The organism is Mesorhizobium sp. NPDC059025 (assembly GCF_042739655.1).
Taxonomy (GTDB): Bacteria; Pseudomonadota; Alphaproteobacteria; order Rhizobiales; family Rhizobiaceae; genus Mesorhizobium.
The window spans coordinates 278,959-378,881 of record NZ_JBHYIM010000007.1 but is presented as its reverse complement, the minus strand read 5'-3'; the positions used below and the strand labels follow the sequence as shown (position 1 = coordinate 378,881).

The 99,923-nt window shown below is 58.7% G+C and carries 80 protein-coding genes and 4 pseudogenes; 50 read left to right on the top strand and 34 right to left on the bottom strand.

What is annotated here, in order from left to right; translation table 11 throughout:
- Positions 1-215: 215 nt before the first annotated feature.
- Positions 216-560, bottom strand: a complete 345-nt coding sequence (locus tag ACFWYE_RS19350) for a hypothetical protein (protein WP_379113589.1) — start codon at positions 558-560, stop codon at positions 216-218.
- Positions 561-1,046: 486 nt separating this feature from the next.
- Here ACFWYE_RS19350 and ACFWYE_RS19345 point away from each other — a divergent pair, with 486 nt between their 5' ends.
- On the top strand, positions 1,047-5,153 hold the full coding sequence (locus tag ACFWYE_RS19345) for a Pls/PosA family non-ribosomal peptide synthetase (protein WP_379113587.1): 4,107 nt from the start codon (positions 1,047-1,049) through the stop codon (positions 5,151-5,153).
- 122 nt (positions 5,154-5,275) lie between these two features.
- Here the strand turns inward: ACFWYE_RS19345 and ACFWYE_RS19340 are convergent, their stop codons facing one another.
- Positions 5,276-5,602, bottom strand: a complete 327-nt coding sequence (locus tag ACFWYE_RS19340; RefSeq protein ID WP_379113585.1) for a hypothetical protein — start codon at positions 5,600-5,602, stop codon at positions 5,276-5,278.
- 263 nt (positions 5,603-5,865) lie between these two features.
- Here ACFWYE_RS19340 and ACFWYE_RS19335 point away from each other — a divergent pair, with 263 nt between their 5' ends.
- Positions 5,866-7,416 carry a hypothetical protein gene (locus ACFWYE_RS19335; protein WP_379113583.1) on the top strand — a complete coding sequence of 517 codons (1,551 nt, stop codon included), beginning with the start codon at positions 5,866-5,868 and terminating at the stop codon, positions 7,414-7,416.
- A gap of 35 nt (positions 7,417-7,451) precedes the next feature.
- On the opposite strand, the gene ACFWYE_RS19330 is transcribed toward ACFWYE_RS19335, so the two are convergent.
- Complete coding sequence (locus ACFWYE_RS19330; protein ID WP_379113581.1) at positions 7,452-8,141, bottom strand: GntR family transcriptional regulator; 690 nt, start codon at positions 8,139-8,141, stop codon at positions 7,452-7,454.
- A gap of 220 nt (positions 8,142-8,361) precedes the next feature.
- Between ACFWYE_RS19330 and ACFWYE_RS19325 the strand changes: the two genes are divergently transcribed.
- The 8 genes and pseudogenes from ACFWYE_RS19325 (at position 8,362) to ACFWYE_RS19290 (ending at position 16,027) form a co-directional block, all read left to right on the top strand.
- Entirely contained in the window at positions 8,362-9,603 is a 1,242-nt protein-coding gene (locus ACFWYE_RS19325; RefSeq protein WP_379113579.1) for an ABC transporter substrate-binding protein, read from the top strand.
- 93 nt (positions 9,604-9,696) lie between these two features.
- Positions 9,697-10,566: a carbohydrate ABC transporter permease gene (locus ACFWYE_RS19320; protein ID WP_379113578.1), complete on the top strand. Its 870-nt coding sequence runs from the start codon at positions 9,697-9,699 to the stop codon at positions 10,564-10,566.
- A complete protein-coding gene (locus ACFWYE_RS19315) occupies positions 10,563-11,417 on the top strand; it encodes a carbohydrate ABC transporter permease (RefSeq protein ID WP_379113577.1) in 855 nt (284 codons plus the stop codon). The genes ACFWYE_RS19320 and ACFWYE_RS19315 overlap by 4 nt, the downstream gene beginning before the upstream one ends.
- 25 nt (positions 11,418-11,442) lie before the next feature.
- Entirely contained in the window at positions 11,443-12,201 is a 759-nt protein-coding gene (locus ACFWYE_RS19310; protein ID WP_379113575.1) for an SDR family NAD(P)-dependent oxidoreductase, read from the top strand.
- A gap of 52 nt (positions 12,202-12,253) precedes the next feature.
- Positions 12,254-13,405, top strand: coding sequence for a mandelate racemase/muconate lactonizing enzyme family protein (locus ACFWYE_RS19305; RefSeq protein ID WP_379113573.1), 1,152 nt, complete (start codon positions 12,254-12,256; stop codon positions 13,403-13,405).
- A complete protein-coding gene (locus ACFWYE_RS19300; protein WP_379113571.1) occupies positions 13,399-14,322 on the top strand; it encodes an SMP-30/gluconolactonase/LRE family protein in 924 nt (307 codons plus the stop codon). The genes ACFWYE_RS19305 and ACFWYE_RS19300 overlap by 7 nt, the downstream gene beginning before the upstream one ends.
- Positions 14,323-14,537: 215 nt before the next feature.
- A pseudogene (locus tag ACFWYE_RS19295) lies at positions 14,538-14,768 on the top strand (DNA-directed RNA polymerase subunit omega); the annotation flags it as partial.
- Between the two features lie 569 nt (positions 14,769-15,337).
- The gene (locus tag ACFWYE_RS19290; protein WP_379113570.1) at positions 15,338-16,027 is read left to right on the top strand and encodes a response regulator; all 690 of its coding nucleotides are present in this window, start codon (positions 15,338-15,340) and stop codon (positions 16,025-16,027) included.
- Positions 16,028-16,108: 81 nt separating this feature from the next.
- On the opposite strand, the gene ACFWYE_RS19285 is transcribed toward ACFWYE_RS19290, so the two are convergent.
- Positions 16,109-17,194: an ATP-binding protein gene (locus tag ACFWYE_RS19285; protein ID WP_379113568.1), complete on the bottom strand. Its 1,086-nt coding sequence runs from the start codon at positions 17,192-17,194 to the stop codon at positions 16,109-16,111.
- A gap of 342 nt (positions 17,195-17,536) precedes the next feature.
- Between ACFWYE_RS19285 and ACFWYE_RS19280 the strand changes: the two genes are divergently transcribed.
- The gene (locus ACFWYE_RS19280) at positions 17,537-18,238 is read left to right on the top strand and encodes a polysaccharide deacetylase family protein (protein ID WP_379113615.1); all 702 of its coding nucleotides are present in this window, start codon (positions 17,537-17,539) and stop codon (positions 18,236-18,238) included.
- Positions 18,239-18,267: 29 nt separating this feature from the next.
- Positions 18,268-19,239 (top strand): glycosyltransferase, encoded by a 972-nt coding sequence (locus ACFWYE_RS19275; protein ID WP_379113566.1) that lies wholly within the window; start codon positions 18,268-18,270, stop codon positions 19,237-19,239.
- 26 nt (positions 19,240-19,265) lie between these two features.
- Here ACFWYE_RS19275 and ACFWYE_RS19270 read toward each other — a convergent pair whose 3' ends face one another.
- The 4 genes and pseudogenes from ACFWYE_RS19270 to ACFWYE_RS19255 all read right to left on the bottom strand — a co-directional run bounded on the left by ACFWYE_RS19270 (position 19,266) and on the right by ACFWYE_RS19255 (position 24,882).
- The gene (locus tag ACFWYE_RS19270; RefSeq protein ID WP_379113564.1) at positions 19,266-19,937 is read right to left on the bottom strand and encodes a hypothetical protein; all 672 of its coding nucleotides are present in this window, start codon (positions 19,935-19,937) and stop codon (positions 19,266-19,268) included.
- Between the two features lie 527 nt (positions 19,938-20,464).
- Positions 20,465-22,240 (bottom strand): DUF3857 domain-containing transglutaminase family protein, encoded by a 1,776-nt coding sequence (locus ACFWYE_RS19265; protein ID WP_379113562.1) that lies wholly within the window; start codon positions 22,238-22,240, stop codon positions 20,465-20,467.
- A gap of 353 nt (positions 22,241-22,593) precedes the next feature.
- A pseudogene (locus ACFWYE_RS19260) lies at positions 22,594-23,689 on the bottom strand (transposase); the annotation flags it as partial.
- A gap of 104 nt (positions 23,690-23,793) precedes the next feature.
- Positions 23,794-24,882, bottom strand: coding sequence for an alpha/beta hydrolase family protein (locus ACFWYE_RS19255; protein WP_379113560.1), 1,089 nt, complete (start codon positions 24,880-24,882; stop codon positions 23,794-23,796).
- A 38-nt stretch (positions 24,883-24,920) separates the two neighbouring features.
- Here ACFWYE_RS19255 and ACFWYE_RS19250 point away from each other — a divergent pair, with 38 nt between their 5' ends.
- Both ACFWYE_RS19250 and ACFWYE_RS19245 read left to right on the top strand, forming a co-directional pair.
- A complete protein-coding gene (locus ACFWYE_RS19250; RefSeq protein ID WP_379113559.1) occupies positions 24,921-25,760 on the top strand; it encodes a LytTR family DNA-binding domain-containing protein in 840 nt (279 codons plus the stop codon).
- Positions 25,761-26,725: 965 nt separating this feature from the next.
- Entirely contained in the window at positions 26,726-26,863 is a 138-nt protein-coding gene (locus ACFWYE_RS19245; protein WP_379113558.1) for a hypothetical protein, read from the top strand.
- 3 nt (positions 26,864-26,866) lie between these two features.
- Here ACFWYE_RS19245 and ACFWYE_RS19240 read toward each other — a convergent pair whose 3' ends face one another.
- Complete coding sequence (locus tag ACFWYE_RS19240) at positions 26,867-27,760, bottom strand: helix-turn-helix domain-containing protein (RefSeq protein WP_379113613.1); 894 nt, start codon at positions 27,758-27,760, stop codon at positions 26,867-26,869.
- A 125-nt stretch (positions 27,761-27,885) separates the two neighbouring features.
- Between ACFWYE_RS19240 and ACFWYE_RS19235 the strand changes: the two genes are divergently transcribed.
- From ACFWYE_RS19235 to ACFWYE_RS19185, 11 genes are all read left to right on the top strand, one after another.
- Positions 27,886-29,202: an alpha-glucosidase/alpha-galactosidase gene (locus ACFWYE_RS19235; protein WP_379113557.1), complete on the top strand. Its 1,317-nt coding sequence runs from the start codon at positions 27,886-27,888 to the stop codon at positions 29,200-29,202.
- Between the two features lie 484 nt (positions 29,203-29,686).
- Complete coding sequence (locus tag ACFWYE_RS19230; protein WP_379113556.1) at positions 29,687-34,831, top strand: autotransporter domain-containing protein; 5,145 nt, start codon at positions 29,687-29,689, stop codon at positions 34,829-34,831.
- A 423-nt stretch (positions 34,832-35,254) separates the two neighbouring features.
- The gene (locus ACFWYE_RS19225) at positions 35,255-36,055 is read left to right on the top strand and encodes a DeoR/GlpR family DNA-binding transcription regulator (RefSeq protein ID WP_379113555.1); all 801 of its coding nucleotides are present in this window, start codon (positions 35,255-35,257) and stop codon (positions 36,053-36,055) included.
- The gene (locus ACFWYE_RS19220; protein WP_379113611.1) at positions 36,048-37,013 is read left to right on the top strand and encodes an N-acetylglucosamine kinase; all 966 of its coding nucleotides are present in this window, start codon (positions 36,048-36,050) and stop codon (positions 37,011-37,013) included. Before ACFWYE_RS19225 ends, ACFWYE_RS19220 begins: the two co-directional genes overlap by 8 nt.
- A gap of 30 nt (positions 37,014-37,043) precedes the next feature.
- Positions 37,044-38,303 carry an ABC transporter substrate-binding protein gene (locus ACFWYE_RS19215; protein ID WP_379113554.1) on the top strand — a complete coding sequence of 420 codons (1,260 nt, stop codon included), beginning with the start codon at positions 37,044-37,046 and terminating at the stop codon, positions 38,301-38,303.
- Positions 38,300-39,220 carry a carbohydrate ABC transporter permease gene (locus tag ACFWYE_RS19210; protein WP_379113553.1) on the top strand — a complete coding sequence of 307 codons (921 nt, stop codon included), beginning with the start codon at positions 38,300-38,302 and terminating at the stop codon, positions 39,218-39,220. The genes ACFWYE_RS19215 and ACFWYE_RS19210 overlap by 4 nt, the downstream gene beginning before the upstream one ends.
- Positions 39,220-40,077, top strand: a complete 858-nt coding sequence (locus ACFWYE_RS19205; protein WP_379113551.1) for a carbohydrate ABC transporter permease — start codon at positions 39,220-39,222, stop codon at positions 40,075-40,077. The genes ACFWYE_RS19210 and ACFWYE_RS19205 overlap by 1 nt, the downstream gene beginning before the upstream one ends.
- A 14-nt stretch (positions 40,078-40,091) precedes the next feature.
- Positions 40,092-41,045 (top strand): SIS domain-containing protein, encoded by a 954-nt coding sequence (locus tag ACFWYE_RS19200; RefSeq protein WP_379113549.1) that lies wholly within the window; start codon positions 40,092-40,094, stop codon positions 41,043-41,045.
- Complete coding sequence (locus ACFWYE_RS19195; protein ID WP_379113547.1) at positions 41,042-42,349, top strand: D-tagatose-bisphosphate aldolase, class II, non-catalytic subunit; 1,308 nt, start codon at positions 41,042-41,044, stop codon at positions 42,347-42,349. The genes ACFWYE_RS19200 and ACFWYE_RS19195 overlap by 4 nt, the downstream gene beginning before the upstream one ends.
- 67 nt (positions 42,350-42,416) lie before the next feature.
- Positions 42,417-43,484, top strand: coding sequence for an ABC transporter ATP-binding protein (locus tag ACFWYE_RS19190; protein WP_379113545.1), 1,068 nt, complete (start codon positions 42,417-42,419; stop codon positions 43,482-43,484).
- 62 nt (positions 43,485-43,546) lie between these two features.
- Positions 43,547-44,014 (top strand): GNAT family N-acetyltransferase, encoded by a 468-nt coding sequence (locus ACFWYE_RS19185; protein WP_379113543.1) that lies wholly within the window; start codon positions 43,547-43,549, stop codon positions 44,012-44,014.
- 171 nt (positions 44,015-44,185) lie between these two features.
- Here the strand turns inward: ACFWYE_RS19185 and ACFWYE_RS19180 are convergent, their stop codons facing one another.
- The 4 genes from ACFWYE_RS19180 to ACFWYE_RS19165 all read right to left on the bottom strand — a co-directional run bounded on the left by ACFWYE_RS19180 (position 44,186) and on the right by ACFWYE_RS19165 (position 47,514).
- Positions 44,186-44,344, bottom strand: a complete 159-nt coding sequence (locus tag ACFWYE_RS19180) for a hypothetical protein (RefSeq protein ID WP_379113541.1) — start codon at positions 44,342-44,344, stop codon at positions 44,186-44,188.
- 564 nt (positions 44,345-44,908) lie between these two features.
- Positions 44,909-46,456 carry a patatin-like phospholipase family protein gene (locus ACFWYE_RS19175; RefSeq protein ID WP_379113539.1) on the bottom strand — a complete coding sequence of 516 codons (1,548 nt, stop codon included), beginning with the start codon at positions 46,454-46,456 and terminating at the stop codon, positions 44,909-44,911.
- Positions 46,457-46,576: 120 nt separating this feature from the next.
- Positions 46,577-47,212: a DUF4337 domain-containing protein gene (locus ACFWYE_RS19170; RefSeq protein WP_379113537.1), complete on the bottom strand. Its 636-nt coding sequence runs from the start codon at positions 47,210-47,212 to the stop codon at positions 46,577-46,579.
- 98 nt (positions 47,213-47,310) lie between these two features.
- Positions 47,311-47,514, bottom strand: coding sequence for a hypothetical protein (locus ACFWYE_RS19165; protein ID WP_379113536.1), 204 nt, complete (start codon positions 47,512-47,514; stop codon positions 47,311-47,313).
- A gap of 2,279 nt (positions 47,515-49,793) precedes the next feature.
- On the opposite strand from ACFWYE_RS19165, the gene ACFWYE_RS19160 reads away from it, so the two are divergent.
- The 3 genes from ACFWYE_RS19160 (at position 49,794) to ACFWYE_RS19150 (ending at position 52,190) form a co-directional block, all read left to right on the top strand.
- Positions 49,794-50,081 carry a hypothetical protein gene (locus ACFWYE_RS19160; RefSeq protein ID WP_379113534.1) on the top strand — a complete coding sequence of 96 codons (288 nt, stop codon included), beginning with the start codon at positions 49,794-49,796 and terminating at the stop codon, positions 50,079-50,081.
- 370 nt (positions 50,082-50,451) lie between these two features.
- Entirely contained in the window at positions 50,452-50,919 is a 468-nt protein-coding gene (locus ACFWYE_RS19155; protein WP_379113532.1) for a GNAT family N-acetyltransferase, read from the top strand.
- 902 nt (positions 50,920-51,821) lie between these two features.
- Positions 51,822-52,190, top strand: coding sequence for a Rid family hydrolase (locus tag ACFWYE_RS19150; protein WP_379113530.1), 369 nt, complete (start codon positions 51,822-51,824; stop codon positions 52,188-52,190).
- Here ACFWYE_RS19150 and ACFWYE_RS19145 read toward each other — a convergent pair.
- From ACFWYE_RS19145 to ACFWYE_RS19135, 3 genes are all read right to left on the bottom strand, one after another.
- The gene (locus ACFWYE_RS19145) at positions 52,187-53,059 is read right to left on the bottom strand and encodes an isocitrate lyase/phosphoenolpyruvate mutase family protein (RefSeq protein ID WP_379113528.1); all 873 of its coding nucleotides are present in this window, start codon (positions 53,057-53,059) and stop codon (positions 52,187-52,189) included. The genes ACFWYE_RS19150 and ACFWYE_RS19145 overlap by 4 nt on opposite strands.
- 10 nt (positions 53,060-53,069) lie before the next feature.
- The gene (locus ACFWYE_RS19140) at positions 53,070-54,269 is read right to left on the bottom strand and encodes a pyridoxal phosphate-dependent aminotransferase (RefSeq protein WP_379113526.1); all 1,200 of its coding nucleotides are present in this window, start codon (positions 54,267-54,269) and stop codon (positions 53,070-53,072) included.
- 94 nt (positions 54,270-54,363) lie between these two features.
- Complete coding sequence (locus tag ACFWYE_RS19135) at positions 54,364-55,287, bottom strand: LysR family transcriptional regulator (RefSeq protein ID WP_379113524.1); 924 nt, start codon at positions 55,285-55,287, stop codon at positions 54,364-54,366.
- 127 nt (positions 55,288-55,414) lie between these two features.
- Between ACFWYE_RS19135 and ACFWYE_RS19130 the strand changes: the two genes are divergently transcribed.
- From ACFWYE_RS19130 to ACFWYE_RS19100, 7 genes are all read left to right on the top strand, one after another.
- Positions 55,415-56,938 (top strand): alkaline phosphatase family protein, encoded by a 1,524-nt coding sequence (locus ACFWYE_RS19130; protein WP_379113522.1) that lies wholly within the window; start codon positions 55,415-55,417, stop codon positions 56,936-56,938.
- Positions 56,938-58,098 (top strand): ABC transporter ATP-binding protein, encoded by a 1,161-nt coding sequence (locus tag ACFWYE_RS19125; protein ID WP_379113520.1) that lies wholly within the window; start codon positions 56,938-56,940, stop codon positions 58,096-58,098. The genes ACFWYE_RS19130 and ACFWYE_RS19125 overlap by 1 nt, the downstream gene beginning before the upstream one ends.
- Complete coding sequence (locus ACFWYE_RS19120; protein WP_379113518.1) at positions 58,098-59,027, top strand: carbohydrate ABC transporter permease; 930 nt, start codon at positions 58,098-58,100, stop codon at positions 59,025-59,027. The genes ACFWYE_RS19125 and ACFWYE_RS19120 overlap by 1 nt, the downstream gene beginning before the upstream one ends.
- Positions 59,024-59,851 carry a carbohydrate ABC transporter permease gene (locus ACFWYE_RS19115; protein ID WP_379113517.1) on the top strand — a complete coding sequence of 276 codons (828 nt, stop codon included), beginning with the start codon at positions 59,024-59,026 and terminating at the stop codon, positions 59,849-59,851. The genes ACFWYE_RS19120 and ACFWYE_RS19115 overlap by 4 nt, the downstream gene beginning before the upstream one ends.
- Positions 59,852-59,882: 31 nt before the next feature.
- Positions 59,883-60,815 (top strand): TauD/TfdA dioxygenase family protein, encoded by a 933-nt coding sequence (locus tag ACFWYE_RS19110; protein ID WP_379113515.1) that lies wholly within the window; start codon positions 59,883-59,885, stop codon positions 60,813-60,815.
- A 134-nt stretch (positions 60,816-60,949) separates the two neighbouring features.
- Positions 60,950-62,167, top strand: coding sequence for an ABC transporter substrate-binding protein (locus ACFWYE_RS19105; RefSeq protein ID WP_379113513.1), 1,218 nt, complete (start codon positions 60,950-60,952; stop codon positions 62,165-62,167).
- A 53-nt stretch (positions 62,168-62,220) separates the two neighbouring features.
- Positions 62,221-63,339 (top strand): PLP-dependent aminotransferase family protein, encoded by a 1,119-nt coding sequence (locus ACFWYE_RS19100; protein WP_379113511.1) that lies wholly within the window; start codon positions 62,221-62,223, stop codon positions 63,337-63,339.
- Positions 63,340-63,353: 14 nt separating this feature from the next.
- Here ACFWYE_RS19100 and ACFWYE_RS19095 read toward each other — a convergent pair whose 3' ends face one another.
- The 10 genes from ACFWYE_RS19095 to aepX form a co-directional block, all read right to left on the bottom strand.
- Positions 63,354-64,190, bottom strand: coding sequence for a class I SAM-dependent methyltransferase (locus ACFWYE_RS19095; protein ID WP_379113509.1), 837 nt, complete (start codon positions 64,188-64,190; stop codon positions 63,354-63,356).
- A 45-nt stretch (positions 64,191-64,235) separates the two neighbouring features.
- Positions 64,236-65,021: a hypothetical protein gene (locus ACFWYE_RS19090; protein ID WP_379113508.1), complete on the bottom strand. Its 786-nt coding sequence runs from the start codon at positions 65,019-65,021 to the stop codon at positions 64,236-64,238.
- 61 nt (positions 65,022-65,082) lie between these two features.
- Positions 65,083-66,207, bottom strand: coding sequence for a PLP-dependent aminotransferase family protein (locus ACFWYE_RS19085; protein ID WP_379113506.1), 1,125 nt, complete (start codon positions 66,205-66,207; stop codon positions 65,083-65,085).
- A 19-nt stretch (positions 66,208-66,226) separates the two neighbouring features.
- Positions 66,227-67,357, bottom strand: coding sequence for an NAD(P)/FAD-dependent oxidoreductase (locus tag ACFWYE_RS19080; RefSeq protein ID WP_379113504.1), 1,131 nt, complete (start codon positions 67,355-67,357; stop codon positions 66,227-66,229).
- Positions 67,358-67,388: 31 nt separating this feature from the next.
- Positions 67,389-68,189 carry an SDR family NAD(P)-dependent oxidoreductase gene (locus ACFWYE_RS19075; RefSeq protein ID WP_379113503.1) on the bottom strand — a complete coding sequence of 267 codons (801 nt, stop codon included), beginning with the start codon at positions 68,187-68,189 and terminating at the stop codon, positions 67,389-67,391.
- The gene (locus ACFWYE_RS19070) at positions 68,186-69,742 is read right to left on the bottom strand and encodes a hypothetical protein (RefSeq protein WP_379113501.1); all 1,557 of its coding nucleotides are present in this window, start codon (positions 69,740-69,742) and stop codon (positions 68,186-68,188) included. The genes ACFWYE_RS19075 and ACFWYE_RS19070 overlap by 4 nt, the downstream gene beginning before the upstream one ends.
- Positions 69,739-70,344 carry a CDP-alcohol phosphatidyltransferase family protein gene (locus ACFWYE_RS19065; RefSeq protein ID WP_379113499.1) on the bottom strand — a complete coding sequence of 202 codons (606 nt, stop codon included), beginning with the start codon at positions 70,342-70,344 and terminating at the stop codon, positions 69,739-69,741. Before ACFWYE_RS19065 ends, ACFWYE_RS19070 begins: the two co-directional genes overlap by 4 nt.
- A gap of 29 nt (positions 70,345-70,373) precedes the next feature.
- The gene (locus ACFWYE_RS19060; RefSeq protein WP_379113497.1) at positions 70,374-71,171 is read right to left on the bottom strand and encodes a phosphocholine cytidylyltransferase family protein; all 798 of its coding nucleotides are present in this window, start codon (positions 71,169-71,171) and stop codon (positions 70,374-70,376) included.
- A gap of 11 nt (positions 71,172-71,182) precedes the next feature.
- Positions 71,183-72,394, bottom strand: a complete 1,212-nt coding sequence (locus ACFWYE_RS19055) for an aminotransferase class I/II-fold pyridoxal phosphate-dependent enzyme (protein ID WP_379113495.1) — start codon at positions 72,392-72,394, stop codon at positions 71,183-71,185.
- Between the two features lie 52 nt (positions 72,395-72,446).
- Complete coding sequence (gene aepX / locus ACFWYE_RS19050) at positions 72,447-73,379, bottom strand: phosphoenolpyruvate mutase (protein ID WP_379113493.1); 933 nt, start codon at positions 73,377-73,379, stop codon at positions 72,447-72,449.
- Between the two features lie 288 nt (positions 73,380-73,667).
- Between aepX and ACFWYE_RS19045 the strand changes: the two genes are divergently transcribed.
- The 5 genes and pseudogenes from ACFWYE_RS19045 to ACFWYE_RS19025 form a co-directional block, all read left to right on the top strand.
- Positions 73,668-74,489 (top strand): IclR family transcriptional regulator, encoded by an 822-nt coding sequence (locus tag ACFWYE_RS19045; protein WP_379113491.1) that lies wholly within the window; start codon positions 73,668-73,670, stop codon positions 74,487-74,489.
- Between the two features lie 135 nt (positions 74,490-74,624).
- Positions 74,625-75,515, top strand: a complete 891-nt coding sequence (locus ACFWYE_RS19040) for a substrate-binding periplasmic protein (protein ID WP_379113489.1) — start codon at positions 74,625-74,627, stop codon at positions 75,513-75,515.
- Between the two features lie 16 nt (positions 75,516-75,531).
- Positions 75,532-76,173: an amino acid ABC transporter permease gene (locus ACFWYE_RS19035; protein WP_379113487.1), complete on the top strand. Its 642-nt coding sequence runs from the start codon at positions 75,532-75,534 to the stop codon at positions 76,171-76,173.
- Complete coding sequence (locus tag ACFWYE_RS19030; RefSeq protein ID WP_379113485.1) at positions 76,170-76,892, top strand: amino acid ABC transporter permease; 723 nt, start codon at positions 76,170-76,172, stop codon at positions 76,890-76,892. The genes ACFWYE_RS19035 and ACFWYE_RS19030 overlap by 4 nt, the downstream gene beginning before the upstream one ends.
- A gap of 6 nt (positions 76,893-76,898) precedes the next feature.
- Positions 76,899-77,885, top strand: a pseudogene (locus ACFWYE_RS19025) (C45 family autoproteolytic acyltransferase/hydolase); the annotation flags it as partial.
- A 55-nt stretch (positions 77,886-77,940) separates the two neighbouring features.
- Here the strand turns inward: ACFWYE_RS19025 and ACFWYE_RS19020 are convergent.
- Positions 77,941-79,113 carry a hypothetical protein gene (locus tag ACFWYE_RS19020; RefSeq protein ID WP_379113483.1) on the bottom strand — a complete coding sequence of 391 codons (1,173 nt, stop codon included), beginning with the start codon at positions 79,111-79,113 and terminating at the stop codon, positions 77,941-77,943.
- 226 nt (positions 79,114-79,339) lie between these two features.
- Between ACFWYE_RS19020 and alr the strand changes: the two genes are divergently transcribed.
- The 6 genes and pseudogenes from alr (at position 79,340) to ACFWYE_RS18990 (ending at position 84,593) form a co-directional block, all read left to right on the top strand.
- Positions 79,340-80,548, top strand: a complete 1,209-nt coding sequence (gene alr / locus ACFWYE_RS19015) for an alanine racemase (RefSeq protein ID WP_379113481.1) — start codon at positions 79,340-79,342, stop codon at positions 80,546-80,548.
- A gap of 2 nt (positions 80,549-80,550) precedes the next feature.
- Positions 80,551-81,435, top strand: coding sequence for a DMT family transporter (locus ACFWYE_RS19010; protein ID WP_379113479.1), 885 nt, complete (start codon positions 80,551-80,553; stop codon positions 81,433-81,435).
- A 419-nt stretch (positions 81,436-81,854) separates the two neighbouring features.
- Positions 81,855-82,817 carry an ArdC family protein gene (locus ACFWYE_RS19005; RefSeq protein WP_379113477.1) on the top strand — a complete coding sequence of 321 codons (963 nt, stop codon included), beginning with the start codon at positions 81,855-81,857 and terminating at the stop codon, positions 82,815-82,817.
- A gap of 40 nt (positions 82,818-82,857) precedes the next feature.
- A pseudogene (locus ACFWYE_RS19000) lies at positions 82,858-83,196 on the top strand (DUF2958 domain-containing protein); the annotation flags it as partial.
- 19 nt (positions 83,197-83,215) lie between these two features.
- Positions 83,216-84,253 carry a SidA/IucD/PvdA family monooxygenase gene (locus ACFWYE_RS18995; protein WP_379113609.1) on the top strand — a complete coding sequence of 346 codons (1,038 nt, stop codon included), beginning with the start codon at positions 83,216-83,218 and terminating at the stop codon, positions 84,251-84,253.
- Positions 84,254-84,305: 52 nt separating this feature from the next.
- Positions 84,306-84,593 (top strand): CopG family transcriptional regulator, encoded by a 288-nt coding sequence (locus ACFWYE_RS18990; protein ID WP_379113475.1) that lies wholly within the window; start codon positions 84,306-84,308, stop codon positions 84,591-84,593.
- Positions 84,594-84,836: 243 nt separating this feature from the next.
- On the opposite strand, the gene ACFWYE_RS18985 is transcribed toward ACFWYE_RS18990, so the two are convergent.
- The 3 genes from ACFWYE_RS18985 to ACFWYE_RS18975 all read right to left on the bottom strand — a co-directional run bounded on the left by ACFWYE_RS18985 (position 84,837) and on the right by ACFWYE_RS18975 (position 91,477).
- On the bottom strand, positions 84,837-85,910 hold the full coding sequence (locus ACFWYE_RS18985; protein ID WP_379113473.1) for a DUF6531 domain-containing protein: 1,074 nt from the start codon (positions 85,908-85,910) through the stop codon (positions 84,837-84,839).
- On the bottom strand, positions 85,907-90,889 hold the full coding sequence (locus tag ACFWYE_RS18980) for a TIR domain-containing protein (protein ID WP_379113472.1): 4,983 nt from the start codon (positions 90,887-90,889) through the stop codon (positions 85,907-85,909). The genes ACFWYE_RS18985 and ACFWYE_RS18980 overlap by 4 nt, the downstream gene beginning before the upstream one ends.
- A gap of 162 nt (positions 90,890-91,051) precedes the next feature.
- Entirely contained in the window at positions 91,052-91,477 is a 426-nt protein-coding gene (locus ACFWYE_RS18975) for a hypothetical protein (protein ID WP_379113470.1), read from the bottom strand.
- Positions 91,478-91,891: 414 nt separating this feature from the next.
- Here ACFWYE_RS18975 and ACFWYE_RS18970 point away from each other — a divergent pair, with 414 nt between their 5' ends.
- On the top strand, positions 91,892-93,040 hold the full coding sequence (locus ACFWYE_RS18970; RefSeq protein ID WP_379113468.1) for a patatin-like phospholipase family protein: 1,149 nt from the start codon (positions 91,892-91,894) through the stop codon (positions 93,038-93,040).
- Between the two features lie 497 nt (positions 93,041-93,537).
- On the opposite strand, the gene ACFWYE_RS18965 is transcribed toward ACFWYE_RS18970, so the two are convergent.
- From ACFWYE_RS18965 to groES, 3 genes are all read right to left on the bottom strand, one after another.
- Entirely contained in the window at positions 93,538-93,777 is a 240-nt protein-coding gene (locus ACFWYE_RS18965) for a hypothetical protein (RefSeq protein ID WP_379113466.1), read from the bottom strand.
- 64 nt (positions 93,778-93,841) lie between these two features.
- Positions 93,842-95,470, bottom strand: coding sequence for a chaperonin GroEL (gene groL, locus ACFWYE_RS18960; protein ID WP_379113464.1), 1,629 nt, complete (start codon positions 95,468-95,470; stop codon positions 93,842-93,844).
- A gap of 48 nt (positions 95,471-95,518) precedes the next feature.
- Complete coding sequence (groES, locus tag ACFWYE_RS18955; RefSeq protein ID WP_379113463.1) at positions 95,519-95,833, bottom strand: co-chaperone GroES; 315 nt, start codon at positions 95,831-95,833, stop codon at positions 95,519-95,521.
- A 328-nt stretch (positions 95,834-96,161) separates the two neighbouring features.
- Between groES and ACFWYE_RS18950 the strand changes: the two genes are divergently transcribed.
- The gene (locus tag ACFWYE_RS18950) at positions 96,162-96,440 is read left to right on the top strand and encodes an usg protein (RefSeq protein WP_379113462.1); all 279 of its coding nucleotides are present in this window, start codon (positions 96,162-96,164) and stop codon (positions 96,438-96,440) included.
- Positions 96,441-96,804: 364 nt separating this feature from the next.
- On the opposite strand, the gene htpG is transcribed toward ACFWYE_RS18950, so the two are convergent.
- Complete coding sequence (gene htpG, locus ACFWYE_RS18945; protein ID WP_379113460.1) at positions 96,805-98,697, bottom strand: molecular chaperone HtpG; 1,893 nt, start codon at positions 98,695-98,697, stop codon at positions 96,805-96,807.
- Positions 98,698-99,206: 509 nt separating this feature from the next.
- Here htpG and ACFWYE_RS18940 point away from each other — a divergent pair.
- Together ACFWYE_RS18940 and ACFWYE_RS18935 are read left to right on the top strand one after the other, a co-directional pair.
- Positions 99,207-99,488: a DUF982 domain-containing protein gene (locus ACFWYE_RS18940; protein WP_379113458.1), complete on the top strand. Its 282-nt coding sequence runs from the start codon at positions 99,207-99,209 to the stop codon at positions 99,486-99,488.
- Between the two features lie 201 nt (positions 99,489-99,689).
- The gene (locus tag ACFWYE_RS18935; RefSeq protein ID WP_379113456.1) at positions 99,690-99,881 is read left to right on the top strand and encodes a CsbD family protein; all 192 of its coding nucleotides are present in this window, start codon (positions 99,690-99,692) and stop codon (positions 99,879-99,881) included.
- Positions 99,882-99,923: the final 42 nt, after the last annotated feature.

The following is a 99,923-nucleotide window of genomic DNA, read 5'->3' as shown; positions in this document are numbered from 1 at the left end:
GCGTGCGCGCCTGCCGATAGGAGCAACAGCAGCACCCCGCATGTCACGAGACACCTCAAGCCAGCCAGTCGTCTCACAGCAATCTCCGGATCTGCCCGTCACTCTATAGGAACGTAGCTGAAAATTCGCTGACGCTCGCATCAGCGGCCTGTCAGCTTGGCCGGTCTAGAAACCCGCCTATGAAACGGGACAACGCGCGAGCGCGTCCGAGCGCGTCACGGCAACAGGGGTAGAGAATGCTGCTTCGCCTCTTTCCTGGTGTTGTCATCGTCACCATCCTGTGCGCGACCACGCTCACGGTCCAGTCGCTCGAGCGCAGACCTGCACGGAATTTCTATTGGGCGGTGAAATGCCGTCATTGGACGCACAATGACGGCCTGCTTGCTTGTGAACCGAGGCCTATCGAAGCTGATGGACGCGCCAAGAGGGCGATCAATGCCCCAGTTTTCGATAGACCGAGCCAAGTCGCGATAACTTCCCCCGAGGATAATGTCGTTGATGTCGACAAAAAAACGACCCTGCGCGTCCGGCGCAGCATTGGTGGCCGCTGCACTGAACATCGCGACTCCGTTGATTGCGCCGCTTTCGGCTCGCCTATGCCAATGGGAGCCCGGACGCACGCCTCTTCGCCGTTGGTGGCGAATGCTATCAACGCTCCAGAATATATACACGCATTACCGACAGCGATGACATCCAGCCTCAAAAGACGTTTCCGCCGATGCCATGCATCGGAATGGAGGAAGCATTGTTGCGATCGTAACCGAAGCTACAAGGGCGATGCGAAAACTCGAAGCGCTTTGGCGTCCAAAAATCCAGGATCGTCAATCTCCAAGGCACCAAAACTGGGTCGACGCCCGTCGGTCATCTCCAGGCCCCAATATGCGATGTCCGCAGCAAGGAACATCGCCACACAACGGTTCAATGTGGCCCGATCCTCGTCGGTGACATCGGTTCCTGCCAAGGCAGGATTGCAGACCCTCAAGCGCAGAATTCCGATCTTTCCGATAGGGACCAGATGGTCCGGTAACCCCTTTTGATCACAGAGTATGAAAATGGTTCACGGTGTAGACCGCGCGGAGCTTGACGGAGCTGCCGCAGCTATTCTCGACAGACCGGCAAAAAAGCCGACTAACACTGTCAATGCAACATTCCCGCGACGCCAGGTGTTGATCGGCGCCGACTTTGCGCAGGAAGGCCGCCCCGGCGAGCGGCTCGACCGGTTCTTCGAGCAACTGGCGCAGAGATTCGCCACGTCGCCCGCTGTAATCTCGCAAGGCCGCGTCTGGACCTATCGCGAACTCGACAGGCGGGCCAATCAATTCGCGCGCCTGCTGGCCAACCGCGGCGTGCGGCCGGGCGACCGGGTAGGACTTTTGCTCGACCGCTCCGCCGAGACCTATATCGCGATCCTTGCCGTCATGAAGGTCGGCGCCGCCTTCGTGCCGCTCGCCACGGCCTTTCCACAAGAGCGCATGGCCCTCATCATCGAGGATGCTGGCATTGGCCTGATCATCACCGTCGACGGCTACGCTGAACGGGTCGAATGGTTGCCGGTCCGGCACGTGCTGATCGAAAGCTCGGCCCTGGAAATCTCCGCGCAGCCCGACACCCCCCTTCACGTCGACGGGGCGGACGACATTTGCTACATCCTCTACACGTCGGGCACGACCGGCCGGCCAAAGGGCGTTGTGGTCAAGCACTGCAGCTTCTGCAATTTCATACGTGTTGCCGCGGCTTCCTATGGCTACCGCCCCGGTGACCGCGTCTATCAGGGCATGACGATCGCCTTCGATTTCTCTTCGGAGGAGATCTGGGTGCCGTTCGTCGCCGGCGCGACCGTGGTGCCGGCACCGGGCCAGCGCACGCTGGTGGGGGAGGAACTAGCCGACTTCCTGCGCTACAACGACATTTCTTGCATGGCTTGTAGCCCGACACTTCTGTCTTCCATTGAGAGCGACGTGCCGAGCCTTTTGACGATTTTGGTCGGTGGCGAAGCCTGCCCGCCCAATCTGGTCGTGCGCTGGGCAAAGCCCGGCCGGCGGATCCTCAACACCTATGGTCCGACGGAAGCGACAGTGACGGCAACGATGAGCGTGCTGACGCCCGACAAGTCGGTGACCATCGGCGCGCCGCTACCGACCTACTCGACCGTGATTATCGACGCGGAAAAGCCTGAACTGACGCCGCTCGGTGAACTCGGCGAGCTCGGCCTTGCCGGCATCGGTCTGGCCGAGGGTTACCTCAACCGGCCGGACCTCACCGTAGAGAAATTCATTCCTGACTTCCTTGGGCTGCCGAACAATCCGTCGAAGCGAATCTACCGCACCGGCGACCTCGCCAGGATCAACGACGACGGCGAAATCGAATATCATGGGCGCATCGACACCCAGGTCAAGATCCGCGGCTACCGCATCGAACTCGGCGAGATCGAGGCGGTGCTGCTTGACCAGCTCGCGATCGCGCAGGCGGCCGTCACCACCTGGGAGGTCGAACCCGGTCGCGCGGAACTGGTCGGCTACTACGCGCCCAAGACCGGCATGCCGGTCGCTCGTGCCGATCTTGCCCGTGAACTGAAGCGCCGGCTGCCGGACTATATGGTGCCTTCCTACCTGGAGGAACTGCCCGCAATTCCCATGACGGTTTCGAACAAGGCCGACATACGCAAGCTGCCCAAGCCGAGCAGCCTCCGCCTGACCGCCGATCGTGCCATGGTTCAGCCCGGCAACGATGACGAGCGTTTCCTTGCCGCGACGCTCCAGGAAATCATGAACCTCGGTGAAACGTCTGCAGGAGGCGATTTCCTCGTTTCGGCCGACGACAATTTCTTCGACGATCTTGGCGCCAATTCCCTCTTGATGGCGCGTTTCTGCGCTCGGTTGCGCGCGCGCAAGGAGTGGGCGACTGCCTCCATGCGCGACATCTATCTCCATCCGACGGTAGCTCGGCTGGCGCGGCATTTGCGGATGCCAGACGAGATCACGACCGCCACCGACGCGCCGCTTCTTACCCACCGGGCATCGAATCTCACCTACTGGAGCTGCGGCGTGGCGCAGCTTTTGTTCTATGGCGTTTACAGTTACATCGGCCTTTGGACCTTCACCAAAGGACTGGACTGGGTCTATGAAGCGCTCGATGAGCCGTTTGAGCTCTATCTGCGCTGCGTGCTGGTTGAAGCCGCCGTTTTTTTCGGCATGTCGGGCTTCGCCGTCGTCGCCAAATGGGCGCTTGTCGGCCGCTGGAAGGCTGAGGCATTTCCGATTTGGGGCTTGCGCTACTTCCGTTTCTGGGTGGTCAAGACGCTGATCCGCACGGCACCCGTGGTGCTGTTCAAGGGCAATCCGCTCTACAGCATGTATCTTCAGCTCCTCGGGGCCAGGCTCGGCAAAAACACGGTCATCGAATGCCGCGCCGTGCCGGTGTGCACGGACCTCATCTCGATCGGTGACAACTCGATCCTGCGCAAGGAATCGATGGTCCTCGGCTACCACGCGCAGGCGGGCTATATTCATACCGGACCGGTGACGATCGGCGAGAGGGCCTTCGTTGGCGTCGGCAGCACGCTCGATATCCATACGAGCATGGGCGAGCGTACTCAGCTAGGGCACGCCTCGGCGCTGCAACGCGGGCAGGTTATTCCGGATGGCGAATCCTGGCATGGATCACCCGCCGTGCCGACTACGGCGGACTATTGCAAGGTACCAACCGAAAACGCCCCGAGGCTGCGCCGCATTGTGTTCGAGGCTGCGCAATTGCTGGTACTCCTGTTGTTCGTGACACCGTTGCCGTTGCTCTTCCACAGCTATTGGCAAAATGTCAGTGACGACCATCAACAGGCGATAGGTGTTGTCGCTGTTGGAACCACAGTTACGCTGTTCGGCTATCTCGTTATGGCGTTCCTCGCAGCGACCTTTGTGCCGCGCCTGTTCCGACTCTTCCTGAAGCCAGGCCGTACATACACCCTCTACGGCCTGCGCTACTGGATGCAGACTATGGCCGATCTCAGCAGCAATGTGAAATTGCTCAATCTCGTGTTCGGCGACAGCTCGGCCATCGTCCACTATATCCGTGCCATCGGCTGGAAACTCAACAAAGTGGTGCAGACCGGTTCCAATCTCGGTTCCAACCAGCTGCACGAAAACCCGCTGCTTTGCGAAATTGGCACTGAGACGATGGTGTCGGACGGGCTGTTCATGATCAACATCCACAAATCCGCTTCCTGTTTCCGGCTCGAACGCACCAGGATCGGCGAGCGCAATTATCTGGGCAACAACATCTTTTTCCCGCCCGACAGCAAGACAGGCGACAATTGTCTGCTTGGCACCAAGGTCATGGTTCCCATTGATGGGCCGGTGCGGGAAAATGTCGGTCTGCTCGGATCGCCTTCCTTCGAAATTCCGCGCATGGTCGATCGTGACAAGCGATTGATCGCGAGCGTTGGCGAACAGGAACGAAAGCATCGGCTGATATTCAAGAACCGCTACAATCTGGGCACCGCGCTGCTCTTCCTGGCGGCGCAATGGGTGATGCTTTTCGTGACGATCGTCATCTGGAACCACGCATTGAACTATGACACGGCTCGGATGGAAGTCGCACTGTTTGCCGCTGTGCTGCTCACCTCCGCCGTCGCAATCCCGTTCTACATCCTGATTGAGCGGGCAAGCCTCGGCTTTGGCAAGCTCACGCCGCAGATGACGACGATCTATGATCCGAAATTCTGGCATCACGAACGCCATTGGAAACTGTCGGATTCGCCGATCGCGCGGTTGTTCGGCGGCACGCCGTTCCGGCCGATGATCCTACGTTTGCTGGGCGTCAAGGTCGGCCGCCGCGTCTATGATGCCGGCGCTAACCTGACCGAGCGTTCGCTGGTGCAGATCGGCGATGACGTCACGCTGAACGAAGGCAGTGTCATTCAGGCACATTCGCTGGAGGAGGGCGCTTTCAAGTCCGACTACATCCGTATCGGCAACGGCTGCACGATCGGACCCGCCGCCTTCGTACACTACGGAGTGACGATGGGGGACGGTTCGGTGGCCGATGTTGATTCCTTCGTAATGAAGGGAGAGGCGTTGGAGCCCAATTCCATATGGCGCGGCAATCCGGCCAAGCTGCGAGGATTCGTAAGGCAATCAGATGCAGTTGTTGAGCGCTGAACAAAATGCCTCTGCTTGGTAGGGGATTATCCACGGCAGACGCCGCTTGAATACGGTTGGGCTCTGCTTCAACTCGCATCTACGAGCCGTCGATCAGAGGAGGCTGCATGTCGGAAGGGCTGTCATACTCTTGGAGCTTGCGAACTCGCCGCTCGACCTTGAGCGCCTGCCGTGGCACCTTCGCCGCTGCCTTGCGGGACAACCACTCGTTCACGCTGAGCAATTGCTTTCGTCGAATCCAATGGCGGGCAAGGTTGGACGCACGGCTCACTCTTGGATGAGCTGCGGATCATCAACACCACTGCTAGGAAATATGCTGTTTGAATGATCCAGGTCGCCAATACAGCGAAGCCCAAGGCCTGCCGAAGCGATCCTCCGCTCACATAAAACCAGCCAAATGTGGCGATGAACGTTACGGTCATTCCTGCGAGGAACTGGAGGAAATACATCAACGCGATCCCATAGGCAGGCACACTCCACGCTTAGTCACGCATATTGGAAGTATTGTCGAAAAACGATGGAGGATTGGTGGAGAATGCTTCGTTGCTCGCGACAATAGTCACGTTCCGATGCCGTATTAACAAAATTCATTTTGTCAGCCTCTGATGAAATCAGAAATCCGCCTGAATTGTGCCAAAGTTTTTCCCCGTTCTCGGTAAAAACTATAGGTTATGGTAGCGTTTCGTTGAACCCGACAGCTGAGAGAGACCTCATGGTTAAGGTACGCAAGCTTGCGATGCTTGGTGTATTCAGAATTCTTCTATTGGGTACGACGGTCGCCGTTTCCTTTCCGATGGCGCAGATTGCCTTGGCTGCTCCAGCGACGTCCCTTAATGCCGATGGCTTGTTGCGCAACATGCATCGTTCCTTGGCGACCGTGCTGGTTGGCTATAAATCAAATCAGGGCAAGCCTGCACGCGGTGATGCGCTTGTTTTGGAGGCTGCCAACCATGCCGCAAGTGATCTTGCCGGTCTTGAGAAGGCATTTAAGGATCGCAATGCCCGAGCTGTTTCGAATGCTACCGAGCGTCTGGCCGTCTCGGTTGGCCGTCTGGAGGCGGTTGCCCGTTCAGTCTCGCTGCGCAATCCAACGGTAGCAGAGGGTGTGCGTGCTGTTTCCGCAAATTGGGCAACCTACACGGCACGATATGCTCTTGCCCGCAACAAACATCAGTCGAAGGCGACTCCAAAACAGGTTGATGCTCTCAATGGGCAGGTCGCTCGGCTCGATCGAGAAGTGAGAAATCTACGCCAGCGTGTGGCCGCCAATGAAAGGCTGGCACATGATGTCGATGGTCTGGTTGCGCAGGTCGACCTTATCCAACGCCGCGGCGTGACGGTCGAAACTTACCAAGAAACCCTCCTTGTGTTGATTTCGTTCAGGGGCTGGGTGGGAGGCTACACTATTGTCACTCCCGTTTATTATCCGGAATACCGACAGCACTTCGTGGTATTCGAGCCGGAGATTGTCTTCGTCGACAGCTACTGGGACGGCTATTACGACGCCTACTACGAGAGCGTCCCCTGGGCATATTACGATGATCGTTTCGATCCACCGGAAGCGGTTAACATCAACGTCGATGTGACGATACAGCAAGATATTGATGTCTATGTGGACCAGGACATTACAGTGGTGGTCGATGGAACTGCTTCTGTCGAGGCCGATCTCACTCGGATCGAGGCTCAATCCTCTGACGTGACTGTCAGCCCAGATCAGCGAGAGTTGCGCAGTGCTGCCACCGAAGCCGTCGCATGGCACGATGCTGTCGCGCCTGCAACCATTGGCACCGAGCCGGGGGAGGTTGCACCAAGCGGGCCGGAGAAAACGCAGACGGACGAAACGTCCGGATCCGGGGATGCGGGCGAAGCTGTGAAGCCCGAAGCGGGAACAGTGCCGGATGACGGACCGGCAAAAGGAGAAAAGGGCGTAGATGACAAAGGCGATGTTACTCAAGCCGAGCCGATGCAGCCAAATGAAAGTGTCGGGCCTCATCCAGAAGCGGAATCGGCCGCCGAGGTGGAATTCAGCCGAGAGCTTAAGGCGGCGCCAAAGGATAAGCCGAACGATGAGGTCGATTATGAGGACGAGGCCGAGCCAGCGAAGGCAACGCCCGATGCTGTAGACTCGGCGCCGCAGCCGTCAGATGAGGCCGGGGCTGTTGAGTCTCAGCCCCGTGCTGCAGAAACTCAACCAGAGGAGGCAGGTGAACAAGAGCGAGCCAGGGAGGCCGAACAATCCTGCGAAAGCGAAGTTTGCGAATAGGAGGGATTGCGTTCAAACAAGGGGGGCGCCACCGGCTACCGCGGCAAATCTGCCCGCAGCAATTCGATAAAATGCACGGCAGATCCCTTGACATGCTGCTCTACAACACGCGCAGCCTGCTCGACATCTTGCTGGCGCACTGCTTCAAGCAGCATTCGATGTTCCTGCAAGATCACCTTGCGTCGCGCCTGGCCAATCGCGTAGCGCCGGCCCAGCAATCCCACCAGAATACGCTTTTGCTTCCATAGATCGATGGCTTGCTTGTTGTAATGACGCTGATAGGTCAGGCCATGTATCTCCGTATCCAGGCGGCGATAAAGCTGAGTGTCGCCGAAATTATGCTCTTCGAATCTGGCGATCAACTCAGCGAGTTTCTCTATCTCCTCGGGAAGGGCGAATTCGACGAAGCGGCGAACGAGATAGGGTTCAATGAGCGCCAGTAATTCGTAGATATTGCGCACGAACTGCTCATCGATTGTCCTTACGAAAGCTCCCTGATTGTGATTGATCAGGACTAGCCCTTCGCCTTGAAGGCGCTGGAGGGCTTCGCGGATCGGATTCGAACTCGTCTCGAAACGACGGGCGAGATCCTGAACCTTGAGCCGCGAGCCTGGAGCAAGAATGCCCTCGATCATTGCCTCGCGAATGCGCTCGTGGACGGTCCTCGCCCCCTGTACGTCATCGAAATGTTCTCGTTCTTCCTCTTGCGGGTGGTTAGCCGCCATCCACATCTCCAGCGCTACGAAATCCAACACCGGCCGTGTTTACCGGAAGCTGCGATTTCACACAAAGCGAAAATATCGCACTCCATTATCAAAAAATCATACATTATCTTTTGACGATCGTGTGTTGTGATGCTAGTCATAAGATGCTGCCGGACGCGAAAAGGAATGATTGTGGTGTTTGGAAGCATGCTTTCGCGATCGGCCATAGGGGGAACCAACCATGCGCATGTGGTCCATCAGCTTGACTGCGGCAGGAATGCTCGCCGTTGCCTATGCCGGTGCATCCAGTGCAGCCCCCATCGAACTGGAAGTGAGTTCCTGGAAGGGCGGTGGCGTGGAAATCGCAAACTTCCCCGAGCTGATTGCAAAATTCGAGAAACAGAATCCTGATATCAAGATCAAACTGACCTATCTGTCCCGTGCGGATACCGACACGGTGATGCCGGCACGCATACAGGGCGGCAACGCTCCTGATGTCCTCATGGTCGATCCGGTGTTGGCTCGTCAGTGGGGAAGGGCGGGTCAACTGCTGGAATTGAGCGACCAGCCTTGGACTTCCACTCTTTCGGATGACTATCTGGCCAATACGAAAGTGGATGGGAAATTGTACTCCCTGCCGACGGAACTGAGCTTGCTCGGCATTTTCGGGAATCTGGACTTGATGAAAAAGGCCGGCGTGGAGTCTTTCCCTCGAAACGTTGCCCTAATGGCGGAAGCCTGCGGCAAGCTCAAGAAGGCTGGGATCTCACCAATGCTGATGCCTGCCAAGGATGGCTGGGCGCCGCAGACATTTGCCACGGCCCTGGCATTGAAGAACGGAGGCAAACAAAACCCTGGCTATGCCCAAAGCTTTGTCGACGGGAAGCGCAAATTCGTTGATGATACCAACTTCAACCGCGGTTTCGGAGCGATCAAGGTTCTGGTGGACGCGGGTTGCTTCAACCCAAAGATCAATCTGGGTGTTGACGCTTGGAGCTTGGCGCTGAGCGAATTTCAGGCGGGCCGTGTTGCGTTCCTGCTGCAGGGCGGATGGAATATCATTCCATTCCAGACGAATGCGAAAAAGCTGAATTTCAGTTTCGGACCGTTTCCCGCGCTCGACGGTAATTCGGGGGTTGCTCCCTATGTCATCACCACGTCCTGGGCGATCAGTAGGCATTCTCAGAAGATCGATGCCGCCAGGAAATGGGTGGCGTTCTGGGCCAGGGATGAAAACCTCAGCGTTTATTTGAAGGCCGAGGCCGGCCTTAGCCCGCTAAAGAACGGCTCCGTGGCGTTGCCCGATCTGGCCGGCCCCTTTCTGGAAGCCTATCGGAACGAGCGTACTTTCTTCCCCGAGGGTTTGTGGGGGAAAGCGCTGCTCGATGTCGGCCGCGATACGATGATGGCCTTCCTGGCCGACGTCAAGCAGGACCCGAATCGGCTTCTCGCACGCTGGGACTCTGCTGCCGTCCCGAAATGACACGCGGCCGCCGACCCGCTTCCGCACGCATCAGGGGAACGCGTCCCGCATAGCGGTCACGCTGCTGGCAAGACGTTGTCAAAGGAGAGTGCCATGCAGGCAAAGTCCCAGCTTATTCTGTTCACGCTGCCGGCGCTCGCGGTCTATCTGGTCTTCAGCATCTATCCCCTGCTCAGCGCGCTCCGCTACAGTCTGACGGACTATTCCGGGATGGGGGCCGTCAACTATATCGGACTTGAGAACTACCGGCAGATTGCCATGGACCCCAGCAATCTGGCGATCCTGTGGAAAACACTGTTTTACAGCTTTGTCGTTGTCGTTTTGCAGAACCTTCTAGGCCTCGCGGTGGCCACGTTGCTTTTTTCGGTGCCGGCTGTACGTGACCTCGTTCGTGTTGTCATGCTCGTCCCTTCAATGATCTCGCTGGTGGTTGCCGGCTTCGTTTGGCAATACATTTATTCGCCCCTTGGCGGTGGCTTGAACGAAATCCTTGGCATGCTGGCCTTGGAAGGGTGGCAACAGGTTTGGCTTGGCGATGCCAAATTTGCTCTTTATTCGGTTGCAACCGTCAATATCTGGATGTTCGCCGGCTATTCGGCAACGATCTTCCTCGCAGGCTACGGCAACATTCCCAAGGAAATCCAGGAAGCCGCCGCTCTCGACGGCGCCGGGCCATGGTCGCGTTTTTTTTACATTGAATTGCCGCTTTTGGCCCCTGCCTTCACGGTCAACATAACGCTGAGCACCATCGGAAGCCTCAAGACTTTTGAACTTCCGCTCATTCTCACCAATGGTGGGCCCGATGGCGCGTCCACGACGCTCGGACTGGCGGTATTCAAGGCTCTCTTCAATGAATATCGGTTCGGTTTCGCCAGTGCATTTTCGGTTGTGATGTTGGTGCTGATCGCGGCGATCGCGTTCATCCAGAACCGCTTCTTTCGAGCCTGGGAAAACCGGATATGACCGCGCGGTCCTTGATCTCGACAGGACGGCGAGCAAGATGGCGGTCCGTCTATCTGGGTGCGCTGGCGCTCGCCGTTGCGGCGTTTTTCTTTTGGCCGATCTTCTACATGATCGCGATGTCGCTACGAACGGCCGAAGATATCATGGATACCCCGCTTGGCTTGCCGCTTGCACCAACGCTCGACAACTACCGTGGAGTTCTCTCCTCTATGCCCTATTGGCGCAGTATCGCCAATACGATCGTGATCACGGTGAGCACGACGCTCCTGGTGTCCCTGCTTTCTTCACTCGCGGCTTACCCGCTGGCGCGGCTGCGGGGGCTGCTTTCCACGCTGATCTACCTCTTCCTGACGCTGGGTTTGACCATTCCGCTCTTCATCGGCATTACGCCGCTCTATATCCTCCTGCGGGACCTCCATCTGCTGAATACCTATGTCGGTGTTATCATTGCCTACACGGCACTCAATCTGCCTCTGGGCGTGTTCTTCTACACGAGCTTTCTCAAATCCATTCCGCAAGAGTTGGAAGATGCTGCCGTCATCGACGGCTGCAACGCCATACAGGTATATTGGCACGTCATTCTGCCACTTCTGCGTCCCATTACCGGCACGATCGCGCTGTTCGTTACTTTGAGTGTGTGGAACGATCTGGTGTACCCGCTTCTGCTGCTCACCGATGAAAGCAAGTTCACCATCACCGTTGCCGTCTTCAGGTTTTTGGGCACACATAACATTGATCCAACCAAGCTGTTTCCAGCATCGGTTCTGGGATCGCTGCCTATGCTGATTCTGTTTTTTGTCCTCCAGCGTCAGATCGTGAACAGCATCTCGGCCGGTGCCGTGAAAGGGTAACCCGTGGCTAAAAAGGAAGTCGTCCATGCCGCTTTCTGAGCGCGTAGTGATCGTCACGGGAGGTGGCGCAGGCATTGGTCTTGGCATCGTCGAGGCGGTTGGCGTGTTTGGTGCTCGCATCGTCGTTGCTGAGAAAAATACTGCATCGGCCGAAAAGGTAGCTGCACTCGGCTACGAGACGGATTTTGTCGAAACCGATGTTTCGGACCCGGAGAGCATTGCCCGGCTCTTTGCGTCAGTCGATGACCGGTACGGCAGGCTCGACGGACTGGTGAACAATGCCGGCCTAACGATCACCGGTGATTTCCTCGATTTTCCGCTTGAGAAAATTGAGTTGCTCTGGAGCGTCAATCTGCGCGGATCGCTGCTATGCGCTCAGCACGCGGGCCGCTTGATGCAGAAGGGCAGGAGTGGCGTCATCCTCAACATCGCCTCAAACCACGCATTTGCCAGCGTGCCCGGTTTTGAAATGTATGCGGCCACCAAAGGGGGGATGGCTGCCATGACGCGCGCCATGGCCTGGAGTCTGGGACGCTACAACATTCGCGTCAATGCCGTCTGTCCCGGCCTTACGCATACCGAAGCGATTGCCCTGGAGGTCAAGGCCAACCCCGAGCTGGCTGACATCTATGCCGGCTGGCATGCCACGAGGCGCTACAACGATCCGGTCGACGTCGGCAAATGTGTCGCCTTCCTGCTTTCGGACGCGGCGGTTGGTATCACCGGTGCCACTCTCGTTGCCGATAACGGGATGTCTTCCCTGCTCTATCCCATTCCCGAATAGTCACACACAGCGCTGCTCTGCGGCAACCAGTTCCAAGAAAGGAACAAAACGCATGAAGATTACCGCCATTCGTCCCTATCCGGTCTGGGTCGAACCTCGCAATCAGCTTATTGTCAAAGTGGAGACAGACGAGGGTCTCTTCGGATGGGGAGAGAGCGGGCTCTCCGGCCGCGAAAAAGCTGTGATCGGTGCGATCGAGCACTATCGGGAATTCCTCATCGGCAGAGATCCGCTGCGGATCGGCGCCCTTTGGCAGGAGATGTATCGGAGCCAGTACTTTGAGGGTGGCCGCGTGCTGCAGGCGGCGATCTCGGCGATCGACATTGCTTTGCATGACATCAAGGGCAAGGCCCTTGGTGTACCGGTCTATCAACTTTTGGGCGGCAAGCAGCGCGACAGGATTCCAACTTTTGCAACGACATCGGCCAAGCCGGGCGATGCGATGATCGAGCAGGCAAGGGTCCTGATGGACGCCGGCTGGACCGCGCTGCGGCTTTCGCCGTCGGAGCACGAAGGCGGCACGCCTTATGAACCGCGCGAGCACATCGCAACGACTGCGAGATGGTGCGTCAAGGCCCGCGAAGCGCTGGGGGATGACGTTGTGCTGGGCATCGACCTTCATCACCGTCTTTCAGTCGCTGAGGCGGCAAGCTTTTGCCAGAAAATGTCATCCGGTACGCTCGATTTTCTGGAAGAACCCATCCGCGATGAATCGCCATCGGCCTACGAAGCCCTTCGCAGACTCACCGACGTGCCGTTCGCGATCGGTGAGGAGTTTTCCAGCAAATGGCAGTTCCTGCCCTACATCGAACGCGATATCCATCAATTCAACCGTATCGACATCTGCAATGTTGGCGGACTGACCGAGGCGTTGAAGGTGGCCGGTTGGAGCGAAGCGCACTATGTCGACATGATGCCTCACAATCCGCTTGGTCCGATCTGTACCGCTGCGACGGTGCACTTTGCCGCCGCTGTGCCGAATTTTGCGTGGCTGGAAACCCGAAGTTCAGCGGTTGAACAACTCGGTTCCGACAGCGATGATATCTTTCCGGTGCAGCCGCGGATCGAGAACGCTCACTACCCAGTCACGGATGTGCCCGGCCTTGGTATCGAGGTGAATGAGGATTTGATCGAGAGGGAGAGTTTCAAATTCTGGGAGCCGCCCCATTTGCGGCGCAGAGACGGATCGGTGACGAATTGGTAAAAACAGTCCGCGAGCCGTTAACCGGGCCCGCATTCGATATCATCGATCGGCGCTTTGCCTCCTGCGTTACCCCTGATGCGCGCATTGAACGGATCTGGACGGGAAGCGAATGGACCGAGGGGCCAGCCTGGCTCGCCCGATCCGGCCTTCTGGTTTGGTCGGATATCCCGGGCAATCGGATGCTTGCCTGGGACCTGGCGAAAGGGCGTGTGTCAGTATTTCGTCAGCCTGCGAATAGTCCCAACGGCAACACTGTTGATCGGGAAGGCCGGTTGATCACCTGTGAACAGGCTCTACACCGGCTCGTGCGAACTGAGCCGAACGGTACGATCACGCCGCTCATCGATCGGATAGACGGCAGGTGCTTTAATTCTCCGAATGACGTTGTCGTGGCATCGGATGGCGCAATCTGGTTTACGGATCCAACCTACGGCCGGGCGCAAAACCGCAGCGTGGGCGTGGATGTCGACGGCTGTCATGTTTACCGGTACGATCCGGCGACCGGTATTGTCCAGCAGATGACAACTGATTTCGTGATGCCAAACGGGCTCGCTTTCTCGCCGGACGAGACCGCCCTTTATGTTATCGATACTGGCAGCACGGAACGGCCGGACGGTCCCGATCATGTGCGTCGTTTTGGCATCGGTACCGACTGGATTCTTTCGGGGGGCGAGGTCCTTGCCGATTCCAGTGGACGATTCGATGGGCTTCGCGTCGATAGCGAAGGCCGGCTATGGATGGCTGCAGAAGAGGGGGTCCGCTGCTATCTTCCCGACGGAACCTTGATTGGTCGTGTCAATCTGCCCGAGCGGGCCGCGAATTTGGCGTTTGGCGGCGCTGAGCGGAATATCCTGATGATGACCGCGACCAGTTCGGTCTACATTTACCCAATAAACGCTCGCGGTGCAGGGCTCTGAGCCATTGGTGCATCGACGTCGCCGCCAGTCGCTCCACAGAACTCCAACAATCTATCAACGGAACCGCGACATCCCGGTGCTTATATGTAACTGGGGTATACTATTTTGACGTTTGGGTAAATTGGTATACCCATGTATATTCATCGGCCTTTTGTCTTAACTATGGTTAAGTTTATGAGGGATATAGATACTTATATATCTGGAGGAGCGTATGGCGAGAGATCGCAGAAAGAAAACTCTCCCCCGGTGATCTGCTGGAGGGGTTGATACATTCGTTGCAAAGTCAGGTAGAAGTAGATGAGCCCGAGGCGGCGGCTTCATCGTCTGATTCTGTCGACTTCGACATGGGCAATTCCGCGAATTTAAGCTTTGATCAGTTGGCGGAAGAAGACTTGCTTTCTGGCATCGAAAATCTTGTGTCCCCCGAAAAAGCTGCCGCCGAATGATCGCTCGTGCTTTTGGCGTCGGGAAATCGCGAAATGTGGTCTCAGTCACATTGCCAACGATTGAAAGCCGCGCCTCATTGAGAGACCGCAATGGCTTGCGGTCGTTATTCAACTGACGCGTTGGTCGATGAGAGCCACTTGTAGCTGCGGACGCTGCCCGCAATCTCGGTCATGATGTTTTCAATCCGGCATCTTTCTCCGGGTCCTTTTCGCCGCGGCGATCTGCTCGATCGGATGGTTCCCATCTTCTCAGCAAATATCCTCCCTGCGGGAAACCCGTCGGACAGGTAACGTTCAAGACCGGACCGTGTCGCAGCCGAATGCTGTGCGGTAAATTTTTTTGACCAGAACCGTGAACAACATGCCGAAGGTCGCGATCATAATGCCGATGAGCGTGAAGCGCGCCACACAGGCATTTTGACCCTTTCAGGGTTAATCTCATTGCTTGAGTTGAGCCTCCGTGGAGGATGCGCGGAGGTCTCGTCGAGGTTGCTAATCCATGGTTGACCTCGACGGCGACAGCTCCTCCTTATCGGCTCAAGGACGTGTCTCGAGCTCCGAAGAATGTCATGGACAATGCGCTGATCTTAATTGTGGACGATGAGCCGGAAATCATCGAAATACTCGAAGCTTATTTCATCAGAGAAGGGTTTCGCACCGTCAGTGCGAATGACGGAACAATAGCTCTGGCTCATCATCAACGTCTGAAGCCCGATCTCATTGTTCTCGATGTTACCCTTCCCGGTCGGGACGGGTACGATGTACTGGCTGCCGTTCGTCGCCGCGGCGACACACCTGTGATCATGGTAACTGCGATGGCACAAGATCTTGACAAGCTGTTGGCTTTGAGGATCGGCGCGGATGACTATGTCATCAAACCTTTCAATCCTCTGGAGGTCGTCGCCCGAGCCAGAGCGGTTCTGCGTCGATCAAGCGGTCGTTATGCAAAGCAAACGCTGCGTGTGGGTCCGCTGACGGTGGATCTTGGCGCGCATGTTGCCTCCATCGAAAAACCTGCGGGCGCAACGGTCCTGGCACTGACCCGCTCCGAATTTCGATTGCTGGCCTATATGGCGGGTTCACCCAACCGCGTGTTCGAGCGTTCAGAACTCATCGATGCTTGTTTGCCGGAAGGCAGGGCGCTCGAGCGGACCGTCGACAGCCATATCAGCAATCTGCGACGTAAACTTGCAGCTGTTGAGGCCCACGGACTCCTGTGTGGTGTCCGTGGGGTCGGCTACAGGCTTGCCGATCATTAGGGTTGGAGTTATCGACCAGCTTCGGGGCCGGGGAAAGGCATCGGCGGATCCAAGTGGCGAAAGGCTTGATGGTTCGTCGTGCTAGACGCCAGTCGCTTCTGTATACGGTAAGCAAATTTCGAAGATTGCACCTCGAGGCGTCGCAGCACGGGCGAGGGTGGCGCCGCCATGCGCGCGTGCAATGGCCTGCACAACGGCCAAACCAAGGCCACTGCCGCCATTTGAGTGCAGCCGCCACTCATCGGCGCGCCAAAAGGGCTCAAACACCAAATGTTCACGACCGCAGGGGAGACCGGGCCCATCGTCGCAGAAACGTAAGATTCCCCGCTCATGCGTTGCATGCGCTTCGATGCGGAGAGTGCCTGGGGCTGCATATTTTCGCGCATTGTCAAGGATAGCAAGAATTGCCTGCCTTATCCGCGCACTGTCGGCCACGACTTGCGCGCCGCTACCCAAATCAAAAAGGACATCTATGCCGGCTTTCTTGAGTTCCGGAGCAACCACCGATACCACCGTGATAACCTCCTCGGCCAGATCGATGGTTTCAAGTTGGAGTTCAAGCCTGCCGCTTTGCGCGAGTGTGAAGATATTGAGGTCCTCAACAATGCGGGTAAGACTATCAACCTGGGCAACCAGTCCACGAAATGACACCGTTTCCGCTGTGAAGACGCCGTCGACAATGCCCTGAAGCCGGCCGCGCAAGATCGCCAGCGGCGTTCTCAGTTCATGTGCGATTGCGAGATTCCAGTCTCGCATTGCCATCTCTGCTCGCCTCAACTGGTCGGCCATCGCGTTAAAATCGTCAACAAGCTGACGCGTTTCGTCGAACATCGCGCCTTGAGGAGCCGCGCGGGCGGTCAGATCTCCGCTTGCAATACGCTGTGCAGCCGAGCCAACGGCTTCGAGAGGACGAATAAGCCGACGTGTGAAGTAGGCTGCGGCGACAATTGCACCGCCAATACCCAACATCCACAGTGAAACAAAGGCCATCCATTCGAGTGGCTGTGGCCAATATGAGTTCCAATCGTTCCACCAGAACGCTGGATCGATATGCTCAATCAGAGCGTAGAACAGGAACATCCCGACAATCATTGCCGCGAGCGCGATACCCGTGATCGCTGCCATCCAAATCATCAGATGGCGATTGAGTCCTGAGGCGGATTTCATGGAAACTCCGTCAATCTATGTCCGCCAATGTGAGCGTGTGGGAAAGCCCTTACAGGCTGTTGCTCAATTTCCGCCATAACAGCGTGCGGTGCGGTTGAGGCCATGACCCCGTCCCAGTGACGATGACCCTGGTGCCCTTTCAAGGCTTTGCGCAAGGGTGCGCGAATCCCAGGCGATTGAACGGATCAATCTTTGTATGGGAACCGGCGGATGATCGCAACGGTGCAATGCCTGTGGTCCGGATTCCCCACTTTGCGATCTCTGCATCTTGTCTGTGCGGAGACTCCATCAATCCCGTGCATCAGTGTGGCGTTTGGTGATATCGAACTCAAGCCACATACCATGCCGATACCAATATTAGCGTACCATCAAGTTGACGTGGTCGTCGATTGCGGCAGCCCGATCCGTTCCTTGACGGTGAAACCTGCCGATTTCCTGCGCCAGATGACGTGGCTGAAACGCGCGGGGTGGGGCGGTTTATCGATCCGTGACCTGTTGCCATATCTGAAGGGTGACATGTCCGGCAGGGTATTTGGGATCACCTTCGATGACGGCTTCCGAAACGTCCATACCCATGCGCTTCCGATACTTGAAACGCTCGGTTTTACAGCGACGACTTACCTCGTCAGTCGGCAAATTGGTGGATTCAACAAATGGGATGCTGCGATAGGCGTCCCCTATTCGGCCTGTATGTCCAAACAGGAAATCCTGGAATGGAATAGCCTCGGACATGAGGTCGGCTCCCACACGCTGGACCATCCGCGCCTTGGCGCAATTGGCAGGGCCGAAGCATGGCGTCAAATTGCAGAGTCACGCTCCGATTTGGAGGACATGCTCGGCAGCGCCGTAAGCAGCTTTTCTTATCCTTATGGCGATGTTTCCACGGCAATCAGGGATATGGTTGCGGAAGCTGGCTATTCGAGCGCTACAACCGCCTTTCGCGGCAGGGCGCGGTCTCGGGACGACATACTGCTCCTGCCGCGCAGGGCAGTGCATGGCGCGGATGGGTGGGTGAATGTTCTCCGCAAGTCGCTCACCGGCTGACCATGTCCGATCGAGTTGCCACAGGATCGATGGTGAAGCGCAGCATTTGTATTGGGACGGTTACCCGCGGCCGCCCGCTGATGCTGGAAAACCTCCTAAGTTCGTACGCAACCATGCGCATACCTGGAGGTGTTCACCTGCGTTTCGTCATTGTCGAAAACAATGACACGCCCACTTTGCGGGAAACCATGGAAAGTTTTCGCGAACGACTGCCGCAATCGTCCATACAATATGAACTGGAGCCACGGCTCGGCATTGCTTTTGCGCGTAATCGTGTCTTGGATTGTGCGCTGGAAGCCGGTGACCACCTGCTGACATTTGCGGACGATGATGAGGTCGTTGATCCGGCCTGGCTGATCCAACTTCTTGCGGAAAGAGATGCCTCAAACCTCGACATCGTCGGCTCCCCTGTCCGTATCGCGCCTCACGCTCCGGACGCATCCCTTTGGCAAAAACTGATCTGGTCGGGCATCCACGGCTTGAACAAAAAAGGAGAAGCCAAGGCTACGCGCCTGCGGAACAGAAAGAGAGCTGATCAAATACAAATTGGGACTGGAAGCTGGATGGGCAATCTGTCGTTTTTTCGACGGACAATGCTGCGCTTTGACAACGCACTCGGTCTGTCGGGTGGCGAGGATGGCGTACTCTGGTTGGAGGCCAAAAGTCTGGGCGCGATGACGGGTTGGACGCCGCATGCCGTCGCCTACGAAACGATACCATCGGAGCGGCTGGGTCTGGTGTACCAATACAGGCGCAGTCGAGATGAGGCTATTGTCAAATTCGGGACAAAGATAAAAAAACGCGAAAAGGGGGTTGTGCCCAGGCTCGCAGGTTCGCTTGCGGGTAGAGTTTCGTACTTGCTTGTCTGTGTTGTAACCCTTCCCTTCAAACCAGGGATGATGCTCGTGCGTGGCGCGCGCTGCGTGGGTGGCATCACCGGCATCATACAGGCGTGTATGGGTCATCCTTCGCACCACTACCGGCGCATTGCAGGATCGTGATGGGACGAGACTGGAGGCGCTAATTCTTAACGCGATATCTCTCTGCGCCAGATAAGAACAATCAGCACGATGTAGAAGCAAATGAATAAGATCTGGAATGTTGGGAAGTGCCGGATGGGAAATGCGCCGCCAGCGGTGTCGGCCGAAAGAGTGTTTAAAGATCCGTGAATGCTTGCGGTGCAAAGAACAAGAAACAGTGCCCACCCCTTGGTGGAGTGTTTGTAGAAATCCACATAACCCGCACTCAAAACTACGTGGAGAAACACACTGCTAACAAGCACTAAATTGGTATACGCCTGCGTTCTGATGCAATCGGATGTGATTTCGGCCAGGGCACATGGATAATTGACATCGTAAAGCGTCCATAGCTTGAAGCAGTACTCAAGCAGGCCAAAGCAGAGTCCAAATGCGATAAGCCGTCTGAAGAAACTCTCCCGATTTTCGGGGAATGTCTTGAAGAGAAGATAAACCCCCAGGAAGCGACTGATTTCTTCTGAAAGAGCCAAAGAGAAAAGATGGGTGGGGCCATATAATTCAAAGTAGCTCCCCACCCATGCGGTGACAACCATTCCGAAAAGCACTCCCAAAGCCACGCATAAGACCGCGTTAAATACTATTGGGAAAACATCACGTGCTCCGGCGATAGGGAAAACCAAGAGAGACGCAATTAATACACCGAAAATGTCGAATATCATCACGTCTCTTTCGCCAAAGGAACAATTATCGGCAGAACCTATTTTGTCCGACTGTTCCTGACCCCGCGATGCCCGCAGCAACAGCTTTAGCCCTTGGATCCTTCGCGAGCTGCGTTCCTGCGGCGCCCGCGACGATCGCAGTCCAGGTTGCAAAGACTGCCTCTGATATCGTGGGCATGTCCATTCGAAGGTGGATTGGCAGTGAACCCGCTCCGATGTCGGCGCGCCGCTGAGTTATGTGCCTCAGCCGATGGTGAACTTAAACAACAATCTCCGATCTCAACGCAGACGGCACAATCGACAAACACGAGGCTCGTTGACTGCTTTTTTAGTACCCATTCGGACTATGCGGATGTAAAGACGGCAGCGATCGACAATGCCCCGTGGGTCGGTCAAAATATCCACGGGGTAATGGTCACTTGAAACTCCCCACCTCTGATGATCACGGGAAGCACCACTGAACAACGGTAGCCGGCAAGGCAGGACTTTTTTACTTCTTTCCCTCTGGCAGGACCGTCCAATTTAGATCGTCAATTTGAAATTGGCGTGAGCACGATTTTGGATTGGACATCTCGGCGCACTACGGTGGCGGTTTTCTTGAGATCAGCCATTTCCTGAGGTGTGCAATAGCCGCGATCGAGCGTCATGGTGTACTGGCGATGAACCCGAATTGTTTGGCCCTCTACGGCATAGTTCGACTCATAGCGGATGGGACCTTCCAAGATGGACCTTGGTTTCGGGAGTGCTTGAACACCAACCCCTTTGGGAAGCGTAATGGAGTAGTCATCGCCAAGATCCAAGGCCTCGCAGGCGTCCGAGAACAAAGGCTCCGGCCGATTGTTGACGAAACTAGTCAGGTCAGAAATGGCATAGGCAAGCTGGAACGGCAACTCGATGGAAATCGCTTCCGGACGCGTCAGATCAAGTCCTGTCTGATCAGCTTCGAAGTCGATCTTGGTGCGGTAGTCAGCATTGTTGTTAGCTGGGTCATCTGCCTCGTAACTGCCCTTGCCGTTCAGGCCGGCCTGTTGAAACAGGATTTTGATTGCGTCCTTGCGTTGCAAGGGATCAACCCCGGCAACAACGTTGCGACGGTAAAGCGCGATTGCGCCGGAGGATATTTCCTCGATCTGGCCATGCATTGAGCCGTCCAGGGCGAACTCCAACTGCATGGAAGTCTTGCGCTTATTGGATTCTGCCGTCAGCGAAGGTGTCCGCTCGACTTTCCCATTTACGCCGACATGCAGGACCGGCTTGCCTGAGACCCAATAACCAAGTTGGCCGAACGGCAAATATTGCTGCGTCGCATCAAGATAAAGATCGAATTCCGGCACATAAGTAATCACGTGGTTGAAAACGCTTGGGCTCGCCACCGGGCCGAGATCAAAGTCGGCAGCGGATGAAATCAGGGCTCCATTGCTCTCGATGCCTTTTGCGCGCAGGAGTGCTTCCAGAAGGACCACATGGTCCTTGCAGTCACCGTAACGGTTCTTCAGGATATCAGCCGCAGCATGCGGAACATATCCGCCATTGGCTAGGTAAAGAGCCACATAGCGTATATTGCCGCGAACCCAGTCGTAGAGCCTCCTAGTCTGCTCATGCCGGTCGCTGACACCCTTAGTCAATTCGTCTGCCAATGCTTGGATTTCCGGCGTAACGACAACCTTGTCCTTGGCGCGCTCATCGTAGGCGGCGGCAATCGCTTTCCAGTTTTGGAAGCTGGTGATGGCCACGTGTGGCTCGGCCAAGAACATATCGACCTTTCCATCGTCGATGGGTCGCGTTTCTGGCTGAGTGAATGTCCAGTTCCAAATCTGTTCACCGCTCGGACCGATGCCACGGACTTCCTCAAATCCTTTGACATCGGTACGTAGATTGAGCGAGGCTGGCGCTTTCACAACCAGTTTGAACGACAGAACGCGCTCCACCGGACTAAAGTTGTCCTCATAACTGAACTGACCTGGGAAGTCCGGCACCCTGATGGTCTTGCGCACCCGATAGCGGATGTTGTCGCCGACCTCGATGTCGGGAAAGATGATGGTTTTCAGTTTGCTGGTGCTGAACACCGGCGAACCAACCGCCGCGGGGTCTTCCTGCAACCGTATCTGATCGGGCTGAATTTTGATGCGCCGGCCGTCAGCCTTGATGGTCTCCGCCTCCAGGATATCGACGGAAGCCAGCTTGTCGTTGAAGCTGAAGGTCTTTTTCGCAAAGTCGTCCCGGCCGCTGGCATCCAAAAGCCGCCGTGTCATCTCCCATTCCATCACGGACCGTCCATCCGCTTCGACCGTGACGGCATCGGCCATCGACACATATTCCACGGTCACGTCAGGTGCGCCTTCAGCTCGAACGGGGCTCCCGCTGATGGAAAGTAAAAAGGCTAGGAAACCGCAGCAGGCGAGGGATCTAATCATTTCCGTTCCTTCGAGATCAATTATCGGCGCGCCTAAAGAATGACAGTCCATGGAAACAAATAATGGCAATTAAACCGGAGATAAGTAATAACTCGCCGAGCCACGCCAACCCATCCTAAAATTATACCAATCGGCGGAAAATACTTACATATGCACAGTGTGTGTAGGTTATATGGAGAACTCGTGGATAATTTGCTGGAGTGCACCCTGTTTGACCGGACAGGCGGCGGGTTGCATTGAGCACCAGCGGCTTTGGCTCTGAACTCGCGTGGCGAGAGGAAGCGTAAGCCGGAGTGCGGGTGGATTTCATTGCGGTCGTTGATCCATCTCGGCAGCAAAGCCATGACGGTTTCGGCATCGGGCAGGATGACGTCTCGAGCGTAGTCACGCTTCAGGGGCTTGACGAAGGCTCCGGAGATGCCGCCGCTCTGCGGCGCGCGGACAGGAGGAAGGCTAGGCGCGGTCCCTGGGCCACCACCGTTGTCGGACAGCCATTCGACGGCATGCGGTGTCGTGGCGCCACGAAGCGCCGTTCGACGGCCTTGACCATCAGATCGCGCACCATCTCGCCCGAGACACTGGCACGGGTGACGGCCGACCAGGCGATAATCTCGCAGTCGCAGGCATCGATGACGAACAGCACGTGGACGATGTCACCGTTGCGGCATTTGAGCTCGAGGTGGTCCGAGCACCAGCGGATGTTGGAGCGCAGGGCAATGACGGCACCGTCACGGGTTCCGGCCGGACGATAGGCGGTATGGCGCGTCAGCACGAGAGCGTTGACCTGCCCGCTTGGCGTCGATGGGCGGCAGGCCCTGGGCGCGCCGCTCGCGGTTGAGCAGAGCCGCGATGCGGCAATGGCCATAGGTCGGCCGCTAATCGACCAGCCTGCGGATCACGGGCAGTACGACCACATCTTCAGCCTTGGTGTACGGCTTGCGGGTCACCGGGCTCTCGAGAGAGGGCTTCGCCCGCCCGACGAGGTTGGAGCGGGCACAGCGAACCGTCCTGATCGAACGAGGCGAGCCGCAACGCTGGCTTTTTGGAGGCGGTAAGATCGAGCGCGTCCTTAAGGATCTCAACCTCCATGGTCTTCTTGCCCAGCACGTGCTCCAGATCGCGTACGCGTTTCTCGAGTTCGAGCGCACGGCTCGCGCCAACCACATCATCATCGGCCTGAACGGCGGTCGCACCGCCTTCGAGCATACGGCGCTTCCAGGCAAAGAGCTGGCTGGGCGCAATGCCGGCCCGGCGCGCCATATAGGAAACCGACATGCCGGGATGCATAGCCTCTTCGACGAGGCGCACCTTCTCGGCTGTCGTCCAGCACCGTCGAACCTGTTTTCTTTGCTGTTGTGCGGGTGTTTCACCCTGATCGGTGTCCCCCCTCAGCTCCACCAACGGTGACAGATTTCCATTTTTGATTTTCCTGGCCCTTTGAAGTCCTAGTTTCGTATCCCCTTCCCCACCTCACTGGTGTTTGCATTCGGTGCCAGCGTGAGCGCTCGATCGAAGAATGCCGGGATCTCTTCGCCGAGCTGCTTCAGAACCTCCATACGATCAAAGCCGGGCGGGTCAGCGCTGATGTCGCCATCCAATGTCGGGATCGGCGCGCTGGCAGGGTTCATGAAGGCGAAGTGCCAGGCATTGGCAATCACACGATATTGAGCTCCGGGAACATTCTGCCCGATCCATGCGGCGTGAAAGCGCGGCGGTAGCCAGCGGTCTTTTTCCGCCGCGTAGATCAGGGCCGGCACGGTGATGGCCCTCAGGGATTGCTCCGTGAACATGACGCCGACGGGCGCCATGGCGACGATCGCGCGGACACGCGGATCGGCGGTCGACTCAAGCGCGAGCGGCGCCTGCATTTGGTGAATGTCCCGGATCATGCCGCAAGAGATCGGGTCTTCCGCGGCGTCCTTTGCGCAGTGCACGGCGAACCGCGACAGGTCGACCCGCCCTCCTGCCAGGGCAATTGCGGTGTAGCCGCCTGCCGAGTGCCCTGCGGCACCGATCCGCGGACCCTTTGCATCCTTCGCGATGCGGTCTTTCCATTCAGGATCCGCAAGCAGCGCGTCGATGAGGCGCGAGACCTGGCGTGGCCGTTCCGTGAAGTAGGTGCCCAGCGGCTTTTGCCACAGCGAGCTGTCTTGGTAGTTGTCGCCCGGGTGACGCAGCGCCGCAACCAGATAGCCGTCCCGCGCGAGGGCCTCGACCAGGTTGCTTTGGCCGAATTCCGAACCGCCGGTCCCATGGCTGATCACAATGAGGCCTTTTGTCTTTGCCTCCGGAACGGCCATGAAGGTCGCGTGGACCGTGAACGATCCCACCACGACTGGCCGCATGGGCTCCTGCGTCGGGTAGTATAGAGCGACAGCGATCTTCTCGGGGTTTGTGATGGAAGGCGGGACTTCGTAGGGCTGCCACCCAGCCTCGGCTGCTCTCGCCGCAGCGGAGCTCAGACCGATCACCGTCGGTGTGCCAAAGAACAGCAAGGCGGCCAAGCGAAGCCGCTTGTAAATCGTGAATGTCATTGATGCACCTCCCGTGAGCCGCTATCCTGCTAGGAAGGGTGGACAAGCAGGTCGAGCCCGATTTCGCGAACGGTAGGGCTTATTCGCCAGTGACCATTTCCGGCGTCCTCTCGGCGACTGCGCCCATCCAGTGGCGTCAACCAGCCGCCATCTTGCTCCCTCTCGTCGTCGCAGCGACGCTCGCCGTAACGGGGGCGTTCGGCACTTATGTCAGCATGACGCTTCCGCTCCGCCTGTTGCATTTCGTCGGAGTAGCCATTGCCGTCTACGCTGTCGTCTTTGCGCTCTCGGAAATCGTTCAGCGATTTTGGTTCGGCGGCGCGTTGCCTTTTTGGGCGATGCTCACGATTGGCGCCATCACGGCTCCGGCTGGCGGCTGGATCGTTCTCGAAACCTTGCGCCTATCGGCGCCTCAGGCGCTTTCACACGTCACCTATCCCGAACTGACCACCCAGGTGCTGCTGTCCAACCTCGTGATTGGAAGCCTCGGCTGGAACTTGCTCCGGCAATCCCGCACGCAGGGCGCCACATGCAAGGCGCAGCAGCGTTCGAGTTCCGACCAGACGTTGCGCACGAAGCTTCCAGTCAGGATCCGTAACGCTGCCATCCTCGCCCTGAGCGCCGAGGACCACTACGTGCGGGTACGGACCGATCGTGGCGAGACCTTGATCCTGATGAATCTCGCAGCCGCGATTGCAGCACTCGGCGAAGAGGCTGGCGTGCGTGTCCATCGCTCGCATTGGGTGTCGCGCCAGCTCGTCGAAAAAGCGTCGGTGCGAGGCTGCCGGTGTGGCGTTCGCGTCGATGACGATACGATACTGCCGGTCAGCCGGTCGGGCCGAAAGCTGCTAAGCGAGGTCTGGACGGGGAACTATTGACCACGTGCTGTTCGAGAAGTTCTTGAGAGGGACGTTCCAGCTTCAGAGCCATATGTGGCAGTCGGTTTCATAAGCCCGTTCGGAGCAGGGGGCTTTCGTGGCAATTTGAGTAATCTTTAACCAAACATGATGGGCCCCGCCAAATGGCTCTGCTTGTCGCTACGGCTTGCCGTATACCAGGCGTGGTGAATTTGGCTCCACTGTCTGTTGCTGCTGTTTTCCTTGCAAGGCCCGAATCTTGCGGACGATCTTTCGTTGAAGTTCCCGGCAACCGCTTTTCTGCGCTCGCGAAAAGCAGGGATTGTCTCATGAGAGGGGTCGTCTCGGATTCGCCCGGTGAAAGGAGCCGCCGTTCAGTTGTTCACCTTGAGCAGCATGGCTTTCGCCTGTTCGCCCACGCGCCACAGGACGCGGCGCCGGCTCTCATACCGCCTCCGCCAAGTCCGATCCGTACACAATGGCAAAAATGATTGGTCGTGCTGAACATATTACCGGGGGCTACGACGATGTCCTCGGCGAGGCATGCGTGGAACAGTGCCAGTGAATCGATGCCAGCTGGCAGCTCGACCCCATAGTATGAAGCCGCTCTGTGGATCGGTAACCCGTGTTCCGTCCGGGAAATGCTCGGCGATCAAACCGCGCGCCTCATCGACCCGTACCGCCATCGTGGCACGCAACTGACGATAACCGGACTCGATACCCGGCAAGGTCAGAAGATCTGCAAGCGTACGCTCGACGATCGTCGTCTGACTGCCGCTGGTCGACTCTTTCATACCGATCAGTCAGCCACCCCACCGTCCCACGTCCACCCAGCCAGGGCGAAGACCGGGTGCGATCGCCTTGGAGAAGGAGCCGTATATCATCACATGGCCGCTCGTGTCGAAAGAGCGCACGGCTCTCAGCCTCCGCAGGGTGCGCCACAGGGGGCGAGAGGAGGCTTTCTTGCAGGCGCTGCGAAGACGGCAATGGGGGTGGCTGGCGGGTTAATGCTCGGCAACTTGCAGACCGGCATGTTCGCAGGCGACGAAACAATGGCGGCGAAACTTCGCCCCGAAGACACACAGATGGATGATAGTGAAGGCGGTGACGATGATGACGATTGAAAGCTAGTTCCGTGTCGCGTCGGTGGAGGATCCCGGCGGATACGTGCTGGCTCTGGCGCGAAACGCCTTGGGCGTCATTCCGGTGCGTTCCTTGAAAAGGTCGTAGAAGCGACTGCTTGAGCCAAAGCCGCATCCGTACGCAATTTGCAGGATCGGATCGTTGGTGTCAGCAAGGTGCTGCATGGCCTGGGCCAGTCGATAGCGCACCAGATACTCGTTGACCGACATGCCCAGAACCTGACGAAACGTCCTGTTGGCTGTGCTGGGATGAATGCCAGAGAGGCGGGAAAGCTCGGCCAATTGCAGAGATTTGGAATGGTGAGTGCTGATGAGTTCGGTCAGAGCTTCCGCACGCCGTACAGCTCCGCGATTGACGGCTGTAATCATCGCGTGATGTTCGATTTCCGGTGTCTCCAAAGTATCGAGAATGAGGCGTCTGACGCGTAACCGCACCTCATCGGCTATGAGCCGGCGGCGTGTAACATTGGCCCTTTGCCAATCCTGCGCCCAATGTGACGCCAGTGCGGCATCAATGGAGCGTGGTCTCGGGTCGGTGAGCAACCTGCCTTGCATGACATCCTGCCTGACGCCGCGATCAATGGGCAAGCTCAGAAAATCCACGAGCGGCAGGTAGACGCAGACCAGCGGTGTATTTTGCGTGACATCGATTGTCCGGTGCGGGATCGCCGCCCAAAATAGCGCCAGTTTTCCAGCTTCGACTTGCTCCTGCCGACCATTGAACAGGTAAGTCATCCTGCCTTCCAGCAGGAGGTTCAGCTCAATGTGATCGTGCCAGTGCGCAGTGCTCATCGTGTTGGCGATGTGGCGCTCGATCAGAAACGTGTCGCCGGACACGCTAAAGGCTTTCTCGTGCCGTGAACTGCGATTGGGTAGCATCGCATATCCAGTCCCATTTTTGCGCGGATTCAGGAGTTCTGTGGTCAATAGCAGGAGGAAACTCCAGTTTGAAAGGATAATCTCAACTCCCAAGCCGACAACGAATTTTGCAGCTGAAGTGTGGAATGACGAAAATTTGCCTCATCGGTGCGGGCAGTACAGTCTTCGCCCAGAACATCCTGGGAGATATCCTGTCTGAACCGGACGTGACCGATTGCGTTGTCAGCCTGTTCGACATTGATCCCGAGCGGCTCAGGACATCGGAGATCGTCACGCGACGCATATGCCAGTTTCTGGGACTGGATACGGTCCGGGTGCTGGCCACGCTGGACAGGCGCGAGGCGCTCACAGGGGCTGATTTCGTCATCTTGATGATGCAGGTCGGCGGCTACAGACCCGCCACCGTCACCGATTTCGAAATCCCGAAGCGTTATGGATTGCGTCAGACCATTGCCGACACTCTGGGTATAGGCGGTATCTTTCGCGGGCTGCGCACGATCCCCGTGCTGGCGGAAATCTGTCGCGACATTGAGGATCTGTGCCCGGGCGCCCTGCTAATGCAATACGTCAACCCGATGGCGATCAACTGCTGGGCGATCAAGTCAATTTCGCCGGATATCAAAACCGTAGGTCTGTGCCACAGCGTTCAACACACGGCGGCCCATCTAGCCGCTTGCCTTGGAGAAAACGTCGCCGACATCAACTACGTGTCGGCCGGTATCAATCACGTTGCCTTCTTCCTTAAATACGAAAAGCGGCACGTCGATGGACGTCTGGAAGATCTCTATCCGCGGCTAAAGGCGCTGGCACAGGAAGGGCTGGTGCCGCATGATGACAGGGTGCGTTTCGATGTTCTCAAGCGGCTGGGCCATTTTGTTACCGAGTCGAGCGAGCATTTCTCGGAATATACATCCTGGTACATCAAGGGTGGCAGAAACGATCTTGTCGAGAGCCTCAATATTCCGCTGGACGAATACATTCGGCGATGTGAGGCACAGATCGCGCAATGGCAGGAACTGAAGGAAAATCTTGAGGGTGGTAAGCCCATCGACGTGTGTCGTAGCAATGAATATGCCGCCGGTATTATCCACGCTATGGTGACCGGGCGTCCTGCGCTGATCTATGGCAACGTTCCAAACGGTGGGCTGATAGAAAACTTGCCTGCTGCCTGTGTCGTGGAGGTTCCCTGCCATGTCGATCACAATGGCATTCAGCCTGTCCGCGTAGGTCGAATACCTACTCAACTCGCGGCCACAATGCGCATGAGCATCTCGGTTCAGGAACTGACGGTGGAAGCAGCACTGACGGGGAAGCGTGAGCGCATCTACCAGGCCGCGTTACTCGATCCTCACACGTCAGCGGAACTATCGCCCGATCAGATCTGGCGACTTGTTGATGATTTGATCGAAGCGCATGGCAGTCTCCTGCCCAGCTATCAGTAGCGCGGCCCACGCGGGCTTCTATCACTGGGTCCACCAGTTCCATCGGCCGATTTGGTTGAAGCCCGTCAGAGCACTGTAATCGGGGCACGGCTGTCCGCGTCATGAGCTCCATCTCGAAAAGCCAGGCTTTGCGACGCTTTTCTTACGTCCATGGGGCCATAAAGGAGCCGTCTGGTTCAGACGCGGGAAAACGAGATGTCGCTCCGCGTGATCGGAAACGGAGCTTCGCGCGCAAGATCATTGTTCGTTGGAGCGTGCGCTCGGACTGATGACACGCCCGGATGTGTGCGTTGATCCATTGGACTTGATCCAGGTCGCAGAGATCGACAGAGCACCAGGATCACAAGCTCCGCTGCACTGGCGGCCACCTATATCGACGCCGCGTGTCCCTCCACCCGGCTTCGACAAAACTGTCACCGACCGATCATCTTGATGAGGTCTATACCCCTCCGACCGACTGGGGCGTCGCAAGAGGAGAAATTACTTGACCACCTATTCCATCAAGCTGCCATTTCGTGCGGTTTCTTGTGCAGCCTTGATCGTTGCCGCGACCGCATCGGCGGTGTGGGGACAATCCGCGACCAACATCGGCGCGGCAAAGCTTCTGTCACCCATTACCACTTTGAACTCCACGCCCGCCGGTCGCGAGGTTCTTGCCAAGAATCTCGCTGGGGCCATCGAAATCAACAACAAAGCCTCGGAGACGCAGAAGGCTCAGGCGTTCAAAGACGATCTGAAAACGAAAGAAAGCGGAATTGGACTTGCTGATGGCTTCGGAACGAAATTGTATCAGATATATCAACAGGCAAGTCCGATCTTACCCAACGCAGACGATCCGACTCATCCTTTGGAGACGGCGATTTCCGGAAGTTTTTACGATCTTTTCAAATATGCCAAGAAAACCTTGAAGTCCGATAAGGATTTCGTGAAGTCCTTCTTTGCAAACGGCGAAACCGATGAAGGCAGCGAGCCAGACGGCATCGCCTTGCCCGAAGGCGGAATTATAAACATCTACGACACCGTCTACCAACCGCCCGCTGATACAAAAGGTGCTAACGGCAACTCACGGCCATTTCAGAGCCGGCCAAACCTCATCAAGAAGTTTTCAGGGTTGGATTTCTTCGGCAAGCCGACATCAAGCGCCGCACTCTTTGCTGAAGATAAGAGCCCGTCCTTTCCAAGTGGCCACTCAACCTACGGCTACTATCAAGCCATGTTGCTTGCAATCATGGTGCCGGAACGCTTTCAAGAGATGATGACACGCGGGTCGGAGTACGCCAATAGCCGCATCGTGCTTGGATTTCATCACCCGCTTGACGCGATCGCCAGTCGAATCCTGGTTACCTACGACCTAGTCCAATTGCTCAATGGCAATCCAGATTTCGCCAACAGCAAATTTGGCGACTTCCCGGTCTTGCTGAGCCGCAGCACGGCGGATTTGCGCAGGCTGTTCGAAGAGAAATGTGGGACCAGCATTGCAAGCTGCATCCTCTCCGGTGCCACCGACCGGTTCAGCAACTATCAACAGAACAGGGCCGACTATACGCATCAGCTGACCTACGGCTTACCGTCCGTTGGGCCGACGGACTTGCCGATGATCGTGCCCCAGGGCGCCGAGGTGCTGCTTGCCAGCCGTTTCCCGTATCTTGATGCTGATCAACGTCGCGAGGTGCTCGCGACCACCGGACTGCCGTCCGGTTCCCCCCTTGACAACAGCGCGCCACAATTCCGGGGCTATGCGCGGCTCAACCTGTTTGCAGCCGCCGACGGATATGGTGCGTTTCGCAGCAATGTCCCCGTGACCATGGATGCTGGTCAGGGCGGTTTCAATGCACTCGATGTCTGGCGCAATGACATCGGCGGATCGGGCGGCTTGACCAAGGCAGGAAGTGGCACCCTGGTTCTCCAGGGTTCCAACACCTACAGTGGAGGTACCATCGTCAAAGGCGGTACCTTGCGATCAGGCGCCGCGAACGCCTTGGTCAGCAATACTGCCTACACCATTGATGGTGGCATACTCGATCTCAACGGGTATCGGCTGACCGCATCGTCGTTGTCTGGAGCCGGTGGTGAGGTGGCGCTTGGCGGCGGGACGCTCACTGTCGGCCAGACTGCAAACACGGCCACGGCATATGCTGGCACAATCACCGGTTCTGGCAGCCTGATCAAGGATGGCGGCGGCACGCTGATCCTGCAGGGTCCCAACACTTACAGCGGAGGCACCGTTGTCAAAGGCGGAATCTTGCGCTCGGGCGCGGCGAACGCATTTGCCGGCAACCGAGCTTACACCATCGACGGCGGCGCACTCGATCTCAACGGATATCGACTGACCGCGTCATCGCTGTCTGGAGACGGGGGCCGTGTCATGCTTGGCGGTGCCGGGCTCACTGTGGATCAAGCTGCAAACCTGATCACGACATATGCCGGTGCAATCACGGGTTCTGGTGGCTTGATCAAGGCAGGCGGCGGTACGCTGGTCCTGACCGGTACAAGCAGCTATTCGGGCGACACGACTGTATCCGGCGGCAAGTTGCAGTTCGGCAACGGCAGCTTGGGGGGCGGTAACGATCTTGCCGGCAGCATCGATGTCACTGCCGGTGAGCTATCCATCCAGACTCCGGCAACAATGAAGGTGGGCAAGAGTGCGACCTTTGCCGCGAACACCACACTGTCAATCGTCGCCAAGTCAAGCGGCCCCTCGCTCCGGGCCGAACAGGTGAAACTCGGTGATCGTGTCGCTTTCAATCTGGGTGGCGTTGATGCCACGAGCGGCGCTGCGAAGGTGCTGATCGATACCGCTTCAGGTATCAGCGGCGACGTCAACACCGTGACGGTGGGCGGCTTCAATGGTGCGGTGGACTATCTGACCTTTTCAACCGGCAAGTCGGCAAACAACAAGCAATATCTGTCGACCTACGAGCTGACCTGGATTGCAGGCGGCAGGCAAAGCTCCAAAGGCACATTCACGCTGAGCAATGTTGGCGATAATTTCAATGTCGGGGCAGCGTTGGCCGATCAGGCAGCGAACCTCGCCACCGGATGGAACGGTACGTCGCTGACAAAGCAAGGCCCCGGCACACTGATCCTCTCTGGCGCCAACACCTATTCTGGCGGCACGACGATCGCAGCCGGCACGTTACAACTTGGTGACGGCGGCACAAGCGGCTCAATTGCCGGCAACGTGGTCAACAATGCAACGCTGGCCTTCAATCGTTCCGATAATGCGACTTTCGGTGGTGGTATTTCCGGTTCCGGCAGGGTCAATCAGATCGGCAGCGGCACACTGATCCTGTCAGGAGCCAACAGCTATACCGGCGGAACCACAATTTCAGGCGGCACGCTCTCGATCTCGACCGACGCCAGTCTGGGGGCGGTTTCGGGAGGCGTAACCTTCGCTGGCGGAATGTTGACGACGACCGGCACCTTCGATACGCGTCGCAACATCGAGCTTCAGCAGGCCGGACAGTTCGATGTCGCGGCCGGCACCCAACTTGGCCTGAACGGAGGGGTATCGGGCGCGGGCGACCTGACAAAGCGGGGAATGGGCACGCTGGTGCTGACCGGAACCAACGCCTATGCCAACACGCTGGTGCAAGCCGGCAGATTGGTGGGCAACGCCCGCTCGATTTCGGGCAACATTGGCAATGCGGGAACGGTCGTGTTCGATCAGGCCGGGGTCGCCACCTATGCCGGAAACATTTCCGCCTTGGGTGGCCTGCAAAACGGCGCCATGATCAAGCGTGGTACCGGGAGCCTGACGCTGACAGGCACATCCTCGCTGGATTGGGCGGTGGAAGCGGGCACCCTGATCGCGTCGGCCGAACGCTTCAACGGCAATCTCGCGATCAAGCCTGATGGCGCCTTGAGGTTCGATCAGGCATCGAACGCCACCTATGCGGGGCTGATCTCCGGTGCGGGCAGCCTGACCAAGCAGGGAGCCGGTACGCTGAAGCTCACTGGCTACAGCGCAGATTTTGCAGGAAAGACAACCGTCGCATCGGGAACGCTATCCCTCGACGGTTCGCTTGGAGGGACTGTGGACGTGCTCTCTGGTGCTCGCCTCCAGGGAAACGGCAAGCTTGGCAGCCTTGTGGTTGCCAATGGCGGCAGGATCGCTCCCGGCAATTCAATCGGCACCCTGAATGTGGCTGGCGATATGGTGCTGGCTGCCGGATCGATCTACGAGGTCGAGATCGCAGCCAACGGCACGAGTGATCGTATCATGGCTGGCGGCAAGGCGATGCTCGGCGCGGCCAAGGTCGAAGTCATCGCCCTCGATCCCAAGACCAGCTATCGGGATGGGCAAACCTACACCATCCTGAATGCTGCCGGCGGCATCACCGGTAGCTTCGATCCAGTGGTTCTGTCACGTTCGACGTTCCTTGATACGAGCCTCGCTCAAGGCACGACTGCGGTCAACATGACGATCGCGACCAAAAGGCAAGACGGTGAACCACTTTTTGCCACCGTGGCTGATACCTTCAACCGCAAGCAGGCCGCCGGCGCGCTTGATACCCTCCGACAGAGCGGCCAGTCCCTGGTGCTCTACAACAAACTGCTGCCGCTTTCTGCGGATGAAGCGCGCTCCGCAATCGACCAACTCTCCGGGGAGGTGCATGGTTCGACCGTTGCCGGCCTCATCGAAGGCAGCCAATTGCTGCAGAATACGATCAATGATCGGCTGCGGGCGGCTTTCGAGACACCCGGCACTGCGACCCTCCCAGCCGCGGCCTATAGTTTGGAGGCGCGGGCGGTTTCCGGGCTGACGGCGGCCCCGGTCGGGAGAACAGGGCCGGGTTCCGGGGAACACAACGGCGTCTGGGGCTCGGCCTTCGGTTCTTGGGGCTCAATAGGCAGCGATGGCAATGCCGCCAGACTGTCGAGGTCGAACAGTGGTTTCCTTGCAGGCATCGATGGCTTCGTAACCAATGATTGGCAATTGGGCCTCCTGGCCGGCTATAGCCATTCTGCCTTCAAGCTCGACGGGCACGCCGCATCGGCTTCGAGCGACAACTATCACTTTGGCGTCTACGGCGGCACGCAATGGGGCGCGATGTCCCTGCGCTCAGGCCTTGCCTACACCTGGAGTGATATCGATACCAGCCGCCAGGTATCCTTTCCTGGATTCGTGGACGCGCCGTCAGCGAATTATCGCGCTGGAACCACCCGGCTGTTTGGCGAACTCGGCTATGGCATCAAGGCGGGCTCCGTCGCCTTCGAACCGTTTGCCGGCCTCGCCTACGTCGATGTCCGCAGCAACGGTTTTGTCGAGAAAGGCGGCGCGGCAGCGCTTACTGGCCACAGCGGTTCCAATGACGTTGCCTTCACGACTCTCGGCCTTCGCGGCTCCGTCGATTTCGAACTCGGCATGACCAATGCAATCGCGCGTGGCATGATCGGTTGGCGGCATGGCTTTGGGGATGTCACGCCGCTTGTCACTCAGGACTTCATCGGTGGCAGTGCTTTTACCGTCGCTGGCGCCCCCCTGGCCAAAAACAGTGCTGTTGTGGAGGCTGGTCTCGACGTTGCCATCATGCCGTCAGCGACAGTCGGGATCTCCTATCAGGGACAGATCGGTTCGAACGCAAGCAACCACGGTGTCAGAGCGGATTTGAATATCAAATTCTAGGTCGCGGATGCCGTCAGTGCAAAGCTGTCTCTTATAGGATCAGCGCTTGCGGCCTCTGTGATCACGGGATGCAAATCCGTGGCTTCGGCTGGCATTCACGCCAGCCGACTCTTCCCGTGGCGTGATACCGGCCGATCGGATCGAACGACCGAGATTCGGTCGTTGGGCTTTGGATGTTTCTGCCGCCGCAAGGACCTGGCGATCGCGTTTGGCAACAGGCGCCGCGCGCAGCCGATCCGCGGAACAGTTGCCTGCTCGTCCTCTACGCTTGTTGTGGCGATCGGATCAGGCCTCTCGGGGCCAGTTTCGTGTGTGTCCTGCCTTCAAATGGATCAAAATCAATCAGAAATGTGATTGACATTGAGCGAACGCGATGAAAATATGATTGAAACAAGGCGTAAACGCGCAGTGGGAGGAAGGTGAATGAGCCAGACCGGCGGAGGGAAGTCGGAGCGCCTCGACGCGATACGCAGCCACCTCTATGCAAATGGCTTTTCCACCATCCAGATGCTGGCTGACTCGATCGGTGCATCGCTGGCGACCGTGCGGAGAGACTTGCAGGTTCTCGAACAGGAAGGCGCGATAGATAGGGTTCATGGCGGTGCCCGGATCGCCGAAGGGTCTTCGATCGAGCTGGCGTTTCAGGAACGTGCGAAGCGAAATCTCATCGCCAAGCGGGCCATCGCGACGGCTGCCTACGAACTGCTTTCGCCGCGTACCGCTATCTTTCTCGATGCCGGTACGACGGTGTTTCAGCTGGCACGGCTCATCCGCGTCAATCCGATGCCGTTGCGTATTTTCACCAATGGGCTGACGGTTGCGCAGGAATTCCTCAACGTCCCTAATCTGGATGTTGTGCTGCTTGGCGGGCAACTTCGCAGCGAAAATGCCTCGATTGTCGGTCCCCAGGCCGAGGCAATGCTGGAGACCATCTGGTTCGATCAGCTTTTTCTTGGCGCAAGTGCCATCAGCCCCGATGCCGCGATCTATAGCGTCGACAGCGCGGAGGCGAGCCTCAACAGGTGCATGCTGGGCCGTTCCATGCATCGCCTTCTCCTTACCGATTCCTCCAAATTTGGAACGATGGCGACGTATAAGGTCGCCCCCTTGACCTCGACCCAGGTGATTACGGATGCCGGTCTGTCCGCACAGTGGCGGGTTCAGCTTGCGGAACTTGGCGTTAGCGCGACGGTGGTTGCAGACGCCGAAGCAAACCATGAGTGAGCTTGTCCTCGGAATCGACGGTGGCGGCAGCAAGGTTCTGGCCGCACTGGCCGACAGGTCTGGCCGCCTCCTGCGCCTGGTGCGAGGCGGCGGCGTCAACCCGATGGACAATCCAAATTGGAGCCAGGAGCTCGAGACTCTGCTGGTTTCGTTTGTGAATGAGCCGCGCCTGGGTGCCATTGCTGCTGCATTGCCTGCCTATGGCGAGGTGGAAAGCCTCTCTCAAATGCAGCGCGAAATGATCGAACAATTGTTTGGCGGCGTTTCGAAGCGCATGCTCAACGATGTCGAAGCCGCTCACCTGGGTGCATTCGTTGGAGGCCCCGGGATCCTTGTTCTTTCTGGAACCGGTTCCATGGCATGGGCTCGCGATGCAGGGGGTTCCTCTCACCGCGTTGGCGGCTGGGGCGATACTATCGGCGACGAGGGCAGCAGCTATTGGATCGGCCGGGCAGCACTCAGCCTCATTAGCCAAAGCATCGACGGACGGGCGGGAGCCACAGCACTGACGGACCTTGTGTTCGAGCATTTGCGCATCGACAAGGCCGATCCGATCAACGCGCTCGCCGGCTGGGTGACGCACCTCATCAATCCGCGCGCCGGGATTGCTGCCCTGTCGGTGCTGGTTGATCGCGCGGCAGAGGCCGGTGACGCAGGCGCAGCCTGCCTCATAGAGCGGGCTGCGGAGGAGTTGGCGAAGCATGTCTCTGCTATTGCCAACGTTGTCGACCGCGGTGACGTGCAGCCTGCCTGGACTTATGCCGGCGGCACATTCGGCAGCCGCAGGTTGCTCAATGCGCTGCAGCGCAGAATTGGCCGGCCGTTGACCGAGCCGATACTTCCGCCCATTGGCGGCGCCCTGTTGGCTGCCGCCCAGCTTCTCGACTGGCCCATCGACGATGGCTGGATCGGGCACATCGCCGGCGAAGCAAGCAGTGCGACGATGCAAAACAGGTAACGTAAGCCTCAAAAAAAGGAAGAAGGGAACATGCGCAATTTTATCCTGCTATTGACCGCTTCGACGGCTCTCGCCGTCACCGGACCGGCGCAAAGTCAAGACAAGAAGCCGTTTGCCGGTCAGACCATCACGGTTCTCATGCCGTCTCCACAGGCTTCCAACATCGCCGCTGATTTCGAGGCGGAGACCGGCATTCACGTCAACATGCAGACGCTGGCTTGGGATGATATCCGCCCAAAGCTGGTGACGGCACTGATCGCCGGTACGACGCCCGCCGATGTCACTGAGATCGATTGGTCATGGACTGGACAGTTCAGCGCGGCCGACTGGTATCTGCCGCTGAACGGCTCGATCGATGCGGAGACTGTGAAGGACGTAGGCGTTTCCAGCATCTTTACAGTCAACGGAAAGCTGCTCGGCATTCCCTACAGCAATGATTTCCGTGTGATGCTGGTCAACAAGAAGCATTTCAACGATGCCGGCATCACCGAAATGCCGTCGACGCTCGAGGGACTTGTCGCTGCGGCAAGGAAGATCAAGCAAAAAGGCGTCGTCAATTATCCGATCGGCCTGCCGCTGTCGCCAACCGAAGGTGCCTCGACGAGCTGGTACCTGCTGACCAAGGCGTTTGGTGGGGACCTGTTCGACGCGAACTTCGAGCCGTTGTTCACGAAGCCGGATTCGGCCGGCTACAAGGCTCTGGAATTCGAGCTGATGCTTTTGAAGGAGGGACTTGTCGATCCAGCCTCCACCAATCTGAAGGACAGTCAGATCAACGATGGGCAGTTCGCCCAGGGCCTGACCAGCATCATGATTTCGGGGGAGCCGGGCCGGCTCGGTCAGATAAACGATCCTGCTCATTCCAAGGTGGCTGGCCAGATCGAAGCGATCACGGTGGCGACCTCCAGTGGAAAAACGCGCAGTTTTGGCTTGCCGGAAGCGCTCGGCATCCCAAAAGTATCTCAAAACAAGGAAGCCGCGGTCGAATTCATCAAATGGTTCACCGGCAAGAAGTTCCAGACGCAGAACTACGTCACCAACGGCATCTTGCCAACGCGTACATCGGTTCTTTCAGAACTGAATGACAGCGGAAAGTTGCGCAGTGGCAGTGCGCTGGTGGCACAGTCCAAGACCGTCGATCCGCTGTTCCCGCAAGGAACACCGACCTGGTATCCGCAATTCTCAGGCGCAGTGAACACGGCCATCAACAGTGCTGCGAAGGGTCAGGTGACCGTTGCGCAGGCTATCCAAAGCATTGCAGAGGCCACCAAGCAGGCCAAGGATCAATGACCTTGGCTGTCCCGCTCAACAAAGCGCGGCCAAAACACGGCGTTGGCGGAAGCGGCGACGCCATGTTGGGGCTTCTGCTCGTCGCGCCGATCCTGATCACCATGGCGACACTGGTCTTCCTGCCCATGGGCAGAACCGTGTGGGACAGCTTGCATCGGGTCAACCCGATGCAAGCTGGCACGCCGTTCGTTGGATTGGAGAACTATGCCCGTATGTTTTCCGACGGCCAGCTCGCAACGGCCTGGATCAATACGCTTCTCTACGTTTTTCTCGCGGTGATGGCGGAAACGATTTTCGGCGTTCTCGCCGCCGCACTCATCAACCAGGTTCGGACCGGACGGCAATGGCTGCTGGCTGCTGTCATATTGCCGTGGGCTCTGCCGGGCGTGGTCAACGCCGTTATCTGGCTCTGGATATTTCAACCCGGTGCTGGCCTCCTCAACGGAATCCTGTCGGCATTCGGTTTTCCATTCGAAAACCACGTCTGGTTCAACGACCGTACAAGCGCGATCCTGGCGGTCACCGTTGTCCATGTCTGGCGCATGATGCCGCTGACGGTCGTGATCGTGCTCGCGGCCATGCAAGGCATTCCGGCGCATCTTTACGAGGCCGCGCGAATTGACGGCGCCACGCGCGCGCAGATGTTCCTGCGCATTACTCTGCCCTTGGTGCGAAGTGCGATCGCCGTTTCCATGACCAATGCGACGGTCAATGCCTTTAACCTGTTCGACGAGGCGTGGGTGCTGGCGGGCTCCAGTCTGGAGACACGGCCGGTCCTGGTCCAGATCTATCTCGAAACCTTCCAGAATCTTCGGTTCTCATACGGCATGGCACTTTCGCTCGTCATCACACTGGTCTCGCTGCTGGTTTCGCTCGTCTACGTGCTGCGCGTGCACCGTAACACTCGGTTCGACTGATGAAACAGACACTCGGCTTTCGGATCATGGTTTCGGCGGGCGTCCTGGCCCTGTTGGTCTGGTCCCTGGGACCAGTCTACTGGACGCTGGCCAGCGCATTCACCCCTTCCGAGGACTTTTCGGCGCGGCCGATCCATTTCGTTCCTCAGCACTTCACCCTGGACCATTTCTCCCGTCTGCTTGGCATTAACGTTGCCCGTATTGGCGGGGTTGAAGTGTGGGCGCAGTTTCGTGCCGCACTGATCAACAGCGTCGTGACCGCTGTCGCTGCAACAGTTCTATGCGTGGCGATCGCAGCGCTCGGCGCCTACGCCTTTACCCGGCTCGAATTTCCTGGCCGACGGGCTTTGTTCGTCGCTGTCGTCGCTACGCTCGCCATCCCCGCCTATGCTGTTCTGATCCCGCTTTACCAGATCATGATCCGCCTGCATCTGGTGGACACCTATGTGGGGGTGGCGCTGATCTACGTGTCGGCTTTCCTGCCGCTGTCGCTGTGGCTTCTGCGCAGTGTGTTCGAGGCGCTGCCGATCGCGCTGGAGGAGGCGGCACAACTCGATGGAGCGGGGCGGCTCTATATCTTCTTCAAGATTGTGTTGCCGCTGGCTGGTCCTGGCCTGACAGCCGCAGCCATCCTGACCTTCCTCGGTGCATGGGGACAGTATCTCGTACCGCTGATCTTTTCGCCGGAGGCGACCAAACCGCTGACTGTGCTGATTCCTGAATTCATCACCAAGAATTTCATCGATTACGGGCTGATCACCGCAAGCGGTTCCATTGCCATCGTCATCCCCGCCCTCGTCGTCATTTTCCTCAATCGCTATCTCGTGAGCGGCCTGCTGGCTGGCTCAGTCAAATGAAACCGGAGATTTTCATGAACATCACGGAACAGGTCATATTCGAGCAGTTTCCCTATTGGGAAAAGGCGATCGGTCCGATATCCGCGCCGCAGGAGGCCGAACTGACGGTCTTCCTCGGTTGCGGCACCTCCTATTACCTGGCGCTCTCGCTGGCTGCTCAAGCCAATATCTTCGGCCGTCCGGCAATCGCGGTTCCTGGCGGGGAATGGCTCAACAAACCCAACGCCTTCTGGCCACGCTGGGAGCGCACACATGTGATTGCCCTTTCACGCAGCGGTGAGACCACCGAGACGGTTGCGGCCAGCAAGGCGAGCCGTGCCGCTGGCGCATTCGTGACTGCGGTGACGGTGGAACCTGACAGTGCTCTCGCCAGGAACTGTGATCGGTTGGTGAAGGCCGCGACCCATCCCGGGGAGGGGATCGTCATGACCGTGTCGGCCAGCCTGATGCTGCTTCTTTGTCTGGAAATAATGGGGCAGGACGTTCCCAGCGAGTTGGTCGGCTCAGCACGTCGCCTGGCCGAGGCGGTCGATACGGTGGTTCCGCGTCTCATCGCAGGCCGTTCGCATTTCGTATTTCTTGGCGGTGGGGCTCTCTACGGCATGGCGCTGGAAGGCGCGCTGAAACTCATGGAAATGAGCCAGAGCTTCACACAGGCCTTTCATCCGCTGGAGTATCGGCATGGGCCGATCAGTCTCGTCGACAGCAGCACGGTCGCTGTCATGCTCTACAGCGCCGATCAGAAGTCAGCCGAAGCGAAGCTGGTTGCGGAATTGCAGGAAAAGGGCGCGGTGGTCATCGGTTTCGGCGGTCCGGGCGATGCCGAATTCGACATCGATTGCGTTCCGGCTCTTGTGGGCCTTAGCCTCTTGCCTGCCCTGCAGATACTCGGTGAGCGCACGGCGCAGGCCAGGCAGATCGATACAGTCGCCCCGCGCCATCTGACCAAGGTCGTGAAGCTGGCATGAGTTCGTTCATCGCGCAAAATCGAAAGAACGTGCTGGGCCGGCTGATGGGTGCCCGCATTTCGCCCTTGCCTCGCGGGATCACCTCGGTCTGTTCGGCACATCCCCTGGTCATCGAAGCCGCGCTGAGAAACGGCCTTGCCGGAAACATGCCGGTTCTCATCGAGGCGACCTGCAACCAGGTCAATCACGAGGGCGGCTATACGGGAATGACACCCGCCCGCTTTCGCGAATTCGTCGAAACGATCGCCGGCAGCGTCGGTTTCGCAACGGGCAAGATCATCTTCGGTGGCGACCATCTGGGTCCCAATCCCTGGAAAGCGCTGCCAGCCGAGAAGGCCATGGAGAAGGCGGAAGAGATGGTTGCCGCCTATGTGGCTGCGGGGTTCGAGAAAATCCACCTCGACACGTCGATGGGTTGCGCGGGCGAACCGACAGCACTGGCCGACGATCTAACCGCCGCCCGTGCAGCGCGCTTGGCTGTGGTTGCGGAAAAGACAGCGGCTCAGGTTGGGGTCAAGCGACCATTTTACATCGTGGGAACGGAAGTGCCGCCTCCCGGCGGTGCGACCCATGCGCTGTCTTCCATTGAGGTGACCCGGCCGCAGGCCGCGTTGCAGACGCTGTCCGTTCACAAGGCTGCCTTCGTCAAGGCCGGCATCGATGGTGCTCTTGAGCGTGTGATTGGGATCGTCGTTCAGCCTGGGGTCGAGTTCGACAATGCGGGCGTCGCCGTGTATCGCCGCGAGCACGCGCGCCAGCTCAGCGCGGCGCTGCAACTCATGCCGGATGTGGTGTTCGAAGCCCATTCGACCGACTACCAACCAACGGAGGCGCTTTCGGCGCTGGTCGAAGACGGGTTCGCAATCCTCAAAGTCGGACCGGGACTTACCTTTGCCCTGCGCGAGGCTCTCTATGGCCTCGACACAATCGCAGGCATGCTTGGGGATACCAAATACTCTCTCTCTACGACGATGGAGGACATCATGCTGGAAAATCCCGGCCACTGGGTGTCTCACTATCCGGGCGATGACAGGGAACGGCACCTGCAACGGCATTTCAGCTACAGCGATCGTATCCGCTATTACTGGCCAGACGGGCGTGCCGAAGCCGCCGTCGATCGGCTGTTCTCTAAGCTTGAGCGCGACATACCTGTACCGCTTATCAGCCAATATCTGGGTCGCCTTCATTCTCGCGTGGTTGCGCAAAAGACTCTGCCAAGACCTCGTGAACTGTGCCTTGCCGCCATCGAGGACGCCTTAGCGCCCTACAATGCGGCGATACTGAGCGACCGGGGTGGCGGGTGATGTCTCCATGTCGCACAGGCCCGAAAACACAGAGTCCAACTAGAAACAGTTCCGATTGGAGTTTGGCATGGCATCGGTGAGCATTGCGGATGTCCGCAAGAATTATGGGCAGGTTGAGGTTTTGCATGGGGTGGACATTGACATCAAGGATGGCGAATTCGTCATCCTCGTCGGCCCTTCCGGTTGCGGAAAATCGACACTGTTGCGTATGATCGCCGGCCTTGAAGGGGTAAGCAGCGGCGACATTGCAATCGGCGGGCGCGTGGTGAACGACGTCGCTCCAAAAAATCGCGATATCGCCATGGTATTCCAGTCATACGCGCTTTACCCCCACATGACTGTGGAAGCGAATATGGGCTTCTCGCTCAAACTCGCCAAAGCGCCAAAGGAACAGATCCAGCGCCGGGTCCGCGATGCGGCGCAGATCCTGGGACTTGAAAAGCTGCTGGACAGATATCCGCGTCACCTGTCTGGTGGCCAGCGCCAACGCGTGGCCATGGGGCGTGCCATCGTGCGGCAGCCTCAGGTCTTCCTGTTCGATGAGCCGCTATCCAACCTCGATGCAAAGCTGCGTGTGCAGATGCGATCAGAGATCAAGCAGCTTCATCAGCGGCTGAAGACGACCACGGTCTACGTTACTCACGACCAGATTGAAGCGATGACCATGGCCGACCGCATCGTGGTCATGCATGACGGCGTTGTGGAGCAGATTGGCTCGCCGCTGGAACTCTACGATCGGCCGGCCAATCTCTTTGTCGCCGGTTTCATCGGTTCGCCGGGCATGAATTTCCTTCGAGGCAGGCTAGGCACCTCGGAGAAGCCGGAATTCATCGGGAACGGAGGTGTTCGCCTGCAGCTACCCGCCGGCATGAAAGTGACCTGCGATGCTGAGGTGATACTGGGTATCCGCCCGGAGCATCTGATGCTTGTAGAGACTGGGATCCAAGCCCAAGTCGTGATCGTTGAGCCGACTGGATCGGAAACGCAGGTCTTTGCCCGTCTTGGCAAAGACGAAGTTGTATGCACGACGCGTGATCGGATCGACGTACGACCTGGCGACAGGCTTGCGCTCCAGCCTGACTTCAGCAAGCTGCATCTGTTCGATGCTGGGACTGGCGCGAGATTGCACTGCTGACTGCGCCGAGCCCAGGTTAGAACCTGAGAACAGCAAATCTCGAAGCCGCTGGAGACATTTGCATGGACTACCTGGTCAATCTTTCTCAGGTGTGCCCAGATCCGGCGCTGACCGAGCGCGTGAGGAACGCCGGTGTGACGATCCGGCGCGTGTTGGCGCCGGAGTTGGAATTGGTGACCGATTGGGTGCGGAGGAAATTCCAGTCGCGCTGGTCGAGTGAAACCACGATCGCGATGTCCCGCTGCCCACCAACCTGTTTCCTTGCTTCCATGGAAGAAAGGATGATCGGTTTCGCCTGTTACGACACTACGGCGCGCGGTTTTTTCGGTCCTACCGGGGTAGACGAAGCCGAGCGTGGAAAGGGCATCGGACACGCATTGCTGCTGACAACACTGCTCGACATGAAGAATATGGGATACGGTTATGCTATCATCGGTGATGTCGGACCTGCGGCCTTCTATCAGCATGCGGTCGGTGCAACACCAATTTCGGAGTCCGGACCGGGTATCTATCGCGGGATGCTTGAGTGAGTTGATAGAGGACTGGGACAACAAGAGACGGATCAAATGATCCGATGACGACAGTTACGTTTCCAACTGCTGCTCTTTCCCGGGATGGGTGGCAAGCAGCGGCGAAGTCACGCTTGTGGCGCGCAAGGGACGCCATGATCAGTCGCTGTCGCTGCCGTTCTCACCATTTCTCTAGCGCCGTGGCCGATCGCTCTTTGCCCAGCTCACGAACACGGCGATCGCGGTCAGCATCGCCATGGTTGCAAGGTAGCGCCAGGGATGCTCTTCGCTGTAGCTCGACCAGCAGACAGCGACAAAAGCGACGGCGGCAAAATATCCAACGATGACCATCCAGCTCCATAGGGCAAGTCGGCCCCGTAGCCGTATTTCTTAACCCGAAACCACGGCTTGCTCATCGGTTCTCGGCGGTTTGCATCGAACTGCCGGGACCCTCTTGATGCTCACCCATGCTTCTGTTCATTCCAAGCGAGCGAAACTGGTGTGTTGAATGAGCTGTTGCCCCCTGATGCTTCTAACTAAGTCTCTATTTTGTTCCTTGTTGCATTTCCGGGCACTCGTGGAGCGCCGGGAAATTTATGTTTTGATCGTCAGAGACAAACCTTAGGTTGCGTTAGTGCCAAAATGCTTCCTGCAGAGACAAAATCAGGTCGCATTTTCACCTACCAAGGGTTCAAACCATCTGCACCCGCTCGTAGCGCCGCAAGTCGCGCACCTCTTGCAGGTGCCGTTGCATATGGTGAAGTTCCGGCACTGCGAACAACTGTTAGCGGCCCTCCGACTTGGTGCGGCGGTCGGCGGCAAGCGGCTTCGCCTCAGCGGCTTCCAGCGCGGCTGCGTCCGTGAACAGTGCCAAAAGTCGCGGTTTCCTCCGAGGCTTCTTCGAAAGCAATGTCTTCAGTCAGTTCCTTGCGCGCTCCTCATATAGTTGGGGCGCTGCCATGTGCTGAGCCGTGCCAGGAAACGCTGATAGCCAGGTTGGCGAGCCAGGAGGGCGCCGCCGAGATTGCGCAAAAAAATCGCGTCCGCCAGCTTGAGAGTGAGCGTGTTGTGCAGGCCGAGGATCCGATGCGCAGTGACGGGGTCCTCGACATCCGACAGGGCAACCCGGATGATTGACACATCGAGGTCGCGGCAGGAGGCGAGGGCAGCCGCCTCGCGGCAGCGCCAGGCCACTACCTTCTGGGCCCATGATGGCAGGCGGCGGCGCAATTCGTCGAAGCTCTGGAAGCCGGGAATGTTGATGACGGCATCCGTCGCAGCCACAAGTGTATCCATCGCGTAGGGGCTATCGGTTGTCTCCGACAAGTTCCCGCCGATGCGGGTTGAAGCGTCGACGACGACGAAGAGCAGATGCCGGATCCTCCTGGCGTTCTCAGCCGGCAAAGGTTCTGGGGCCTCCCGGTTCATCAAATGCAGCAGCGTCTGGCTACCGATGTTGTCGACGAGGCCGCCATCATAGAGCTTGAGGAAATTAAGATTGCCGATATGGCCATAGCGATCAAGCGATTGCTGATATTGCTCCTCGACCAGGGAAACGGGTTTCACGGTCGGTTTTGTAGCCATCGCGATGCCGGCCTCGGCATCCGGCGGGCAGTTCGAACGGTAGTTGCGCAGGGAGATCGGTGCAAAGGCGACTGGCACCGCAGTGGAAGCGGCGACGGCATAAGCAAGTGGATAATCGTTGAAATTGCTGCAGATGGCGGCGAAGGATGCCCTGTCGAATATGAAGGGCGTGCGGTTATAGAGATCGGTGGCATGAATCACCAGTCGGGGACGCCCAGGCCGGTCTAACATGCCAAGCGTGGCGCCGTGATAGAGGTTGGCGTCGAGCCAGGGGGGCAGGTTGTTGCGGTCATTGACACCGCCGCGATAGCCGCGCAACAGATTGGCCGGGCCGAAGCTGGTATGCAGCGACGCTTCGGCATTGCTCGCGAGGAAATCGCGCTGGAAGTCGGGCAGCCCGGTCGGGCCGTGCAGCGCGAAATAGGCCGCGAGCATGGCCCCGCCCGAAACGCCACCCACCACGACGACGTCATCGGCCAGACTGCGCCCGCGTGATGCCGAGGGCGTGCGCGCAAGGCTTGACAGAACGCCGTAGCCGAACGCCGCAGAACGGGCTCCGCCACCGGAAAAAGTAAGTACGATCGCCGTATCGTCCCCTTGCAACGACACGCCCGCCGCCTGGCTGCTGTTTCCGAGCGCGAGCGGTGCATTGGTTGGCCGCGTATCTGGCGCGGCGCAGCCGGCAAGGAAACAAGCCAGTGCCAGTAATGCCACCAAGGGCAGTTGCGCCCCCGTTCGCCCCGGCACTCTGTGCAAAAACAATAGAAGAGAGGTGGCGGATCGAAAAGGAAACGCAATCATCATTGCAATTATGAACACCGGAACCGACCCGCCGACGTTGGATCGGCAGAGAACACGCCGACTTTCCATGCCTTCCATTGCGGGAGCCTTGCATAATCGTCTCGGCTTCGATTTTGTAAGTGGGTATCGCGGCTGCAGTTCTGCGGCACGAAGCCCCGGGCTCATGAACGGGACATTCCACTCCAATTAGCGCCTGGGCTAGAGTAGATGCACAGCATGCGGTGCAAACAGCGCTATCGCGATAAGTCCGACTCCCACAATACCAAGGCTACCGGCGAGGAGGCTCAAAGCTACGATACTGGTAATGACGGTTGCCGACGCCAGCACGATGCCGATTTGGAAAGCCGCCGAGGCCACCTCGTAGTGATGATACTTTGCAAGAGCGAGGTCGCGCTTTTCCTGCTCCTCGGTAGCGCGATGCGACAGTTCGAGCGTGCCTTCCCCCTTGCCTCCGGCGGCATCAGGTTCAGATTGATACCGTGCCGCGGACCTGGTCCACGCACTGATCTGGTTCGACAATGCCGCCCTTTGGGCCACGTCGGTGGTGCCGAGGACACCGAGCCTCGCCGTCTCGCTGGCAATGATCGTCATCGTTCGGCGAATGTTCTTGGCCTGGAAGAAGTTCCAAAGATTGGATGCTTCGATCTGGTGGTTTAACGCAGCGGTCTGGGCGCTCTTGCCGAGCGTCTCGGAGAAAGCAAGGAAAAGGGCGAGCACTGCAATCAGCAAGGCGACACGCCTATTCAGTCTGTCAGCACGCGAGTTGAGATCGCCATGTTCGAAATTTCCCTTATGCTCGGCCTCGTGCTGAATCGCATGCATGCCATGGCTCATAGAAGATTCCTTTGGACATTACCGTGTTCGGCTCTCTATTGTGAAAACGCTGCGTCTTTCGGCGCAGCGTTCGGCAATAATTCCGCAAAGGTGGAGGGTTATTTCTTGCCCTTTCCTTTTGTTTTCTTTTCCTGCTTCTTTTCGTGCTTCTTCTGAGCGATCTTCAAAATTTCGCTTTTGGTTTCGACGCTCGTAATGAATTGCGGATTGTCGATCCTGCCTGAGCCAGCAAGAGCACCCGTTGTGGAAACGGAAACGAGTGCAAATGTCGCCGCGCAGGTAAACAGGGCAAGCTTCTTCATTTTGGACTCCTTCGTGGTTGACATGCTGACTGGAGGGCATTGAGACAAGCACCAGCCATTTGGATTGCGCTCTGTAAGAGCACACCAATTCAAATTGGCCGCAGTTTGTGCAGATATAGTCGAACAACGGTGGTGAGACAGAGCAGGAACCCGGCACCTGTTCCTGATCAGAAACGTACCCCGGGCGAACCGTGGACGATGCTGCTGGTGGCGACTGCCACGGCGATGCCCTGGAAGGCCGATGTCCGAGCAATCGCAAGCTCTACGGGAGTCCTGGGGTGTTGCCACCATTGCACCAGGCAACGCGTTCTTCGCCGGTCTGATAGGCTCTGGCTTGTCGCCGCTCCCATCGTCAACCTGTCACGGATGTCCCTATCGAGCGGATCCGGCGTCGCACGGTTGGCCGCTTGAACGGCTTTCCGGCGTTCGGATCAGTTTTCGCATGTCCATCGTGCCTCACCATCCGACCAACCGAGCGCCACGAACCTCAACATCTCTCCATTGTGTTGTCGGGTCTTGTTTTTTCCCAGGAGGCGATCGGTGGAAGGATTTTCAGCTTGTTGCTCTCAGGTGCGGATACGCTGGAAAGTGGGCTGGTCGGCGCGTGTTGCCGATTTTATTCCAATTGACCGGGTTCGCGCCGCGCACGACGCGATCGCTCTGGAGACACAGGTCTTGGGGCAAACGGTTCAATCCGAGCTGCTTGCGTGTCTACTGCCACTGCGTGCATAAGCGAGCGCTAACCAATCCTTCATATCCATCGACGAGTTTGCTGACGCGGCCATGTGTTGAGTTCCGCCTCAGGCAATCGGGACCCGCTCCGTTGGCGCGCGGGTCCCAGCTTTTGCTGACAACCTTTCGTATCCTGCCATCGACAGCATCTTGGCGGCAATTTGATAAAGTCTGTCTGGTGCGATTGATCGCTGCTGCGCAGATACGCCTATGTCGATCATGTTGCACCCCAGCGTCCCCAGGGTTTCGAAGCTGCTGCATCGCTGGCGCGTTTCGATCTCCGTCACTGTTTGGCTGCGCTGTACTGGGCGGGTAGAACCGAACAGCCGTCCGACCCTGCCCTGGTTCCCCATGGATTGGACAGACGCGCTCAGCGGTTGATCGCCAGCACGCCGGTGATGTCGTGATCCTGGTTTAACTCGCCGCTTCGCCACAATGATCCATATCGGTCAGCGAAATTTCAGGGTGGAGAGGTGGGTTGGTCGGATGAGAAAAAGCTGATTGTGATTTGACAGCGGCCTCATCTGCACTGGAATATCAGTGCCATTAGGAATTTCTAACTTTTATGGCCGTCACAGGAAACGAGGCTGGTGACGGCCATTCTTTCCGTGATCACCGCTGGAGATTTCAGGCGAGCCTGCGACTGCCGGCGGGTTTCGTTGCAATCAGCGCGCGAGCGAAGGCGGATTGTCGAGCCGAGAAAACGGCTCGATCGTGTCGCTTTGGAATTCTCGGCCTCGAGCCTGAGAATTTCAACCTGCTCCTAGTCGTCGTTCAGGCGCAGTTTTGGATTCGCCACGTCGTACATGTGGCGTCTCAAGCGAGCCGCGAGAGCCATATCCAGACCCCAAGGAGAGCCGATTCTGAAAGACGGTTGGACGTTCTAATAACGTCCAGGAAGCAACTGGCCGTTCTTCGCTCTTTCGCCAGCGCCGTCGCTTGTCCGAATGATATAGCGACGCTCATGCGCATCTATGACATGCTCAACAGCAAGTGTGGATTTTACCGGGGGCAGTCCGACCGTCGATGGCCTCAATTCTCAAACAGCATTTGCCGTATGAGATTCGCAGACGGTGCCCAGTGCAGATTGCTGGATGGCCTGCAGTCGGGAGATCACTGTACAATCATTGCGCGGATGGGCCAGCTTGCAGACTATTGCCATGGGCTGCCGACAGCGTGATGCGTGGTGCTGCCCTGCCCCGCCCTTGTCGTCCCGGAAATTGGTATCGCGACGGCTCGTGATGCTCTGTCAAGTATCCATCAAATTTACACGATGCCTCAACATTGGAATCCGAATGGATGGCTTGTGTGCTGTCCCTTGTTTTCTTTGGAGACATCCTGGCCAGTGATTTGTCGCGACCCAACCATGCGGGACAGGATTCGAAAGAGTTGTTTTTATCGGCCACTATGCGCATTCAAGCTGCGATCGGATGGGCCGCTGAATTGTCTCTGAAGCCGTTTCCGCGCACCTGTCCATGGTCGTGCGACGTTCCTTCTGAAATTTAACGCCAATATCCTGATCGCTGCGCCATTCAGTAGGGAATTCTATGCCTGAAGTTCGTATTGTCGATCCGGGTAATGTTGCTGAAACGCTCATCTGTGGACCATTCAACTGTTCGGTCAACGGAAGCTTTGCTACGCTAATCTTCACGCATGAACGGCTGATCGCCGACAAGTTGATGGGCTCCACGCCAGAGATTAAAGTTGAAGCCGTTGTCCGAGCCCGCCTTGTCATGCCCGTCGAGGGTTTGAAACAATTGCGAGATTCAATTGATCGGATCTTGCGAAATCGACAGGCAGAAGGCCAGGTGCCAGGCAGTCTAGGCAATCATTGATCAGGCCACTCGCGCCGTAACTGCGATCTGCGGGGCTTGAGATGCTTCTGAGGTCTCTCAATGCAAGGTCTTTTTCGTCAGCGGGGGCGCCCGTCTGAGGCGAAGTTACAAACGCGAACTATCGCTCGTGCCGCTGTGCAGCAGGGAAGGTACAACTCCATTTTCGCCAAACAGCATCATTACCAAGCGAATTCTGCGGTCGTCAGCGCCAGCTGGCATTGGCTACGATTGTCGCTGCGGTGGCCGTGCCGAACACTGTGATCTGTTCTGACCCGGCACTCTGCCGTCGCTATGTGCCGGTTGCCACCACGGGTGGATTGCCCTGCTTGCAGGCCCAGCATCTAACATGTCATTGAGCACAGAATTTCAGATGAGCAAATTGATCTTTGAGCAGATGAACTTGAACAGCGATTTCGATAAATATCACCGCCTTGCTCGCGTGGAGATGAGTGACAATGATTTGGTTGATGGTCGGGAGCTGCGACAGCTGATCGCGGAGCAAGCAGTGCGCGCATGGTGGGTGTGCAAACCAGAGCAGATTGAGCCCGTTGGCTGGTGCGCGGTCATGGATCCACCTCCATTTGGCTGGGAAAGCAAGACCGCGCATATCCTAGGGGTCATGGTTTTGGGCCCTGAGAAGGGAAAAGGTGTTGGGCGGGAGATTATTCGATGGTTGGTTAATCAACTCAGCGGGCGTTCTTTGACTGCGGCCATCTCGCCAGCCAACTTCGCTTCCGAACGAGCATTCCAGTCGATGGGCTTCGTGCTCGTTGCTGCCGGGGAAGACGAGCTTTGTCACACTTGGCGCAGGCTCCCAACCGATCCGTTGCCTTCGTGAATCTTTCGCGCCACCTTTGTGTGGCCTTTCCGCGCTCGACTTTGTTTTTTGCGCAGAGAGCTCCCGCCGCACCTGTCCTTCCACAGCGCGTCAAGTTCTGCTTCTCATCCTCCAGGCGGGCCATTGAAGCTCGGTCTCTGCTGCCTGTGGGCTCCCGCCTTGCGGACTCCTTTGCCGCTGTTTGAGTTTCTGTTGCTTTGCGGCAATTGCTGCGTTGGATCGGACTAGGCGCGCCACATCGCGCACCAGTTGGTCCCAGGCTTCACGATTACCGGCGAAGTGGACTACTTCAACAAGTCTGCCAACAAGTACCACGCCAAAAGTGACGGCGTCGGCGGCGTCCTTCGCTTCCAGCGCAACTTCTAACATTTGACCCTTGGGTCGAGGCAGGATCCGGTTGGCTAACGGGGTCCTGTTTCGGTCTCTTTTGGGAAACAGCGCTGAGATGATGGTCAACGAGAGAGGATATGCATTTTGAATTGAATTCCACGGTAATTACAGGTTGCGAAATCAGAACTTGGCAAGACTGAGCCGAAGGACACAGGGTAGTGATTTATCCTTGTACCCTGGATTGAGGCGCTGTCCGGTTGCCAAGCGCGAGGATTCGCGAAAAAGGTGCTTGCGAGGCTTCCCGTTTCTGGCCTTGTTGTTCCAAGGCAACCAGACCTGCTGCAGTCAGCCTCTGTCGGCGGTTCCTGAGATCACTGCTCTCGTCCCGGGCGGCGGTTGCGTACGCATCGACGTTGCCAGGCTACTCATGCCGATATCGATCTCGGCGGGTCTTGCACAAAAATGCAAAAGGAGTCTCAGGCAAGTTGACTCGGCCGGTTGGACACCAGCTTGCGGCCCGCATACCATGTCACGAAATAAAGCACGGCCAATGCCAGACAGGACGCAATCGAATGACCAAAGAGCTGACCATCGATCGATCGAAGGGTGTTGCTGCAGGCAGGAGTTCGGGCTCGGGATTTGGCAATCTCGCTTGGGCGGTTGCGACTTCCGACGACAAGCGTCTCGACCTCAAAGGCCAGGTCGCGGCCGCTTTCGCAAAAATAGACCGCGTGCTGGGCGAGTTGGGGACCGACCGCCGGAATCTACTCTCGGTCACGGTCTTTTTGGCAAGCCTTGATGACAAGAAGGCTTTCGATGTCGAGTGGCTGAGCTGGGTTGGGGACAATTCCGGACATTGGCCGCAGCGTATGTGTATCGGAGCCACGCTGTCGGCAGGAACGTTGGTTGAGATTTCGGTTGTCGCGGCGCGGCCAGGCTAACGCAGGTAGCGCCGCTCATCGGAGCGGACGTTTTCCATTCCCTGCAGGTGGAAAACATCTTCCACTGGCAGCAAGTCTCGATGGACTTGCTGGACGCCGCCATCCGCTATGACGCGTAAAAACGTTTCCTTCATTGCGGTGGCGGCGGCACGGATCGCGTAATTGCCATAGATGATCATGCGGATGTTTTCCAGCGCGCGTATGTGAGCTGCGCTGAGTTCCGGGTAGGCGTTGGGCACGATGACTAGGGGAACCGCGCCTTTCCAGGCTCTTGAGAAGCTCTCGATCTCGCTGGGATCCTTCTTCTTCGAGTGGATGAGGATCATGTCGGCGCCAGCCTGCTCATAGGCGCGCGCACGCGACAGAGCTTCATCCTCACCAAGTCCGGCTATCAGCGCCTCCGTGCGTGCAATAACCAGGAAGTCAGGATCCGATCGCGTCGCCAGTGCAGCTTCGATCTTGCCCTGGAATTCTTCCACACGAACCAGATCGTGATGGCCGTCAACCGCGAGGCTCGTGACCTTCGGGAACGACTTGTCTTCAATGACGATCGCGCTCGCACCGGCTCGCTCGTACTCCCGAACCGTGTGAATGACGTTGATCGCGTTGCCGTATCCAGTGTCGACGTCGGCGACAATCGGCAGGGAGGTTCTGCCGGCAACGGCCCGAACCATATCGAGATGCTGGGTCATCGAGATCAGGCTCATGTCGGGAAGGCCATAGAGCGCCGAGAGCTCGAAGCCTGATGCCCACAGCCCGTCGAACCCGGCCTGCTCGGCAAGAATCGCCGACAATGGACTATGGGTCGCCATGATGTGAACCAGGCCCTTCTCAGCCATAGTACGGCGCAAATATGTCGCCTTGGTCATCGTGAGTTCCTCACGTCAGTGCTTCGCAAGCATAGATTATGCGTTTGCAGGCCAGATCGAGTTCGGTCTGTGACGACGCGTATGAGATCCTCAGGAACGATGGTGCCAGGAAGGCCGATCCTGGTACGGCCGCGACGCCGAACCGGTCGAGAAGGTAGTCGGTGAAATCGATGTCGTTGGCAATGACCTTGCCTTGCGGTGTCCGCTTGCCAATCAGCCCGGCACATGACGGAAAGGCATAGAAAGCGCCGTCGGGCAGAGAACAGCTCAAGCCTGGTGCGCGTGCAAGAAGGCCGATGACGAAGTCGCGCCGCTTTCGGAACTCGGCGACGAAATCCGCGACATGATGCTGATCTCCGCCGATGGCTTCAACTGCGGCGTATTGGGAGATTGAGCTCGTGTGCGACGAGATCTGTCCCTGGATCGTGTTCATGGCCTTGATGAGTTGCGATGGCCCGGCGGCGTAACCCACGCGCCACCCTGTCATCGCACTCGCCTTGGAGACGCCATTCACGATCAGAACCCGCTCGAAAAGGTCCGGGGCGACTGTAAGGATTGAGGCGAAAGGAACGTCGTAAACAAGCTTCTCGTATATATCGTCCGAAAGGACGTGAACATGCGGGTGGTCCCGCAAGACTTGCGCCAACGCGGCAAGCTCGTCTGCCGAATAGACTGCTCCCGTCGGATTGCATGGCGAATTCAACATCAGCCATTTCGTGCGCTTCGTGATGGCTGCTGCCAGAATTTCCGGCCTGAGCTTGAAGCCGCTTCCCGGCTCGCACTGTACCAACACCGCCGTGCCGCCCGCCAGAGCGACCATGTCCGGATACGAAACCCAACAAGGGGTCGGGATGATGGCTTCGTCGCCGGCATCGAGGCTGGCATAGAGCGCATTGAAGATGACCTGCTTGGCGCCGCAGCCGACGGTTACCTGGTCGCCGCCATAGTTCAATCCATAATCGCGCTTCAATTTTGCGCAGATTGCCTCGCGCAGCTGTGCGATGCCGGCGACAGCCGTATAGCGCGTCAGTCCTTCGCCAATGGCCCGCACACCAGCGTTGCAGATTGCTGCCGGTGTCGGAAAATCGGGCTCGCCCTGGCTGAGGACAATGACATTGACGCCGCTGTCTTTCAAAGCCGCTGCGCGTGCGGTCATCGCCTTCGTTTCAGATGGACGGACGACCTGGAGCCGATGTGAAAGTAATGTCAATGCGAATGCCCTCGACCTCATGTAAGGTTGGTCTGTGGCATTTTGTTTTTGCCGATCAACTCGGGCCATCTAGCAACTGAATGCCACTCATCGACTATTTCGATGTGATTCCAGGCGATTTGGGTTTTGCCGCGTCCTCTCGGCACAGGCGTACCAGCCACCTGCAGAACATCCGCGCCAGGTCTAGGTTCTGGCTGCGGTCGACTGCATGGGCGTGGTACTGCATGCCGCTTGGCGTGCGTGTGCCTTTGACGATTTCCAGCAGTCCTTGTTTGATCAGATCGCGAACAAGTACCTCCGGGGTCACCAGCAGGCTTCTCCCATGCGCTATCGCAGGCAGTGCGAGATAATGGTGGTCGTATCGAGCCCCCAATTTTATGTCGTCCTGGCGGATATCCATTCCCCTGAGCCAGGTGGGAAGGACATCGGGACGAGAGGTGATGGAAACGATCGGAACGCGCGTCAGGATATCGATCTCCTTGCCGGCCACCTGTCGCGGAGATCCGACACAAACCAGGTCCTCGTTGAGCAGAACCCATCTGTCGGAAGGCTCTGCCAGTGCCAGATCGCGCGTAATCAGCACGTCGAAATTGTCGGCGGATGTCGGCTGGGAAAGTGTGGTGACAACGTCAACCACCGCGCCACCCGCTTCCGTTGAAAAGGCCTGGATGTTCGGGATGAGAAGCGTCGAGGCGAAGGTTGGCAGCGACGTTCTGATCAGAATGCGGTTCAGGTCGGTTTGCCTGCGCTTCATGCGCTGCGCTGTGAAATAAATCGTGTCGAGCGGCTCGCTGACGGCGGTGGCGAAGAGCTTCCCGAACGCGGTGAGTTCAGAATTACGCCCCCGCCGTTCAACGAGTTTCGAGCCAAGGTAGTCTTCCAGGACCGCAAGATGCCTGCTGACCGCGCTTTGCGCGACACCCAGCACGACGGCAGCCCTGGTCACGCTTTTCTCGCGCGCAATCACGGTAAAGGCCCGGACGGAATTGAGCGGCAACGTTTCTTGTCCCTCGGGCAAAACAGGTCTCTTTCAGAAAACGGGGGCCGATCACATTGGATCGCATTTGGTTCGAATTATTCGATGATTGTCACAGGAGCGTAACGGCGGGTCGATAGCCCAAGGGTTATCAACAAGGCCCGGATCGATGGCAGAGACCAAATTCGTAATCGTCAGCTTTGATGGGCTTCGGCCGGATCTGATCGACGAACAACAGACGCCGAATCTCTTTCGGTTCAAGAAAGTCGGCACAACCCTGGCAGCTCAGCGAACCATCTATCCTAGCGAAACCAGGACCGCCTTCCCAAGTCTGGTGACAGGAAGCACAGCGGCCGTTCACGGGATGGTCGGCAATAAATATGTCGACCGCAGCGTCAATCCGCAGCGCTACATAGATACCGCCGACGCGATCCTGCTGGATCGGCTGGATCGGGAAAGCGGAGGCCGGCTGATGAGCGCGCCAACTCTGGGCGAGCTTCTTGGTCGCGCCGGTAAAAGCTTGGCGGTCCTGGCGACCAACACGCCGGGCACGACGCGGCTCTTCCACCACAAGGCCGAGGCCTTCGGCCACATCCGCCTGTCGGGCCACTTCCCCGAAGCCTGCACGCCCAAGAACGTCCTCGACGATGTGGTTGCTCGGTTCGGGCCTTTGCCGCCGGTCCCCTCAGTCGGAGAGCCGGACATTGATACGCAAACCCTGATCACAACGATCTTTCTCAACTATCTGTGGCCTGAGCGGACTCCGGACGTCACAGTTCTTTCTTATGGCGAACCCGATACCTGTTCGCATCACAACGGTACGGGTGCCGCCGCAACCCGCCGGGTGATCAAACATTGCGACGCCGAATTCGGTCGGATTCTGGACTGGTGGGAAGCCGAGGGACGCGCCGCAGGCGTACAGATCATCGCGCTGTCGGACCATGGCCACGTTACGGCGCATACACGCGTCTCCGTCGCGGACTGTCTTTCTGAAGCCGGCTTCAATCCAGGAACCGCGCCAGCGCCGGACGTCGACGTCGTTGTCGTCCCCGGGCAGGTCGGCGCACTCTACCTTGCCGATCGGGGCAGCAAACAGCTGACAAGGCTCGTTGGCGCGTTGACCGAGTTCTCGTGGGTAGGACCAGTGTTCACCGCACCGGGGAACGAAGTCGAAGGGATCGTCCCGGGAACATTCGCCAGCAGCCTTGTCATGGCGAACCACGAGCGGGCCCCCGATATCTATTTTGCGTTTCGCGCAGACGACAGCAGGGACCGTTTCGGCCTCGTCGGCGGGACATTCTATGACAACGCGCGGGCGCCGGGCCTCGGGGTCCATGGCGGACTACACCCGAAGGAACTCGCATCCGTCGGCATTGCCGCGGGAACAAGGTTCTTGGCCGGCGGACACGTTTCCAAAGTGCCATCCGGCATCTGCGACATCGTTCCCACCATCCTGGAGGCTCTCGATATGAAACCGCCTGCGACCATGACAGGGCGTGTGCTTTCAGAGGTGTTTGCCACGCGAGGGGCTTTTGCACCCTTGCCGGTAAGCGTCACGCAGGTTTCCGAAATACGATCTGGCAATCGTCTGCAGCGCATTCAGCGGACGCAGGTAGGGGCGACGGTCTACATCGATGGGGGATGGGCTGAAGCAACCGGCGCCAGCGCGACCAGAGCGATGGAGGTTGCGTGATGTCCGGCGTGTTTTTCTCTGACATCTCGAAGTCGTATGGGACCACCCAGGTCCTGCGCAAGCTGAGCCTTGCTGTCGAGGATGGCGAGTTTCTCACCTTGCTGGGGCCGTCGGGCTGCGGCAAATCTACTCTCTTGCGCATATTGGCCGGCCTCGAGCGTCAGGATCGGGGCAGTGTGTCGATCGGCGGGCGTGTCGTCGACGGCCTTCGCGCAAAGCAGCGCGACATCGCAATGGTGTTCCAGTCTTATGCGCTCTATCCGCATATGACGGTCGCTGAAAACATCGGCCTGCCACTCACGATGCGGCGGCTGTCGTTTTTGCAGCGTCTGCCATTGCTCGGTCGCGCCCTTCCCGGGACGGCCCGGGCCAAAGTGGCAATCGAGGAAGAGGTCCGGCAGACAGCCGGTGCCGTGGGCATTGGTCATCTCTTGGCTCGCAAGCCCGGCCAACTCTCAGGCGGCCAACGCCAGCGTGTGGCGGTGGGCCGCGCCATGGTGCGCCATCCCGCAGTGTTCCTGATGGATGAGCCCTTGTCCAATCTCGACGCCAAATTGCGTGTCCAGATGCGCGCGGAAATCAAGGAATTGCATCGGCGGCTGGGCGTCACCTTCATCTACGTTACCCATGATCAATCCGAGGCGATGACGCTTTCGGACCGGGTCGCCGTGATGCTCGACGGTGAATTGCTGCAGGTGGCTTCGCCCCAGCAGATCTATGCCAATCCGACCGATCGCCGGGTCGCCGAATTCGTGGGTAGTCCGAAGATCAGCATGCTCGACGGGGTGGTTCGCCAGCACGGTCATATCGAGGCGGGAGGGGCCACGTTCGCGTCCAATGTCGATCTTGAGATCGGTGCGCCGGTGACGCTGGGAATTCGGCCGGAAGCATTCCATCTTTGCGACCGCAGCGAGCCGGGGGCGATCGCCGGCACCATCCGGTTGATCGAACATATGGGCTCCGATCTGTTTGTGCACCTCGATGCTTCGGGCACTGGAGAACCACTCGTGGCACGCCTTCTGGCCGAGCGCGCACCGCATCTTGCCCATGGCCAACTCGTCAACGTCAACGTGCGCACTGACCGGTTTCTGGTTTTCGGCAAGGATGGCGAGCGGGTGCTGCCTGCCGCCAATGTCACGCCACTCAGGGAAATCGCCTGATGACGGCGAGCATCGACGTGTTCCCAGGGACGCGACCGGCGCCAAAACCGCATTCGGCAGTAGGCGAGGCTTTGTCCGCCTATTGCCTGGCAGGGCCGGCTGCGTTTCTGCTGCTGTGCCTGTTCGTCCTTCCGATTGTGGCCGTGATGGTCATTGCGGTGACCGACTGGCAATTCGGCGCGCGCACCATGTCCTTCGTGGGGACCCGCAACTTCGCTGAAATTTTCGCCGACAGGGCCTTTCGAGCGTCACTTCTCAACACAATCCTCTACGTATTGATGGTGGTGCCGGGATCCGTTCTTCTGGGGCTGTTCATCGCGCTTTTGATCGAAAGCGGAAAATCGCTTCGTGCCTTTTACCGCGCAATCCATTTCCTTCCGTTTATGGCAACGCTGGCCGCCATGGCGATCGCCTGGGAAGCGCTGCTGCATCCCACGATCGGCCTCGTCAATCAGACGCTTTCGGCACTCGGTCTCCCGACCGCCAACTGGCTGCGCGACGAGAAGACCGTTCTGCCGGTTCTCGCCATGATCGCCATCTGGCAGAACCTTGGCTTTGCCATGGTGCTTTTCCTTGCCGGGCTGAAATCCATTCCGCGCGATCTCTATGACGCTGCCGACATTGACGGCGCCGACAATTGGCTCGACCGGCTGCGCACCGTAACGCTGCCCATGCTCGGGCCGGTGACGATGTTCGTCGTCATCGTTGTCGCGCTGCGCGCCTTCGAGGCATTCGACACGGTCCAGATCCTGACCAAGGGCGGGCCGGGCAACGCTTCCGAGGTTCTGCTCTACACGCTCTACCGGGAAAGCTTCGAATATTTGCGCACTGGCTATGGGGCCGCGGTCACCATCGTCTTCCTGATCATCGTGATCATGCTTACGCTCATCCAAGCCCGTGTCATGGACAGGCGGGTGCACTACTCATGAAAATGGATTGGCCCGGCGCGATTGTCCGCCACGTTGTTTTGCTGATGACGGCTGCCATCATGTCGGTACCCTTCGTCTGGATGGTCTCCTTGTCCGTGAAGTCGCCGGGCGAGATTTTCCGCGGCTCTTTCTCGCTGCTGCCGCAGCATTGGTATCTGGTCGAGAATTATGGGCGGGCGTTGACGGCGTCTCCGCTGCCCAAGTTCATGCTGAATGGTCTCGGCGTATGCCTGGCCATCCTGTTGCTGCAAATTCTGGTATGCGCGCCAGCCGCCTACGCACTTGCCAAGCTCAAATTCAAGGGGCGCGATCTGTTGTTCGGGTTGGTGCTTGTTGGCCTTTTGATTCCGCACCAGGTGCTGGCGCTGCCGCAATTCATCATGGGATACCAACTCGGCATCTTGAACACCTACGCCGCACTGATTTTCCCATTCATCGTGTCGCCGTTCGGCATCTTCCTGATGCGGCAGTTCTTCAAGACCATACCGGACGATGTGGTCCACGCGGCACGGCTCGATGGACTTTCGGAGTTCGCCATTGTCTGGCGCGTTATGGTGCCGATGGCCCTGCCGGCAATCATCGCCTTTTCCATCTTCTCCGTCGTCAGCCATTGGAACGATCTGTTCTGGCCGCTCATCGCAGTCCGTTCCGAAGAAATGATGCCGCCGCCGCTGGGCATAATGACGTTCAAGAATGAAGAGGCGGGCAGCGACTATGGCCCGCTCATGGCGGCGTCGACATTGGTTGTCGCCCCTCTCATCGTCGCCTTTCTCGCCGCGCAACGCTGGTTTGTCGAGGGGCTGACCGGCGGAGCCATCAAATGAAGCAGAAATCACAAATCCAGGGAGCAATGCAATGCCGGCCACTTTGAGAGTGGATGTTGAAAGGCCATATGAAATCTCGACCGGACCGGAACTGATTGGAGGCGATGTGCAAGGCATGTCTGCCGATGACATTTTGGACCCGAGCAATAGCTGGATTGCCGAAGCCCTCAGGCGCGCCTTGAACCAGTATCTCGTCCTGCGCTTCCGTAGCATGCAGATGAACGACAACCAGCTTGTCGCATTTGCCCAGCTCTTCGGCCCCCTGCAGAACGACCGCCACAACCATGAAGAACCCAAGTCGACCCAGTCGGGACCGGCGGAGCTGAAAGTCCTTTCCAATGCCGTGGGCCCGGATGGTCTTCCGATCGGTGACAAGGGCGCCGTCGCCCAGATCTGGCATACGGATGGATCTTTCAAAGCGGCGCCGATGAATTACTCCATCCTCTATTGCAAGAAGGCGCCGGCGAACCCGCCCAGAACGGGTTTCATGAGTGCATACCATGTGTACGAGTCACTCGCTGCGGAGTTGCGCCGGGAGATTGCGCCCTTGCGTGCGATCCACAGCCTCCACAACCGTTCCCAGGGGCTCTGGGACTTCTGGGAAGGACCGTCGGTGAGCGTGGAAAGGCGCGCGGAGGGAACATCGCATCCGCTGGTGCGATTGCACTCCCAAACGCGCCGCCCACTGCTTTATCTGCCGCGGCGCCGCGATGCCCTGATTGAGGGCAAATCAATGGAGGAAAGCCGGAACCTGATGGAGCGGCTGTGGGCCGAAGTGTTCCGCAGTGGCGAACAATTCAGCATCGCTCTGGAAGCCGGAGATCTTGTCATTTTCGACAATCGGGCGGTACTTCACAATCGGGAAGGCTGGGACGGCGGCCAGGAGCGGGTCGTTGTTCATATCGCTGCTGGCGAAGAAAAGCCGATCGCTGCCTATGAACATTCAAAGCTGTCGGCCGGCTGATGTGGGGCTGCCGATCAGACTGATCACAAATGGGGTTGAGCACGCCTGGATCAGGAGCGTCATCGCGCGGCCCAAGAACATATTCGATCATCTTGGAGAGTTAAATGAGGATTCCGTCTATCTCTAGGTGCGCATTGGCTCTGTTCATTGCCACCCTGGGCGCGAGCCCGGCGTTTTCTGAAACCACGCTCAGGGTTCTTTACTCCAATGCCTATGTGAACAAGGACTCGATGGAGAAGCTCGTCCAGCTTTTCGAAGAGCAGAACAAAGGCACCGTGGTAAAGCTTGATGTCGTCAAGAATTACACCGAAATGACGCAGTTGATGTTGCGTTCATCTCTGACAGGAGATGTGCCGGATGTCGGGTTCCAGGGGCTAAGTTTCGTGAGGTTGTTCGCCGAGCGTGGCCTGGCTGTGCCGCTTCAGGGTTTTCTCGCGCAAGAAAACGATTGGGGGAACCGTGGATACTCGCAATCCGTGATGAGCATGGCCAAAAAAGGCGAAGACACAATCGGCATTCCATACCAGCTGTCTGTGCCGATCGTCTATTTCAACATCGACCTCGTCAGGAAGGCCGGAGGCGATCCGGACAAGTTGCCGACAACGTGGCAGGGAATTTCCGACCTGGCAAAAAAGATCGATGCGCCAAGCGGAGGCATTTTCTTCGACTACACCCCGACAGCCAACTGGACATTCATCGCGCTGGTGCAGTCCCAGGGCGGCCGGATGGTGACGCCGGACGAGAAGCAGGTGGCTTTCAATGGTCCCGAGGGCCTGGGGGCCTTCAAAATCCTGAAGGAGATTGGCCGTTCCGGAATGAAGGACATGACGCGCGATCAGGCCAAGCAGGCATTCGCCGGCGGCTCGCTCGGCATTTTCGTCACATCCAGCTCGGACATCACCCTCTACACCAAGCAAGCCGCCGGTCATTTCGAAATGCGGGTCGCGCCTTTTCCGTCGACGCAGCCGAATGGTATCCTGCCGGCTGGTGGCAGTGCCATCATGATCCATGCGAAAGACCCTGAAAAGCAGAAGGTCGCGTGGGACTTCATCAAGTTCTTCACCGGACCAGACGCGCAGACGCAGATGGCGAAATCAACGTCGTATATCCCGGTCAACACCCTGGCGATCAAGGATCCCGGTCTCCTTGGCAACTACTACAAGAGCGAACCCAACCTGATGGTGGCCGTCGGCCAGTTGCCGATCATGACGAGTTGGTTCTCGTTTCCCGGCGAAAATTCCCTAAAAGTCACTCCCGTGATCGAAGATGCGATGCGCAAGGTCCTGTTTCAGGAAACCGAGCCGAAGGACGCCCTCGATCAGATAACAAGTGCCGTCCAGGGGCTGATGTGAGCCTGCTGTCGCCGCCCGGTAAGCTTGTCACTCCAGCTTGAAGGTCGCTTGCAATGACGATCAATCAAAGAGATTTTTCGGTGGCAGAACCCATCAGTCTCATTCGTACAACTCCGCCGACGCCGGGCTGGATTGGTGACGAGATCAAAAATGCGCTCCAGGAGATCTCCCAGGCGCATGACCTGTCCACCCTCCTTAGATACCACCGGTTCGCGGGTACCGAACGAGACCGGGAGGTGGGGGCGTCCTGGATGTCGGATCGCCTGGGCGGGGGGATGGAGATCGGTCGTATCATTGCGACCAACGGCACACAGAATGCCCTGATGCTGACGCTCGCAGCCGTTGTTGGAAGTGGTGGTTTGGTCCTCGTCGAGGCATTCAGCTACTATGGCTTTCGTCGGCTCGCCGGTTTTCTGAACGTCGAAGTCGACTGCATTGCGATGGATCAGGACGGCGCGCTGCCGGACGCGTTTGAACACGCTTGCCGGACGCGATCGCCAAAGGCGCTCTTCCTGACGCCAACCATCCACAATCCAACAACGCTGGTGATGTCGCTCGAACGGCGCAGAGGGATCATCGATGTTGCGAGAAAGTATGGCGTCGCAATCATCGAGGACGACGTCTATGGCGCACTGCCGCACGACGCACCTGAGCCTTTCGCGGCACTGGCACCCGATATCAGCTGGTTTGCGACTGGCCTGGCCAAATGCGTCTCCCCCGGGCTGAAGGCCGGCTATCTCGTTGCGCCCTCCACAGCTCACGCTGCATCCGTCTTCGAGCGTTTTCAGGTCACCTCGACCTGGCATATGTCGCCGCTTTCATCGGCGTTGGCTGATAAGTGGATAAGCGGGGGGACCGCAAAGCGTATTCTCGACGCCGTGCGCGCCGAAGCATCGGCCCGGCAGGAGATTGCGCGTGAGATCCTGGCAGGCAGCCGATACGCGGCCCACCCGAACGGCCTGCATCTTTGGCTGACGCTGCCTGTGCAACACGACCAGGATTCTTTCATCGATGCAGCTGCCAAGGCCGGCGTCATCCTTCGACCCGGTTCCATGTTTGCCTTTCATCAGGACAGGCCCGTCGACGCGATCCGCATTGTCCTGGGGAGCCCGGAAACACGAGAGGAACTCAGACGGGCACTGAGCGCCATCCGTGAAACGGCCGACGCCTGAACAGCACCGAATGTTCAAGCACCATTCACGCAGAAAACGCCCGCCGTGTCGAACGACATCACGACACGCCCACCGATTTCATGGCTGTAGAATATAGACCGCAACAGAGACTCCACCGCGGGTCGTCCCAGTCGGCGCATCCCGATCAGCGTGGGCGACAAGGTGCTCACATACCCTATGAATTCATTTTCCGAAAACTCCTGCTCATTGCACCAATATGCTGTGTGGCCGCCCGAAAATAACCGGCAGGAACGTACCTCCCGGGAGATATCAATGCGCTCATACTGGCCGTATTCGTTGGTTCTGTGGCCGCGAACGAAGGCCGGGGCGAATTTCTCGAGGAGACAGAATATCTCGTCTCCAGCGGAGCCGGGTGGACTCGCCAGTTGGTAGTCAACAATTGCAAGAAGTCCCTGTGGGCAGAGAACCCTTGCGCATTCGTTCAGGAATTTCTGGCGCGAGAACCGATGGTAGGCGCAGGCGGCTGTGACCAGGGCCAGCGAGCTTTCGGCAAATGGAAGATGCGTGGATGAGCCGTCCACGAACGTTACGTTTCTGCCGGATGCGGGGAAAACCGCAACCGCGTTTGCTCTCATGTCTGAGCTGGGCTCGACTCCCACCACCTGACGCTGTGGAACCAGAAACTGTGCAAGCGCGAACGTGAAAAGACCGGTTCCTGCGCCGACGTCAACCGCGGGAAGGCTGTGGTCGAGGGACGACGAGAGGTCCGATACATGTGCGATGAGGGCGTGCGGATAGCGTGGCCGGTATCTGTAGTGGCCGGCAACCTGTCGAAATATGCCGCTGGATTGCGACTGTCGGGTTGCACCGGCGCTCTGCAGTACGTTCATGGCACATCTCCTTCCAACGTTGTCGACCTGTTGGACCGGGTTTCGTCAGGAAAACCGGATTGCGGAAAATATACTTAGTGAAATTATCAGAATTCCCATTATGTAGCTTGGAGTAACGGCGTTGTTAAAGAATATTACTCCTGCAAGCGTCGCCAATATAACCCTTCCCAGGTCGATTATCGCAATTCTTGGCAGTCCGGATCTTGGGAATACCCGGAAAAGCAGCGCCTGAGAGATCGTCGTGAGCAGCCCGATGGCGCAGACGAGGATTACCTCATCCAGGTTCAGCGGACGCCATGAGATTGCGGCCAGCGGCAATGCGAACGCACATGTCAACGCGCTCGTTATCAAGGTCGCCATGACGGGAGCCTGGAAGGCGCCAATGAGCCTGGTCTGGCTTGCAATCACCGAAGCCGTCAGGGCGGACAACAACGCGGCGGCGGCGCCCGGCACTGGCGCCGCGTTGAGGGACGGGCTGACGGCAAGAATTACGCCTGCGACACCGGTGGTAATGCAAATCCACTCGACGCGGGATGGTGCGGCAGATCCGAGCCGGCCCGCTAAGGCTCCAAGCAATATCGTCTTTGTGTAGAGGAGGGCCTGCGCCAAACCCACGTCTATGGAGTGTATCGCATACGTCCAGGCGAGCGCTGAAATGTAGATTAAAAGGGATCTCGGCGCGTGCCGCTTAACATCGGCGATTTCCATGTGTGGGCACAATATAAATGAAAATGGCAACAGCAACAGAAAGCTTGAGCCGTATCGCAGGAATGTAAGCTGATAGATTGATATTTCTGCACTGGAGATGCGCAGGAGCGTGGCGATAAGCACGAAGCATGCCATCTCCATGACAATGTAAATCGGTGTGCTCGTTTGCATCGTCTTTGACCATTTACGATCTGACCGTCTCTGCCAATCTGGTGAGTGCCGTGAACAGTTCATCCTGTGTGTCGGGACTGCCGATCACGATCCGAATGCTGTTGTGGGACTTCCGGGGATCGACGAAGAACATATGGCCTGGGCGCAGGATCACGCCGACATCGGCAAGCTGCTGCAGAAGACGATCCTGGTTTGTTGTGGCGGCAAGTTCCATCCAGAGGAAGACGGACTCAGGGTGGGTGGCAAGGGGGAAGCCCGACAGGCACCCACGGGCGATCGCTTGCCGGACAACGATTTCGGCGCGGACGGCGTCGCGAATGCCAACAAGCGTACCGTCCATCACCCAGCGCGACATGATTGCTGCCGATAGCGGGTTTGCGTGCCAGGTTGAGATCGTGTCGAAGGCCGCCGCGGCCTTGCTTGCGTCGGCGCTGGATGGCGCTACAAGGTAACCCAGTCGAAGTCCAGGCCCCATGCATTTGGCCGGGCCGGTAGCGAACCAGCAGATGTCTGGGGCAAGTGAAGCAATTGGCTCTGGCGCAATCGACGGCAAGCTTCCGTAGACATCATCTTCTATGATCGGAACGCCGTACTTGCGTGCGACGTCGGCAAGTTCAAGGCGTCGAGTTCGCGACATGACAATCGACGTCGGATTGTGCAGGGTTGGCTGCAGGAAGAGGGCACCGGGCTGGCGGTCGCGACAGGCCTTTTCAAAGGCATCGGGAAGCGCCCCATCAGCGTCCATGGCGATGCCGCTGACCGTGATGCCAAGCAATGCCGCCAGACGTCGTAGCCCGTAATAGCTGATATCCTCGGTCAGCAGGTGGCGCCCAATGCCGACGACCGATCGAAGCGCCAGAAAAAGCGCGCTTTGGGTGCCGTTGGTCATGATGATGCGATCAGTGTCGACAGCTGGGCCAAGGCGCTCACTCAACCAGCGGCGGGCAATATCCCGATCTTCCTCGCTGCCACGGAAGGTATGATATCGCATGAGACTTTCGATCTTTGCGCTTCGACTTATCTCCCCGAACGCTCTGGTCAACGCTTCGCCGACCCATGGGGGCGTGGGTGGCGTGCTGCGGATAAGGCTAATGGGGTCGATTGCCGTTTGCGGTTCATGCTTAATCGATGTTTGCATGTGCGTGGTCCTTTGGGGTTCAAGCGCTTGCAGCCTGCCAGGCTGAGGGCAGCTGTTCGCGTTCGCTCAACAGATGCGGGGAATGTGTTGGCGCTCTTCCGATGCTCCGGGGCCCGCCCAGCGCCACGGCAATCTCAGATGCCGCAAGCTTCCCGATCAATGGGGCAAGCGTGACACCCCCATGCATGGCAGCCACGGAGATCGCGGCGCATTCCTCTCGTGGCCCTACGATTGGATGATCGCTGGCGGGCATGGGCCGCGGGCAGGTCGTCCAGTGTCTCGGAACTTGGAGGAAACCGTCGAGCCAGCGCGCGCCGGCCGCCAACAGGTCCAGGCGTTCCTCTTCAAGGCGTTTGAAGTGTTCAAGTTCACCCGGTAGCGCTGACACTCCAGCCATATATCCGCCCCTACCAGGCCGGATATGGAATCCGTCCGCATAGACGACGTGCCTGATCACAGTTGTGTCTTGCGTGGTGAGCACGAGGAGCGGGCCAGGCAGAGTCTTGACCGGCAGTTCCCGTAGACCGGCCAGCTTGAGCAGTGAGTTGGTGTCATTGCCTGCCGCAAGCACGACCCGATCGAAGGTTTCGAAGTCCGATTGCCAACTCAACCTCACCCATCGGTCTGACGCCTGGATCCCCGCTACGCGTGCGCTGCGAAATTGCGCGCCGAAACGTTCAACGGCGGTCTTCACAAGCAGCCTGCACAAGGCGCCTGCATCGACCCAGCCTTCTTCTGCGACGGAGAATCGTTCGCTGGCGAAGCGGGCATGGATCCGGGGCTCGAGATCGATCATCTCCTTGGCGGTCACGGAACGGACTTCACCCCCGGCCGATGCGAAGGAAGCAGCGTCCCTGGCGAGTTTGGCTGCGGGATCGCCCGCCGATGCCATACGCAATGTGCCGCATAAGTGCAGGAGGTGTTCCGACCCAATCTCGCTTGCCAGCGCGCGATGGTAACGGATGGCCTGCAAGCGAAAGGCGAGGTCCTCGCCGGATCGGCCAAAAGCGTTGAGACAGGCAAAAGACGATCCGGAAACGGCGCTTCCCGGAGGAAGGGGATCGAAGATCGAAACCTTCGCTCCTTGCTTCGCCAGATGGTAGGCGATGGAGGCGCCTACAATTCCTGCTCCGACAACAGCAATTTTCATCGGCCTTCTCCAAGAAAAGAAGCTCACCTTCTCACGCGCTGGCTGTCAGTCCGCCATCCACGTAGAGGATCTGTCCGGTCACGAACCGCGCTTGCCGCGAGGCCAGAAAATGCACGGCCCCGGCGACATCTTCCGGTGTTGCCAGGCGACCGATGGGTATGTCCGCCACCGCCCGGCGAAATGTTTCGGGATCTTCCAGGGCCTTGTCGTTCTTGTGCGTGCGGACGGCACCGGGCGCGACGCCGTTTACGGTGATGCCGTGCTGCGCAAGTTCGGTCGCCTGCTGTTTCAACAGGGTAGCCAGCCCCCCTTTGGCTGCGCAGAAGGCGCTGTATCCCCGGCCCCGGAAGCCGAGCGCCGAGCGCACCGAAAGCAGGTGGATGTGACTGCCGCCCCGGCGACTGGCCACCTGCCGGGCGGCGACCGCCTGCGACAGAAACATCGCTGGCCGAAGCGTCCTGGAATAGACCTCGTCGAAGGTGTCTTCCGTTACCTCGAGCAGCTTCTGCTCCTTGTTGAAACCCAGGCAGTTGACGAGAATGTCGACCGATCCATGCAACTGAGCCACAAGCGCCACCTGCTTGCGAATGTCTGCAGTGTCGCAGGCATCGAGACCGATGCCCTCGGCGGCCCAGCCCTTTTTGCGGAGCCTGCCTGCAAGCATATCGGCGCGCTCGCCGTCACGTCCGGCCACGATGCTGGTCGCGCCGGCAACCGCCAGAGCTTGCGCGATGCTGGTTCCAATCGCGCCATAGCCGCCGACCACGAGCGCGACCTTGCCCTTCAGATCGAATGCGGTTTCGGCCCGCAACTCGGGTTGGTGAACCGTCATGATCCTTCCTCCTTTGGTGCTGCCGGATTGGCGTCCGCCCGTCGTGCGCGCCAGGTCGCGTCGCCATACTGTCCCTTGAACACCGGCCCGAGATGTTCTTTGGCGGTGCCGCCCAACTTGAGCCTTCCTACGAAAGACCCGCCCTCGGTCAGTTCGCCCTCAAAGCCATAGAATAGCCAGATCGGAACCTGCTCATGCGCCGCTTCCAGGCTCAGGAAGCGTCCATGAACTTCGCCGCTGACGACGCCGGTCCGGTTCTCCGTGTGATGCGTGCCAACCACTGAACGGCCAACCTGCCGAAGCCGCAGGCTGTGTCTGGCCGTTCCACGAAGAAACCCGATGTCGACATGCCAGACACCCGACACGTCCACTTCTGGGATGACCTCCGGCTTTGGAGGGGCGATACTGGCGGGATCGGCAAAAGCGGCAGCCAGAGCGGCGCCGACGATTTCGGCTTCGCTGTCGGACAGGTTGATTGGGTCCAGGATCGTGGAGGTCCTCGTCGACCAGAAGTCGTGGATGAGGATGCGCGGTCGCTGTCTCAGCAGCGCAAGCCGCAATTCCTCGCTGTCAAAGCCGATGTGGTCGAAATCCCATGAAACCTTGAGCCGGGTTGCGGTCACCGAGCCTGGCCAGGTTTTGATCTCGGTCGAAACACCGGGGATGGCGGACAGATGGGAACGGATCCGCTCCAGGCGCGGCACCCACTGGCTTCGCTCTTCCCGGGCAGATCGATGATTGATCCAACGGTCGATGGCGACGACCGCACCAACCATTTCCTCCTTTCCGACCTTCATTGACCGGCCGAAAGCCTGATGCGGTGCACCATTCCACCACATCGCCTGGCAGAGGGCCTTTTTCCCGATGACGATCGCCGTCGATTGCGGCGCGCGCAGATATTTGCCGCCGGCATAAACGACCAGGTCAGCTCCGGTATCGATCCAACGATCAGGCTTGCCGGGAGAAAGACCGGCCGCATCGACGAGGATCGGCACATCATGTGCCTTTGCAAGCGGCAAGATGGACTGGAGAGGGAGTGTGGTCGACCCATCAAGGCGACCAACCAGGCAGATCATTGCAGCCTCGCCGATTGCCCTGTCCAGCTCTTCATAGGTCGCAACGCCGACGATCTCGCCGCCGGCGATGCGCATGGCCTGCTCATACGCGAAACGCTGATCGGCGGGGATCAGGACCTTGTTGCGCAGTCCGGACGTGTCGGGCAGCTGCAGCATGAGCTCGGGATTGTTTCCGGCTATGCAGGCGGCCGTTGCAAGCGCCAGGCTTGCGGCAGTCCCTGCCGTCACCACACCCCATTCGGCGCCGGTCAACTCGGCCAGCCGCTGGCCCGCGCCCTCGGCCAGCTCATCCATGTCCACGAATGCACCGGCTGCCGCGTTCATGGCCGCGACAACTTCATCCGAGGGGTTGCTGGCACCGTAGATAGTGCGCACCCCCGCGCATTGGACGACAGGCTCCACGCCCAGTGCCCGGAAGACAGCGCCTTGAGACGAAGCGTCGACCGATGCCTGCTTGAGTGTCGAATACGAATTCATCCCAGTGTCCTCGAAGCAAGCAGCAACGATGAGGCGACGCAAAAGGCGGTCACGACGGCGTACATCGCACCTTGTGTTTTGGGGACGCTCAAAGGCGCGATGTGGAGCAAAGCCAGCACGACAAGTGCAGCGGCAAACAGTGATGAAAAGATTTGCTCGGCAATCACCGGGCGAAGCAGGAAGAGAACCGCTGTCAGAGGAACCGCATAGGTCGTCGGTACGCCGATGAAGCGCCCGCCGGGAGAACCGAACACGTTGAAGTAGCTCAGCCGCAGAGCGCTAGCCAAAACCAGGGTCGCTGCAGCAAGAATCGAGAGGAGCGATCCTTGTCCCACGACGATCAAGGTGACAGCTGGAAAGATCCCTGCGCTCACCAGGTCTGCCAGGGAATCAAGGTTTTTTCCAACCTCTCCCGTCTCGGGTGCCCGCCCCAAAGTACGCTTGGCAACCACGCCGTCCAGATGATCGGCCAGCAAGGCCCAGAGCGTGACTGCGACACCCGCTTCCGGATGGCCGGCAAGTGTGAAGCTGATGCCGACAACGGACAAGGCGAGACCTGCCCCGGTGATGGCGTTTGCAGGATCGGCAAGTTGACGAAGCATGTGCGTTACTCCTCAGCCCCGGCTGGGGGTCAAACAGCCTGTGACAAGAGCGCGACTTCAGGTGGCGCGGCGAAGAGGTTTTCCGCCATGCGCAGATCGGCCTGGTTGTCGATCTCGTACCATTTGACGGTGTCGCAGCGCGCCGCCGCGATCTTCAGGCCGCGACCGATCAGCTGCGCCAGCACCTGCTCTGTGTAGGTCGTGCCGGCGCCGGTGCCGATGAGATCGTCGAGGGCAGGCACGATGACCGTCGACAGGGTTGCGCGCGAGAACCGGAACAGATTGAGGGTCTTGAACAGGCGAGGGGCGCCTGCCTCGCTCAGATTTGCCGCGGTCTGCTTCATGCGGACTTCCGCAATTGTCCCGGCGGGGCCAAGAACGACGGCTGAGCCTTCCATTTCTTCGGTGAAGGGTGCGACCGCGGCCACGTCACCGGCGCCGGAGGCCATCAGCGAGACCAAAGCCTGCCGCTCAAAGAAGACATCTCCTTCAAGCAGGAAAATGTCACCGCTCAGCAGGGTATGACGCGCCAGCCAGAGCGAATAGGCGCTGCCGGTGCGGTCGTAGACGGTGGACTCGACATAATCGATGTCGACGCCCGCAAACCTGTCGCCGCAGGCGTATTCGATCGCATCCTTCCGGTAGCCGACGACGATGGTGGCTGATCTGACCCCCATCGCGCCTAGATGGCGCAGGGCGTTATGGATGATAGAGACGCCAAGGACCTCGACCAGGGGTTTCGGCCGGAAGTCGGTCAAGGGTCGCAGCCGCGAACCCATACCTGCAGCGAGGATAACAGCGCTTTGGGGTACTTCAGTCCTGAACATGACAGCTTTCCTTAAGCTACGTTGCGAGTTGCTCTGGTCCACGAGTCGAAGGCTCCGACGAGCCTCTCCAGCCCGAGCGCCAGCTTGTCGTGGTCAATTCCGTAAGAGAGACGCAGCCCCATCGGGTCTCCGAAGGCACTGCCAGACACCCCTGCCACTCCGGCCTGGGCGAGGAGAGCATTGACGGCATCGTCCGCGGTTCGTGGGGCGGTTGAAATTACGCCACCGTCAGCGAGCTCCCGGAGATCGAGATAGAAGTAGAACCCGCCCTGTGCCTTGGGCGGCGGGGCAATCGTCTGGCGCGACAGGATGTCCAGTCCGAGCAGCCGGGCCTGGGTCAATTGCCGGGAGAGATGTCTTTCATAGCTGCCGTCGCCGCGTCGCAGGTGTTCCAGGACGGCGTGCTGGGCGATCACATTCGGATTCGATGTCGTATGGGACTGGAGTGCCTTGACGGCGTCGATCACGCTTTTTGGAGCGGCCAGGTAGCCAATTCGCCAGCCCGTCAAAGCAAGCGTCTTGGAAAACGCATTGATGATGATGGTGCGCAAGCGCACCTCCGGCACGAGCGAGACAATTGGATGATGGGCGTGGGGCGCATGCGCGAATGCGCCGTAGCATTCATCAAAAATGATCCAGAGATCGTGGCGGACCGCCAGATCGGCGATCTGCTTCAAAGTGCTCTGATCGTAAACGACGCCCGTTGGATTGCTGGGCGTGTTGACCACGATCGCGCGGGTCTTCGGCGTGATGGCGCCTTCGATATCCTCGGCCCTTGGAATATAGCCGTTGTTGCGCGTGTCGACATGCACCGGCCGGCCGCCGGCAATCAGGACCTGTGCCGGGAAGGTCGTCCAATATGGGCTTGGGATGATGACTTCGTCGTCCGGGTCCAGCAGGACCATCGCTGTATTGAACAGCGCCTGTTTCGCGCCACTGGTAACGGCAATCTCTTCGGCATGCCAGACCTGCCCGGTTTCGCGGGCGACCTTTGCGGCGAGCGCTTCACGCAGTTCGCGAAGCCCGACGGTGTCGGTGTAGCGGTTCTCTCCGCGTTCAATGGCAGCGAGCGCACCCTCGCGGACGCTCGGCGCCAGATCGGACCATATTTCTCCGGCGGTGAGGTCGATGACCTCCTTGCCGGCATCGGATGCCGCCTTGGCGGCTGCGCGGGCGGCAGCCGTTCCCGACGACGCAAAAAGCCTCGTACGCTGTGCCAACATTGTCGGCCCTCATGATGTTGTTGTGACAGGTGGTGGGCGGGACTGGTTCGCTCTACTCGGCCGCAACCGCGACCGAAGGTAGGTAGCGCGTCTCGGCTTCCGCCAGTTCGCGGTAGTTGAGCAGGTCGAACACATCGTCCAGCGTGGCGACCTCGTTTTCGATGCCGGCGATCGTTCCTTCGCGAAGGATGCGTTCGCAGACCTGGCGCATGGCCGATACGGCCGCGCGCATGTTGTGGTTGGCCCAGATCACCGTCGAGATCTTGGCCGCACGGTACTCGTCAACGGGCGTGCGGTAGTATTTGGTCGGGACGATCACCAGGGGCAGTCGATTGCTCCATTCCCTGGCGAAGGCCAGAATCTCGCTGGCATCCGACTTGCGGGAATGGATGAGGATCGCGTCGGCGCCAGCGTCCGCATAGGCATGCGCACGCGTCAGTGCCTCCTGCTGGTCGTAACCCGCGATCAGCGCCTCGACACGCGCGATCAGCACGAAGTCCTCGGAACCGAGGGTATCCTTCACGGCGCGCAGCCGTCCGCAGAATTCGCTGATCTCCGCCAGCGGGTGGCGGTCACCGACGAAGGAGTTCATCTTGGGGAAGCCTTTGTCCTCGAGGCAGACACCGGCTGCTCCATGCTGGAAGAGCTTCTTGGCGGCAAGACGGGCATTGTTGAAATTGCCGAAGCCGCTGTCTCCATCGACCAGGATAGGTATTGATGCTGCATCGGCCATCCGCTCGACGACTTCGACGAGCTGCGTCCAGGATGCTTCATTGGCATCGCGATAACCGAGGCTTGAAGCAATCGACAGGCCGGACGCCCATAGACCTTTGAAGCCTGCGCGTTCCGCGATGGTTGCCGAAAGCGCGTCATGCGCTTCCATGATGAAACCGAGTGTGTTGGCCTGGATTATTCCGCGCAGGCTTGGCCTGGCTGCTGCCGAAACGACTGTGGTTGAAAGGCCGGATTCTCCAACGTGCGACATCGCTGCTCGCTCCCAGATGAGGTGCATTGCCGTTCGTACTGACAGCTCGAGCATGAGGCGTTTCTGCCGGCCTTGTCACGGGCCGACCGACTGGGGAAGCGCCGCAATTTGCTTGAGCGTCACCGAACTGTCATACGTTAGTCACACCATATTATGGTTGTCAATTGGAAAAATACCCGGATTGTGGATGCAATTTTTAGCCGGCTATGGACAAACTGGCACAGACTTGTCAAGCTGGACCGTATCGGGCATTTGGGAGACCACCGGGTTCTGAGATACACGCTGCTGATGCCAAAGACAGTCAAAGAGACGGAGATGGTGAGCGGGACGCAACTCTTGGACCGCGCGGTCGCGGTTCTGAATTTCGTCGGTCAGGCGGCAGGGTCGGGCGGCGCCAGCATTGCCGACATCAGTGACGGGCTGGGCCTCAAGCAACCGACCGCGCATCGGATTGCCGTGGCCTTGGAGCGTCATCGCCTGATCGATCGCGACAGCCTCACCAAGCGCTACCGGCTCGGACTGGGCCTTTTCGTACTGGGTGTCCACGCTGCCGACGAATCCGGCCTGCGCACGCTGGCACAGCCAGCGTTGACGCGCATCGGCGCGGCCACCGGCGACACCGTCTTCCTGATGGCGCGCTCGGGTGTCAGCGCGATCTGCGTGGATCGCCACCAGGGCAGCTATATGATCGACAGCCTTACCGGCGGAATAGGCGGGCAGATACCGCTTGGCGTCGGTTCGGCCAGCTTGGCGATCCTGGCCTCATTGCCGCCGCCTGAGGCTGACGCCATTATCGAGGCGAACTCGCCGCTCTATCCGCAGCATCATGGTCTGACAGCAGGCCGCGTCCGCAGCCTGCTGCCGGCAATACGCCAGGAAGGATACGCCCTCGACAGGGGAGACCTGGTGGCCGGAATCTCGGCGTTCGCCGTCGCGATCAGTCCCGGGCAAAGGCCGAGCGGTGTGGCGATTGCCGTGAATATGACCAGCGCAAGGCTATCCCAGGAACGGTTCGAGCAGTTGCTTCCACTGGTCAGACGGGAAGTGCAACTGCTCGAAGAGCAGGTCAATCCGCTGGAGATCATGTTCCGGCAACGCCCGGCCAGGTGAACACACGAAGCCCGGCGATGTCGCAATTCGTGACCTTTCGCGCACGTTTACAAGTAAGCCGGCAAGGTTTAGAGTTCACTCATATTGCGGATATCGGTAGGCTGGATTCCCCTTTCGTATGGAGTGTTGGGGCAGATGGTTTGCGATCGGCGTGCAACTGGAACCTGCCTGGGTATCGCGCTCTGCGTACTGATGGCCGTGCTGCTTTCGAAAGCCGCCCTTGCATCGGAACGATACCAGTTGAGCGAGCCCGGAACGCTGAGTGTAGCCATTACTGGCGACATGCCGGGTCTTGTCGCGCTCGATGGCAAGCTGTCGGGTTACGACGGTGAAATCCTCCAGATGGCGGCGACGCGGCTTGGCCTCAAGATAAGGCCGGTTCCGATGGAATGGTCCGGCGCGATCGCCGCAACCCAGTCCGGACAGGTAGACATCATCGGCGGCAACGTCGCCTGGACGCGGCAGCGGGCCGACGTGCTGATCATGACCGATCCCACTGCCTACTTCCAGAACGGCATCACCCAGAAGATTGGGCAGAACTGGAACAGCCTGGCGGATCTTGAGAACAAGAAGGTCGGCTCGATGATCGGCTTTGGCTTCCTGGTCGAACTGCGCCGGCTGCCCGGCCTGCAGCTTATGCTCTACGACACGCCGGATGCAGCAATGCGTGACCTTGTCATCGGCAGGATTGACGCGATGATCGGTGATCCACCGGCCATTGACTACGCGATTTCGCGCAATCCGGGCTGGAAGCTGCACACGGTCCCCTTCATCGACAACAATCCCGACTTCCCCTTGTTGACGAGCACCGGCAGGCAATATGTCTTTGGTCTCTCCAGGAACAATCAGGCGCTCGCCGATGACTTGAGCCGCGAGATCCGGCTGCTATGGTCGGATTGTAAAGTCAGGCTGATCGGCAGGCACTATGGCCTGTTGAGCAACACGAACTTCGTACCCTCGGCGGACAATTTCCGCGCCGGCGTCGACAGGCCGGCCGACTGGGCCGCACCGCGTTGTCGGCAATAGCGGGAGGGTGTGGGCGGTGATCGACCTCGGCATTGTCCTGTTGATCCTGCTGGATGGTGCAAGGATCACCGTCACCATCGCCTTGGGCGCGCTTGTCCTGGCGATTGCACTCGGCTTTTCTCTGGCTGCCGCCAGTTTCCTGCTTCGATCCCGTCTCGTCGACACGCTCATCGCGATCTATGCCGGTATCCTGCGCACCATGCCCAGCCTGATCTGGCTGCTTCTGGTGTATTTCGGCCTGGCGCACATCGGGATCCGGCTCCCGCCGGCGCCGGCGGCCACGGTGGGGCTGGGCATCATCGGGTCGGCGATGCTCGTGGAGGTTTTTGCCACCGCGTTCCGGTCTGTGGCGGTAAAACAGAGCGAGCCGGCGCTTGCGCTGGGTCTTTCCCGCCTCCTGGCCTTCCGGCTGGTGATCGTCCCCAATTCCTGGCGAATAAGCCTGCCACCACTCGGCAACTATGCGCTCGCCCTCGTCAAGGACACCACGCTGGCCGCGGCAATCGCTGCCCCGGAGCTCATGTTCCAGGCGCGCGCGTTGGTGAACCGCACTTTCGAGACGGGACTGATCTACGGGCTGGCGGCGTGCATCTATCTCGGTGTCGCTTTCACACTGTTTTGCCTGACGAATCGCTTTGAACAGGTGGCGAGCCAATGATGGACGGCATTGCCTTGTATTTTCTGGACTGGGGCCCGCGCCTTTTCGAGGCTGCGTCGCTCACGCTGCTGTTGACCGCGGCAGGCTTCTCCGGCGCGTTCTTGCTCGGCCTTGGCCTGGAAACCTTGAGGACATCGCGCAACGGAAGGCTGCACGATCTCGTTAATGCGTATGTCTGGATCTTGCGCGCCATACCGCTGCTAATCGTTCTATACGTGCTCTACTTCGTCCTGCCCGGCTTCGGCTTGACGCTGTCACCTTTCCTGGCGGGCACGCTTGGCCTTGTCCTTGTGCACGGCGCCTATCTGGCCGAGGTGCTGCGCGCCGGCATGCAGGCCGTGGAGCAGGGGCAATTGGAAGCCGCGCGCGCCCTCGGTCTTTCACGTCTCCTCAGCCTGCGGCTGGTCGCCATTCCTCAGGCTGTGCGCCATATGTCCGGACCACTGCTTGTTGCCTCGATCTCCGTGCTCAAGGACAGTTCGGTCTGCGCCCTTATTGGTGTCAACGAGCTGACATTGACTTCGCGGGCGATCATGTCCGAAAGCTTCATGCCGCTGCATGTCTTCCTGCTCGCCGGCCTTTTCTACCTTGCGCTCGGCTGGCCGGTGTCGCTGCTGGCACGCGCGGTCGAGCGGCGGGCGACCAGCCGGCGCAGGCCGCAACCACAACGCTTGCGGGCGCCCGGACAACTCGCACGCCTGGCGCAATCGGTGAGGTGAGGGACCATGGCGCGGACCGCTGTTCCGGTCATGATCCTGCGAGGCGCCCCCTACGAGCGCGGCTTGCAGCATGGGAGCGCTTTCGAGCGCGAAATCGTCGCCGACCTCAATCGGCTTGCAAGGTCTGGTCCTGCGCGCAACCTTGTCAGGGCGCGACGCGCGGCGGAGGCGTCTTGGCGGATCCTGAATTCGGTTGCGCCTGCCATAGCCGCGGAGATCGAGGGAATCGCCGACGGCGCGCATTGCGCTGCCGAGGATGTCTTTCTCAACATCGGCTTCGAGTTTTTCGGAGAGCCGGCGCCAACCGGCTGCAGCGCGCTCGCCTTCAGGGGCGATCGCGGTGCGGTTGTCGGCCAGAACTGGGACGCGCCGCGCGGCGCGAAATCCGGGCTGGTGCTTTTCGTGCACACGGACCCGGACGGATTTCGGCTGGCGACGGTGGCTTCAAGGGGCACGCTGGGCTGGGTCGGCCAGAATGGCCACGGGCTCTGCTTGGTGACCAATGATCTGATGCTCGACACAGCGATGGCAGGCCTGCCCAGCCAGGTGGTGCGCCGCATGATCCTGTCCGAGCCAGACATACCGGGCGCGTTGCGGCTCATGCAGCGATTGCCGCACATGAGTGGACGCAGTTACCTGCTCGGCGACGCGTCCGGCCGGATCGCCGGGGTCGAGGTGTCACCGGCTGCCGGCGTCAATGACCTCGGTGGCGTCGAGTCACTGTTCCACACCAATCACGCGCTGCTCGGCCAGACGAAGACTGTCGAAAACCGCGCCCTGCTGCAGCAGATCTACCCATCAACTTATGGGAGATATGCCTCGCTTGCAGGTTCAGCCGGGTCCCTCAATTCCGTTGCCGACGCCATCGATGCCCTGCGCAACCGGGCGGGAGCTCCCAATGCCGTTGCGAAGAGCTATTCACGCGAGGAAGCAACCAAGACCGCGTGTTCCATCGTCTGCGATCCCACCGCCGGCGTGATGCATGTCTGTCTCGGCCTTCCCCGCGTCGGTGCGTTCGTTGCGCACAGCCTTGCGCCAAACGGCGCGGTCAGGCGGCAGTCAGATCAGATTTCGCCAGCTGTGCGTGCCGATATTCAGCAAACCTTGCCGCAAGTTCATTCGCGGTCTCCTCGCAGTCGTCTAGACGCACGGCTGGGCAGTCGAAGCCGATTTCTTCGCGGATGATCGCTGCCGAATCCGCCATGAAACGGATGGTGCCATCCGCGTCGACGGACTCGATGCCGTCGAATTTCTGGCAAGCGCGGTTGATGGCCACAGCCTGGTCGATCGACAATTCTTCCGGTAGGTCGATGGATATTCCATTTGGTGAGATCCTGACGGGATAACCACCGACGAGGCCCAGGGGACCTGGAGCGTGCACGACGCGGTCGACGCCGTCGGCCAGGGTCCGCAGCACGGCGGTCGCCGAAGAAGCGGTTACCGACTGCCCGGCCAGTCCCTTCACGCGGCGGAAGCGTCCGGCGACAGTGGCGAACACCGTGCCATGATCGATTGCATCGGCCGGCAGGGGCTCGCCGTCCAGATAGAAACTCAGGTGATATGGCGCACCATCCGTCCCGCCTATGCTTGGCATGCGGTAGCTCAGGAAATGATGGGCAAAGAAGCGAACAGTGATGCGCCTGACGTCGCAGCCGAGCAGATGCGCCGCCGCAAGCTGGATTCCCGGGACGGCGTTGGCAATGTTGCCGATGCCGATGAGGGGGGCGGCGTTTTCGGCCGCCAGCGCTGCGTTGGTGACGTCGGGATAGGACGCGTTGACGACTCTTGCTTGCACGCCGGCCAGGCGGACAGCCTGCATCAGGCGGCGCACCAGGACCAGATGCATGGCGGCCCAGACACCGCCACGCGCCTGGTCCAGGCGCTGGAAGGCGGCTTGCGGTAGCTGAGTGATCACCCACCATGAATGCAGCGTCGTTGCGTTGAAGATGATGTCCGGCTGAACTGCTGCGAGATAGGCGGCCGTGCCCTCGACATCCATCAGGTCGACGGCTGCGACCTGGATGCTGGCGTGGTGACCGAGATTGGCTGCCGTGTAGCGCGCCAGGTTCGCGCGCAGCGATACTTTTTGATGATCGCGGGCCGCTATGTGGATGTCGTAATCACGGCCGCTCTGGCTCAGAAAGTCAAGCACGCCGCCGCCAAGCACGCCACAGCCGAGTATCAAAATCCTGGTTGGATGGTCGCCCATTTCGAGAGCCATGTACGCCCGCCTCAGAGTTGGTGGTTGGTTCAACGCGAGGGATAATGGCAGTGCAATGTGACAGCTCCTTTTAAGGCGGTTGGTATCTGCCACCTTTGAGATCGATCCATCTCATAATCCGATGGCTGTCACTCATCTGAAAAATGCGTGTCATCAGAGCCGCATAACCTCGACGCTACCTGTCGGCACGTTTCCGTTGTGGGGGCAAGATGGAGCGCTGGGACTGATGCAAGCCGCCAATGTTGCACGCTATTTCCCATCGGACAGTGCTGTCCTGGAAATCGATCTGGAGGCGGTGCGAGCCAACTACAGGACGATGGCCGGTCTCCTCGGCCCCGATGTCATCGCCGCGGCGGTGGTCAAGAGCGATGCCTACGGACTTGGCCTGGAGCCGGTTGCCAGAACGTTGTGGGATGGGGGCTGCACATCCTTTTTTGTTGCCAATCTGGAAGAAGCCTTGAAGCTGCGCGCCGTCTGTCCCTTCGCAAGGATCGCGGTCTTCCATGACGACTATGACCGCTTCAGGCGAATTTACCGGATGGAAGACATCCTGCCGGTGATCAACACGCCGGAGGAGTTGGATTTCCATTTCCGGACAGCGGCGACCGATCCCTACCTGCTCAATGTCGACACGGGCTTCTCGCGCCTCGGCCTATCGTCTGCGGAGGTTTCGGATTTTTCCAGCAAGGGATGGTTTCTCGAGCACCCGCCACGCATCCTGATCAGTCATCTGGCCTGCAGCGACCATTCATCGGACACGATGAACGAAATGCAGAAGCAACGATTTGAAGCCTTCCGCGGATCTGTCCGCCCTGTGAGCAGCAGCCTGGTCGCATCCGCCGGTGCGTGGCTCGACACCTCGTTCCACTTCGAACTTGCCCGTATCGGGTCGGCGCTGTTCGGCATCAACAATGCCGGTGTCCGTCCCAATCCGCTTCGTCCCGTCCTTAGCTTGCGTGCCCGGGTCCTTGCCGTTCGCGAGGTTTTTGCACATGAAGCCGTCGGCTATGGAGCGACATTCCGCGCCCGTCGCAACAGCCGGATCGCCATCGTCGGCATCGGCTATGCCCAGGGTCTGCCTTGGGCCTGTGCTGGCAGGATCTCTGTCCGCTTCGGCGCGCATTCCGCTCCCGTGGTGGGACGCATCTCGATGGAATACGTTACGGTCGACGTGACGGACGTGCCGCCTGAGCTCTGTGCTCCCGGTGCCTGGGCGCAGTTTCTGCATGACGAATTTGACGTCGGCGACCTTGCCGCCGAGATCGGTGTCAATGCCCAGGAGATCGTTATGCGTCTGGGTTCAGGGTGTCTGAAGCGCCATCGGCAGGACGTCAGCGGGGAAGCCGAACTCATCGTATGGCGCCATCGGCCTCCGCCGGAAACGTCGGGACTCTACCATTCAACCGGCGACCCCGCAGTGCGCGGGGGCGTCTAGCCATGTTCTCCATCAGCGATCGAAATGCAGGTGTGGCCCTGGCCATGCTTGCGGCGGTGTTCTGGAGCACGGGAGGATTGTTCTCGCGCTTGATCGCCGTCGACAGCTGGACGCTGCTTTTCTGGCGCAGCACCTTCAGTGCCGTTTTTGTGCTGATGTTCCTGACGCTGGTGCTTCGAGGCACGCCGGGCAGCATCGTCGGCAGGCTCACGCCCGCGGCGTGGCTGGTTGCTGGCATGTCATCGACGGCAATGGTCGCCTTCATATTCGCGTTGCGGAACACGACGGTCGCCAATGTCGCGGTCATTCATGCCGGCGCGCCGCTGATCGTCGCAGCCCTTTCATGGGCATTGCTCGGACACAGGCCGCCGTCGGTCGCGCTGCTCGCCGGGGTTGCCGCCGTTGCGGGCGCCGTCTTGACGGTGGGGGCTTCCGCTCTGTCGGGAGGCGGTTTTACCGGCGACCTCCTCGCGTTGGCCATGACCCTTCTGATGGCTCTCATGGCGATAGCCATGAGGCAGAACGACCGGTTCCCGGTGGCCGAGACCTTGCTTCTTTCCAACATCCTGTGCGCGGTGGCCGTGTTGCCGTTTTCAGATCCCCTCACCGTCGCTGCGAAGGACCTGGGCTGGCTTGCTTCATTCGGCCTCGTGCAGATGACACTCGGCTTCCTCACCTTCGGTCTAAGCCTGCGCTATCTGCCCGCGCGCGATGCCGCGCTCATCGGCGCGGTGGAGACCCCGATCGCACCGATCTGGGTCTGGCTCGCTTTCCATGAGGTGCCGGCACGGTCCACCATCATCGGCGGATCGATCATATTCGTCTCGGTTCTGGCTTTCCTGCTCTGCGTCGATCGAAAGCCCGCGAGTTCCTATCTCTCCAATTGAAGACGTTGGCGTTCTTGCTGTACGCGCATTGCGTGGGCCACGATGGCAAATTCCGGGTGGCCGGCGACTCCCCCAAATCAGCCATGCCTGAGTCCGCTATCGTCTTTGCGGAAAGATGGTCCGGGTTTCCGTTTGATGGTCTCAGGCGGCTTCGTCCCTCGGCGCAGACAGCTGTAGCGGCCGCCACCTGAAGGTGGCGAAGTTGCCTTGTTCAGGCCCCCCGGTGGCACGGTGTGGCCGGCTCTCCCTTCTAGCCCCGCCGCGGCAGCCCGCAACCCTTCGCCTGCCGCTACGGGTCCTCCACTTCGTTGCGGTCCTTCGGATGCCGGCCGCCTCTGACGGCGGGTCCTTCCGGTCGTTTTCGCCGCCCACCCCGCTTCCGGGGAGGGCGCAGCGAGATTGCGAGCGGAGATCAGATCATGCGCGGAACCGGCAAGCGTTCAGCCCGAGGCGAGGGCGGTGCAAGAGGCGACCGGCGGGCGAGAGCCAGCCTTTATTCGGAAATCACGGACCGCATCATTGCCGATCTCGAACGCGGCTGCGTGCCTTGGGTGAAACCTTGGGGCAGGGCAAAGGCAGCCATCGGCCTGCCGAAGAATGCCGACACCGGGCGCGTTTATTCCGGGATCAACATCCTGATCCTGTGGAGCGCGGTCACTGAGCACGCGTATCCCAGCCAGAACTGGCTGACCTTCCGGCAGGCGTTGGCGCTTGGCGGCTCGGTCAGGAAGGGCGAGCAAGGCACCACCATCGTGCGCGCGGATCGTTTCATTTCGAAGGACGAGAAGGAGCGCGCCAAGGCCGAGGGCACAGAGCCACAGGCAATCCCCTATCTGAAGCGGTTCACCGTCTTCAATGTGGCGCAGTGCGACGGCTTGCCGGGCCACATTTGCAGCGACGCCCAGCCGTTGCCCGAGCGTGAAATTGTGCCGCATGCCGAAGCCCTGCTCCGGGCGTCCGGCGCGGATATCCGCATTGGCGGGGATAGCGCCTTCTACATGCCCGCCAGCGACTACATTCAGGTGCCGCCGCAGCCTGCCTTTTTCGAACAGATAAACTACTACCGAACCTGCTTTCATGAACTCGCACACTGGACCGGGCATGCAACGCGTCTTGCCCGTGATCTCAGCGGGGCGTTCGGCTCCAAAACCTATGCCCGCGAAGAACTGACCGCCGAGATCGCTGCGGCCTTTGCCTGCTCGGCGCTCGGCGTCGTGCCTACGGTGCGCCATGCCGATTACATCGGCTCATGGCTCTCGGTACTGCGCGAGGACGACCGCGCGATTTTTCGCTCGGCCAGCCTCGCCTCGAAAGCCGCCGATTTCCTGCTCGCCTTCAAGGATGGCGCGGCCAGCGATGCCCGCGCGGGCATCGCTGGCTAGCGCGGAACCGCACACTCGACAGACACCAAGGGAGCTTCCCATGATCCTGATCACTGACGAACTGCGTGCGCGGCTGCTCGCCAATGGCGCAGCCGGAACCGAAACCAACCATGTCCCGGTGGTGAAACTCTTCAATCCGGTCGGGGCCGCGACTTGGCTTTTGACCGAACTCGATGCGGACGGTGACACGCTGTTCGGGCTTTGCGATCTCGGTTTCGGCTTTCCCGAGCTCGGCAGCGTCAGCCTTGCCGAACTCGAAACTGTGAAGGGTCCGCTTGGTCTCGGCATCGAGCGCGATCTTTGCTTCGCGCCGCACTTTCCATTGTCTGTCTATGCCGAGGCCGCGCGCATCGCCGGCCATATCACCGAGGCCGAGCGGAAGCGAAGTCGTGGCACTTATGCAGGAGCGCTTTTCGTGGAACGCCTATCTTGTCAGTCAGGAGAATCTGGCACCTCGTTACGCGGACTGGGTCAATCGCGGAAGGCGCCCACCGACTCATGCCGACTTCGCAGCCTATCTGGATTTTGTCTTCAAACGCACAAGGTCAGAGCCGGCAATTGGTCGTGTGACGAAGCTCATCCGTGACGGTGCGACATGGAAGCTCCGACAGATCGATGCCGCGACCAAGAACGAGCTCGAGATCGCCGATTTTCATGGTGTCGTTTTCACGGGGCCGGGACCGGCGTCGAAAAAACCGCGGCAGGTCAGAGATTCGCGCGTACTGTCAGGGGTCGATTTCTGGAGCCACCTCGCCCGCGTGCGCAAGGTGATCCAGGGGTTGAAAGACAATCCGGTCGTCATCATAGGGGGCGGGGGCACCGCCGCTGCGATCACCGCCTGGTTCATTCGCCAAGGTCTTCATGATCAACCGATCGTGCTCCTGAACAATCAGGCTATGCTGTTCACACGCACCACGAATTTCTTCGAAAACACCCTGTTCGACGACGAGGAAACCTGGCTGGCTTTGAAGCCCAATGACCGACGGGATTTCACCCGGCGACTGAACCGAGGCGTTGTGTGGGAGACGGTGACGCAATTGCTGAGCGATGCGAGAAACCTCACGCTCGTGCCGGGCGTCGCCAGAGATATTCGGCACGCAACCACACCCGAACGGGGACTGAAGGATCTCGAAGTTGAATATAACAACCAAAAGGGAACATTTGTAATAACTGCTGGCCTCGTAGTGGATGCAACCGGGTTCGACCCTTGGGCATTCGAGGCGATGCTGCCGGAGGAGTTGCGTGGCGAGGTCGTGCCGGTAAACAGAGAGGCGTTGGTGGGTGGTATGCGCGCAGACCTGTCACTGCCGCTCGACGGCTGGCCGAGGATCCATGTGCCGAACCTGGCGGATGAGCTCGGTCCGGGTTTCGGTTCGCTGATGGTGCTTGGCGCGACAGCAGATCGGATTTTGCAACCCTATTGTGATGCGGCGTAGGCTTGAAATATCGCGCAGCACCTGTACATATGTATACATGAAGGAGGCTACGATGGCAGATACCACCGAAAATATGGTGCTTCGGACGATTTATCTTCCGAAGGACCTCGATCAGGCGCTCAAGTCGGCTGCGCTCCGTGGTGCTCGCAGCAAGGGTGAGCTCATTCGCGACCTCATTCTGACTGGCCTCAACGAGAAGCGGAAGGATCCGCTAAGCTATTTTGTTGAAGTGAAGAGCGAAAAGAAGGGCGTCCAGCCAGTCTCACCCAAGGCCACTGTTGTAGGAAAGGCGAAAGTGTCAGCAAAGCCGGCAAGCAAAAAGGCTTCGGCAGCAGCCTAGGGCCGATTCGAGCTGGCGGGCGGCGGGCATCCAGCCACCTATTGAGGCAGTGTAAAACATAGGCAGGGCGCAGGTCTATGCGCTGCTTCGACTGCTTTCGGCGGTGCGGCAAGTCGTGGCGATGGGGAAGCTTCGTTCGTACTCAAGATCTTCGTGGCAATGAAGTGCCGCATTGGCCCTAACCAGGGCTACGAGTTCATAAGCTCTGTGCCGTACACATGCGAAAGGAGTTCAAGGCGGAATTCACTGCTGGATCAAAAGTGGTGTGTGCAGGCTATCCCGCGTCTCTTGCCTAACAGTTGGCGGGCCGATTTTAGGATAGATCGTTTCCTTAAAATGCACTCCGCCAGGACCCGTTAGTCCCGCACTTTCCCTCAACTTCCACAATCGTTCGGGCTCCAGTGAGGAATCTCCCGTAAAAACGAATTCATCAAGACCTTCCGCGACGAGCTTTTCCTTGCACCGTTTTACCATGGAACTCCAGTAGATTACCCCAGCCCGCGGACCCTTCTTGTATTCGTACGTCTCCTTGCACTGGTCGCGGTCGACGAAACCGATGACCCAATCCTTCTCCCTATTGTATTCGATCTCGATGAAGGTAGCGTCGGGCCAAGTCGCGCGTACGAGGTTTTTGAGATCATTATAGGAGTATGTGTAAACATTGTTCCAGACGTTCTTAACTGAAGTCAGCTCTCCATTTTGATTATGGAGGTATTCTATTTGCAGGCCGTCTGGTGTTCGGATCCGCACCACCTTGCGTGCCGAGTTTGTTGAGAACCGATAGACACGGCCCTCCCAGTCGAAGACTTCGGCTATCATGCCGTAGCGTCGGACAATGCGCACTGTGCCAAATCCAGGCGTTTCGATCGCTGAAAGTTGGCCCATCCGATCAAAGTGGAACGTTTTCTTGCCGTCGGCGCTTCGATATAAAAACTGCTGATTTTCAATCTCCAGGGTACTGCCGTCTTCGGCAGTCTGCACACGACCTCGAGCTTCGCCTAATTGACGCGGCGCGAACTCTACGCTCAATCCAGCTCCGCAGAATGACAGTTGGTATGAACCTTGATCATTCAGATAGACCGAGGTCTCAAAATCCGAGCACCAGCCAAATCCGAACATGCCGTCGAAAAGTGACCGGCTGTTGTATGTGCGTACGACATCCACCCCCAGCTTTTCCGTCACATCGGTCCAAGACTCATAATAATTAGCGTTTCTCGTATCCACCATGGCATTCCCGGCTTTCGGCGGGGAGAAGATGAGCGCTACGGCAACCAACACTATTCTTACGACCGAGGCGAATGCGTTGCGCACAATCATTGTGTCTCCAACGTTTTGCTAAGTGTCTCGACGAAGGTCGTCGCTTCGGGTTGTAGCAGGAGATCCTCAAACAGCGGCTCGGACGCCAGGGGCTCCAGTGTCTTCTGCAAGGCCTTCAGAACTTCCAACGTTCTATCGCGAACGTCGCGATCCGTTTTGCCGTCAACAATCGGGCTCAGGACAGCATTGGTCGGTCCGCCTGAGAGCTCAAACTTGAGTTTGTTCTCACCGATCGTAACCAGGATATCCCTGCTGATAGGCTTTTCTTTGAGTACCTCCACACGGAGTGTGCCAACATCGGTGACGATATTTGTTGGGAAGCGTTCTCTGTCATAATTCATCGTAGCGACAGTCTTTCCGTCGCGGACGAGACGGGCCGAGCGTTGGCTTTCGTCTCGGATGACTGAATAAACAATGGCGTTGCCCGGCGCTGGCAGGAAACGGGCGCTGGCGACGCGGCCCACATGATCATATTCAATATCGATTTGCTTATCTTGCGAGAACGCTCGGGTAATCCTTCCCATTTCGCCGCGCATGCGATGGATTGTTGCCTGCGGATTGGGTTGGCTCGAAAGCAGGCGCTGGCGTAAATCGCGCTGCGGTCCATCGTAGGTGAGTGGGAGGCTGGTGGGAGGGCGATTGCTCAGCCCGGCCAGCGCTCCCCAGCGCTGCACGACTTCTTTCGGGGCGCTCCGGCGCTCCAGGATGTAGGCTATTCGCATCGCGGCGGCGTATACGCCCCCCTGCAGCGCACGGACAGACAGCAACGTTGCATCAGCCTCACCAGCATCCCCATTCTCCAAAAGCGCGCGCTCCGCCAGGCGGTTGAAGGCTTCTGGCTGTCCTTCGCGAGCGGCCATGCGTAGAAGCTGCAGGCTCGTGCGACGCTTCTCGTCGCGTTTTGCATTACTGTCGGCGGAAGTGTCACCGGCAAGGGCCTGCTCTTCCCGTTCAAGCCGTTGGGCCACCACCATTGCGGCTTTGGGCTCGTAAGGTGAAGCGAAATCCCACAGGGCGCTGGCCTCACCTTCGAAAGAGGGTTTTGCCAAGTTAGTGTCGAGCAGTTCGGCGAGATCGGCTGCCGCAAACGGATTGCCGCTTTTGGCGGCAAGGCGATAAAGGTTCTCCTCTGTTTCCTCCTTGCCCCGTGACAAACCCGAATGGCTGGCCAACCACACAGCCAGATTGCGCGGCGCTCGCAGATTGTCTCCCAACTTCATTGCCTCGCGGTAGTTGTCAGCTATCTGTTGTGGAGGCGCTGACCACTTTTCGAGATAGATCGTATAGGCGTTGAGTGCGTACCCCGAACCGAGTTCGATTGCGCGTCGGTATAGCGAAACTGCGCGTTGCGGTTCCGTATCTTCGATTGTTATCGCCAACCGATACATTGCGAATGTGTCGCCTTTGGCCGCAGCCGTTTCATACGCGTTCCGCGCTTCGTCTGCGTTTGCGGGCCTTCCGTCGAGGCCAAATTCGCGTTCATAACCAAGGCGTGCTTCCGGGATCGTGCCCTCAGGCAATTTCGATATCAATGGAGAGAAAGCTGGGGCCGTGTCGATACTCTTGATTGCATCCGAGCTGTTCAACAGGCCGGTGATGATTGTCCTGGCAGTTTCGTTGGACTGGCCGCTCGATATACTCTCTGCGATCGTCGGTTCGAGAGTGGCACAACGGTTCAGCGCTTCGCCCGCTTCAAAGATGGTTCCGTCATTCAACCACCGAAGGCGATGGCAGGCTGTAAGGAGTTCCACGGGCCATCGTGAGCCGCGAAACACCGGTGGTGTTGAACCTCTGGCCACGATACCGATCCATGGAACATCTCCCGAGAGCGCCGGCAGCCACTCGTCCACATCGGCGCAATATTGTTGGCGGGAGTTTGAGCGCTGTTCTTTACATTCAGCACGGTCGATCGATGGATATGCTATGTTGTAGCTGAGCCATACATCACGCCACTCCTTTTCAGTTGAAAGGGATGCGATATCGAAATTTGGATTATAGCGGATGCGTGGGCGCTCGCCAATTTGGCGGGCGACGCTGGTCTGTTCGGAAACGAGTTCCAGCCGTTGGCTACCCCGAAGGATTTGCCCAAACTCCGTGGTGGCGACAATGCCGCCCCGATCGTCGGAAGCGATGTCGGCTATTGTGATGCCGAAAGCAGTAGACACCTTCTCCGGCAGATCGTCTTGAATGCGCCATACCTGACCAGCCGATAGCGCAAAAACGCTGCCGGCCGAGCCGACGATCTTAAGATCTTTGCTCGTCGAGAAAGGGAAACGGCTTGCGTCGATTGCGTCAACCGACATGAGCTGACCATCAACGGCTAGCCAACGCTCCAACCGATCGGAGCTAATTAGTATTACTGTTTTCTTGATCCGATCGATGCCTATCGCAATCGGTTTTGTCGATAGCAGCGTCGAGACTGAAGTGCCTTTCAAAGGGTTCGAAATGACAAGGGTCGTCCCCAGTTCATGGGCTTGGGTGGTGACCACGAACTCGATATCTCCCACGGCCAGCCCGATAGGCCCAGCAGACAAATCGGAACGGGATTTGACGTCAGCGATCGTGGAGAGAAGCGACTTGATCTGACCATTGATCTCCCCGCTCATTTCAATCGCGCTCGCGGTACTGAGAATTACCGCCGACAACGCTTGGCTCAGCTTCACGTCGTCGAGAGAGTTTACCTTAGCGAGTTCCGCCACCTTCTCTGTTGCGGCTGCGGAGATACCAATGCTCCGTTCCAGGTTCCTATCAGACGCTTGCCGCTCGGCGAGCTCAGTGCGATCGCGCTCGGCCAAAGCTCGGTCGCGCTCGGTTGTGGCAATCTGGGCTTGCCTTGTTGCTTCCCGGGATTGGCCAAGTGCGTAGATCAAGACGCCGACCGCAACGGTGGCGAGCAGACTGGCTGCGATGGCACCGATCAACGTTCTGCGAGCTACCTGCTTCTGGCGTTCAGCGGCTAACTTTTGAGCCTGTGCGAGCTGTCGCGCTTCTTCCAGTTCACGATGGCGACGGATATTGTCTGCGGTGCGAGCGGTAGCGAGATAATCCTCGACCAAGGCGCCTGAGAATCCGACGAACCGCGCTTCGCGCACGAAGCGATCGGCATCTTCCAGCCGACCCGCCTGATGAACCAGCCATTCTCCCTTGCGCCCGTTGGTGTCCCAGTCCCGCGCGGCACGTGCGACGCCTTCAAGAACGACAAGGGCGGCAAAATCCTCCTCCAACCAACTCCGCAGCAGGTCCCATTGCCGCAGCAGCGCTTCATGAGCGGGCTCGATCGTAATATCACCTTGCCGAACCAGCTTGGAGATACCCGAGTCGTCGGCTGAAGATACAAAGGCCTGTTCAGTCGATAGCAGCCGCTCCGTGACCAAGTGGCGGATAAGCGGGCGCGCGTCCTCCGGAATCTCTGACAAGCGTGCCACTCGTCGACGCGGCGAGCCGGTGTCAGGGTCAATGCCGGCCAGCCAGGGGATCAACGCACGTCGGAGCAGTGCAAGTTTGGCGGTGCGGTCCTGCGGTATAGTCCGGTCGCCGTCGGAGGCATTAAGCGCGCGTTCTACCGCAGCCTCCACCGAACCACGGATGCCGCCCAGATCACGGTACTCGACAAGCCGGAGATCGCCGTCGCCGCCATGTTCGAGGTAGAGTCTTTCCAGTGTAAAGGCGAGCAACGGCAGTGCATCCTTGCCTCCACCCGCTTCTACGTCGGTTAGGAGTGCTGCCGTCAGAGCAGGTTCGATTTTCAGTGCTCGCTTGGTGTCCTTGAGTCGCGCAGCAGGACCCTCGATGATTGTCTGATAAGCTCCCTGCGGCAATGGAGGAAGCGACATCGCAGTTTGGCGCAGTCCCTCAAGAGCTGGAGCAAGTTGCAGCTGTTCATAGGAGTCGGAACGGATAGTCACAACCAGGATGACGCGGGGTGCCGACAACGCGACCGTAGAGGCAAGGAGTGCAAGAAGTGCATCGGCTTCGGCACGCCCCTCAGTCAGAAAGAGCTCCTCGCCTTGATCGATGGCAATCACAACGGCAGGGGGCGGTGGTCGCTGTCCGTTGTCAAGTTTAAGGCGTGATGCCTCTGCAAGTTCGGTAAGCAGCTTCGCGAATGCCGCCGGATTTCCGGTCGTCGCCGCTCTTGCCTTCGCACGGCTCAATTTCACGTCAGCGGAAAGGAAGGCGTCTTCGAGCGCCGCGAGCAGACCGGTTTCCCCTGTTATCGCAGCCTGGCCCGGTCGCACCACAGGCAGCGGCACGAAACTGCGGTCATCGCGGGCCAGCCGCGGTAAGATGCCGGCACGCAAGAAGGAAGATTTGCCGGCTCCCGATGCGCCAAGGATGGTCAGGAAGCGCGGTGCTGCTCCATCGGCAAGGCCACGCAGGCGGTCGAGAGCCTCGATGATAGGCGCTTCGCGACCAAAGAAGATGCCGGCGTCCTCAGCCTCCATTGGTCTCATGCCGCGCCATGGTGGTCGATTGTCGTCACCCTTGGGCGGCCAGGGAAAAAACTTGGCGTCAAGACCGGCCTTCACCAGCCCGTTTCTTAAAGAGGTAAGCCCGGCCTTCGAAAAGGTGACATGCCCCTCACGACCGTCTGGCAAGACAGCGCGAAACATCCTGTGGTCGGTGCCTCTGGCAAGCCGCACCACCTGCCAACTGGCAGTCAGATCGGGAGGTAGATCGGCTGTCGGGATATCCTCGATAAGCACTCCGAACATTCGCTTGTTCAACCTGAGGGCTAAATTGAACTCCTTCAGGCACCAGCGCGATGCAAGCCAGGCTCTCGACACCAGGAACAATACGGTCTCGCAGCGGTTGGCTGCTTGGTTCAGCGCACGTTCCCATCGCTCGCCGGCAACAATGCCGCGCTGAGGATCGAGATCGAGAAACAGATCGTCCCAGCCTTCGGCGACCAGAAAGTCGCGAAGTGCGGTGGCGGCAAAATTGTCCGCGCTCGAATGACTAAGGAAAATCCGTGCCAAGCCCCACACGCCCTGCGTCATCTATAACGGCCACAGTATTTGCGAAAACTTTTTCAAGCAATGGGGGACGTAGCAATCTCAAACACTATCGTCGGTAAGCTTTTTCAAGAAACCACCGAGCTGTCCTATGGTGTTGACACTTGGCACAATTTCGATAGGGGGTCATCCGTGGCGGCCTGGCAGTGCGGGGGGCGGACCATCCGGGTTGAGAGTTGAAATGCTCTGGATGTCGAAGCCTGACTGGGCCGCGAGTTCGGCGAATTCATACGTTGTGTCGGCCGGTTCACGAACAACACCATCCCAGGCGATCACAGCGAGGCATCGTCGCCCGATTTTCCCGTGGGCAAATGCGCGAGCTTCGTCGACGAGCGCGCGGTTTGCATTCCTATACGCAGCTTTTCTATCGCCAAAGCTGCGGAGGACGACGAGATCATCCCGCATGCTGGCTGTTGCAATCATCTTATCGAACAACTCGCCCCAAAATTCAGGCAGTGGCCTATCGACAACTGAGGTGTTGCGAAAAATTTCAGGAGCAAAAGGCAAAACCACACGTATTCTGATGCCCAGAAGATCGGCGGCTTGAAGCATGAGCAAGTCCCCGCCGCAGGCGCCTGATGCAATAACAGCAACTGGACGCTCCCGAGACAGCAAGGCGGTAAGCGATTGGCTTACGGCTGGGACGTTTTCGAATGGGAAACGTATCTTTGAAGTGTCTGGGCTATCTGGGCGTCTTCCCGCGAAAGCAATTACGGGGTTCACCCCTTTCTCTGCATTGCGCATAACATACCCTTGGTTCAGGCTATGGCAAATCTAGCAACCGTTTTGCCGCGCGCAAAACGGCTTATGTTCAAGCGACTGGAATGCTCCAAAAACTCCCTCCGTTGATAGGGAGCCAGGATAAGTCGGCCTTGATTTTTCCCGATGCGACCAGCAAAATCATGGTCGATCTCGAAACAGATCATTTTCTTACATCACTCTGGAACGACTGTGGGGGAGTCTTTCTTGAGCCTTTTGCGACGCCTGCAGGCTGTTGGGCCAAAACGTATTCTCGCCCTTGACGGAGGCGGAATTCGTGGCGCCTTGACGCTGGGCTTTCTTAAACGGATCGAAGCGATCCTGCGAACGTCGCACGATCAGCCAAATCTGGTGCTGGCAGACTATTTCGACCTGATCGGTGGAACCAGTACGGGCGCGATTATCGCCGCCGCGCTGGCTACCGGCATGAGCGCACACGAAGTCGAGAAAATCTATCTCGACTTCGGTGGTGAGGTGTTCAACGACCGACAGGATGATCTGGGGTTACCGAGATTGGGCCTGCTGCGAGGCCGCTACAATGCTGAGCCACTCCGCCGTAAGCTGAAAGAATATTTTGGAGACCGAACTTTAGGCGACAGTTCGATCCGCACCGGACTTTGCGTTGTCACGAAACGCGCAGACACCAACAGCACCTGGCCATTGCTAAATCATCCGAACGGCAAATATTACGCGAGAAACAGCCAAATCCTTCTGCGCAGGGCGGTTCGCGCCAGCACCGCCGCACCGACCTATTTTGATCCCGAGCAACTTGACATAGGTGGGGGTATCAGCGGTGCGTTTGTCGATGGTGGTGTGAGTCTGCACAACAATCCGGCACTGCTTCTGTTTCTCATTGCCACACTCAGGGGCTTTCCTTTTCACTGGCCCACAGGGGAGGAGAAGCTGCTTTTGGTGTCGGTGGGAACCGGTTACTGGAAGGAAGCATCCAGCTTTGAACAGGTCATGAAAGCACGCTTGTGGAATTGGGCGTCAAGCGTACCGGGCATGTTGATGGATGATGCTTCGTGGCTCAATCAACTGCTCCTGCAATATCTCGCCACCAGTCCAACGGCGACCGCAATTGACAACGAAATAGGGAGCCTGGGTGATGACCTTTTGGGTGGTCAATCAGCGCTAACTTACTTGCGTTACAATGTGCCAATTGAAGAGGAAGCGTTACTCGAGCTTGGTTTGGGTGACCTGGCCGGCCACGCAAAAAGATTGCGCGACATGAGCCTCGCTCAGAATCGCCATGAGCTTAATCTGATCGGCGCAACGGCTGCGGCAAGAATGGTCGATGAGCTGCATTTCTCATCAACATTTAGCCTGCTGCCAAACGGCGCGGAACCAAGCTGAGATTCAATGCGAGCGGGGACCGATCTTCTGGGCAGTAGCACTTTTATGTCTTTCGGTGAACGTCGACCTCGTTCACTCCGTGCCCTGGCCGGTACGTTTGGCTGAGCAACCGTCAGTGGTAGGGGGGCCGAAGACGGTGACACGCCCGCTATTCTGGCCGGCCATTAACCTGAGTCGACTGTGCCGACGTCCGTGTCGAGGACGATCACCCGCCAAGCTAGCGTCGTCTGATGACGAGGTTGTAGGAACGGCTGCTTGGCGCCCTCATTTAGGTCGTAGCGGTCTCGTCGGCACGTACCTGAAAGCTGACATCGCGGAGGGCGGCGCAAGTACCATCAGCAAGACAACCGCCCGAAACCAGGGGGGCGGTAGATCTTCCGGGTTACTAATGATCGGAAGCCAACTTTAACCTAGAGCAAGTTCGAAACGAGAAACCCGCCCGGCCAACCGAGCGGGTCTGATCAAAAAGCAGCAAAGGCTCGCGCTAACCGCCTTGTCTATTTGTTTTGGGATTTGTCTGCCTGCATTCGTTTCGAGGCTTCCGAAACATGTTGTGCGGCCAGATACATCAACGTCGACGCCGCGGTGCGGCGAACCCATCCCGCAGCCTCCGCCTTGTCCAGCAAGTTGGCAAGCAGCGGCTTCAGAACAGCACGGCACTCCAGTTCATAATCGAGGAATTCACTTGTTTCGTGGGTCGGTGCCGAAACCAATGGCGAACCATTCATAGCATTCATGAAGATCACCTCATCTTAGACCTGCCTGCCCCCGCACTGGCGGAGGCAGGCATTTGCCAATGGCTTAGAAGTCCATCCCGGCGCCGGCGGGCAGGGTCGGGGACGCTTCTTTCTTAGGCTTTTCCGCAACCATAGCCTCGGTGGTTACCAGCAGGCCGGCGACGGAGGCTGCATCTTGCAGCGCGGTCCGCACCACTTTGGCCGGGTCTATGACGCCCTGACTGTAGAGGTCGCCATATTCACCGGTTTGGGCGTTCCAGCCATAGGCGAAATCCGTCTTTTCGCGCAGCTTGCCGACGATGATCGAACCTTCGGCGCCGGCATTCTCTGCGATCTGACGGACAGGAGCCTCGATAGCGCGACGAACGATGTCGATGCCGTATTTCTGGTCGGCATTGTCGGCTGTCAGCGTGCCGAGGGATTGTACAGACCTCAGCAGGGCGACGCCGCCTCCTGGCAGCACCCCTTCCTCAACCGCAGCACGGGTTGCGTGAAGGGCGTCGTCAACGCGATCCTTCTTCTCTTTTACCTCCACTTCGGTGGCCCCGCCGACACGGATCACCGCAACGCCGCCAGCCAGCTTGGCAAGCCGCTCCTGCAGCTTCTCACGGTCGTAGTCGGAAGTAGTCTCCTCGATCTGCGCCTTGATCTGGATAACGCGGCCCTGGATTTCCTCCTTCCTGCCGGCGCCGTCGACGATTGTGGTGTTCTCCTTCTCGATCACGACCTTCTTGGCGCGGCCCAGCATCTGCAGGGTGACGGTCTCGAGCTTGATGCCTAGGTCTTCGCTGATCGCGGTACCGCCGGTGAGGATGGCGATGTCTTCCAGCATGGCCTTGCGGCGGTCGCCGAAGCCAGGCGCCTTCACCGCCGCGACCTTGAGGCCACCCCGCAACTTGTTGACGACCAGCGTTGCCAGGGCCTCGCCTTCCACGTCCTCGGCGATGATGAGCAATGGTTTGCCCGATTGCACCACCGCTTCGAGAACCGGCAGCAGTGCCTGCAGATTGGCGAGCTTCTTTTCATGGATCAGCACATAGGGCTCTTCCAGTTCGACCCGCATCTTGTCCTGGTTGGTGACGAAGTAGGGGCTGAGATAGCCGCGGTCGAACTGCATGCCTTCGACCACTTCCAGCTCCGTCTCGGCGGTCTTGGCTTCTTCGACCGTGATGACACCTTCGTTGCCAACCTTTTCCATCGCTTCGGCCAGGTAGCGGCCGATTTCGGCGTCGCCATTGGCCGAGATCGTACCAACCTGGGCAATCTCGTCATTCCTGGTGATCTTGCGGGCGTTGGCCTTGAGCTCCGAGACGACGGCTTCAACGGCCTTGTCGATGCCGCGCTTCAAGTCCATCGGATTCATGCCCGAAGCGACGGCTTTGGCGCCTTCCCGGACGATGGCCTGCGCAAGTACGGTGGCGGTGGTGGTGCCGTCACCGGCCAGGTCGTTGGTTTTCGAGGCGACTTCGCGCACCATCTGTGCGCCCATGTTCTCGAATTTGTCCTCGAGCTCGATTTCCTTGGCGACGGTAACGCCATCCTTGGTGATGCGCGGAGCCCCGAACGACTTGTCGATGACGACATTTCGGCCTTTCGGACCGAGGGTCACCTTGACGGCATTGGCGAGGATATCGACACCGCGCAGCATGCGCTCGCGCGCGTCGGAATTGAATTTGACTTCCTTGGCAGCCATGGGATCACTCCTTCAATAGGCAGTTTTCTTGACTTGGTCGGGCTGTGCTCACGCGGCTTTCTTCAGCGCCGCGGTCGCCTCGATCACGCCCATCACGTCGCTTTCCTTCATGATGAGCAGATCTTCGCCGTTGAGCTTGATTTCCGTGCCGGACCATTTGCCGAACAGGATGCGGTCACCGACCTTGAGGTCGAGTTCCACAAGCCTCCCGCTTTCGTCGCGCGCACCGGAGCCCACGGCGACGACTTCGCCCTGCTGAGGCTTCTCCTTTGCGGTATCGGGAATGATGATGCCGCCAGCCGTCTTTTCCTCGGCTTCGACGCGGCGGACCAGGACACGGTCATGCAATGGACGGAACGTCATATCGTTCTCCTTCAGGACAAACAGATTGTGAGAGGTTCCTCCACTCCGGACCGGACGGACCGGAGCGGGGGGCGCGCAACCCAAAAAAGCATCACGCGCAGATGGAGCTAATTTTGCGGTTTTGGAGTTTCAAGAGGTGGGGCAAAAATTTTTTGCAAGCCCGTGCCAGATCACTAGAGCGCTGAAAAGGAAGAACAAAATTCGCTGTTATACGACTATGTGATCTTGAATTCGTGCCGGCTCGAGTCAAAAATATTCAGACCTTGGCAAGGTCCGGGCGGTCGGTAGTAGGTCGCTCTGGATGGGTTCGAAACAAGGAGGACGAAATATGGTTGCCACTGTGAGCAAGCAGTTCCGTCGGCAGATGGAAGGATACGGCCTGACCACGGCCGAAATCCATTACCGCTTGCCCGATCATCCCAGTCTGCTGCAACTCTATGTCTGGCAGGAATACGATCTCGCGCCGCATTTCCCTGAACTGAAACAGTTCCTCGGCTATTGGGAACGTGAACTGGAAGGTCCGCTTCATTCGGTGCGCATTGCTCACCAACGGCTGATCCGCCCGTCGGAATGGCGCGCTATCGACGGGGTTATCGCAATCCATTAAAGGTCATTTCAAGCAGCAGCCCGTCAATTGCCTGTGCCGAGTGCAGTTGCGGAGTGAACGCGCTTTCAATGCAGCCAAACCCGAGCCTTGCGGCCTTGTGAAATGCTTTGTGCCCATCGCTGGCGCTGCGCTGTCTATCCAGCGCCCGACAAGCACCATCGGCCGTCTGTCAATGCGGCTGCATGCGACCGGCCACGGCGAGAAGGCGTTCCAGGAGTGGATTTCGCGATCTGGCCGAAGACGCCGGGCGCACAGTCGCAGGTATCCCGATTGGTTGCCGCCTAGCCCAGCGAGCAGACGTACTGTCCGACTGCCCGCTTTCACATATCAAGATTGGAGACGCAGTCCGGCGCGCGTCCAATACTCAGTTCGAGGGCACGCTTCGCGCGATCAGCCTCGACATCCGCTGTGAGAAGGCCTTTGCGTCGGCCGGCTTATCCCCGTCGAGGACGCGAGCTTCGTCATACAGAAGATGGACCACATCTTGACGGAACGAAAGGTCTCCATCGCCCAGTCTCGCAAGGGCAAGAATGCGGTCATGACGGGGGTTGATTTCCAGGATCGGCGTTGCAGCCTTGTCGAGACGGCCTGCCGCGCTGAGCAGCCGCTCGATCTGGCGGTCGGGCCCACCCTCGGGGGCCACGAGACAGACAGCGCTTTCGGTAAGACGGTCGGACGCCTTCACATCGGACACCTCCCCGCCAAGGGTCGATTTTACGAAAGCGATGAAGGTCGCGATCTCGGGCGATGCTTCGGTCTCGGTTTTTGTGGCGTCGTCAGGAAGCGCGATCTCGGAGAGGTCGGCGCCGCCTTGCGTCACCGACTTGAACGGCTTGCCATCGAATTCGGGCGCCATTGTCACCCAGAAGCTGTCGACAGGGTCCGTCAGCAGAAGAACTTCGACGCCACGCGCTTTGAACCCCTCGAGCTGCGGGGAGGCTTCGAGCCGGGCCTTATCGTCGCCGGTCATGAAGTAGATTGCCTGCTGGCCGTCCTTCATTGCAGCGACATAATCGGCGAGGCTGCGCCAGCTGTCTCCTGATGCCGTTGAATGGAAACGCGCCAGTTTCAGCAACTGCTCGCGACGCTCCCAGTCCTCGTAGAGGCCCTCCTTGAGGACAACGCCGAAGTTGTCCCAGATTTTGTGGTAGCGAGCGCCGTCATCCTCCGAGATTTTTGCCAGGTCGCCGAGAATGCGGCTGGTCACGCCTTTGCGGACTGCTGCCAGAAGCGGGCTGTCCTGTATCATCTCGCGCGAAAGGTTGAGGGGTAGATCCGCGGAATCGACAAGACCGCGGACGAAGCGCAGATAGCGTGGTACCAGATCCGCATTGTCGGTGATGAAGACGCGCCGCACATAGAGCTTCATGTGGCCGCTGCGATGCTGGTCGAACAGGTCGAAAGGACGCGAACCAGGGATGAAGGCGAGCGTGTTGTATTCGTGGCGTCCCTCGGCCTTGAAATGAACGGTTGCCGCCGGTTCGTCATATAGTCCGGAAACGCCGCGATAGAAGTCGGTATACTCTTCAGCCTTGATGTCGCTCTTCGGCTTCACCCACAACGCCGTGCCGTCAGCGACCTCTCGTCGCTCGCCCCCGGGTTTTTCGATTAGCGCCACCGGAACCGGGACATGGCCGGACTGTTCCTTGATCAACCTTTCCAGTTGATAGGGTTGCATATAGCTGGTGGCACCTTCCATCAGATGCAGCACGACACGGGTGCCGCGCCTCGGCGCGTCGTCAGCTGGGGCCGACGCGATCTGGTAGGAGCCCTTGCCGTCGGAGGACCAGCGCCAGGCCTCGTCGGCGCCTGCCTTGCGCGTAATGACGTCAACCTTATCGGCAACCATGAAAACTGAATAGAAGCCCACACCGAATTGGCCGATCAGTTCGGTACCTTCTCCAGACTTTGCAGCTTCGACGCGCTCCATGAAGGCGCGGGTGCCGGAGCGTGCGATCGTGCCGAGCGCCTCGACCAGTTCGTCGCCACTCATGCCAATGCCGTTGTCTTCGACGGTCAGGCGTTTCTGGTCCGGATCGGCTACAATGGTGATAGAAGGCTTCGGATCGGCGCCAAGCAGTTCTGGCTTGGTGATCGCCTCGTACCGCAGCTTTTCGCAGGCATCGGCGGCGTTGGAAATCAGTTCGCGCAGGAACACGTCGCGATCGGAATAAACTGAATGCACCATCATGTGCAGAAGGCGCGATACATCGGCTTCGAAAGATCGGGCCTCGGCTTCTTTCACATCTGTCGGCATTGAACATTACCTGCTGTTGGACGACTAGGATTGACGGCGGATGAGATGGCGAAATGCGGACGCGCTTTCAAGTGTTGACCGCAGAAACCCAGCCCGGTTGTGGCAACGAGGCTCATAGTATTTGCGAACCCTGTCATCTTGGCTCTGCATAGCGCTGCTTTCGATCAGTCCTTGTCGGCACGGACCGAGCCGGGCTTCCGTGAAAGCCAGCAGCTCTTCAACCGTGGAATGTCGTCTCGATCTTGACGCCGAAAATCGGTCTTCACATATTTTTGGCGGGACATCGCCGATTGCGGGCGATGACCGTCATTCAACCCGTTGAACCGTCGAAACATGGGAGATTTCGATGACCGATAAAATGTTCGATACTCATATGCTTTCGCGAGATGCCACGGGCGAAGCGCTTGCCGGATTCCCCTATTCTGGTCAGTCGGGCGCTGTCGCGATGTCCCGGGCGTCCGGCGCATGCCGAGCGGTTGTGCTCTGTTCTTCGTGAGGGAGAGAAAACCATGCTTTCTCAGCCTTTCGAAAAACCTGTCCGTGTCTGGGTCGGACTTGGGTTTCCGCGCCAACTCAACACCGTGGTCGACGCTTATCAGTTTGTCACCGACTGGTGCGGCAACAGCCCGGAACAGAAGGCAGCCATCCGTGCCTGCAAGGCCGCTCTGGCAGGCGACATCGATGCTGAAACCGCGCGAAGCATCGTCGTCCACTTTGCTAGGAAGAAGGACATTCTGTTTGAGGACGCAGACATGGCGGCGGTAACGTCTGAACGACCGCTGCATCTTTGAGACAATGGCTCGGAGGGCGGTCGCGATTGAAGCCCGCCCTCAAGCCCCGGTCCGCCAACTCGCTCCCGTCGCTTGCGTCGGAGGGGCGATCACTCGGCGCTTCTCCAGCATCCGCAAATCCATCGCTCCGGCATCTTTGGAAAAGTGGAACCAATTGTTTGCGAGCAGATTTTCTTGCTGAATTCAACAAGGAGCCCGGCTATGGGAAGCACATCGGACAAGGTCAAAGGCAAAGCCAACGAGGTTGCCGGGAAGGCGCGCCAGGCCATCGGCAAGGCCGTGGGCAACCACGAAGAACAGGCCAAGGGCAAAATCCAGGAAACCAAGGGCCAGGCGCAGGTCGCCAAGGGCCGGGTTAAAGACGCTGTGAAGAACCTCGTCGACAAGGCCTGATCGGAAAATACGCACCCATCAACGAGCCCGCGGCGACGCGGG

What these genes read in the sequence shown, in the direction of transcription:
- ACFWYE_RS19350 (WP_379113589.1), bottom strand. Translation starts at nt 560, where the DNA reads ATGTTCAGTGCAGCGGCCACCAATGCTGCGCCGGACGCGCAGGGTCGT.
- ACFWYE_RS19345 (WP_379113587.1), top strand. Translation starts at nt 1,047, where the DNA reads ATGAAAATGGTTCACGGTGTAGACCGCGCGGAGCTTGACGGAGCTGCC.
- ACFWYE_RS19340 (WP_379113585.1), bottom strand. Translation starts at nt 5,602, where the DNA reads ATGTATTTCCTCCAGTTCCTCGCAGGAATGACCGTAACGTTCATCGCC.
- ACFWYE_RS19335 (WP_379113583.1), top strand. Translation starts at nt 5,866, where the DNA reads ATGGTTAAGGTACGCAAGCTTGCGATGCTTGGTGTATTCAGAATTCTT.
- ACFWYE_RS19330 (WP_379113581.1), bottom strand. Translation starts at nt 8,141, where the DNA reads ATGGCGGCTAACCACCCGCAAGAGGAAGAACGAGAACATTTCGATGAC.
- ACFWYE_RS19325 (WP_379113579.1), top strand. Translation starts at nt 8,362, where the DNA reads ATGCGCATGTGGTCCATCAGCTTGACTGCGGCAGGAATGCTCGCCGTT.
- ACFWYE_RS19320 (WP_379113578.1), top strand. Translation starts at nt 9,697, where the DNA reads ATGCAGGCAAAGTCCCAGCTTATTCTGTTCACGCTGCCGGCGCTCGCG.
- ACFWYE_RS19315 (WP_379113577.1), top strand. Translation starts at nt 10,563, where the DNA reads ATGACCGCGCGGTCCTTGATCTCGACAGGACGGCGAGCAAGATGGCGG.
- ACFWYE_RS19310 (WP_379113575.1), top strand. Translation starts at nt 11,443, where the DNA reads ATGCCGCTTTCTGAGCGCGTAGTGATCGTCACGGGAGGTGGCGCAGGC.
- ACFWYE_RS19305 (WP_379113573.1), top strand. Translation starts at nt 12,254, where the DNA reads ATGAAGATTACCGCCATTCGTCCCTATCCGGTCTGGGTCGAACCTCGC.
- ACFWYE_RS19290 (WP_379113570.1), top strand. Translation starts at nt 15,338, where the DNA reads ATGGACAATGCGCTGATCTTAATTGTGGACGATGAGCCGGAAATCATC.
- ACFWYE_RS19285 (WP_379113568.1), bottom strand. Translation starts at nt 17,194, where the DNA reads ATGAAATCCGCCTCAGGACTCAATCGCCATCTGATGATTTGGATGGCA.
- ACFWYE_RS19280 (WP_379113615.1), top strand. Translation starts at nt 17,537, where the DNA reads ATGCCGATACCAATATTAGCGTACCATCAAGTTGACGTGGTCGTCGAT.
- ACFWYE_RS19275 (WP_379113566.1), top strand. Translation starts at nt 18,268, where the DNA reads ATGGTGAAGCGCAGCATTTGTATTGGGACGGTTACCCGCGGCCGCCCG.
- ACFWYE_RS19265 (WP_379113562.1), bottom strand. Translation starts at nt 22,240, where the DNA reads ATGGCCGATGCCGTCACGGTCGAAGCGGATGGACGGTCCGTGATGGAA.
- ACFWYE_RS19255 (WP_379113560.1), bottom strand. Translation starts at nt 24,882, where the DNA reads ATGACATTCACGATTTACAAGCGGCTTCGCTTGGCCGCCTTGCTGTTC.
- ACFWYE_RS19245 (WP_379113558.1), top strand. Translation starts at nt 26,726, where the DNA reads ATGGGGGTGGCTGGCGGGTTAATGCTCGGCAACTTGCAGACCGGCATG.
- ACFWYE_RS19240 (WP_379113613.1), bottom strand. Translation starts at nt 27,760, where the DNA reads ATGCTACCCAATCGCAGTTCACGGCACGAGAAAGCCTTTAGCGTGTCC.
- ACFWYE_RS19235 (WP_379113557.1), top strand. Translation starts at nt 27,886, where the DNA reads ATGACGAAAATTTGCCTCATCGGTGCGGGCAGTACAGTCTTCGCCCAG.
- ACFWYE_RS19225 (WP_379113555.1), top strand. Translation starts at nt 35,255, where the DNA reads ATGAGCCAGACCGGCGGAGGGAAGTCGGAGCGCCTCGACGCGATACGC.
- ACFWYE_RS19220 (WP_379113611.1), top strand. Translation starts at nt 36,048, where the DNA reads ATGAGTGAGCTTGTCCTCGGAATCGACGGTGGCGGCAGCAAGGTTCTG.
- ACFWYE_RS19215 (WP_379113554.1), top strand. Translation starts at nt 37,044, where the DNA reads ATGCGCAATTTTATCCTGCTATTGACCGCTTCGACGGCTCTCGCCGTC.
- ACFWYE_RS19210 (WP_379113553.1), top strand. Translation starts at nt 38,300, where the DNA reads ATGACCTTGGCTGTCCCGCTCAACAAAGCGCGGCCAAAACACGGCGTT.
- ACFWYE_RS19205 (WP_379113551.1), top strand. Translation starts at nt 39,220, where the DNA reads ATGAAACAGACACTCGGCTTTCGGATCATGGTTTCGGCGGGCGTCCTG.
- ACFWYE_RS19200 (WP_379113549.1), top strand. Translation starts at nt 40,092, where the DNA reads ATGAACATCACGGAACAGGTCATATTCGAGCAGTTTCCCTATTGGGAA.
- ACFWYE_RS19195 (WP_379113547.1), top strand. Translation starts at nt 41,042, where the DNA reads ATGAGTTCGTTCATCGCGCAAAATCGAAAGAACGTGCTGGGCCGGCTG.
- ACFWYE_RS19190 (WP_379113545.1), top strand. Translation starts at nt 42,417, where the DNA reads ATGGCATCGGTGAGCATTGCGGATGTCCGCAAGAATTATGGGCAGGTT.
- ACFWYE_RS19185 (WP_379113543.1), top strand. Translation starts at nt 43,547, where the DNA reads ATGGACTACCTGGTCAATCTTTCTCAGGTGTGCCCAGATCCGGCGCTG.
- ACFWYE_RS19180 (WP_379113541.1), bottom strand. Translation starts at nt 44,344, where the DNA reads ATGGTCATCGTTGGATATTTTGCCGCCGTCGCTTTTGTCGCTGTCTGC.
- ACFWYE_RS19175 (WP_379113539.1), bottom strand. Translation starts at nt 46,456, where the DNA reads ATGGAAGGCATGGAAAGTCGGCGTGTTCTCTGCCGATCCAACGTCGGC.
- ACFWYE_RS19170 (WP_379113537.1), bottom strand. Translation starts at nt 47,212, where the DNA reads ATGAGCCATGGCATGCATGCGATTCAGCACGAGGCCGAGCATAAGGGA.
- ACFWYE_RS19165 (WP_379113536.1), bottom strand. Translation starts at nt 47,514, where the DNA reads ATGAAGAAGCTTGCCCTGTTTACCTGCGCGGCGACATTTGCACTCGTT.
- ACFWYE_RS19160 (WP_379113534.1), top strand. Translation starts at nt 49,794, where the DNA reads ATGCCTGAAGTTCGTATTGTCGATCCGGGTAATGTTGCTGAAACGCTC.
- ACFWYE_RS19155 (WP_379113532.1), top strand. Translation starts at nt 50,452, where the DNA reads ATGAGCAAATTGATCTTTGAGCAGATGAACTTGAACAGCGATTTCGAT.
- ACFWYE_RS19150 (WP_379113530.1), top strand. Translation starts at nt 51,822, where the DNA reads ATGACCAAAGAGCTGACCATCGATCGATCGAAGGGTGTTGCTGCAGGC.
- ACFWYE_RS19145 (WP_379113528.1), bottom strand. Translation starts at nt 53,059, where the DNA reads ATGACCAAGGCGACATATTTGCGCCGTACTATGGCTGAGAAGGGCCTG.
- ACFWYE_RS19130 (WP_379113522.1), top strand. Translation starts at nt 55,415, where the DNA reads ATGGCAGAGACCAAATTCGTAATCGTCAGCTTTGATGGGCTTCGGCCG.
- ACFWYE_RS19125 (WP_379113520.1), top strand. Translation starts at nt 56,938, where the DNA reads ATGTCCGGCGTGTTTTTCTCTGACATCTCGAAGTCGTATGGGACCACC.
- ACFWYE_RS19120 (WP_379113518.1), top strand. Translation starts at nt 58,098, where the DNA reads ATGACGGCGAGCATCGACGTGTTCCCAGGGACGCGACCGGCGCCAAAA.
- ACFWYE_RS19115 (WP_379113517.1), top strand. Translation starts at nt 59,024, where the DNA reads ATGAAAATGGATTGGCCCGGCGCGATTGTCCGCCACGTTGTTTTGCTG.
- ACFWYE_RS19110 (WP_379113515.1), top strand. Translation starts at nt 59,883, where the DNA reads ATGCCGGCCACTTTGAGAGTGGATGTTGAAAGGCCATATGAAATCTCG.
- ACFWYE_RS19100 (WP_379113511.1), top strand. Translation starts at nt 62,221, where the DNA reads ATGACGATCAATCAAAGAGATTTTTCGGTGGCAGAACCCATCAGTCTC.
- ACFWYE_RS19095 (WP_379113509.1), bottom strand. Translation starts at nt 64,190, where the DNA reads ATGAACGTACTGCAGAGCGCCGGTGCAACCCGACAGTCGCAATCCAGC.
- ACFWYE_RS19085 (WP_379113506.1), bottom strand. Translation starts at nt 66,207, where the DNA reads ATGCAAACATCGATTAAGCATGAACCGCAAACGGCAATCGACCCCATT.
- ACFWYE_RS19080 (WP_379113504.1), bottom strand. Translation starts at nt 67,357, where the DNA reads ATGAAAATTGCTGTTGTCGGAGCAGGAATTGTAGGCGCCTCCATCGCC.
- ACFWYE_RS19075 (WP_379113503.1), bottom strand. Translation starts at nt 68,189, where the DNA reads ATGACGGTTCACCAACCCGAGTTGCGGGCCGAAACCGCATTCGATCTG.
- ACFWYE_RS19070 (WP_379113501.1), bottom strand. Translation starts at nt 69,742, where the DNA reads ATGAATTCGTATTCGACACTCAAGCAGGCATCGGTCGACGCTTCGTCT.
- ACFWYE_RS19065 (WP_379113499.1), bottom strand. Translation starts at nt 70,344, where the DNA reads ATGCTTCGTCAACTTGCCGATCCTGCAAACGCCATCACCGGGGCAGGT.
- ACFWYE_RS19060 (WP_379113497.1), bottom strand. Translation starts at nt 71,171, where the DNA reads ATGTTCAGGACTGAAGTACCCCAAAGCGCTGTTATCCTCGCTGCAGGT.
- ACFWYE_RS19055 (WP_379113495.1), bottom strand. Translation starts at nt 72,394, where the DNA reads ATGTTGGCACAGCGTACGAGGCTTTTTGCGTCGTCGGGAACGGCTGCC.
- aepX (WP_379113493.1), bottom strand. Translation starts at nt 73,379, where the DNA reads ATGTCGCACGTTGGAGAATCCGGCCTTTCAACCACAGTCGTTTCGGCA.
- ACFWYE_RS19045 (WP_379113491.1), top strand. Translation starts at nt 73,668, where the DNA reads ATGCCAAAGACAGTCAAAGAGACGGAGATGGTGAGCGGGACGCAACTC.
- ACFWYE_RS19040 (WP_379113489.1), top strand. Translation starts at nt 74,625, where the DNA reads ATGGTTTGCGATCGGCGTGCAACTGGAACCTGCCTGGGTATCGCGCTC.
- ACFWYE_RS19030 (WP_379113485.1), top strand. Translation starts at nt 76,170, where the DNA reads ATGATGGACGGCATTGCCTTGTATTTTCTGGACTGGGGCCCGCGCCTT.
- ACFWYE_RS19020 (WP_379113483.1), bottom strand. Translation starts at nt 79,113, where the DNA reads ATGGCTCTCGAAATGGGCGACCATCCAACCAGGATTTTGATACTCGGC.
- alr (WP_379113481.1), top strand. Translation starts at nt 79,340, where the DNA reads ATGCAAGCCGCCAATGTTGCACGCTATTTCCCATCGGACAGTGCTGTC.
- ACFWYE_RS19010 (WP_379113479.1), top strand. Translation starts at nt 80,551, where the DNA reads ATGTTCTCCATCAGCGATCGAAATGCAGGTGTGGCCCTGGCCATGCTT.
- ACFWYE_RS19005 (WP_379113477.1), top strand. Translation starts at nt 81,855, where the DNA reads ATGCGCGGAACCGGCAAGCGTTCAGCCCGAGGCGAGGGCGGTGCAAGA.
- ACFWYE_RS18995 (WP_379113609.1), top strand. Translation starts at nt 83,216, where the DNA reads ATGCAGGAGCGCTTTTCGTGGAACGCCTATCTTGTCAGTCAGGAGAAT.
- ACFWYE_RS18990 (WP_379113475.1), top strand. Translation starts at nt 84,306, where the DNA reads ATGGCAGATACCACCGAAAATATGGTGCTTCGGACGATTTATCTTCCG.
- ACFWYE_RS18985 (WP_379113473.1), bottom strand. Translation starts at nt 85,910, where the DNA reads ATGATTGTGCGCAACGCATTCGCCTCGGTCGTAAGAATAGTGTTGGTT.
- ACFWYE_RS18975 (WP_379113470.1), bottom strand. Translation starts at nt 91,477, where the DNA reads ATGCTTCAAGCCGCCGATCTTCTGGGCATCAGAATACGTGTGGTTTTG.
- ACFWYE_RS18965 (WP_379113466.1), bottom strand. Translation starts at nt 93,777, where the DNA reads ATGAATGCTATGAATGGTTCGCCATTGGTTTCGGCACCGACCCACGAA.
- groL (WP_379113464.1), bottom strand. Translation starts at nt 95,470, where the DNA reads ATGGCTGCCAAGGAAGTCAAATTCAATTCCGACGCGCGCGAGCGCATG.
- groES (WP_379113463.1), bottom strand. Translation starts at nt 95,833, where the DNA reads ATGACGTTCCGTCCATTGCATGACCGTGTCCTGGTCCGCCGCGTCGAA.
- ACFWYE_RS18950 (WP_379113462.1), top strand. Translation starts at nt 96,162, where the DNA reads ATGGTTGCCACTGTGAGCAAGCAGTTCCGTCGGCAGATGGAAGGATAC.
- htpG (WP_379113460.1), bottom strand. Translation starts at nt 98,697, where the DNA reads ATGCCGACAGATGTGAAAGAAGCCGAGGCCCGATCTTTCGAAGCCGAT.
- ACFWYE_RS18940 (WP_379113458.1), top strand. Translation starts at nt 99,207, where the DNA reads ATGCTTTCTCAGCCTTTCGAAAAACCTGTCCGTGTCTGGGTCGGACTT.
- ACFWYE_RS18935 (WP_379113456.1), top strand. Translation starts at nt 99,690, where the DNA reads ATGGGAAGCACATCGGACAAGGTCAAAGGCAAAGCCAACGAGGTTGCC.